Origin of the sequence: Pseudoalteromonas sp. SG43-3 (assembly GCF_014164385.1) — a bacterium.
GTDB lineage: Bacteria > Pseudomonadota > Gammaproteobacteria > Enterobacterales > Alteromonadaceae > Pseudoalteromonas > Pseudoalteromonas distincta.
Genome location: NZ_JACJFC010000008.1, coordinates 1 through 115343, shown reverse-complemented (window position 1 = coordinate 115343; position 115343 = coordinate 1). Strand labels below are relative to the sequence as shown.

Here is a 115343-nt window from a genome sequence, read left to right as displayed (position 1 = left end):
TGATTTAAGCGATGCACTATTAAATGGCCACGCTAAACAAGCTATAAAAGTACTAAACAAACTTGCCAGCGATAACACCGAAGTGGTGAGTATTTTGTGGGCTATAACCAAAGAGCTTAATACACTTATAAGTGTGCAACTTGGTTTATTAAATGGCGAACCCATAGCAAATTTATTTAAACAAAAAGCAATTTGGAAAAACCAACAAGGTCCAGTTCAAAACGCAATTAACCGTTTAAATATGCACACACTGGAACAAATAAACAGTGATGTTGCGTTGTTTGATGCCAGTTACAAGCAAGGTAATTTAATTGCACCTTACCAAGCGCTTGCTCATATTTGTATTAAATTTTGCCAGCCGCTCAACATTCCTATGCCGTGCCACGCGGTTAATTAATAAATAATGGGTGTTAAATGATCGCAATTTTTGGTGGCACTTTCGACCCCGTCCATTTAGGCCATCTAAATATGGCGCAGCAATGCGTTAATGCGTTTAATTTAGATACGCTTTATTTTATGCCCTGTGCACTCCCTGCACATAAAGCAGCTCCGGGAATTAGTACGCAGCACCGTATTAATATGCTAAACGCAGCTATTGCACCTTATCCTCATTTTGAACTCGATTTAAGAGAGCTTAACCGAGCTGGTCCATCGTATTCGCTACTTAGTTTGCAAGAACTTCGTAAAGAGCACCCCACTACACCTATTTTATTTTTAATTGGTATGGACTCGTTTAACAATCTCGATAAGTGGTTTGAGTGGAAGGCAATAACACAGCTTTGCCATATTGTGGTGTACCAGCGCCCAGCTCAACATTGCACTGTAAAAGGTGAGCTCAAAAGCTATATGCAACACGCAAATACTGGCGAAGTAGCGGCACTTAAACACTCACTTGCAGGTAAACTTTATTTTTTACCGGGCGAAATGCTCGATGCGGCCTCAAGTACAATTCGCAAGCAGCTAAAAAAAAGTAATAAAAAGAATGAACTATTGCCCGATGCAGTGAGTCATTACATAGAAGTGCATCAGCTCTATCAAATTGATGCTTAAAAACTCCTAGCGTGTTAAAATGCGCGCCATTAAATTTTTAAATTGAGACAAAACCTTGGATTCAAAACAACTACTCGCCTTTGCTATGGACAAAATTGACGATATGAAAGCGCGTGACATCGTTCATATTGACGTAACTGAAACATCAGATATTACAGATTACATGGTAATTTGTTCTGGTACTTCTAAACGCCACGTACAGTCAATTGCCGATCACTTAGCAAAAGAAGCGCGTCATGCAGATTCAGAGCCACTAGGTTATGAAGGTGAAGGCGACGGCGAATGGGCACTGGTTGATTTAGGTGATGTGGTTGTACACGTGATGCAAAACGAAGCACGTAGCTATTACGATCTAGAAAAACTGTGGGGCTAAACGCTCACTCATTTTAGACAATGCTTGGAAGTAATACGTGAAAATACAAATGATTGCTGTTGGTACTAAAATGCCAGCATGGGTAGAAACGGGATTTGCAGAATATCAGCGCCGTTTCCCTAAGGATATGGCGCTAGAGTTAATCGAAATTCCAGCCGGTAAACGTGGTAAAAATGCAGATATAAAGCGTATTTTACACATTGAAGGTGAAAAAACATTAGCGGCTATTCCAAAAGGCAATCGTATTGTAACGTTAGAGGTAACAGGGAAAGCACTCGATACTCACCAACTTGCTAAAAATATGGAAAAATGGCAACTCGATGGCCGCGATGTAAGTTTACTTATTGGCGGACCTGAAGGACTTGCTCCAGAGTGTATTGCAGCGTCTGAGCAAAAATGGTCGTTATCTAATCTAACATTGCCGCATCCTTTGGTGCGTATAATTGTTGCAGAGAGCCTTTACCGAGGCTGGAGCTTAAATAACAACCATCCTTATCATCGCGAGTAACCCCTTGCCATGCTAAAACATAGACCCACTATTCGTGACCACTCCGCAGAAGCAAACTTATTTGCTAGGCGAGCATTCGTGGGTTTTGTTTTTGTATTAGGATTAGTCGCAGTATTGCTTTCTAATCTTTATACTATTCAGGTCGAAGATCACCAAGACTACCAAACCCGCTCCAACGATAATCGTATTAAAGTTATTCCTATTGCACCCAACCGTGGTTTAATTTACGACCGTAACGGTGTGCTACTTGCTGAAAACAAACCTGTTTACAACCTTGAGGTCATCCCCGAAGAGGTAGACGACCTTGACGAATCGCTTGATCAAATAAGTAAAATAATTGCGATTACAGAGCAAGACAAACAAGACTTCTTAAAAGATATAAAACACACCCGTCGTTTTAAATCACAAGTATTAAAAGCTCGCTTAGACGAAACAGAAGTGGCGAAATTTTCGGTTAATCAACATAAATTCCCTGGTTTTAGCATTGAGGCACGCCTTGCACGCTACTACCCATTTGGCGACACACTAACGCATGCGCTCGGTTACGTTGCCAAGCTTAATAGAAAAGAGCTAAACCAATTAGAACAAGAAGACCGTGCAACCAATTACCGCGCTACGCACGACATTGGCAAACTCGGCATAGAAAAATATTACGAAGAAACACTGCACGGTAAAGTAGGCTCACAACGGGTAGAAGTTAATAACCGTGGCCGTGTAATACGCACCCTGAGCATGACCCAACCGCAACCTGGTAGCGACCTAGTACTTACTTTAGACGTGGGCTTGCAACAAATAGCACAACATGCGCTTAAAGATATGCGTGGCGCTGTTGTAGTTATGGACGCCAAAGATGGCGGCGTGCTGGCACTTTATTCAAACCCAAGTTACGATCCAAACTTATTTGTACACGGCATTAGCAGCAAAAATTATAAAGCGCTGCTTAACCAAGACCGGCCATTAATAAACCGTACTACGCAAGGTCGTTATGCGCCGGCCTCTACGGTAAAGCCCTTAATGGCTGTATTAGCGCTTGAAGAAAATATAGTAAATGAAACAACATCAATGTGGGATCCAGGCTTTTTTGAAATACGAAACGTAGAGCATAAATGGCGTGACTGGAAACGTTGGGGCCATGGTCATGTAGATGTATACAAAGCCATTGAAGAGTCGTGCGATACCTATTTTTACGATGCGGCTTATCGATTAGGCATTACTAAAATAAGCGATTTTATGGCCCGTTTTGGCTACGGTGATTTGTCAGGTATTGATATTCACGAAGAAACTACTGCTATTCTACCTTCAAAAGAATGGAAAGAAGGACGCTTTAAAGAGTCTTGGTGGCCTGGTGATACTATTTCGGTAGGCATTGGCCAAGGTTACTGGACTGCCACACCAATTCAAATTGCAAATGCAACTAACATATTAGTTAATCGTGGTATTAATCATCCCCCTCATTTGGTGCAAGTAATAAAAAAAGATAGCGACATAACGCAAATTAACAACGAAGAAAAACCTCCTGTTATTTTAAAAGATCCGCGCCATTGGCAAGTATCGTTAGATGCAATGCATAATACAGTACAAAAAATATCAGGCACAGCCCACAAAGCATTTAAAGGGACTAACTACGACTCGGCTGGTAAAACCGGTACCGCGCAAGTAGTTAGTATTGCCCAAGGTGAGCGTTACGATGCAGAATCTCTTAAAGAGCGCCAACGCGATAATACAATTTATGTAGGCTTTGCACCTTATAGCGATCCTAAAATTGTGGTTTCTGTTGTATTAGAAAACAACCACGGCGGCATTCAAATAGCTCGCCAACTTATGGATTACTACTTTGCAGCCAACCCTGTTAATCTTGCAAGGAACGAGACACCATGACCGCTTTGCACGATAAACGCTCTATTTGGATGCGTATGCACCTCGACCTACCGCTGCTTATTGCACTACTTATAATGATGGCTGGCAGCATAATGGTTGTTTACAGCGCAAGCGGGCAAGAGTCTTCTATGATGATTAGGCATATGACCCGCATGGGCGGTGCGATTGTTGCTATGATTGTTTTAGCCCAGTTTTCGCCTGCCACGTTAAAGCGGCTAGTGATCCCACTTTATTGTGTTGGGTTATTAATGCTAGTCGGTGTACTTTTATTTGGTGTAAGCTCAAAAGGTGCGCAGCGTTGGCTCAATTTAGGGGTGACACGGTTTCAACCTGCAGAATTAATGAAGTTGGCTGTCCCGATGATGGTAGCTTGGTATATAGGTAGAAACCACTTACCACCTCGCCCGCTACACTTAATTATTGGTTTTATGATTGTAATGCTCCCTACATTATTAATTAAAGAACAACCCGATTTAGGTACCGCTATACTTATTGCAAGCTCAGGTATATTTGTATTATTTTTGTCTGGTTTGAGTTGGCGTTTAATAGGCTTTTTAAGCTCGATTGTAGCGCTTGCTGCATGGCCATTTTGGCACTACGGTATGCACGATTATCAAAAACAACGTGTACTCACCTTTTTAGATCCTGAGAGCGATCCGCTTGGTTCGGGTTATCATATTATTCAATCGAAAATTGCTATTGGATCTGGCGGCATAGAAGGTAAAGGCTGGTTGCTTGGTACACAATCGCAATTAGAGTTTTTGCCAGAGCGCCACACCGACTTTATATTTTCGGTTTTAAGCGAAGAATTTGGCTTATTCGGCGTATGTGTTTTACTTAGCCTGTACTTATTTATTATTGGTCGTGGTTTATACATTGCTGTTAATGCACAAGATGCATTTGGTAAATTGCTCGCAGGCGCACTCACCCTCACCTTTTTTGTATATGTATTCGTAAACATAGGCATGGTATCGGGTTTATTACCTGTTGTAGGCGTACCACTACCACTGATTAGTTATGGTGGTACATCGATGGTGACGTTAATGGCAGGATTTGGCATTATTATGTCAATCGCGACAGATAAAAGGATGCTTTTAAAATAATGCGACACACAAATCAGTTTATATTTACTACATTATTAATTTTACTTTTAAGTGCTTGTAGTAGTGGGCCAAGTAGCCGTTATAGTATGCGTCATGATGCAGCGCCATTAAGAGCTCCAACTACACTTGAGATGCAAGACGCTATAGTTACCGAAACCACTAAAAGTGCTAGCGCTAGCCGCCCATACACAGTGCTTGGTAAAAGCTATTCGCCCATGCTTGATGAGACGGGTTATAGTGAGGAAGGCATTGCCTCTTGGTATGGTCGTAAATTTCATGGTTATCACACCTCAAATGGTGAAACGTATGATATGTTTGCCATGACCGCAGCGCATAAAACGCTGCCACTACCTAGCTTTGTTAAAGTAACCAATACAGCAAATGGTAAATCGGTAATCGTACGCGTGAACGACCGTGGCCCATTTCATGACGATAGAATAATTGATCTTTCGTACGCAGCCGCTTATAAGCTTGGCTACTACACCCATGGTACAGCAAAGGTTAAGCTAGAGGCCGTTACGCTTGCGGGCGCAACTGCGCGTCAAACCTATATTCAGGTAGCTGCAGGTAGTACACTTGCTAATATTGAAGCACTTGCCAGCACATTGCGAGAGCAATACAAATTACCAACAAATATTGTGCAAAAAGACGATATTTACAGATTGCATTTAGGGCCAATAAAAGACACCCCTCATGCAGACGAAGTATTAAAAAAATTAAAACAAAATCAATTTCAAAACGCGTTCTTGCTTTACACTCAGTAAGACTAATACCCAAACCAGCCCAAGATGCTCGCATCTCGGGGTAGTTTGGGTATAAAATGGCGTAACGCGAATCTTTAACTTTAACCATTAATGAGTATGATGAAATCTATTAAACATAAAATCCTCAAAGGTGTATGCGGCCTAGTTTGTACAGCCGCCGTATTCTCAGCCAGCGCCCAAATTATTCCGGCACCACCTCAAGTTAATGCGAAAGGTTATTTTTTAGTCGACTTTACAACAGGTAAAGTTATTGCTGAAGGTGAAGCCGATACACAGCTAGCACCTGCAAGTTTAACTAAAATGATGACCAGTTATGTAATTGGTACTGAAATTAAAGCAGGTAATATTGCCACTACCGATATGGTAACGGTAAGCGAAAAAGCATGGGCTAAAAACTTTCCAGAATCTTCAAAGATGTTTATTGAAGTAGGTAAACAAATTAGTGTTGATGAGCTTAACCACGGTATTATTATTCAATCAGGTAATGATGCATGTGTAGCAATGGCTGAGCATATTGCTGGAAGCGAAAGCGCATTTGCTGATTTAATGAATGCCCATGCTGCTAAATTAGGTATGAGCAACAGTCACTTTATCAACAGCCACGGCCTTGATACTGACGAGCACTTCACAACTCCACGCGATATGGCGACACTTGGTGCTGCTCTTATTCGTGATGTGCCAGATGAATATGCACTTTATAAGCAAAAATCGTTTACTTATAACGGCATTAAGCAATACAACCGTAACTCATTATTATGGGATGAAAGCTTAGATGTTGACGGCATTAAAACAGGGCATACATCAGAAGCTGGTTACAGCCTAGTTACCTCAGCAACTAAAAACGATATGCGTTTAATTGCTGTTGTTATGGGTACCTCAAGCGAACGAGCTCGTAAAGTAGAAAGTAAAAAGCTACTTAACTATGGTTTTCGTTTTTATGAAACAATTACTCCGTACAAAGCAGGCGATAGCTTTGCAGAACAACGTATTTGGATGGGTAACAAAGAGAACGTATCTTTAGGTATTTTAGAAGATACACCAATTACTATACCACGTGGTCAGCATAAAAACCTTAAAGCTAACTTTGAGCTAGATAATACGCTTGAAGCACCACTTGCTAAAGGTACTAAAGTAGGTACGTTATTCTTACAACTAGAGGGCGAAGATATTGCTCAATACCCACTAGTTACACTTGAAGAAGTGGAAGAAGGCAGCTTCTTTAGCAAAATTTATGATTACTTACGCTTACAGATCATGCAGTAATTTATATCTCCCCTATTAACTAGGTAACTAATTTAAACGTCTCCACTGTGAGGCGTTTTTTTTTGCTTGAAAAATGTTAGAATGCGCCCCATATAAGCAAGACTGCTAATTGCCTATCTGTATTAAGCTTCAAGCTTGCATAGAGTCCACACTTTTGTATGAGGAGTCACCGTCGTGGTTCAACCTGTTAAAGATACTAAATTTGATGAGTACCTAGAGTACCCTTGCCCATTTACATTCAGAATAATGGGTTTAGCTAACGTAAACTTAACTGATCAAATTTTAGCTAAGTTACAACCAATAGCACCTGGCGATTACGCCCCTAAAGTAAAACCAAGCAGCAAAGGTAATTACGAGTCAGTAAGCCTTGTAGCAACAGTTACTAGTGGCAAACACATTGAAGAAATTTACAACGTGATCAGCAATATTGATGACGTACGCCACATGCTTTAATCCATAGTTGAGATTTGTTGTGAACGAAAACACTTTGATCGTACGCCAACTGGGTCGTCAGCGTTATATGCCAATTTGGCAAAAAATGCAGGACTTTACCGACACCCGTGATGAAAATACGCCAGATGAAATTTGGCTTGTAGAGCACGAGAGTGTATTCACCCAAGGTCAGGCTGGTAAGGACGAACACTTACTAGCTCCTGGCGACATTGAGGTGATTAAAGTTGACCGTGGCGGGCAAGTAACTTACCACGGCCCAGGCCAGCAAATGATGTATGTATTATTTAATCTACGTCGTTTAAAGATTGGTGTACGTGAACTGGTTACTTGGCTTGAAGAGTGCATTATTGAATCACTCGCCGAGTATGGTATTGAAGCTTATGCTAAAGCTGATGCACCAGGTGTATACGTTAATGACAGTAAAATTGCATCCCTTGGTTTAAGGGTTCGTCGTGGTTGCTCGTTTCATGGCTTAGCATTAAATGTTAACATGGACCTAAGTCCATTTTTACGCATTAACCCATGTGGTTATGCGGGCATGAATATGGTGCAAACTAAAGAATTAGATGGTCCTCAAAACCTAGAAAGTGCGGGTGAAGGATTGGTGAAACACATGATCAAGAAGCTTAATGCAACACAGGTTAAGCATACTGAAGGGTTTGAAAACGAATGAATAAACCAGTCAAAATGGAACCAGGTGTAAAACTACGCGACGCAGAAAAAATGGCGTTGATCCCAGTAAAAGTTTTACCTACAGAAAAAACTGAAATGTTGCGTAAGCCAGAATGGTTAAAAATTCGCTTACCTAAATCAACCGATCGTATTGACGGTATTAAAAAAGCGCTACGTAAGCATGGCTTACACTCGGTATGTGAAGAAGCTTCGTGCCCTAACCTATCTGAATGTTTTAACCACGGTACAGCTACCTTTATGATTTTAGGTGCTATTTGTACTCGTCGTTGCCCATTTTGTGATGTTGCTCACGGTCGCCCATTAAAACCTGATGCCACTGAACCTGAAAAGCTAGCACTTACTATTAAAGATATGAAGCTAAGCTACGTTGTAATCACTTCAGTTGATCGTGATGATTTACGTGATGGTGGTGCACAGCATTTTGCCGATTGTATTCGCGAGATTCGTAAACATAATCCAACTATCACTATCGAAATTTTAGTACCTGACTTTCGTGGCCGTATGGACCGCGCACTAGAGATATTAATCGAGACGCCACCAGATGTGTTTAACCACAATCTTGAAACTGCGCCACGTTTATACAAACTAGCTCGTCCAGGTGCTGACTATAAATGGTCTTTAGAATTACTTCGTCGCTTTAAAGAAGCTCACCCAGAAGTAAAAACTAAATCAGGCTTAATGGTTGGTTTAGGTGAGGAAATTAGCGAAATTGAAGAAGTACTTCGCGATTTACGTGCTCACAACGTTGACATGCTAACTGTAGGCCAATACCTACAACCTTCTAAGCATCACTTACCGGTTAAGCGCTACGTGCCACCAGTAGAGTTTGACGGCTTAAAAGCGTATGCAGACGAAATTGGCTTTACTCACGCGGCTTCTGGCCCGTTTGTACGTTCAAGCTACCATGCGGATCAACAAGCAGCGGGTAAAGAAGTAAAATAACCACTTTTATCAAAAAATTAAAAAAGCCGTTAATGATGCATAATCATTAACGGCTTTTTCATGCTAATTAATAAAATAGCTTACTGCGCTATCTTACCTTTTGTAATAGAAAAATCAGCAAACCTAACACGTTCTTCATCAACTCGAAGGCTGTCGGTTTCAACAATTGAGCGGTATATTCCCCACTTAGGACGAGCAAAATCAGCATCACTAAAGCCGCGCCACATATCTATGTTTTGCTCGCTTATATTAAATATCTCTGCATTATCGCTTAAGCGCGTTAACGTCATATCAAACTTGCCATTTTCACTAAATGTAGCTTGTACAAATACCTCGACCCATTCATCTGTAATGAGTGACCAGTCGGTTTCAATGAGGTTTTTATCAAGCCCTGTGCTGTTACCGTTTTCATCAAAGCCTGCACTATATCGCACTTGCAGCTGATTACCTGTACTGTTTTTTTGTGCCCCAGAGAGCGTAATAATAGGCTGGTCGTCGTTGCCATTAGTATTATCGTTGTTGTCATTTCGAGCTTTTATTTGAAAAAAATGGCTAAACTTACTCGTAAGCTCAAGCTCGCTGCTTACTTTAAATTTCCAGCTATATTGAAATGTCTCACCCTCAAACGCCAGTGTTTCTTGTGGGGATTTATCGTAGGTTTTTATTTCGTTACGTTGTCTATCACTTACGCCTTTGTCTTTATCTTGGTCATCATCTCGGTGAGCTAAAAAGACAAAATGGTTACCAATTATCGTATCGGTATCTTCAAGAATATGGACAACACTTTCATGATTGCCAGCATATAAGTCTGGAGATTCAATTGACCCTTCGCCGAAGGCATTTTCAATAAGTGTGTATGCGTCAAGCCCCGAATTAACGCCATCTGATTGCAATAAAACGTGTGATATTTTCTCAAAGCCATCAGCTTGAGCTATTGGTGCACCTACAATTGTTATGATAATTTGTGCGCTGGTACCATCTACAGAGTTTACTGTTATTGTATCTTGTAGTGTTTCACCTTCACTTAAAGATGTTATTGAAGCGTTTAAATCGTCAAGTGTGTATGACCAATCTCCACCAGCATTTAAGCTAAAAAAACCATAGCTTGTAGCGCTATTTTCTTGTGCTACAAAAGCAGCTTCACCTGATTGTTGATCCGTAATAGTTAACGAGCCTGTTATTGCATCATTACTATCGCTAATAACTTCACCTAGAGTGTTACCACCAATTGTTGCAGGAGTTTGTGAAGAAATCGCTTCATTATTTTGCACCGTAGGATCGGAGCCTGAGCTGCCACAACCAGTAACTAAACAAGATAGAAGTATAGCTGTAACTGTATTACAGGGTTTAAGGGTATATTTAGACATGAGTAGTTCTGCGGTTAATAGTAAGTTAATTAAATATGAATTTACCAATTTATTGTACAAATAACCACAATTCAATTACCAATTAACATTACCAATTTACTGATATTTTAAATTTAATATAAAATCTATTATTTTCATAGTGATACAAAAAATTATTTCTATAGAGTGTTTATTTATATTTGTTTTAAAATAAAATTAGGTTAAACCTGAGTTACTTGAGATAATTAATACTGACATAATTATTTAGGTTCATTATGAAACTATTAGTTCGTAACTTGTCTCGTGCTACCACTGAGCATGAGCTTCGTACTTTATTTGCAGAGCACGGTAAAGTGACTACCTGTAACTTGGTACTTGATAAAGAAACTGGCCAATCTAAAGGTTTTGCCTTTGTAGAAATGCCAAACGACATAGAAAGTAAAAGCGCAATTACTGCACTTAACCAATCTACTGTTGATAAAAGTAAGATCCGCGTAAAACTTGCAGACGCATAAAGCTAACTGCAACCTATGCAAAAAAACCAGCTAATGCTGGTTTTTTGCTTTTAGTGCCAAGTATTGTATTTAAGCTTTATATTTAGCTAAAAAAACTAAGCGGTTATTAAATCGCTTTTTTTATACTTATAGTGCCCAGTATTATAAAAGAAGCAGACAGCACAAAAAATGTCTCCTGCTCAGCTAATATTGCAGCAGCAAAAAATGCAATGCCACTAGCTATAAATACCCACTTTTTTACATTGGCTCATTATGTGCTCCTTTAGATTGTTCGTTATTTATACGCCTTATAATATCAATCTGCAATTGAATGAAAAGTTCTCTATAAAAATTCGACATCGCTGCGGTGCTTCCTTTATATTGAAAGCCTAATTAAATAACAATATGAAGACTATGGCATCTACTCTTTTAAAAAGCGCTAGCCTAAGCTTGCTAGTTGCACTCTTTGGCTGCTCAGAGCCTGCAAGCGAACAAACTCCATTAGAAAATACAGCAGGTGTAAGCCTTAGCAATATTAAACAGCATATTAAAACGCTAGCCTCTGATGACTTTGAAGGCCGAGGCCCGCTTACTCATGGTGAAGTAAAAACCGTAGGCTACTTAAGCGAGCAATATAAAGCGCTGGGTTTAACCGGTGCTTATAAAGGTAAATACTTACAGCCTGTAAAAATGGCAATGGTGACAGCTAATCAGGATATGCAGTTAAAGGTAGGTGATTTAAGCTTTGAATCTGGTAAAGACTTTACCGCACGTACCGAGCAACTTCAGCCATTAATTGATGTACGCAATTCTGACGTTGTATTTGTTGGCTATGGTATTAATGCACCAGAATATAACTGGAATGACTATAAAAATATTGATGTAACTGGTAAAACTGTGGTTGTGCTAGTTAACGATCCAGGCTTTGCTACTCAAAACGACGCCCTTTTTACTGGTAATGCAATGACCTACTACGGTCGTTGGACTTATAAATATGAAGAAGCCGCTCGCCAAGGTGCAAAGGCTGTATTTATTGTTCATGAAACCGCGCCTGCGGCATATCCTTGGGGCGTAGTTGAAAGTTCAAACACCGGCACTAAATACACGTTAATGGATAACAATTTAAACGCGTCTAAATTACCGGTTATGGGCTGGCTAACACTTGATGCGACCGAGCAAATGTTTAACGCCGCAAAGCTTAACTATCAAGATTTAAAACAAGCAGCATTAAATAATGACTTTAAAGCGACGCCACTTAACTTAAAAGCAAACCTTGCCTTTAAAAACGAAGTATCACATGCCAAATCGCATAACGTAGTTGCACAAATTACAGGTAGCGAATCACCTGACGAATACGTTGTTATTAGCGCTCACTGGGACCACTTTGGTACTAAACAAACTGATACTGGCCCTAAGATTTATAATGGCGCAGTAGATAACGCTTCAGGCACTGCAGCCACGCTTGAAATAGCACGTATAATGAGCAAAATGAACAAGCAAAAACCATTTAAACGCTCAATTATTTTTGCTAACTTTACAGCAGAAGAAACAGGGTTAATTGGTTCTGAAGAGTTTGCATCGGGTGCGGTTGTACCTACAAAACAAATGGTCGGTTTATTAAATATTGATGGCATGAACGTGCTTGATGGCACTGACTACATTTTACAATACGGTAAAGATTTATCGACAATGGAAAACTATTTAGCAAAGGCTGCAAAATCACAAGGCCGTGTTGTTAAAATGGATCCTCGCCCGCAAAATGGTTTGTTTTTTAGATCAGATCATTTCTCGCTTTCTAAGCAAGGCGTGCCTAGTTTATTATTTATGAGTCTGGGTGATACCGACCCTGAGTACATTGCGCATAAATACCATAAAGAAGCAGACGACTACTCAGCTGGTTGGTCGTTAGGTGGTGTTAAGCAAGATATAAATCTTATTGTTGATATAGCCACACAGCTTGCAAATAATGGCGATTGGCCAAAGTGGACGAGCGAGTCTGACTTTAAAGCCAAACGCGCGCAAGATAAGCAATAAATAGCTATTAAATAGTTATGTAATATAAAAATCCTCCTACTTGGAGGATTTTTGTTTTAAACGAGCGCGCATTAATAGCGTTTCGGCCTTTGCCCCTAAATAAACATAAATAGCCAGTGCAATTAAAAGCCCTACCACTGCCAGCATCATCGCTATGGCAGGCATTAAATATTCCGATTGCCCCAACGCCGCTTTAAACATAGTTAACAGCGCCTCAATTGATATAGCAATCAACACAGTAGAGATAAATCGTGTAATAGTGCGCCGCGTAGACGAGTGCCTAAAAATATCCTTATGCATCAGGATTTCTTCTTCGAGTATTGTTTTACCTAAATCAAATACTGCCAATGCCAAGGTGATGTAAATAATGATGCTAAAGGGTTCAAGTGGGTCTGATGAGGTATCTACATGAGTTAATAGAGCGTATATATCACTAAAAACGATATTTAGTAAAAATAATACTAAGCAAAATAAGCACGCCACAATAATACCGTAACCCGCCTTGAAGTAAGGCGACATATTAGCGCGCGCAGTATCACCCATTACAAACTCAATAAGCTGCGTCAAGCTCACATCAACAACCAAGTAATGTTGATTATTAATTGGTTTTTTTAGCTCTTTAATCGCCGATATACATAAATGGTTAGTCGCTATAGAAATATAGGGATCAGTAAAGCACACTTTATCACTTGCTTTAGCGTTCAAAAAATAGGGTCGCTCACTTAAATCTTGTTGATTACCACTTTCACCTAATTTTTTGCTGTATGCGCGTTTAAAGCAGACGTTATTACCCTGCTGCAAACCTTCTGCATTTAAACAATATTGTAATTCTAAAAATGGGTACTGCTTAATCAGATAGCGAGTATCACGTTCTTTAGTTAATCCGTCCTCAATACTCATTAAAATAGATTCAAGTAAACTGTGTATTACATGCTCATATTCGTGGTAGCGCTCAACACTACTGATATAACTCATTCGCGCCATTTTAAATACTCATTAACCTAAGTTATAAATAGATTTGCAAGTTTAAAACCAACAATAAAATAACTTAACAATCAGTAACTTGACACTATTCAAACTCAAGTTTTGCACTACTTTGGTGACTAAATAGTAATATATTAAATTAAATGCACAAAAAAGCAGCTAAGTATTAATTACTTAGCTGCTTTGTGAGTATGACTGGTAAGGTTCTACATAGAGCTTATTACTGAACCTTCGAAAACTCTTCTTTAGATAACTCGCCATTACCATCTGTATCTAATTGATCAAAAAGCTGTACTAGTTGCGAGTTTACTTGGGCTTCTGTTTTGCTAATTACGCCGTCGCCATCTGTATCAAAAGAATCAAAATCTACCGCAGCAAACGCCGCTGAAGAAGAAGCTAGGGCTACAAGAGCTAAAGTTTTGTGTAATGTTTTCATAATCGTTTCCTTAGGCTTTGAGCCTGATTAGGGGTAAGAAGTCCTTTTCAAAGATCCTTTAGGAGTAAAGTGTCTATAAATTAATATTCAAAAAAATCATTTTCTGTCGGACCACCGCTACTTTGAACATTCAGCTCATCAAATTGCTCTATCACTTGCACCGATTCTTCAGAGCGACTAATTGAAGCGTTGTCGTCTGCATCGCGTGTTTCAAAGTCTGTGTTTGCAAATACTACTGACGAAGAAACAATAGCCATAAGTACAAATGTTGATTGTAGCTTTTTCATAATTTAATCCTTCAAAAGTATGCGGTGTCCTAAATAAATTTGCTCTATAGTGCTCTCTAGTCACTTCCTGGTTATTCTTTTTAGTAGGCTCCCTTGCCTACTTAGGTTGTCTTTGGCAACTCAGAATTTAGATAACATCACAGAGCATTAACTGCTTAAGGCTTTAATTTTAGGCCTTAGAAAACTCATCTTCAGATAGCTCACCATCTTGGTTTGTATCGAGTTCTTCAAATTTGCTTAAAAGCTCAGCATCTACTGAAGCTTCGGCTTGGCTGATTGCGCCATTACCATCTACGTCTAGCGTATCAAAATCTGTTGCTGCAAAAGCCGCTGATGAAGAAGCTAGCGCCATTAGTACTAATGTTGATTGAAATGTTTTCATAATAGTATTCCTTCATTGGGTTGTTGCGATTAAGGCCTTTGGCTTTCATCACGTTTTGCTTAATACACTGTAGGTATTACAACTTCGGTGCCACTTTTTATTTATTATTTAAAAACAATGAGTTAAATGATATAAAGCGAGAAAAGCTTAATTTGGGGAGGTGTTATTGTTGCTATTTAGCAACAGCCATTTAACTAAAAATAATAAACCATTATAAATCAATTGGTTAAGTTTAATTAAAAAGACACACTTTTGCTAAAAAGCCAATAAGGGGGCGTTTAGGTTAGCCTTCAAAATAAACTGAATATGAACATGGAAATTACATAGGATTTATTTGCGGCTATTAAATAATTAATTTATTTACAATCAGTAAGTTATATTGTTTTTGAAATTTATTATAAAAATTTTGGAAAGATATTTTGAAATTAACTGTTTTGTTGCCAAATGGCGAATTTATCTAGGAAGGTTTCAATGCTAAAGCTAAGTTGTAGCATTCAACTCATAGTTTAATGCGCTGTAAAATGTAGGTTTGCTTAAATTAAGCAAACCTACATCGCGTGCCAGCTATTGGAGTGAGGTAAATTATGTAGATTTCAACTACTTCCACCCTTGCAGCCACTTTTGGTTATCTTTTAAATCTCGCCAACTAATTGGATATTGATTTTTTGACATAACAGCCTCAGTAATACATTCAATTACATTGCCGTCTTCATCAAATTCCACCTCAACAATAATGAAGTGTTTTTCTTTATTTATAGCAGGTGTTGCGGTCCATTTACTATTCAATAATTTTTTAGGGTTTAGTTTATTCATTTAATGTAACCACTCCTACTCATAGCTTATATAGGCAACTATACGACCCCAACACCTACTTAGTTCAGACTACTGCGCAACTAGCTTGCCTTTGTACATTTGCATTTGGCAATGAAAGTCGTATTCACCGGCTTCAAGCGCAGGTAGTTTAACCGTATTGCCATCACCCATTGCCAGCGTTTTACTTATATCAAGCTGTGGAAATACCACTGTTTCGGCGCACGGCGCGCTGTCTTTTCTATCAAAGGTAAGTACAACCTCTTTGTTGGCTGCCACTTTAATGTGTCCTGGCTTATAAACACCGTTATCAACGACTATCGTTTCTTTGTTGTCATCACTTTGTGTTTGCTCTGGTTTGTATAGCCAAAACCAATAAATAATTGCAGCTATTAACAGTGCACCACCTATATTAATCATCAACATAATGTACTCCTTAGCTTAAATTACGATTTATTTGGTTTGAAAAAACGTAAGCGATTAGCGTTACTTACCACTGTAAGCGATGAAAGTGCCATAGCTGCACCTGCAACAACAGGGTTAAGTAGGATGCCAAAAAATGGATACAACACGCCGGCTGCAATCGGAATACCCGCCACGTTATAAATAAAGGCACCAAATAGGTTTTGTTTAATATTTGAAATAGTTGCATTACTCACTGCAATTGCATCAGCAAGGCCATGTAATGAACCACGCATTAAGGTAATGTCTGCACTTTCTATTGCAACATCGGTACCTGTACCAATTGCAAATCCTACGTCGGCTTGTGCAAGTGCGGGAGCATCGTTAATACCATCACCTGTCATACCCACTATTTCACCATTTGCTTGGCGTTTTGTTACTTCGTTTACTTTATCATCGGGCATTACTTCTGCAATAAAGTCATCAATACCAACTTGTTTAGCAACGGCTTGTGCAGTGGCTTTGTTGTCACCTGTTAGCATAACTAGGTGGATACCTTTATCTTGCAGGCGTTTAATAGCTTCAACTGAATCCTCTTTAATTGGATCGGCTACTGCAATAATAGCGTGGAGCTTATTATTACTTGCAAAATACATGGGCGTTTTAGCATCACTGGCAAGTGTTTGAGCTTGCTCGATTGTATCATCAACGGCCACGTTGTATTTATCCATTAGCGCTTTATTGCCAAACAACAATGTTTGCCCGTCAACACTGCCAGTGACACCTTTACCTGTAATTGCATTAAAGTCGGCTACTTTACTTAAAGCTAAGCCCTGCTTTTTAGCGTGTGCCGTAATTGCTTGGGCTAGTGGATGCTCTGAGCTACTTTCAAGGCTTGCAACAAGTTGCATTACTGTATTTTCATCACTGTTATTAAAGGTAACTACATCGGTAACTTGCGGTGTGCCTTGAGTAATAGTGCCTGTTTTATCTAAAATCATGGTGGTGATTTTAGATGTTGTTTGCAGCGACTCACCATTTCGAATTAATATTCCTGACTCTGCAGCTTTACCAATACCCACCATAACCGACATAGGGGTTGCGAGTCCTAGCGCACAAGGACAAGCAATAATAAGTACAGTGGTAACCGCAACAACGGCATAAGCAATTGATGGCTCAGGTCCAAAGTTTAACCATGCAAGGCCTGCAAGCACCGCAATAATCATGACTGTTGGTACAAATATTCCTGATATAACATCAGCTAAGCGCCCTATTGATGGCTTTGAGTTTTGTGCACGCTTTACCATATTGATAATATTGGCAAGTGTGGTTTCGCTACCAATGTGCGTGGCTTTAAATAAGAAAGTGCCACTTTTATTAATACTTCCGGCAACGACTTTGTCGCCCGTTTTTTTGCTTACAGCCATTGGCTCACCAGTAAGCATTGACTCATCAACCGTACTGCTGCCTTCAATAACATCGCCATCCACAGGGATTTTTTCACCCGGGCGTACGCGTACTTCATCATTTTTTACAACATCACTAATGTCGATGTCTTGCTCTTGACCATCGCGAATAACGCGTGCAGTTTTTGGTTGCAGGCCAATTAAGCGTTTAATTGCTTGTGAGGTGCGCCCACGTGCTTTTACTTCAAAAGCGAGCCCTAAACTAATTAAACCGATGATCATCGATGATGCTTCAAAATATACGTGCCTTGCGACTTGTGGTAATAAGTTTGGTGCTATTACTACGAACATTGAATACAACCACGCAGTACCTGTACCAAGCGCTATTAATGTATCCATATTGGCAGCATGGTTTTTAAATGCCTGCCAAGCACCGTTGTAAAATTGCTTACCTGATATAGCCATAACCACAAGCGTGACTATACCCACTAAAAACCAGGCTATTCGTTGTGTGTCGGTGGTCACACTCATATCAAAAATAAGCCCGTATATCATTAACGGTGCACCGACTCCTAACGCTAATATCATATGACGCATTAGCTTTTTGTAATGTGCCTCGTCCGATTTTGCTTTTTCATCAAGTGCATCTTGATCAGACTCATTACTCATTGGCTTAGCTGAATAACCAATGTTTTCGACTGCTTTAATAAGCGTGCTTTCGCGGGCTTTACCTTCTACACGTACTGTACGCTGTGCAAAGTTCATTTCTACATTTTGCGCACCTTGCACGCTATTAAGGGCTTTTTCAATTTTAGCCACACAACTGCCGCAATTAGCGCCTTCAATAATAAAGTTTTGCGCGGTGTCTTTTGTATTAGTCGTCATTACGCTGCTCCTTATTTGCAGAATCGTTTATTGGATCAACAAAAGATTCTATTAAACTACACACGTCACTGGCATTTGCACCATCGGCTGATGTATCCCATTGCGCCAGAGCTGCATGCATTCTATTTCGTAATTTTAATGTTTCTTGAAATAGTGCTTCGGTTTCTTCTAGGCGTTTAGTAATGAGTTTACGCGTTAACGGACAAGGACAATTCCCCTGCTCAGACTCGCCTATAATTTGTTGAATATCTTTGAGTGAAAAACCAAGTTGACGAGAGCTAATAATAAACTTTAAACGCTGCTGGTCTTGCTTTGTATATTCTTGATAACCATTTTCTTCACTGCGTATTGGATGAAGTAACCCAATTCGTGTGTAATGACGAACAGTATCTGCAGTCACGCCCATTAACTTGGCGAGTTGTTTAACATACATAATTTAACTCCGTCGTGTTTCAATAGCTTCATAATAAACCTAGGTGCAACACATAGGTCAATGGCTATTTTAAAACTAACAAAATAATACTAATTGGCTTAATTAAGTGCTCTATTTAAGACAATAAATCGAGTGGATAACAAGGCAAAGGTTTCGTTATTTAGTTGTTATTATTAATTGCCCCTGCATTCATGCAGTCGTATATAAAAAATGTTTTATGCAGTTAGCGCCGTACTTAATCCCTCAAATTGATTAAGTATTGTTGCTCATTGGCATAATGACACAAACATAATTAACTTAAGCTGATATTGGCCGTGTATTATCTGAAGGGGATGTAATTTAGCAGAGAAGCGCCTAAGTAAGGCGCGTATTAATCTAAGGGCGTGTTGATCATTGGTGATTTAATTTATGCAGACTGTTTGGTCTTTAGGCAAGGCAGAGCCTATGTTGTGTGGTTATCCCCCATAAACAGGCGATAACGCAGCATAAATACCAAACATGCGCTGCCCTAGTTTGATTCGCTACGGCTTTGCTCTAATTCGTCGCTTAGTTGCTGCGCCAAAGTTTGTATTTTAGGCATAGCATCTTTCATTAAGCTTTGTGACATTTGCATAGACTCTTGCATTACAACAGGCATTTTTTCGAGTATTTTTTGCCCTGTATCTGTTTTATAAAACGCTAACATATCGGCAATTTCTTGCTCACTAAAATGCTTGTCGTATACATTGACCATCATTGGCTGCATTTTAGCCCAACTCATCTCAGTTTTTAATACCGTCGTCATGTCGCCGTAGTACTTATCAAAAATTGCTTGCTCAGAAGGCTTAACACCCATTTGGTCTGACATGCCTTTCATCATACCTTCAACCTGGCCGTACATAGAATCAACCATTGAATCTAAATTCATTACACTAATGAGTTCATCTATTTTTTGCTGCTTAGTATTTTGTTCAGCATATAAACTACTAGAAAAAATCAGTAATGATAAAAGTAGTACTTTACCCATAATAATATCCTTTCATATAAATAATTAATTTATAGTCACATGAATAGTTTGTATTGTAAAGGGTACAAGCAATCATTAAAAAGGCCGAATAAAATGAATTTATTCGGCCTTTTATAAATTACTTTTTGCGTTAGTCGTCTTCTACATTATCTAGGCCTTTAGTGCCTTCTTTGGCTTTTAGCTTATGATGAATAGCTGACTTTATTAGCATGTAACCACTAATCGGTGCTGTAATTAGTAAAAATATAGTAATGAGTATTTCTTTAACACTTAGACCATGCTCTGAACTTGCAAAATAAACCATAGCCGCAATTAACATACTCGCCATGCCCAAGGTAGTTGCTTTAGTTGGTCCATGTAAACGCATAAAAAAGTCAGGTAGTTTAATTAAACCTATTGAGCCAATTAAAATAAACGTACCACCAAATAACAATAATATTGATACAACCCATTCGCTGATCATGTTTTCACCTTATTCAATTATATCGCCACGTAGTAAATACTTACACACTGCAACCGTACTTATAAAACCTAGCATGGCAATAAGCAGTGCAGCTTCAAAATAAAGCCCTGTATCCATACTAATGCTGTATAAAATAATCAGTGCGATGACGTTAATGTACATAGTATCGAGCGCTAAAACACGGTCAGGCACTGACGGACCGATGATCAATCGCCATAAGTTAAGCAATAATGATAAGCCAATCATCGAAAAAACAATGAGTAATACAGTATCTAACATTGAAATATCTCCTTTAGTGGAGCTTCGTAGCGTTGTTTTATTTGTTTGATAAGTGCTTCTTCATCTTTAAGGTCAAGCACATGTATTAATAAGTAGCGTTGCGTTGGCTCTTCACCTTCAGGTAACGACTCAGCAATTGGATAAACCTCTGCACTCACAGTACCAGGTGTAAGCGATACACAGCTGGCCAATATGGTAATTGGCATGTCGTGTGTTAAATCTATCGGTACTTTTATAAATGCCGGACGCAATTTTTTTGATGGTCCAAGTATAAGTAAAGCCACTTGTAAATTTGCAACAACAATATCGTACAGCACTATAAGTAACTGCTTAAGCGCCAAGCCTGGCTTTAAAATCAGTGGCTGAGGGTCTCGAAACGAAAAACTTAAAATAGGGATAAGTATCGCAAAAATAGTCGCTAATACTAAGTGCCCTACCGATACGCTATTGTTTAACAATAACCAAACCATAAACAAAAATAAGCTACGAAATGGCGTTGGTAACCAACGAAAACGGGCTTGTAATCTCATCACATGCCTCCTTTAAGTACAGCATTAATACCGCCGCTTAGATCATGTAACTGAGTAGCAGCATTTAGCATATATTCACTTATTGGTCCGCCCAAAATAACGAGTAATGGCGAACATGCAAGTAAAGCTATAATTACAGTTACCTGCAACGGGTGTGCACTTGCACAATCGGCATTTTCGTTACTTTTGCTTCTATGCTCCCAGAACAAAGTTGTGCCAGCGCGCGAAAGCGCAACTAACAACGCAAAACTTGTTACTAAATATACTGGCCAAAATAGTAAAGCTTGCTCACTGTTTAATGTCGCTTTAAGTATCCAAATTTTACCTACAAAGCCTGACAGTGGTGGCATACCAACTACCGTTAAAGAGGCAATAATAAAGCACACACCTAATAAAAATGGCTGTTTTACAGAGCGACCTGCTACTAGTCTATCGCCAACTTTACCGCGCTGGATTGAAACTAAGTCTGCTAGTAAAAATAGTGCGGCACTAACAAGTGTTGAATGCACTAAATAATATAAAAGTGCAGCAGTGGCATTTACATTTTGCAATGCTATTAGCGCAACCAGCGTACCTACCGATACTAATACTAAGTTAGAGGTGAGTTTACGTAAGTCTTGTGCTGCCATCACACCAATTGCACCTACTATAATGGTCGCAATTGCTAAGCCCCAAAGCCAAGGCTGCGCCATGTGTTCAAGCGCTCCGGCTTGTTCACCAAATATCACCGTATAAACACGAAGCATAGCGTAAACGCCTACTTTAGTCATAATCGCAAACAATGCAGCAACCACAGGTTTAGCACTTGCGTAAGTATTTGGAAGCCATAAATGCAGAGGTAATAGTGCGCCTTTTAAAGCAAATACTATTAATAGCAGTAAGCCGCCTGCTTTTGCTAGATATACATCATCACCTGTAAGTAGTGATACCTTTTGCGTCATATCTGCAATATTAAGCGTACCAAGCACACCGTACAAAATACCCAAACCAATTAAAAATACGCTTGAGCCAACTAAATTCAATATTACATATTGCAATGCCGCGCGAGTATTTTGTTTATCACCTGCGTGCATTAACAATGCATAAGATGCAATCAGTAGCACTTCAAAAAATACAAATAGGTTAAATAAATCGCCAGTTAAAAACGCGCCATTTACACCTAATATCAAAAAGTGAACAAGTGGGTGATAAAAGCTGCCTTTTTCATCATCGCCAGCACTACCATATAAAATAGCGCCCAAACCTAAAAATGAAGTTAACGTAACCAATAAGGTAGACAACATATCTGCTACTAAGACTATTCCAAATGGTGCAGACCAATTACCAATAGCGTAAACGTTAATACCTGTATTATTAACATGTACAAGTAAAAGCACACTAATGGCAAAAGTAGCTATTGCCATTACAATTGAAACTAAGCGGCGAATTTTAACGCTTTTACCACATGGTGGCAGCAATAAAATAACAGCCGTCAGCATAGGTAATAAAATAGGGAGCGAAGCTAAATGTTGGATCATTTTTGCTCCTTATTATCTGCAGAGGTGTTGGGCACATAACCATCAACATGGTCGCTACCTAAATCGGCGCGTCCACGTATTGCCAAAATAACCACGAATGCGGTCATCGCAAAACCAATAACAATAGCTGTAAGCACTAAAGCTTGAGGTAGAGGATCGGCGTATTCTGTACCAGTACCAAGCACTACCGCTTTATTAATAGTAAGACGACCTGCTGAAAACAAAAATAAGTTAACAGCATATGAAATCATAGTAAGCCCAAGTACTACAGGAAACGTACGAGCTCTTAGCAGTAAAAACACACCGCAACTGACCAATACTCCAACGCAAGATGCGTACAATAATTCCATTAAATATTTACCTCTTTTTTCTGGGTATCTGCCGTCATATTACCTAAGCTTGCCAAAATCATTAGCGTAGCGCCTACAACCGTTAAGTAAACACCTAGGTCAAATGCAATCGCGCTGGCAAGCTCTGTTTTACCGACAAACGGAATATCAAAGTAGTCAAACCAAGTTGTTAAAAATGGCTTATCAAAGAACCAGCTACCCACACCAGTGAACAGTGAAATACCAATGCCTGAAGCTATGATTTTACGATAATTAACATCAAAACGTCCGTTTATCCATGCTGTACCATGCGCCATGTATTGCAAAATAAACGCGATTGACGTTACCAGTCCAGCAATAAAGCCACCGCCAGGTAAGTTATGTCCGCGTAAGAAAATATATGCAGAAACCAATAACGCAAGCGGTAATAAACTTTGTGAAATACTCGCCAGTAAGATTGGATGGCGCTCTCGTGCCCATGGGCGCCCTTCGCTGTCACTTGCTGGCATAAATAATGGGATTCGAGAAAGTACTTTAAATATACCTAATGCGGCAATGCCTAATACGGTAATTTCACCAAGCGTATCAAAGCCCCTAAAGTCGACTAAAATAACGTTAACTACATTAGTACCACCGCCACCAATTTTAGCGTTAGCAATAAAGAAGTCTGAGATTGAATCTAATGGACGTGTAAGTAATGCATAACAGATACTCGCTATAACTACACCTAACGTAGAGGCAATTCCTAAATCTCGAAGTACGCGTAATGAACTTGATTCTTTTGGCGTATGCTGGGGCAAGAAAAACAATGCCAGCATAAGTAAAATAATAGTAACAACCTCAACAGTTAACTGTGTAAGTGCTAAATCAGGAGCAGAAAAGCGTGTGAATACAACCGATACCATTAACCCTACGATTGAGAGCATTAACAACGATACCATTCGAGAGCGATGCCAAATAACGGTAGCAAGAGCACCAATAATCAATAAGCCCGCACCAATTGCATTGTGCACATCAACAGGGGTAAGTGGCATGCTGCCAGCAAGTTGTTGCATTTCAAATAATGGCCAACCGGCACACAGTAAGACTACCGCTAACATAATTACTAGGTAGCGCTGCAGCGATCCATTTTCGATACTGCTTACCTTTGACTGACACCAAGCAACAACACTTAAAATTACACGTTCAAAGGTTTTTTTAGCATTTAAAGGTGGTAATGACGCTTGAAACTGAAATAGATATTTACGATTAATATAAATAAATAAACCGCCAGCAATCGCCATTGCACTCATTAATAGAGGCAAGTTAAACCCGTGCCAAATAGCCAATTCGTAAACTGGCATTTCTTTTCCAAGTACAGCTAAAGACGCCGCAGATAAAATGCCATCAATTGTAAAGTGTGGGAACATACCCACTAGTAAACAAATCACGACTAATATTTCTATTGGTACACGCATATAACGTGGCGGTTCGTGCGGCGTGCGAGGTAAATCGATTGGCTCACCATTAAAGAACACGTCATGAATAAAGCGTGCGGAGTACGCAACAGCTAATGCACCTGCAACCGTTGCCAGTACTGGAATTAACCACGACATAGAACCAAGCACTTGCTGATGCAGCGTTTCTGCAAAAAACATCTCTTTAGACAAGAAACCATTAAGCAATGGAACCCCTGCCATTGCAGCCGCCGCGACCATTGCAAGCGTTGCAGTGTATGGTAAGTATCGCCACATACCATTTAATTTACGCATATCACGCGTGCCTGTTTCATGATCGATAATACCAACGGCCATAAATAACGACGCTTTAAACGTTGCATGGTTAATTATATGAAATATAGCAGCAACAGTCGCAAGCTCAGTATCAAGCCCGAGTAATAGCGTTATTAAACCCAAATGGCTTATTGTTGAGTAAGCTAACAATCCTTTTAAATCGTGTTTGAATAATGCTATGTAAGCACCAAACAACAGCGTAGCTAAACCTGTTAACCCAACAAGTAAGAACCACGTATCGGTGCCAGCTAAAGCAGGATGAAAACGTGCTAATAAAAATATACCGGCTTTTACCATGGTTGCAGAATGTAAATACGCGCTCACTGGCGTAGGCGCTGCCATTGCATGAGGAAGCCAAAAATGAAATGGAAATTGTGCCGATTTAGTAAACGCACCCAATAGCACCAATACTAATGCTACTTCGTATAAATCGTGAGATTGAATTATCGCTTTACTCGCTAGGATAACATCTAGGTCATAACTACCAACAATATCACCTAATAGCATTAAGCCTGCAAGTAACGCTAAGCCGCCCGCGCCTGTTACAGCAAGAGCCATACGAGCACCCTTTCGCGCTTCAGACTTATGCCACCAAAAACTAATTAATAAAAATGAGCTGATGCTCGTTAATTCCCAAAACAACCACAGCTGAATAACATTGTTAGACATAACAATGCCAAGCATTGCGGTCATAAACAGCATTAAATAACTATATAACTTAGCCATTGAGTCGTTGGCACTGAGGTAGTAACGCGTGTAGAGGATAACGAGCAAGCCTATGCCTAAAATCATAAACATAAACAATAAACTGAGGCCGTCTAACCGCAGAGATAGGTCTAGCCCTATTGACGGGATCCAAGCGAAAGAGTAACGAATGGTTTCGCCCGCTAAAACTGCAGGTGCATGGTATAAAGTTATTCCCAAAGCCGTTAAAGGCGCAAGAGCCGTTAAACTAGTGCTTAAATTGCGGGATAACTTACCTGTGCATGCAGAAATAACACTGCCAATTAAGGATAACAAGGGTATCCAGAGCAAAGTCATAATGTAGGGCCTTTTATAATCATAAGTTTATCAGGGCATCTCTTTTTAATACTAAGGGATGCTTTTACTGCCTGTTTTTAAACGACATTAATGACTATAGTTATACTGAAAAACACTGATTTTGTCTATAAAAAGCGGTTCTGTATGGGTGTTTTTTAAACATGAACTAACAATTTATTAAGCCTACAAAAACAATTAATTAATACTGATAATTGTTAATTTAATATGGCCTTATTTGCAAATGTAAGCGCGCTGGAGTGGCGATAAGAATTACCATTGGTCATATCTAAATGCTTCAACCAAATCTCTCTATACTGCGCCGAGAGCCCTAACTGCTGATATTGCATAATAGACCAATTTTCACTAGGTTTATATGCAACACCACCTATCTGGCAACTCTTTGCTTTATGCCAGCCTATTGGGGGCGACTCATCATGAGAAATAAATAAATTAGGTGCCACAAAACCTGTTTTTGCACACAACCATGCTTGTTTAGCTTTAGGTAGCGCATATTCATCTTCAAAACCGTTAAAATGCATCAACTCATGCAAAAACACACTGTATTTTGCTTTTGAGTTTATTAGCATTGTTCCTTTAGAAACATTAGCCGTTCCATCTTTTGGCATCATTACTATAAAATCAAAATTGTTAGGAAGCTGGTTATTGAGTTTAGCTGATTGCCAGTCACACTTTGCTATTTGATTAATGCTACTTTTACACTCAAGCATACCTGCAACGTAAACTGGTTTTGAAAAGCAAAAAATATTTTCACGGGGCTCTGGCTGTTTATTATAAGCATTAATAAACTCGGTGAGTTTATATAAGCCACTACGATGATCGCTCATAGCCAGCACGTTAAACATACATTGCTTATTAGGTTTGCTTATATTTATTAAAGATGAAAAACCAAGAGCGTGGATAAACTCACTAGATACTTTACTCTGTGGTGTTTTTAACTGAAGCTTTAGATGATTTAGCACATCCCCTGCTGGTAATTTGTTTTTACTAGCGAGTAACTTTAAATCGCTCCAACGTGAGCGCTCGAGTAACTTTGTTGCTAATATTTTACGCTCTGGGATTGTTAAGTCATTTATAGCGGAGAGCCAAAATTGTTTTGCAGTATCGCTCTGACTGTTTTTAATAAGCTTAAGAGAATACATATATTGGGCTGAAGAAATTTTACTGCGGGCGAGTATAGCTAAAGAGGTATTTGGTAACTGCTCTAAGTGATCAGAAAAATAACCAGGTGATTTCCAATAACTTTGTAGAACATTGGCTTTTGTATTTAAAACATGCCAAAAGCCAATAGCGCCAAGGTGATTACTCGAGCCTGTAATTAACAAACAACATAGTAATACACCTATTAATTTAAAACGCTTAACTTGCGTCAACACCTTGCATCAACTCAAGCTCTAAACGCGCATATTTGTACTCAATAAACTCGTGTACATTAGTTGCTAGCGCAAGCCTAAAGTAGTCTGATGCTAAATACAGCTCACCTGCTGCTTGATGCATTTTAGCTAAATAAAAATAAGCTTCGCATAAACGCTGCGCATATTCTTGCTCAGTTCTAACACCATCACTAATGCCAGATAAAAATGCATGTTCACTCATATCACCCGTATAAAGAGAAATTAACTGGTACGCCCATTGTGACTCATCAAGCGCAGTGGCATTTTGTTTAAGTGCATCAAGCGCAACGGCTTTATCCTCTTGTGCTTGTGCTAAATAAACCCATAAAACTCGGTACGGATCTTTTGGAGAGCGAGCTAAAAATTCATTAAAATCATTTTTAGCAAGGCCTGCTCTGTCGCCGTAATACAGTGCGATACCACGATTTAAATAGGCGTATTCATGCTCTTCATCAAGCTCTAGGGCAGAATCGAAAAACTCATAGGCTTTTTCATACTGCTGCATAAGCGTATGTTGAATACCTAAAAAATTATACACTTCAGCTAAATCAGGCTTAAGCTTTACTGCGCGATTAAAATCAATACGCGAAAGAGTTGTCATACCTAGACTATCAAAAAGTACACCACGGTCGTAATAAAGCTTAGCTTGTTGTTCTTCGCTTAAGTCGGCTCTATTTAATAGCTCTGAGTAGCGTGCAATAGCAATTTCACTTCTAAAGTCAGAAGCTAAAGGTGCAGTAAATGGCACGTTAACAATCGGGGTTGGTTCTGATTCTGTTGTAGTTTGGCAAGCGCTTAAAGACAAAATAGCAAAAGATGCCAAAGCTAAATGTTTGAGTATCATTAAAATCCTTAATACCAAGATATATCGCGATTAATATAAGACAGACCTTGTCCAATAAGGTTTCATTAAAGCATAAAAAAAGGGGCTAAACAGCCCCTTTTTTACTATCTAGCTAATATAACTAGATTAATAAGTTAGCAATTACGCGTCAGTTGGCGCGTCAGCTGCAGGTGCTGCTGATTCCATTGCTTCTTTAATACTTAGACGTACACGGCCTTGGCGATCTACTTCTAGTACTTTAACTTTAACTTCTTGACCTTCAGAAAGGTGATCAGCCACGTTATTAACGCGCTCAGTACTAATTTGAGAAATATGTACTAGACCATCTTTGCCAGGAAGAATGTTTACAAACGCACCGAAGTCTACGATACGTACAACTTTACCTTCGTAGATAGTACCTACTTCAAGTTCAGCTGTTAATTGCTCAATACGGCTAATTGCATTAGCTGCACTTTCGCCATCTGTAGCGGCAATTTTAATTGTACCGTCGTCACCGATTTCAATCGTTGTACCAGTTTCTTCAGTAAGCTGACGAATAGTTGCGCCACCTTTACCAATAACTTCAGCGATTTTCTTCTGTGGGATTTTCATTGTGTATATGCGAGGAGCAAACATCGATAGCTCTTCAGAAGGAGCAGAAATCGCTTCATCCATCACTTCTAAGATATGTAAACGTGCAGCTTTTGCTTGTTTAAGCGCAATTTGCATGATTTCTTGAGTGATACCTTCGATTTTGATATCCATTTGAAGTGCAGTAATACCCGCAGCAGTACCGGCAACTTTAAAGTCCATGTCACCTAAGTGATCTTCATCACCTAAAATGTCAGAAAGAACAACGAATTTATCGTCTTCTTTAACTAGACCCATCGCAATACCGGCAACAGATGCTTTAATTGGCACACCCGCGTTCATAAGTGCTAGAGAAGTACCACAAACAGACGCCATTGAAGAAGAACCGTTTGATTCAGTAATTTCAGATACTACACGGATTGAGTAAGGGAACTCAGTAAGTGTAGGCATTACAGCTGAAATACCACGCTTAGCAAGGTTACCATGGCCGATTTCACGACGCTTAGGAGAACCAACAAAACCAGTTTCACCTACACAGAATGGAGGGAAGTTGTAGTTAAGCATAAAGTGATTTTTATGAGTACCAGTTAAATCGTCGATTAACTGTGAATCACGTTCTGTTCCAAGTGTCGCTGTTACTAACGCTTGAGTTTCACCACGTGTAAAGATAGCAGAACCGTGAGTACGCGGTAATACGCCAGTCATTACGTCTAGTGCACGAATCATATCTGGTTCACGACCATCGATACGTTTTTCGCCAGCAGCTATACGGCCACGAACGATTTTCTTCTCAAGTGAACCGAAGATTTTGCCAATTTCTTGCTTGTCTAAAGACTCGCCTTCAGCAAGTTCAGCTGTTAATACTGCAACAACTTCATCTTTAGCTTCACCAAGAGCTTCTTTACGCGCTACTTTATCAGTGATTAAGTAAGCTGCGCCTACTTTTTCAGCAGCAATAGTTGCTACTTTATCTTCTAGTGCAACATTTTTCTCAGGTGCAGTCCAATCCCAAGTAGGCTTGCCTGCTTGCGCTTTAAATTCTTCGATTGCAGTAATGATCGCTTGAGATTGCTCATGACCATATACAACAGCGCCAAGCATTACGTCTTCTGCAAGTACGTTAGCTTCTGACTCAACCATTAGTACCGCTTTATCAGTACCGGCTACCACTAAATCGAGTTGGCTTTCTTCAAGCTCTTTTAATGTAGGGTTAAGTACGTATTCGCCGTTGATGTAACCAACACGAGATGCACCAATTGGACCACTGAACGGGATACCAGAGATAGCAAGTGCTGCTGAAGTACCAATCATCGCAACCATATCAGGTTGGATTTCAGGGTTAACAGAAACAACAGTAGCAATAACTTGTACTTCGTTTACAAAGCCGCTTGGGAAAAGTGGACGAATTGGACGGTCAATAAGACGTGCAATAAGAGTTTCGCCATCGTTAGGACGGCCTTCACGCTTTAAGAAACCACCAGGGATACGACCAGCAGCGTACATACGCTCTTGGTAGTTAACTGTTAGTGGGAAAAAGTCTTGACCAGGTTGTGCTTCACGCTTACCAACAACAGTTACTAAAACTGAAGTGTCGCCAATGCTTGCAAGTACAGCGCCGTCTGCTTGACGAGCGATTGCACCAGTTTCTAGAGTCACTGTATGTTGACCTAGTTTGAATTCTTTAATAATTGCTTGCACTTAAAATATTCCTTAAATGTATTCTAATAAGTTGTCATCAAAGTACCAATTACAGTACATAATTGTATTCAGTTGGAAATCAATTAAGTACTACAATTGGCAATGATGTGAATAATTGCAGATAAACCTTTTTACCTACGCGCATAGTATATACCAAAGCTACTTCAAAATGCGAGTCTAGGGTGTGTTGATCTTTGTGGATTGAAATTTGTTCAATCTAGGGGCGATTTAATCACGGCGCGAGATTTGTAACCTAGTGGGCTAAGTAAAAATCGAGCAACAAAGAGTTAATCGCCCCTAGGATGAACCCGCAGGGCAGCGCATGTTTGGCATTAATGCTGCGTTATCGCCTATTTATGGCGAATAACCACACTACATAGGCGCTGCCTTGCCTAAAGACCAAACATACAGCTGCAAAATTAATCACGAAAGGTCAACACACACTAGCTACTAGATTTAAGCTGGGCTAATGAGTGGGTAAATACAACGATGCTTGATAAGCTATGAAATAGGAGTTTTACAATATAATTCAATAAGTTTATAAATTTGTTTTATTTTCAAACACAAATTTTAGGCACAAAAAAAGGAGCTAAAAAGCTCCCATTTCTATAATCTAGTTCTTAACGACGTAGGCCAAGTTCTTTGATTAGTGCAGTATAACTAGTGATATCTTTACCTTTAAGGTAATCAAGTAGTTTACGGCGAGTGCTTACTTTACGAAGCAGACCACGACGTGAGTGGAAGTCATGCTTGTGATCAGCAAAGTGACCTTGAAGCTTGTTGATATCATAAGTAAGTAATGCTACTTGTACTTCTGATGAACCTGTATCGCCTTCTGCACGTGCAAATTTAGCAATGATATCGATTTTTTCTTGATTGCTTAGTGACATAGTAACTCCAAAAATTAAATTTAAAAGGTGTCTTAGCCGATCACTAATTCAGCCAAAACGATTAAGCCGGCGTATTCTACCAACTGTGGGAATAACTACAAGTTAATTATTCCCATCTACAACTAATAAGCCACTGCTGGGCACACTAATTGCTTATTCAGGCTTTACGTAATCATCTTGCTGGCTAGCAAGACCACGTTTAACCTTTAAATGGCCACTTGAGTTGCGCTCGCCAGTACCAATAAACACACCATCCGCAACAACTTTAATTGCCCCCTCAGGTAAAGCTTCAGGTAACTCGACTGCTTGCCCATGACTAAATACTTTGCCCTGCTCTTTCGAAATTTCAATAACAGGTAAATCAGTTAAAGCAGTGTCTATAGGTAATAACAACGAGTCTAAATAAGTAGAAGGCGCAAGCTCTTCTGCTTTCGCTTTAGCAAGCAACGCTTCAATTTCATCAAGCGAAACCATTTTATCTGCCGGATACTGACCAACAGCAGTTCTGTGAAGCATTATAACGTGTGCGCCACACCCTAGGTTTTCGCCCAAATCATCAACGATTGTACGAATATACGTCCCTTTTGATACATGAGCCGTCATTTGTAATACGTTGTTTTGTTCATCAAATTCGTCAAACGATAAGCTAAACACATTTATTTTTCTGCATTTACGAGGGACTTCAATACCCTCTCGTGCGTACTTATATAATGGTCTACCTTGATACTTAAGTGCTGAGTACATTGATGGATATTGATCTGACTCACCAACAAAAGCTGCAATTTCTTTTGTTAACTGCTCACGCGTTACGTTCACATCTTTAGTACTAACAATTTCGCCATCAGAATCTGATGTTGTTGTACGCTCACCCAGTTTTGCTCGAACGATATAGGTTTTATCTGTATCGAGTAAAAACTGCGTAAACTTAGTCGCTTCACCAAAACAAATTGGTAGCATACCTGTAGCAAGTGGATCTAAAGCACCAGTGTGTCCTGCTTTTTGTGCAAAATAAACACCTTTCGCTTGCTGCAGAGCTTTATTTGATGAAATGCCTTGCGGTTTGTTTAACAACAAAATACCGTCAACTGCACGGCCTTTACTGCGCTTTGCCATCTGTATCAGTGCCTTCTTCGCTATCTGTATCTTCTACGTGCTTAGTACTTTGTTCACTATCTGAAGTATCAGCATCAACACTTTCTACATCTTCATCGACATGCTTTGCGTTATCTTCGCGGATAATAGAATCCACTAAATTAGAAATACGCATACCTTCCATTAAAGAGTTATCAACTACAAACTTTAACTCAGGCATTATACGTGCACGAATACGCTTACCAAGTAACGAGCGAATATAACCCGTTGCTTCATTAAGTACTTTTGCGCTTTGCTTTGCTGCATCTTCGTCTTGTGTGTTAAACACAGTGATGAAGATTTTGGCATAAGATAAATCACGCGATACTTCTACCGCTGACACTGTCACCATACCTAAGCGTGGATCTTTAATTTCGCGTTGTAAAATTACAGCAATTTCTTTTTGGATTTGCTGTGCAACACGATCAGTGCGAGAAAATTCTCTCATTGCATTTGTCCTAAAATCATAACTTATTGAAATTTAATAATAAGCTAATTAAATAATGGATACACAAATGGGGGCTAAGCCCCCATTTATTAGTTTAGCGAGCTAACAATTAAAGAGTACGTTGTACTTCAACTGTTTCAAATACTTCGATTTGGTCACCAACACGTACGTCATTGTAGTTCTTAACGCCGATACCACATTCCATGCCGTTACGAACATCAGCAACATCGTCTTTAAAGCGACGAAGTGACTCAAGTTCACCTTCATAGATAACCACGTTTTCACGTAGTACACGGATTGGAGCGCTACGTTTAATAACACCTTCAGTAACCATACAACCAGCGATTGCGCCAATTTTTGGAGACTTGAATACGTCACGAACTTGAGCAAGACCGATGATTTCTTGTTTAAACTCAGGTGCTAGCATGCCTGACATGGCTTGCTTAACTTCTTCGATTAAGGCATAAATTACGCTGTAATAACGAAGGTCTAAGTTTTCAGTATCAATCACTTTACGAGCAGAAGCATCAGCACGAACGTTAAAGCCAACTACAATTGCGTTAGACGCTGCAGCTAGTGTCGCATCAGTCTCAGTAATACCACCAACACCAGAGCCTACAATCTTCACTTTTACTTCATCAGTAGAAAGTTTAGTTAGTGAATCAGAGATTGCTTCTATAGAACCTTGAACGTCTGCTTTAAGTACCACGTTAACTTCAGAAACATCACCTTCAGTCATGTTAGTAAACATGTTTTCAAGCTTAGCTTTTTGCTGACGTGCTAGTTTAACATCGCGGAACTTACCTTGACGGTATAAAGCAACTTCACGCGCTTTACGCTCATCTTTAACTACAGTTGCTTCGTCACCCGCAGCTGGAATACCAGAAAGACCTAAAATCTCTACTGGAATCGATGGACCTGCCGACTTGATATCTTTACCGTTTTCATCGCGCATTGCACGAACACGGCCATACTCAAGACCACATAATACAATGTCACCTTGGTTAAGCGTACCAGATTGAACAAGTACTGATGCAACTGGACCACGGCCTTTATCAAGACGAGATTCAATTACAACACCTGCAGCCATACCTTCGGTAGGGGCTGAAAGCTCTAAAAGCTCAGATTGCATAAGTACGGCTTCAAGAAGGTCATCAATACCTAGACCAGTTTTAGCTGAGATATGAACGTACTGCGTATCGCCGCCCCATTCTTCAGGGATAACGTCTAGCTGAGCTAGTTCGTTTTTAACGCGATCTGGATCTGCGCCTTCTTTATCCATTTTGTTTACAGCAATGATTAAAGGAACGCCAGCTGCACGTGCGTGCTGTACCGCTTCTTTAGTTTGTGGCATAACACCATCATCTGCTGCAACCACTAAGATTACGATATCTGTCGCTTTAGCACCACGAGCACGCATTGATGTAAATGCAGCATGTCCTGGAGTATCTAAGAAGGTAATCATATTGCCGTTTACATCAACATGGTATGCACCAATATGCTGTGTAATACCACCGGCTTCGCCAGAAGCAACCTTCGCAGAACGAATGTAATCTAGAGTCGATGTTTTACCATGGTCAACGTGACCCATTACAGTTACTACTGGAGCACGAGGCTCTGACTTACCATCTTCATGGCGGTCGTTAAGTACTGTTTGCTCTAATTCGTTTTCTTTAACAATGATAACCTTGTGACCCATTTCTTCTGCAACTAGTTGTGCAGCTTCTTGGTCGATCACTTGGTTAATAGTAACCATGTCACCCATTTTCATCATTGTTTTAACAACTTCAGCGCCTTTAACAGCCATGCGTGATGCAAGCTCAGCTACTGTAATTGTTTCGCTAATACGCACTTCATTTTTAACATCAACAGTTGGTTTTTGGAAACCATGCTGCAGCGATGCTGGTGCTTTTAATTTAGACTTGTTACGGCCTCTTGACGCTGCAAATTTATCTTTTGCTGGCGCTTTTTTCTTTTTCTTAGCACGGCGAGTGCCTTGCTCATCACGAGCATCGGCAACATCTTCTGCTTCACGTGCATAAGTTGAAGTCGTAAGATGGTGATCCGCTGTTTCTTCGCGTTTCTTACGTTCTTCTTCTTCTTTCTTCCAGCGTGCTGAATTCTCTTCAGCTAGCTTTCTTGCCTCTTCTGCTTGACGTTTCGCTTCTTCTTCAGCTTTCTTCAATGCGGCCTCTTCTGCTTCTTTTTGCAGACGCTCAGCTTCTATGCGATCTTTCTCAGACTTAGCACTTTGCTCTGGGGTCATCTGCTTTTGTTTCGCTTTACGCTCTGCATCAGCTTTGCGTTTAGCTTCTTCTTTGGCTTTACGGTCAGCTTCTTCTTTCGCTTTACGTTCTGCCTCTTGTTTCGCTTTTAATTCTGCGGCTTCTTGTTCAGCTTTTTGTTGCTGTTCAAGACGGGCTTTTTCTTCAGCGGCTAAGCGTGCTTGCTCTTGTTCTTGTTCCATTGCGCTTTTCTTCACGTAGGTACGTGTTTTGCGAACTTCAACTTGAACATCTTTAGCTTTACCCGTAGAACCAGTCACACTTAATGTGCTTTTGCTCTTACGTTGTAAAGTCATACGCGCTGGGCCATCTGAACCTGTACCACCATGATGCTTGCTTAAATGATCAAGTAACGTTGCTTTTTCAGCTTCTGTTACGTTATCAGTTGCTTGCTTAGTGATACCTGCTTGTGAAAACTGCTGTAGCAATTTATCAACAGTTGTACCTATATCGCCGGCTAGTTTTTCAACATTTACTTCTGCCATAGTGTGTAATACCTCCGTTAATAAATTACTCGTCTGCAAACCAACAAATGTTTCGTGCAGCCATAATCAGTTCACCCGCTTTTTCAGATGAAAGTTCTGTGATATCAACTAATTCGTCAATACCTTGCTCTGCCAAGTCTTCAAGTGTAACAACACCTTTGCTTGCCATAACAAATGCTAAGTGACGCTCTAAGCCTTCAAGCGCAAGTAAGTCTTCAGCAGGCTCTGCGCCATCTAAGCTTTCTTCCGTTTTAAGTGCTTTAGTTGTCAATGCATCTTTTGCGCGTGAACGCAATAAATCTACAGTATCTTCATCAAGACCATCAATTTCTAAAAATTCAGACGCAGGTACATACGCCACTTCTTCAAGTGTCGAGAAACCTTCGTTAATAAGTAATGATGCAAACTCATCATCTATATCTAAATTTTCAGTGAATAAGTTAAGTAACTTATCAGATTCAGCTTCATTTTTAGTACGCATGTCTTCAACAGTCATTACGTTCAGTTCCCAGCCAGTTAATTGGCTTGCTAAACGAACATTCTGACCATTACGACCAATTGCTTGTGCTAGGTTATCGGCTTCTACAGCGATATCCATTGAGTGAGTGTCTTCATCCATTACGATTGAAGCAACTTCTGCTGGCGCCATTGCATTGATAACAAATTGTGCTGGGTTGTCATCGTAAAGTACGATATCAACACGCTCACCACCAAGCTCAGACGATACAGCTTGAACTCGTGCGCCACGCATACCAACACATGCACCAATTGGATCAATGCGTTTGTCGTTAGATTTAACAGCAATTTTAGCGCGTGAACCTGGATCACGTGCAGCTGCACGTAACTCAATCATCTCTTCGCCAATTTCTGGCACCTCAATGCGGAATAATTCCATTAGCATTTCAGGTTTAGAGCGCGTTACAAATAATTGTGCACCGCGTGCTTCAGGTTTAACTTCATATAAAAGACCACGGATTCGATCACCCGGGCGGAAGTTTTCACGTGGCAACATGTCATCACGGTAAATTACCGCTTCTGCGTTGTTACCTAAATCAAGTACGATTGCATCGCGAGTTGCTTTTTTAACAACACCCGTTACCAGCTCGCCTTCTTGATCTTTGTATGCTTCAACAACTAAAGCGCGCTCAGCTTCACGTACTTTTTGTACGATAACTTGCTTAGCCATTTGTGTTGTAATACGGTCAAATTTGATTGAGTCAATTTGCTCTTCAACATAATCACCCATTTGCAAATCAGGTTCTTCAACCTGTGCTGCTTCTAGAGTGATTTCGCTGTATGGGTTCTCTAAAGAACCATCTTCTAATACAGCGGCAATTTGCCAGCGACGGAACGTATCGTAATCACCGGTTTTACGGTCAATTGCTACACGTACTTCAATTTCGCCATCGTGTTTTTTCTTTGTCGCTGTCGCTAGAGCGAACTCTAGAGCTTCAAAAATCTTTTCTTTTGGAACCGCTTTCTCATTGGAAACGGCTTCAGCAACCAATAATATCTCTTTTGCCATGGGTAATGCCTCGCTTGCCCTATTCCTTCGCACTCGAATTTAAAACTTCGCGATTAAATTCGCACGTTCGATGTTACTAAGCATGATCAGATGCTCTGCACCATCGCTAGATAGTGTGATCATATCGCTGCTAACTGCTACTAAGTCGCCTTTAAAATTACGACGACCATCCTGTGGAAGTTTAGTACGCACGCGTACTTCCTCTCCTTGCGCCTGCTCGTAGTGATCTTGTTTGAATAATAGACGATCAACACCAGGAGACGATACTTCCAAATCATATTCATTTGTAATTGGGTCTTCGACGTCTAAAATCGCACTAATTTGGCGACTGGCATCCGCACAGTTATCAACTGAGATCCCATCCTCATGAGCAATATATACTCTTAAGGTAGAATGGCGACCCGCTTGTACAAATTCAAGACCATGCAACTCAAAGCCTAACATTTCTACCGCAGGCGTTAACATGGTTACTAAATCTTGTTCAAGTTTTGTCACGAAAATCCTCCATACAAACAAAAAAAGGGCTTATAGCCCTAAAATACTGAGTTTAAATTTTAATTTGATAGCAATTGCCACAAATCGTAAGGTGCAGATACAACAACGCCCCGAACCAAGCGGGGCGTCACACCAATAAAGCATAAAACTGTATGGCCGAGGGCCAAGCTTGGTTGCGAGTCAGTAAACTGACCTAATTAAACTACATAGCCTAAAACGCAAAACGCGCATTACTTAGAATGCGCGATATAAATTAGTAAGGTAATACCTACTAGTAGAATTGGTTGCGGGAGCCGGATTTGAACCGACGACCTTCGGGTTATGAGCCCGACGAGCTACCAGACTGCTCCATCCCGCGCCAATAGATATCAAACTTTAAATTTAATATCGCTGTTAGCTGTTATACAACACGCTAAACAATGGCCGCTATTATAAGGATGTACAGGATAATTAGCAACTATAATACGCAATTAGTTTATAAAATTTGCAATTCGTAAAGATGCTAATTTAATGTATATGTAAGTAACATAAGTAATCAGCCAACTTTATAAAATGCCCATACTTGAGTCATAAAATGTAGTAGCTTATTATTTCAGGATAAAAATCAGATAAACTGAAGTTTAATAACTCTTAAAATACGTTTTAAAGGCTCACTAATTACCAGAAAGTAAATAGATATAACAAAAAGCCATACTTTCACACTAAAAAACGTGCAGAATTTGAACTGCCCGCTATAATCAACATTATTCCTACTTGATAATAATAGTTATTACTCACTGCAACGAGATAAAAATGAATCAACAACAATCAGCATTATTAAATAACTTAACAATTATTAAGCCTAACTTTCATGCGTTTACGGCTAAATTTCATAGTAAATTAGCCCAATCTAGTATTGAGATGAATTACCCGACGGCCTTACAGTTTAACGAAAAGAGCTTTACCCTCTTTTGCGTATTAGAACGAATTGTTAAGCATTTAGATAAACCAGCATCGGTAGCTCCTTTTTTAGCTCACCATTTAATGTATCTAAAAAAAAGCGGCGCTTCACACAGTGACATTGCCCTTTTATCTAACGCTTTTTACGAAACCCTTGAAGAGCACCTTGGTAAACATTTTACTACTGAGAGTCAGCTCGCTTGGAAAAAAGCGCTTAGGTACTTTGAAAGCTTTGCAAGCAATGTTCTTTTCAACGTTACCAATGTGGTTTCGTTACAACAAAGAATGCAGCAAAAGCAAAGTAATAAAATTTAGATATTCAATTGGGGGGGGAGACTTAATTTACTTAATCTCCCCTTAATCAGGAACGCCTTGATATGCGGTTAAACTTTTTTGCCCTATTGCTAACAGCACAATGTATTGCGTTATTTACCGCCTCTATTCGTTTTACTAATCTATTATTAAACTCAAGAAACAGCAAACTATTGTCGTTATGCACTTAATTACTCCTATTTGCTTGTTGTAAAATATTAAAACGATCGTTTAATTAACTATGCCCGTATAAAAAAATTTGGCTTTACTATGACCCATCATAAAACACTTAGATTAATACTAGGCGATCAGCTAAACCCATCTCATTCATGGTATAAACAAAAAGACGACGACACGCTTTATCTCATCGCAGAATTAAAACAAGAAACCGACTACGTTAAGCATCACATTCAAAAACTGTGTGCTTTTTTTAATGCTATGGAAAACTTTGCAACTGCATTAAAAACGGCAGGTTTTAATGTTTTGCATTTGACACTTGACGATACCTCTGACGACAAAGACTTAATTGAATTACTTAAGCGAATTGCCGATAAATACCAATGCGAAACTATTGAATATCAATATCCTGATGAGTTTAGGCTTAAGTCTCAATTAGCTAAGTTTAAAAGTGATGGCTCATTTGATGTAATTGCCACAGATACTGAACATTTTTTATTACCGTTCACCGATATAAAAACACGCTTTACAAAAAACAAGCATGTGACAATGGAGCACTTCTATCGTGCTATGCGTAAGCAGTTTAATATATTAGTTGATGATACTAAGCCAACCGGTGGCAAATGGAATTTTGACAGTAATAATCGTAATAAATTTTCCAAAGCTGACTTAGCGTGTATACCAAAACCTAAGCTATTCAATAATAATGTCAAGAGCATCATTTCTCGCTTAAATAAGCACAAGATCGTTTACTTTGGCGAAATAGCCGATCAGAGACTAGAGTGGCCAACAACGCGTAAACAAGCTATTGAATCTCTAGAATACTTTTGCGAGCATTTACTTAGTTGCTTTGGTCACTTTCAAGATGCGATGACAGATCAAAGTAAAAATAATACCAGCTTGTACCATAGCCGATTATCGTTTGCCCTAAACGCAAAAATACTCCACCCGTTATATGTAATCAAACGTGTAATAAGAGAATACGAACAAAGACCAAGTGAAATATCCCTCTCGCAAGTAGAGGGCTTTACTAGGCAAATATTAGGTTGGAGAGAATATGTACGTGCCATTTATTGGATTAACATGCCCGACTACGCTGTTAAAAATCAATTACAAGCCAAAAATAAACTGCCATCTTATTTTTGGAACAGCTCAACAAAAATGAATTGCCTAAGCCACTCATTAAAACAAAGCCTTGAAACCGCTTATGCCCACCATATTCAACGCCTAATGGTTATTGGAAACTTTTGCATGCTTACAGGAATAAACCCTGATGACGTAGATAACTGGTACCTAGGTGTTTATATCGATGCCATAGAGTGGGTAGAGATGCCCAACACCCGAGGAATGAGCCAGTTTGCCGATGATGGAATAATTGCGACTAAACCTTATGCTGCAAGCGGTAACTACATTAATAAGATGAGCGATTACTGCAAAAGCTGTCAGTACGATGTTAAACAAAAAGTAGGTGATAAAGCTTGCCCGCTAAATAGCCTGTACTGGCATTTCATGAATAAACACAGAGACAGACTAGAAAAGAACCCACGTATTGGTATGGTATATAAAAACTGGGATAAACAAGAAAAAACACTCCAAGAACAAACGCTGCAACAAGCAACCTACTACCTTAATAATTTAGAAGCGCTGTAAACAAAAAAGCCGCCTCGAATGAGGCGGCTAAGTAATCAGGGAAATATGTACTTTAGAAGATTATTTACCTTCTATTAGATTGCTATTACCAATTTCAATTTTGCGTGGTTTTAGCGCTTCAGGGATTTCACGTTCTAAGTCAATACTTAGTAAGCCATTGGCTAAATCTGCGCCGAGTACTTTTACGTGATCTCCTAACTGGAATTTACGTTCAAAGTTACGCTCAGCAATACCTTGATGAATAAATTTACGCTCTGCGTTTTCATCTTTATTTGCTTTAGTACCTGTAACTTTTAATGTGTTATTTTCTGACTCAATGGTTAATTCGTTATCGCTAAAACCGGCAACGGCCATAGTGATTCTGTATTTGTCTTTATCGAGTGCTTCTATGTTGTAAGGAGGAAAACTTGGCTGCTTATCTGTATTAGCTGCCGCATCCATAAGTGATGCTAAATGTTCAAAGCCGATAAATGAACGATAAAGTGGTGATAAGTCTACTGTACGCATAATAATATCCTCATATTTAAGCGATATTTTGCATGTGCTCTTCTATTGAACAAGCTCAAGCAAAGTTTAATTAATAATATAAATTTCAATTATTTAAGTTTAATTTAGGACCCATCAGGCGTCCTACCAAACTATATATGGACGGTAAAATTGTTTTCAAGAGATTAATTTTAAAAAAATTAAAAATAAATAAAAAAAGGCACTAAAAAGTGCCTTTTGAAACCATGAAAATGAATGTTATTTAATAAATGTGCCTCGGATTGGATAGTCGTTTTCTCTAGAAAACTTAATCCCACCTAGCAGTTGCTCTAAATCAGGACGAACAAATGGGCTGTTTGATATATCGACCATTTGAAGCTGATTTTTTTCATTAAGTACAAAAATGCCTGGCTCAGCAAATGGATGATCAGTTTCTGCATCACTGCGAGGCTCGCTGATATGTAGCCCTAAATCGGTCATTTGTTCGATTGTTAAACCATAGTAAATTGGGAAGTTAACATCTATTTTTTCAAGATGTTTATCAAGCTGCTCATGGCTATCACCACTTACCGCAACCACTTCAACACCAGCATCTTTAAAGTCTTTATGAACTTTAGCAAGCTCGTTAAGTTGCGCAGTACATTTAGGGCAGTGCTGGCCTCGATAAACAACAATCATTTTCCAGGGAGAGTCACTTACTCTATCAACTAAATCTACCTTGTTCTCATCAACATCACTCACGACTAGTGATGGCATAATATCCGCAGGTTTTAAACTAGTGTTACTCATTGCGATCTCCTTTTACTGTGTCAGATTAAAAATTAATTTGCTCTTACCCATAGAGCTTAGGGTAACTTTTATTAATTCGACCTGAAAAGTGTAATTAAAAATCGATTATAACTTTAAGACCATCCCTTTATTTTTCTATAAATGGTAGATGCACTAACCCCTAGATAAGCAGCAGCAAGAGGAATATTGTCTTCACAGCTTTTAATTGCATTTTCAATCGCCCTTTTTTCAACTTGCCACAAAGGTTCTATATCATGAACAGACATAGGCGATAGTTGAACACTCTGCTCGTTTGTATTGTGAACTGACTTAGCGGATATCGAGTGCTTCACAGCGCCTAATCCAAATGAGCTTGGTAGCATGTCTTTTTCAATTACATCGCCATCATTAATAACAACGGTGTTTTCAATTACATTTTGTAGTTCGCGAATATTTCCTGGCCAATCGTAATTACAAAAAAGCGCCTTAACTTCATCAGAAAAACCAGTGAAATGCTTTGCATTACTATCGCTTTTTTGTTTCAAAATATACTCAGCAAGCAGTAATATATCGCCTCCGCGTTCTCTTAAAGGGGGGAGCTTTACGGGGATAACATTTAAACGGTAATATAAATCTTCTCTAAAACGCCCCTCTGCAACCTCTATGATTGGGTTTCTGTTTGTTGCACAGACTAAACGAACATCGCTGTGTAATACTTCACTACTACCCACCTTACTAAAAATGCCTGTCTGTAAAAAGCGTAATAACTTTGCTTGTAAGTTAAGTTCCATTTCACATAATTCATCTAAAAATAAGGTACCGCCGTTGGCCACTTCAACAGCCCCTTTTCGATCGCTTAATGCCCCACTAAACGCACCTTTAACATGACCAAAAAATTCTGATTCAAATAGCTCAGCAGGAATAGCTGCACAGTTTATGGCAATAAATGGTCCTGTATTTCTCGGGCTTGTATCATGAAGGGTTTGTGCGCAAACTTCTTTACCGGTTCCACTTTCACCTGTGATAAATACACACGCTTTGCTTCTAGCTGCACTATCAAGTAATCTAAAAACGGTTTTCATTGCCAGAGATTCACCAACAAAATCTTGATTTTTATCCCTGTTTTTAACCAATGGTTGAACTTTAACTTGCTCTTTTGGCGTCAAGGCACTTTCTACTGAACTAATGAGTCGTTGACTTGTGAAAGGTTTTTCTAAAAAATCAAAACCGCCTAAACGCATTGCTTCCACTGCAATATCAATAGAGCTGTTTGAAGTGATCATGACTACATTAGCAGGATTTTTCTGCTTATTTACAAATTGTAATACCTCAAGCCCACTTATATCTGGCAAGCATACGTCTTGTACTATGACCGCTGGCATTTTTTCTTTAATACCGACTAAAGCAGAGTACCCATCTGTAAAGTGTTTGCATTGGAAACCAGCCTGCTCAAGCTGACTTGCATATAAAGCACCACTGGCAATGCTATCTTCAACAATATAAACAAGACCTTTATCAATTATATCTGACACAGCTTTCTCCTAGATAGCTATACTATTACTCATTATTTGATACGCATCTCGGGTTTTATCCAAGTTGTGTTTAATAACAAGCGCTGCGTGCAAGTTTTCTTGTGTAGTTGACGGTGGCGAATCGTGTAATTGTGTTGCTAACGCGGCTAAAGCAGATGCACCATATAAAGCTGCTGAATTTTTTAAGACATGCATTACTTCTTTAATTTTTATAGTATCTTCACTACTAATTGCCGTATCTAATTGGTTAGCCATAGTAACTAATTCATCAATAAATAATTTAATTAAACGAGCTAACACGGTTGTCCCAACATCCTTTTCGAGTTGAGTTAATACATTTAGCTCGGTAATACTTTTATCGACAAACTGCTCTGATATGGGCATAGATAACCTTTGTGTAAGTTAAAACTTCTTACACTAATCAAATGTAAGAGTTGTAGTTTAAGAGTAATTTGTTTTTTGCATTTTGCAAATCAAAATGAATATAAACATTTACAAAGTCCAAGTATCAATACTTTTAGTTAACGTTTGCGGCTTATCTAGCAGGTACCCCTGAGCTATATCGCAACCAAGTTGTTCTAATATTTGTAATTGCTCATTCTCTTCAATACCCTCTGCTACCGTTTGTAAACCCAATCGTTGAGCCATCGCAATAATTGCGCTACATAACGTAAAGTCTTCATTATTAGTTGCAATACCACTTACAAAACTGCGATCAATTTTTAAACCATCAATATCAAATTGACGAAGTAAACCTAAAGAGGCATACCCAGTGCCAAAATCATCAATCCACACCTTTACGCCTTCTTTATGGAAGTTTTCAAACGCCTTAGCTATTTTATCAGGACTATGAATGAGCGCTGTTTCCGTTAATTCGACTTTAATAGCCTGTGGTGGTATTTGGTGCTTTTCTAGCAAAGACATTACTTTTGAAAACACATCACCATCTAAGATTTGTAACGGTGAAATATTTAATGAAACAGCAATATCTGTCATACCAAACTGCCGCATATGCTTTAAATCAGACAAGCATTGCTCAAAAATCCAGTCACCTAATTCTAAAATCATTCCCGATTGCTCTACATGAGGGATAAACTCATCAGGGCCAACAATGCCAAAGCGCGGTGATTGGCACCTTACTAGCGACTCAAAGCCGACCAGCTTTCCAGATCCCAATGATACAAGCGGTTGATAAACCATTTTAAAATAATTATTTTGCATTGAATCAGACATGATCCTCTCTAACTCATGCCATCTTGCTAGATTGACTGGTTTTTCCGATTCTAGGTATTTAAACGCACTCATGATTTTGCCCCGGTTTCACTCTTAGTGACTTATTATATTAAAGAGCAATTTACAGGCCATTTTAAATACAAAAAACAGAAATAAAAACCAATATATTCAGGTAGTTAAATTAGAAGATTAAATGGATTTACTTCTCCCATTTCATTCGCATTTTGCAATTCAGTTTGCAATGCAGCTAAATTGGCAAGTGAGCGCTTAATCGAGCTTATAAAACACAGATAAGCCAGTTAATAGATACTGACCAAAGCTAATATTAGCAATTGTATATGAGAAAAGAGAAAGTTTTGATAAAACCCTGTTTAGGTTAAGCACCATCTAAATTTAAGAGAATATAAATAATTTTATGGGGAGGGATTAAAAAGTTAAATTGGTGGTAGGAACATAAAAAAACGCAGGCAACTATAAATAGTTACCTGCGCAAAAGTCTCTAGTTTGGAAGAGTGTCGTTATTTTCGTTTTTAGAAGAAGTTACATGTTGTGCATAGTTGGTATTTTGCGAGTCAAACGTATTACTCATCAACTGAGCGTTTTCAACATCAGCTTGTGTAAAAGTAATTGGCTGAATATCTGCCAGCGGTTCAATCGAATCGCTACCTCGTAAAACTGTTATACCTATTACTAAAGTGGCAACAAGCAAAATTGACAAAACCATAATTTCAGGTGTTAGTACCCAATTGTTACCTTTAGGCTGTTGTTTGGCTTTTGTGTTTGTTTGCATATTGCACCCCTTAAAAATTTAACTAAATTCGTCTTGATTTGATATTTAATATATTGCGAAAGTCGTGCCAACCAGATAACAACTTTACAAAAAAGTAAAAACCTTACAAAATCAAGTCGTTAAAATAAATTAAAGGTATGATTGAGTATTTAAATAAAGTTCATAACATTTTATTTTTATTTTGAATTGCAATTTGCGAATCAAATTAAAAAAACACACACTAAAAACACTCATTAATTACTAAAAAATAAATTTAACTTACCCCTAAAATACTAGGTTGATTTCTCCGTTTATCAAGTTTTATGCAACACAAACCCACTTTTTATATTGTCTGTTGATCTTTGCGGATTAAAATTCGTTCAAACTACAGGCGGTTTAATCCCGGCGCGAGGTTTATAACCCAGCGGGCTCTGTAACAGCTCCTGCGTTACCCTACTAACTTAAATCGATGTAAGAATAAGTAAAACCGAGCAAAGCTTCTGCGTCCTGCTCACGCCCCTTAACTACATCCATGTTGGCAACAAAGAGTAAATAGCCTCTAGGAAGATCCCTTTGGGCAGCGCCTGTTTGGCATTAATGCTACGTTATCGCCCATTTATGGAAAATAACCACACTGCATAGGCTCAACTTTGCCTAAATACCAAACACACTGCTACAAACTTAACCCTAAACGTTTAACAAACCCTAGCCTTCATTGCTCAACTCAGCTTTTCCCACACTTGCGCTAAACGAGAGAGCTTTAAATGTTTAGATTCAATAACCTGCTCTGGGGCATATTTATCAAGTAATAAATAAAGTGTATCACTTACAATTGGCTTAGCTAAATAGTCATTCATCCCCGCGTCTATAAATCGCTCTTTATCACCATGAATCGCATTTGCAGTGAGTGCTATTATGGGGGTGGTTATACCTAACTTTCTGATTGCTTTAGTTGCAGAAATCCCATCGAGTATTGGCATTTGGATATCCATAAAAATAATATCAATTTCATCGTTTTGCGCCTTTATTATTGCCTCTTGACCATCACTAACAATATGTACATGGCAACCTTTTTGTTCTAAAAACTGCCGAATTACAATTTGATTATTCGTATTATCTTCAGCAACTAATACCTTGGTTCCGCTTAACTGAGTTAACCCTAAGGGGCTTTCTAAAGTTTCTTTTTGCTCACGATTGGTAAATATAATATCCAAATGAAACAACTGCTCTTCTAATAAACTAATTGCCCGTAGTACATGGGATACTTTATAAGGGCCATTTAACCTAAGCTCTCTGTCGTTAATATTTTGCGGTAATAAGCTTTTACCTAGCAAATCTAGGATGAGTAAACACGGTGAATTAAGGGAGTTGTATGTATTTATACGCTCGCGTGTTTGGGCTAACATTTGAGGATCAGTTAGTACAATTGCATCAGGAAAACTATCGTACTTGGGTATATCTGGGCATACTTCGTAGTGTTCAAAAGTGATAGAAAACCGAGTGAGCGTATGCTCCAAGGCTGTTTTTAGAATTTCGTGACTTCCTACTATCCATACTTTTGGCTTTTTACTTCGTGCTGCAAACCCTTCTCTTAAAATTGAGTCAGTTGTGTCTATTTGCAGCGGGTAATTAACTATAAACTCGCTTCCTTTATTAAACTCAGAACTAACCGAAATATCTCCACCTACCACATCACAAATTTGCCTACATATCGCAAGCCCTAAGCCACTGCCACCATGCTTTCGAGTAATTGAATTATCGGATTGAATAAAAGGCATAAACATACTGTCAATTTTATTTTTTGCAATTCCCATACCCGTGTCTTTTACAGATATATAAAGGTTTAAATTATTACCTTCAATATGAGTGCACTTAACAGTAACCGTTATTACACCATGTTGAGTGAACTTAATCGCATTGGCTAATAAATTTATGACTATTTGTCTTATACGGGCATGATCACCAATTACTTGAGCTGGTACATCAGGATAAAAATCAAAAATAACCTCAAGCCCTTTTTGTAAAGCGCTTTGGGAAATTATATCTATTGCTTCTTCAATACACGTATCAATACTAAATGGCTGATTATTGAGTGTTATGGCGTGTGCTTCAAAACGTGAGTACGTTAATACATCGTCCAATACACTTAATAGCGCGTCAGAACTTGTTTTAATCATTTGTGTATAGCGCATTTGTTCAGAAGTTAAACCGGTATGATGCAAAATATCTGCAGATCCAATCACAGCATTTAATGGCGTGCGAATTTCATGACTAATATTTGCCATGAATCGGCTTTTTGACTCCGCTAGGGTTTCTGCCTGATGTTTAGCTTCAAGTAATATTTGCTCGCTTTCAATACGCTCTTGTATATCCACAAGTGTCGCAGCAATTGATGATAAATCACTTTCGTAGCCACCAACAATTGGAGTAAGTGTAATTTCGACCCAGTTATTTATACCTTGTGCATTAATTAAACGTATATCAAAGCGACGTATATCACGCTTACCTTGTTTATAATCAAGTAAAGTGCTACTAATTTTTTCTACATCTTCTTTTGCTATAAACTTAATTATAGGTAAGCCAAGGCTCTCATCTACCTTGCTGTGTAGAACTCGCTGCCATGCTTGATTTATAAATAATAGATTGCCAAATGTATCAAGGCGTAAAACAATATCAGGGATATTATCAACGACAGAGTGATAATTATATTCTATCTCTGCCATTGCTTGTTCGGCTTTAACTCGCTGCGTAATAATAGTTTCTATAGCGATAAAGTGCTTTACTTGGCCTTCATCATCTCGCACTGGGTTTGCATCAATAGCAACCCAATAAATATTACCGTTTTTATCGTAATTTGTAGTTTCAACTTGAAAAGGAAGTCCATTTTTTACGGCATGAGACATGACCTTACGGCTTTTTTCACATGTTTTTGGCCCTTGCAGTAAATGACCAGGACTGGTGCCTATAACCTCATCACAGGTGTAACCTGTAAGTACTTCAAAACTATTGTTAACCCACTCAATTACGCCAAATTTATCTGTAATTATCACTAAGTTATTTGTATGGCTCGCAACAAGCGATAAGCGTTTTACATATTTTTGCTGTTGTGTAAGCAAAAGTTGTGAGTCTTTATGACGTTGAATGTCATAGAGTGAACCTATAAAACCGCTTTTTTCATCATAAACTAGCCTCAACTCAAACCAGTTTAAGAGTCCGTGACTATTTTTTATTTGTATTTCTACACTAGGAGTCTGCTTTCCTTCAAGCAAACAACAACTGTATGCAACAAAATGCATAATATCATCGCAATTCATTAACTTAGTAATATTAGAACCAATTAATGAATCGCTTGAGTAACCTAGTTTCTTCTCCCATGCTTCGTTAATATAGGTAAGATTTAAATGTTTATCACACTCAAAAATACATTCATCTAAAATAGCTAATAGCTTTGCTTGACGTCGATTACTATTGGAGAGCTTTTCGACCAATGCATATTGGATTTGCACTTGTAGTTCATCGTTGTTATCCATGCTCTCTCCAATGCTTAATAAAAGTTTTACTATCACAAACTCGCGCATAAAGAGGAAAAACCTCTTCACAGTAAAAAGTTTGTTCAAAAGGAGTGCGACTCGATGTACAGTCACTTAAAATAGTGACGTTAAAACCAAGTTCAACAGCCGTTCGCGCAGTTGAGTCAATACAAATAGAAGTCACCGTGCCGGCTAAAATTACATTAGTGACACCATGTTCTTTGAGCTTTTGCGCTAGAGCAGTATGTGTAAAAGCATTTAAACCTCTTTTCCCAGGCACCACTTCTATAACATTGCTAAAAAAATCTAGCTGCTCAATGGTTTGAGCGCCGTACGAACCTGCTTTAAATGCGCCCACATCAGCAATAGCTTTTAATATGCCAATCGGATTTTTAAGCTCACTGTAGTTTTGTGTAAAATGAATGGGTGTATTAACAACTAACGCAAATTGCTCTGCACAGGCGGCCAATAAAGAGAGTGTATTTTCTACCACGCCAGTAATTCTTGACGACTCTTCAACCACGTCATACAAAATACCTTTTGGTGAAAAGTAATCATTTTGAAAACCAATCAAAATAAGCGCTGTTTTAGAAAAGTCATGCATAATTGCCACCTTATTAACCAATTTAAGACGCTAATTGCCAAGGTTTAATAAACTTTTCGAGCACTGCTTTGGTCACTGGTTTTTGTAAATAGTGCGTAATACCTTTTTCAAATAACTCAGCTATCTGCTCATCCCCTGTTAGCCCCGTTAAAATAACTTTGGGTGTATCATTATTAGGGGTATTTTGACGCACCAATTGCTGTGCTACGTCACTGCCAAACATTCCTGGCATGCGCTCATCTAAGAGCAGTAAATCAAATGGTTCATTTTGAGCAAGCGTTAAAGCACTAGCGCCATTTTCTGCACATGTTACTAAGCAGCCCAGCATTTCGAGCATCACTTTTGTTGCAATTTGGCTTGGTAAGCTATCATCCGCCACTAATACAGATAAACGTGTTTGCGTATGAAATGTTGTTAAAATGGTAATGAGGTCAGTATCAAAAAATGGCCAACCTAGTATTTTTCTAGATAGTTTATTCTCTTGGCTCAGCTCACTGATATCGCTAATAGTGCATAACTTTATGTGTCTATTTATGCTGTCACCATTTAGTTTATAAGTTAGCGCGTCACCACTAAGGTGACGTAAATCCTCAATCTGTACCGTTTCCTTAAAAGTGCTATTGAATAATTTAAAATTTAAGCCAAAGCGCTCATGGGTATTATCCGATGTTATTAAACAACTTTTAAATAACGCCTCACAATCAGTTAGAACGTCTATATTTTGGCTAATATCAAGTGCCAAACTAACAGACTCTTTTGTTGCTAAAAGCCCATGAAAATCCAGCGTGCTTACTTGCTCAGAATCATCAATCTGGTAATGAAGGCTAACCCCTTGTATATTTGCTTCTAGGTTAAGTAAAAAGCTCTGCTTTACAGATGCTAGCGCTGGAATCAGAAATTCCTCGCATTGCGCAATCATTTGCTCAAGAGGGATTTGCAAACAAACGTAGTTACATTGCAACTTGTTAATTAAAGTAACTGAAAAATTTCGATTTTGGGTTTTACAATATTTACCGATTACCCCTTGGATAATTTCTAAAACGTGACTATTAATATTCATAAAGTATTCTCGTTAACCCAATGTATAGCTCTTAATCATCAAGTTATGTGCCACAAATTAGTTCTTGTAAACACACTTGCATTCATATACTTAAGTATTAGACAGACAGCGCTTTAGTTTCTCATTCGCATTTTGCAAATCATATTGATATGCAATATATGATTTATAGTTTTTATTAGAATGGTGTAATCGATTTTTTTTGCTTTAAATAATTTTTCAATCATTTAAACTGATTTTAATCAAATTGAGGAGAAAGCTATGTTAACTGTAATTTTTGGCCGTGAAGGTTGCCCATATTGTGTTCGTGCAAAAGATGTTGCGGAGCAACTATCAAATGAACGTGATGACTTTAAATTTCGCTACATCGATATAATTAAAGAAGGCATTAGTAAAGCCGACCTTGAAAAGTCAGCTGGTAAACCTTGCCCTACCGTTCCACAAATTTTTGTGGATCAAAATCACATCGGTGGATTTACAGAATTTGAAGCTTACGCAAAAGAAAACCTAGGCTTGTACAAATAAGCGTTGTATTAAATATGTTAACCAGTTTAATAAACCCCAAATCAAACTGGTTAAATTTCGACCAACATCAAACACATAGAAATTAGTTTCAATTTATACAAGCATTTGCCTCGCGAATCCTATATAATGCGCGCCTCTTTAAATTCGTTGAGGCGTATTAATGTCAGAACCAGTCACGTTTGAATCTCTAAATCTTTCTCCTGCAATTTTGAAGGCAGTTGAAGAGTTGGGTTACAAGACACCATCTGAAATCCAAGCTCAATGTATACCGTTATTGCTAGAAAGAAAGGACGTACTGGGACTAGCTCAAACGGGTACAGGTAAAACCGCAGCATTTGCACTGCCATTACTAAATAATATTGACCCGTCTGTGAAACAGCCACAGATCCTTGTACTCACACCAACACGTGAGCTTGCGATCCAAGTTGCTGAGGCATTCGAACAATATGCTAAACATGTTCGTGGTATTGAAGTATTGGCACTCTATGGTGGCCAAAGCTACAGTATCCAATTAAGCGCACTTCGTCGTGGCGCTCAGGTTATTGTTGCAACTCCAGGTCGTTTAATCGATCACATTAACCGCGGCACTATCAAGTTTGATGCTCTACAAGCACTTGTACTTGATGAAGCCGATGAAATGTTACGTATGGGCTTTATCGATGATGTAGAAAGCATCATGGAAAAAACACCGCGCGAAAAGCAAACATGTCTTTTCTCTGCGACTATGCCTAAGCAAATTCAAAACATCAGCAGCAAGTATATGAATAACCCTGAACAGGTTCATATTTCTGCGCGTAACTCTACAGTATCATCTGTTGAGCAAGTGTTTTGGAATGCAAGCGTACATAAAAATAAAGCAATTGTTCGCTTCTTAGAAGCTGAGCAATATGAAGGTGCTATTGTTTTCGTACGTACGCGTAACGATACAGTACAACTTGCTGAGTTATTAGAGCGCGAAGGTTTCTCTGCGGCTCCACTTAACGGTGACATGAACCAGCAAGCACGTGAACGCACTGTAGATCGCTTAAAAAGTGGCATGCTAAACATTGTTATTGCAACAGATGTAGCGGCACGTGGTCTTGATGTTGACCGTTTAAGCTTAGTTATCAACTACGATATCCCACAAGATTCTGAAGCCTACGTTCACCGTATCGGCCGTACAGGTCGTGCTGGTCGTACTGGTAAAGCAATCTTATTCGTAAAACATAACGAACGTTATTTACTTAAAAATATCATTCGTCATACGAAGTCTGAAATTGCTCAAGTTGAATTACCTACAGCAAAAATTGTTGAAGAAAAACGTATCGAAGCGTTACAAGCAAAATTAACTATTGCGCTTGAAAACAAAGACATCACGTTCTTCAATGAAGTAGCTACTAACATGGCTGAAAAACTTGATCTTCCTCTTGAAAGCTTAGCGGGTGCGTTACTGTGTTTAGCACAGCAACAATCGCCAATTAAAGTTGAAGAAGTTAAGATTCAACCTCGTGAACGTAACGAGCGTAACGACCGCAATTCACGCAACGATCGTGGTGACCGTGGACGTCGTAACGAACGTGGCGGCGAACGTGGTAGTGAACGCGCTGAGCGTAAACCTCGCGAACGTAACAGCCGTGATGCAGGTCCTATGGATACGTACCGTATCGAAGTAGGTCGTGAACATGGTGTTCAGGTTAAAAATATTGTTGGCGCTATCGCTAACGAAGCTGACATCTCAAGCAAGTTTATTGGTGATATTCGTCTACACGACAATCACAGCACGGTTCAATTACCGCAAAACATGCCTAAAGATGTACTTGATCACTTCCAAAAAGTGTTTATTTGTAAACGCCCTATGGGCTTAACAATTACAACTGATCAAGGTCCTGCTGAACCACGTGGCGAACGCTCTGAGCGTCCAGCTGGTGATAAGAAACGCAGCTTTAATAAAGATGACGGCGCACGCGGTGATAAGCGCAGCGGTCCTCGCAAAGAACGTCGCCCTGTAAGCTTCACAGCTAAATAAGCAACGACTCTTTAATAAAAAAACCTTGCCACGAAAGTGACAAGGTTTTTTTGTTTTTAAGCTGCTGCTACAGTGAAAACAAAGTAAACTTTCGCGTCAATTCAATAGCGGCTTGAGATAGTTTTTTTAGCCTGAGTTCGGGTTGCTTAATGCCTATAAATACATTTCTCTGATTTTTAAAATAACAAAAATTCTGTAAACTAGACAAAGGCTATAGTTCACGGACGAATTAAAAATTGAAAAAGATTTACGACAACTTGCTCTTTGTAGCAATAATACTCCCCATTTTATTATGCATCACTATACCTATTTTAATGGACTTTACAGATCCACCATTCATCTCAAATGAACTATACGACGCTGTTTTCTTTATAACCCTCCCTATTATCTGTTGTGCACTATTTATCTATTTAAATATACTTATATTCAATAAATATAAACGCTGCAGTAAATATAGAGAATCACTTAAATACAATTTCTCAGATACTAAAATAAAATTAGCATCCATTTTCATGTACCCATTATCCCCTTTATTAATCTTTGGAATACTCTATGTTTTTATCTCTGATCCTATTAAATTATGGGCTTACTACACACAAGGCGACTATTGGTATAAAGAATACATCCTGACCGATGTACAAGAGTGTGGCACTGAGTATGAAGATAGCTGTACTCGTTTATACTTCAAAGACCCTAAAACGAATAAGATTCATGATTTTAGGTGGTATGACGATAAGTCTACAATAATGAACAACAAAAATGATTATGTGTATATTGTTGGAGAGGCCAGCTTATTTGGCTATATAGTGAGAGATTTAGAAAGATAACTTAGACTTACTTTTACATTACAGGACTTTTATTTAAAACCTCACTCAAGTGAGTGAGGTTCATAAAGGTTTAGGTTAAGGCAATGCTGGATAAATGTAGCTTGCATCTAAACCTAAAGGAATACCAAGTGCCCAATAACCTAATAAAAAGATACTCCAGCCAATCATAAAGGCAATTGAGTACGGCAGCATAATAGCAATTAAAGTGCCTATACCGGTGCCTTTGACATACTTTTGACAGTACACCACCACTAATGGGAAGTATGGCATTAACGGTGTAATAATATTAGAGCTTGAGTCACCTACACGATAAGCGGCTTGAGTTAAGTCTGGCGAAATGCCAAGTTGCATTAACATCGGTACAAAAATGGGGCCAAGTAACGCCCATTTTGCTGAACTTGAACCTACAAACAAGTTAACAAAGCCAGTTAAAAAGATAATGCCTACAACCGTTACTGCACTTGGCAATTCCATCGCCTTTAATAACTGCGCACCTTCAATTGCGAGCAGTGCACCTAAATTTGATTTACTAAATGCAGCAATAAATAGCGAACAGAAAAACGCCATGACGATATAATATGCCATGCCGCTCATCGCTTTACTCATAGCATCAATCATATCTTTTGAAGTATTAAAGGTACCTACCGTAAAACCATATACAGTGCCTGGGATCCAAAAAAGTAAAAATATTAGTGGTACAATTGATTGCATTAAAGGAGAGCTAAAATTAGTAAGGGATCCGTCACTACTGCGCATTGCAGAATCGTCTGGAGCAGAGACAAATGCTAATAACGCAAGTCCAGCAATCATCACGGTACTGGCTATATAAAAGGCACGTTTTTCATCACTACGTGCATCTTCAAATACAGGTAAATCCTCTTTAGCACCATCAACTGCTGTTTTTTGTAAACGTGGTTCAATAATTTTATCGGTAATGTACCAGCCTAATGCCACAATAAATAAGCTAGATGCTGAAGCAAATGCCCAGTTATTTAACGGGTTAATTGTTATTGCAGGATTAATTATTTGCGCCGCACTTTGGGTAAAGCTTTGTAGCAATGGGTCGATACCCGATGGAATAAAGTTAGCCCCAAAACCACCACTGACTCCTGCAAATGCAGCTGCAATACCCGCAAGCGGATGGCGTCCTGCTGCATAAAATATAACACCGGCAAGTGGAATAACTAATACATAACCTGCGTCAGTAGCGGTATGGCTCACAATGGCCACTAAAATGATTGAAGGCGTTAATAGCTTTTTAGGAGTAACTTTAAGCATTAACTTAAGGCCGGTATTAATAAATCCCGAATGCTCTGCAACACCGACACCTAACATAGCTACTAAAACGACACCTAAGGGAGCAAAGCCAGTAAAGGTTTTTACCATAGAGGATAAAAAAGTAGCGAGCGAATCACTTGCCAGCATATTATTAATAATAATCGCTTCACCGGTACGTGGGTCTATTGCATCAAAGCTCACGCCTGAAAACCACCACGACAAAAACCAAATTAATAACATTGCAAATAGAAATATTACGGCTGGATCTGGGAGCTTATTTCCTACTCGCTCAACAAAATTTAAAAAACGCGCTACAACCCCTGAAGGTAAAGCGTCTTGATTATTATCCATTTTTATTGTTCCTAAAATTTATTTTAGTAACAATATCGCATAAAAACAAAACAGTAAATTAACATGGGAATGTGCTTTAAAAGTTTTGGGCACAAAAAAACACGATAGTGATAAACAAATCGTGTTTTTTTGCCACTTAGGGTTAAGCGAGGGCTTTAACTTCATCCCACAAGCGTGCAACTAATGCCTTGTCTTCTTCGTTAAGCTCGCCGTTGCGATATGCTTTAACTAAGCTTTGCTCTACAGTTTCATTTAGCTCATCTATACTGATTGTCAGCTTTTCTACTTCGGCATAACCAACTGCAAGATCAAAATGACCTCGTAAATAGCCGCCAGCAAATAACTCATCGTCAGTTGCTTTTATTACTAAATCATCGAAGTACTGCTGGGCTGCATCGATATAGTTCACTAAACTCATTTATTAATCTCCTGGTTTTGCAAAGCACCTGTATTTTCAAGGTTTTGGTGCCCTACTGCATACATAATATGGTCGTTAAATCCGGTGGTTACTTTAATATAACCGGTTAATTCATCATCTAATTCGCCATCGCCTGTATCACAAATAAGGGGGCGACCATTAAGCGCTAGTAGTTTTGTTTTTGTTGCTACTACAATAATATTTTCTTTGCCAATTGCGCGTATAAGCAAAGGACTCAATTGCTGGTTACCACGGCCAAATATATGCCCTTGCCCGCCAATGAGCGTAATGACTAACTTAGTACTTTGATCATGTGTAAGCTCAAGCAATTGCTTAGCCGTTAAATCTTGGGCAACTAAGGTTTGATCTTTTATTAAATCAACACCAAGTAACGTATTTTCAAGCCCCATTTCTTCCATTATGGCTTCAACCGTTGAGCCGCTACCCATAATATAAAATGTGTCTTCATCCATTTGCGATACAACATGCGCTGCAATGTCGGCAAGTACGAGTTCGTCGGTTTCTTTACCGCCATTTTTAACCGCTTGCATATAGCGTACTTCGCTAGGTGTTTGCATTTCGCCGTAGCGTTTGGCTTTTACTGTGCCTTGCCTGAAAGCATCTTCATCTATATCCATTACATCTGCATCTGCTAAGGTAACTAACTCCCCCTTAACCAGCATTTCGACTACGCGCCCTGCAGCCTTTGGCGTGATAGCGTAAACACCAGAATGAATTTTACAACCTGCGGGAATACCAAGTACGGGAATGGTATCCTCTATTGCATGGCAAATGTTACGTGCTGTACCGTCGCCTCCGGCAAATAAGACTAAATCAACACCAGAGTTTTTAAGTATTTTTGCGGCTTGTTCTGTGTCATCTGGGGTTGTTATTGCAGAAGTGTTATATACAACCTCTACATTAAAGCCCAAAGCTTTTGCTGTTTGCTCACCCATGTCACCGTTAACAGTGTAAATGGTTAAGCGTTCTTTATAAGGTAATAGCACCTCAAGCGCTGCTTTTGTTCGGCTATTTGCTTTTGGCTCTGCGCCTAACTCTATTGCTTTTTCCGCTGTGTGCGCGCCATCACTGCCTTTTAAAGCGACTGTGCCACCTAAACCTGCTACAGGGTTTACAATTAAGCCTAATTTAAACGCCATTACAAAGCTCCTTTGGGTGTTGCCAATTAAATTGCTGCGCTGTTAAGGGCCACGGTGTATTGTAAAAATCACACACTGCTTTTAAAAGTGACTCTGTACGAGAGTTAAAGCCATTTTCGATTAGCGATAATACCTGTGCATGTACTCGCTGCTGAAAATCAAACCGACACGTTTGCTCGCCGTTTAAGTTATCCACCGACACATTAAAATTAAACCCTGCTGCGGTGCTTAATAACCACTCTATAGCTTGGGGCTTTACTTCTACGTTTTCAAACTCAGCTTGTTTTTGTTTGTCGCGCCCGTCTGGGCAGTACCAGTAGCCGTAATCTTCTAATAACCGACGTGCATCACCGGCCACCAGCCAATGTGCTACTTCATGTAATGCACTGGCATAAAAACCATGCGCAAATACAACTTGGTGATATGGCACCTGCTCTGTTGCTGGTAAATACACAGGCTCACAATCGCCTTTTATCAGTCGTGTATTGTGACTTTGATAAAAAGTGCGCTCAAAAATTGAAATTAGATCAGCTATTTGATGCATAAAAATTGATTAATTCGTCTCGGTTACAGCGCCATATTAGCGCACTAAAAACGAGACGAATTGTACGGGCTTTTACAACTAAAGTAAAAATAAGGCGGGATAGTAAAATATAAGCGGATTAATCTTTCACTTTATTGATATTTTTAATAATACCTAAACAGTAAAGCGTATTGGCAAGTTCTTTACGCTGTGTTTTTTCACTTGAGGTTTTATTGGCTAAGCTAGTTAACATACCGTACCGTTTACGTAGAGTTAGTATATATCTGGCATGCTTACGGCATTCAAAACAACGTGTACAGTGTGAATCGACCCAAAAATCAAGTACCTCAAACCAATATTGCTGCTCTTGAGCAAAAAAAATAAATGCCTTAGAGCAACTTTCGCACTTCTCTTCAATATCAACATAAAGTGCCCGAGGGTCAATGGCATAGTTTTGCTTTTTTATATCTGCCAATATTACCGTATCAGGGAAGTATTTAAGCCTCGAGTAACGCCAGTGCGCATTCTCTATAGCTTCTATTGTCACTGAGGTATTGGTAGTTATCGGTTTATTGCCATACCTTGGGTGATTTAGATACATGAGCTGCCTAGTTTAAACTTATGATTTTAAGGCATAGAACATGCCATATGAAAAACAATAATTATAAAGGCGTTCCTGCTTCATCACACTCTACAATATCGGTTTCGGTTAATGCCTGAGTGATCCATACTTGTAATACTGGGCAACGCATAACAAAGTCACAATATTGTTGCGCCTCTGGCGATAACGTAATTTGATATGTTTTTAAACGCAATACAATAGGTACGTACATAGCATCAGCAATACTAAAGTCACCAAAAAACCACTCATTTGGAAACACATCTTGTTGCTGTGCAAATATCTCGTCTATACGGGCTATGTCTTTTAATGCTTCGCTCGATAGGTCTACTTTACGGGTAGCTCTTATATTCATTGGCATTTCACTGCGCAGCGCCATAAAGCCTGAATGCATTTCAGCGCTTAGCGCACGCGCTTTAGCTCTTTGGGTAATATATTTTGGCCATGCAGCGCCCGATAAGTAAGCATCGTTAATATATTCACAAATTGCTAGTGAATCCCAAACCTGTAAATCACCATCGATTAACGCTGGAACTTTTTGCACAGCAAAGGTCTTTTTTAGTTCATTGTAAAAATTAGGGGTGTCGAGTACCAGCTGGGTTTCACTAAACTCAACATCAAACCTACTCATTAAATACCATGCGCGTAATGACCAGCTGGAGTAGTTTTTATTACCGATGAATAATTGCATATTGTAAATACCAAAGTGAATAGACGCTCCTACCTTACTAGGTGATTTAACAACCAACAACATTTTGTTTAAAGTCTCTTTGCTAACTGTTACTTAAAGCTATTAATTACTCACTTAACTGCTTGTTTAAATGTTTTTTTAATAGTTGTGTATTACGCGTATTAGCTTTAAAAAACGCATCAAATATATCGCCAAAAAATGGCACTAAGCCGCCCACAAAATCTATGAGCATATTAATGATCATCTTAGTCTTTATACGTTTACTCACACCTAAACACTGCGCTTCTATAAGCACATAGCTTGATAAAATTAGCCCTGCGGCATCACCTATAACGGGAATTAAACCAATCACAGCCTCTAGGCCTATATTAAATTTAGTAAAAGGAATACCAATGCTGCTATCCGTTAACTTACTGAAACGTTCTAAGCGGGCTATTGCAGCCTGGGCTTTTATTTGTGAGTGTTCATTAATATTATCGTTCATGATTACTACCCTCCTTCTTGCAGTATATAGGACCTACTTGAACAACTCCTGAAAGGCTTTAAACTAAATTACAGACATAAAAAAACGCGGTAATCCGCGTTTTTTATAATTATAAATACTTAAACAGAGCCGTTAATTGGGCCGTGCTGATGATTTACATGCGGATTTTGTCCGCGTTGACGCAGTAAATGGTCCATTAATGTAATAGCCATCATTGCCTCAGCAATCGGGATTGCACGAATACCCACACACGGATCGTGACGACCTTTAGTGATCATCTCAACCGCTTCGTTGCTTGTATTAATGCTGTTACCTGGAATAGTAATGCTCGACGTTGGCTTAAGCGCAATAGAAGCAATAATATCTTGCCCTGTCGAAATACCCGCAAGTACGCCACCTGCATGATTTGATGTAAAACCCTCAGGGGTTAGTTCATCACGATGCTCAGAGCCTTTTTGCTCAACTACGTCAAAGCCATCACCAATTTCAACGCCTTTAACAGCGTTAATACTCATTAATGAATGTGCAAGTTCGGCGTCAAGACGGTCAAATACTGGCTCTCCAAGACCAACAGGTACATTGCTTGCCACTACTTTTACTTTAGCGCCAACTGAGTCACCTTGCTTTTTAAGGTCACGCATATATTCGTCAAGCGCTTCAAGCTTACTTGCATCAGGGAAGAAGAATAAGTTATTTTCCACTTCATCCCAGTCAAACGTTTCCGCCTTAATAGGGCCAAGCTGACTTAAACATGCTTTAACTTCAATCCCATGAAATTGCTTTAAGTATTTTTTAGCAATAGCACCTGCCGCTACGCGTATCGCGGTTTCGCGTGCAGATGAACGACCGCCACCGCGATAATCGCGCAAGCCGTACTTATGCCAATACGTGTAATCGCCATGACCTGGGCGAAATACATCTTTAATTTTGCCGTAATCTTGCGAGCGTTGATCGGTATTTTCAATCAATAAACCAATGCTGGTACCTGTGGTTTTACCTTCAAAAACGCCTGCTAATATTTTTATTTGATCGCTTTCACGGCGCTGCGTTGTGTAACGGCTTTGGCCTGGTTTTCGGCGATCTAAATCAATTTGTAAGTCGGCCTCTGTGATTTCAAGACCTGCGGGAGTACCATCAACAACGCCGCCTAATGCAACGCCGTGGCTCTCACCAAAGGTGGACACTTTAAATAACTGCCCAATGCTATTACCTGCCATTAACTTTCCTCATTCCTAATGACTACCAATAGCCAAGCACAGGGCTTGGCTATTCATTTTTTACTTATTTTGCAAAATACTCATCTAGCTGCTTTTTACTAATTACAAATACACCTAAGCCGCCTTGTTCAAATTCAATCCATTCAAACGGCGCGCCCGGATACAGTGCATCCATATGTACCATAGAGTTACCAACTTCTACAAATAACAAACCGTTATCAGTTAGATGTTCACTCGCTTCGCTCAATATAGTACGGGTTACATCTAAACCATCGTGGCCTGATGCAAGCCCAAGCTCTGGCTCATGATGAAATTCGCGTGGTAAGTCAGCCATATCTTCTGCATCAACATACGGTGGGTTTGCTACTATAAGGTCGTATTTTTGACCTGGTACACCGCTAAATACATCAGACTGAATCGGTAACACGCGATCACTCAACATGTAATCGTTAATGTTAATGTCTGTGACTTCAAGCGCTTCATACGATATATCTACCGCATCAACTTGTGCCTGCTCAAAAGCTTGCGCAAGTGCAATTGCGATACAACCCGAACCCGTACATAAATCTAATATACGGTTTACCGATTGTGGCTCTTCAAGCCACGGCGTAAAGCGGTTACTAATAAGCTCGGCAAATGGTGAGCGAGGTATAAGTACACGTTCATCAACATAAAACGGCATACCCGCAAACCATGCAATGTTTGTTAAGTAAGGTACTGGTGTGCAGTCGTTAATACGTTCTGCAATAAGACCCGCAAGTCGGTTTTTTTCTGTGCTTGTTAAACGCGCGTGCATTAATTCTTTTGGCGCATCAACAGGCAAGCTAAGCGCAGGCAGTAATAAGCTTACAGCTTCATCCCATGCGTTATCTGTACCGTGTCCAAAAAATATACTACTACTTGCAAATTGGCTTGTAGTCCAACGTAACCAGTCATGTAAAGTTGACAGTTCTGCAACGGCTTCTTCGAGTGTTGCTTCTTCTATTTGTAAATCGCTCATATATTTTTACCTGTATTAGCTTACTGACTGTTTTGAGTCTTTAAGACGATTGCATTGCCTATCTGCGCTGGGCAAATTACAATTGCCCCTCATTTAAGTATTGTACCGCCTTTTGCGCTGCGTTTTTACGTTTTTTTGTTTAGGTAATAGTTATGAAAAAAGACACTCCATCACATTCGTCCCTAAGCAATGACGACATAAGCTTATTTCGTCAAACGATCACAGGCGCCAAAGTATTTAAACAAGATACTCATCGTTTTGATACAAAGCCTAAGGTGTCACAAGCTAAGCAATTTGCCCAGCAAAAAAAGCAGGCTCAATCTGAATTTTTCTTCTCAGACGTTTATATTCCCGATATAGACACCCACGGCACGGTTAAATATGTAAAACCTGGCCAAGATACTTTCCTAGCTAAACAGCTTCGCCGTGGTGACTTTGCACCCGATTTGACGCTAGATTTACATGGCTTAAATAAAGAACTTGCTAAAGACGAACTCGCTGGACTCATTCACGAATGTAAAAAGCAGCATTATTATTGTGCATGTGTAGTGCACGGTATTGGTGGCGGCGTACTAAAGCACAAAGTGCCTCAGTACTTAGTACAGCACCCTGACGTAATAGCGATGCACCAAGCCCCTCTCGAATATGGTGGAAGAGGCGCTGTACTTATTTTAATTAATTTACCGCAAAGTGATGAATTTAGACGCTAACTTTAGCCATTACTAGGATGTAACTACGTGCATATTTTTTCAATTATTTTTCCGCTCATTTTTATTGTTGCGCTGGGTTATAGCTGCTGCCGATTAAAATTTTTCGACAAGCAGCATATCGCAGGCCTGAGTAAGTTTACTTTTTATATTAGTTTGCCTGCTTTTTTATTATTAAATATGTCGCAAATTAACTTACAGCAAAGTATTAGCCTTTTTGCATTTTTGAGCTTTTACATACCTGTTTTGAGTGTATTTGGGGTGGGTATATTAATTGATCGCTTTTATTTAAGTAAAAAACATTTAAAAAACTACCAACAACACGGTGTATTTGGACTTGCTTCTAGCTATTCAAATATGGTGTTAGTGGGTATTCCTATTGTTATTGCCTCGCTTGGCAAAGAAATGATAGCCATTGCATTTATGATCATTACTTTTCATAGCACATTGTTATTTGCACTTACATTTTTAATAGGCGCTAAAGGTAGCAGCGATAAATTTTCGTGGTCGCACTTTGGAAAAAGTATGGTACTAAATCCTATTGTACTGAGTATTGGGTGCGGGCTTATATTAAACATATTAGGAGTTACACTGTTTACCGACTTAGCAAATAGTTTGGAGCTATTAGCTAAACCAGCAATTGCCTGTGCGCTATTTGTACTTGGTGCTAATTTAGCTTTTTATAAAATAGCTGCAAATTGGCAACCGGCGTTAATAGCATCAATTTTAAAAATATTTTTATTGCCTGCGCTAGTTTTATTGGTAGGCACCTATGTATTTAAGCTAGACACGCAAATACTTAATGTATTGGTACTTTTAAGTGCGTCCCCTGTTGGCGTAAATGCTTATCTTATTGCGACTCAAATAAAGCAGCATGAAGCTACTCTTGCTGGGGCTGTCGTACTTTCTACTATCTTAAGTGTTATTAGCTTTACGTTTTGGCTAGCTTTATTACTTTAGCTTACAAACCGCCGGCTACATCAACAAAGCTACCCGTTGTAAAAGAAGCGTGCTCTGAAGCTAAAAAGTAAATTGCTGCAGCAACTTCCTCGGGTGTACCGCCTCTGCCAAGGGGTAATTTACTTTTAAGACGATCGACTCGATTTTTTTCACCGCCATCGCTATGCATATCAGTGTAAATAAGCCCTGGTCTAACCGAGTTAACTCGAATACCTTTACTTGCCACCTCTTTTGCCAAGCCAATAGTAAATGTGTCCATTGCACCTTTAGATGCTGCATAATCAATGTACTCATTAGGAGAGCCCGTTTTAGCGGCCCCCGATGAAACATTAACAATACTACCGCCATTTCCCATTCGCTTTATTGCCTCTCGGCTACATAAAAAAGCACTGGTAATATTTGTAGTCAAAACTTCGTTTATGCGCTTAGCACTCATTTCTAACAAGGGCATTTGTGGTTTTAAAATACCGGCGTTATTTATTAGTACATCAAGTTGGCTAAATTCTTTATCAATAAAATCAAACAACGCCAAAACATCTGCCTCTTTCGATACATCTGCTTTTATAACTTGAGCTCTAACGCCAAAGCTTCTTACTTGATCGGCTACTAGCTTCGCACTAGCTAAATCAGCTTTATAATTAATGCAAACATCATAACCATGCTTTGCAAAATATAGTGCGGTAGCTGCGCCAATACCTCGGCTAGAGCCTGTGATAAGTACAACGGGGGAGCGATTCATTAAAGCTATTATTCTTTTAAAGCTGCAACTACTGAAATTTCAACAAGTAGTGCTTCACGTGCCATTTTAGCTTCCACACAGGCACGTGCTGGTGCATAACCCTCGGGTACCCATGCATCCCATACTGCATTCATATCAGCAAAGTATTCCATGCTCTTTACATAAATAGTCGCGCTAAGCATATGTTCTTTTGAACTCCCTGTTTCATCAAGCAGCGCCTCTACTTTATCAAGCATAGTTTGAGTTTGCTCTTTAATACCTTTTTGCGCGTCGGCGCATACCTGCCCACATAAATACACAGTGCCATTATGTTTTACTATGCGGCTCATGCGCGCACCTGTTTGTAAGCGTTCTATCGTCATAATACTTTTCTCAATTATTTAAAGGTTTTCTGGGGCATTTATACTTATATAACTACTACGCTGGGTTTGCTCATCATAACTAATAACAGCAACAGCACCTGTATTAAAAATTGGCATATTACCAGGGCTTAATTGATCCACTAAATAACTTACAATAGGCATGTGTGCCACTATAAGCCATGTATTGCATTGGGGATGAGTAGCAATAAGCGTTTCAAGATAGTCAGCAGCAATTTGAGGTTTGCCTTCGGGGATAATATCGGACGTGGTTTCGCTAAATTTAAATACGTTATTTTTAGCTACACCTGCAGCTGTTTGCTGTGCACGAATGTAAGGACTAACTAACAGTGCATCAGGGCAATGTGCTTTACTGAGCCAAAGGCCCATTTTTTCAGCTTCATCGTGCCCTGCTTGGGTTAAATTTCTACCTGCATCATCAGCCTGCATGGGTGTTGCTTCGCCGTGGCGCATTATTAGGATTGTTTTCATAAAAAATCAACCGATTAAAGAATATAAAACAGTAGCCAGTTTGCCCATTTGTCAGCTATATTAACAACATAAATCTATTTATTTCTAAATAATTCTTTCATGAGATTCAGGTAAATCTTTAAGCTGTATTTCGCTTTCCTGAAGCCATCATCTGTTGTTAACAAGTAAACGTTTAGTTTCAGGAGCATCATTTGAATATCAGCCGCAATGATAACAGAGCATACCGCGCCTTTACACTGGACAATGGTCTAAAAGTACTATTAGTGCAAGATAAAGATTCTACAAAAGCGGCAGCATCAATGGCAGTTAACGCCGGGCATTTTGACGATCCTCTTGATAGGCAAGGCCTAGCACACTTTTTAGAGCACATGCTTTTTTTAGGCACAGACCAATACCCAGATTCAGGCAGTTTTAATAATTTTGTTTCGCAAGCTGGCGGGAACACTAATGCGTGGACTGGCACTGAGCATACCTGTTACTTTTTTGATATTAATAACCAAGAATTTGAACAGGCGCTTACCCAATTTAGCCGTTTTTTTATTGCGCCACTTTTAAATTCAGCCGAAACAGAAAAAGAACGCAACGCAATTGAAGCCGAGTTTAAACTAAAAATAAAAGACGATGGTCGCCGTATTTATCAAGCCCACAAAGAAACGGTAAATCCAGCTCATCCATTTGCTAAATTTTCTGTAGGAAACCTACAAACCTTAGCTGACAGAGAGCGCTGTATTAGTGATGAGCTTCGCGACTTTTTTAATAGTCAGTACCAAGCTCAGTGGATGACTTTAGTTATTTGCGCAAACGAAACATTAAACACACTACAAAGCTGGGCACAAACTTACTTTGGCGCAATTAAGGGTAATAAAAACCTCAAAAAGCCAGAGATCAGTGAGCCACTCTATCGCAAACAAGACATAGGAAAAATACTTCATATTGAGCCGCATAAGCATATGCAAAAACTTATCATAAGTTTTGCTATGCCTAATATTGACGACTTTTATCGCCACAAAACAGTGAGTTTTATTGCCCATTTACTTGGCTATGAAGGCGCGGGTTCTCTTTATTCTATTTTAAAAGAGCAAGGCTGGATAAACGCGCTTTCTGCTGGCGGTGGTATTAATGGCAGCAACTTTAAAGACTTTAATATTAGTTTAGCGCTTACCGATGAAGGTATTGAATACTTCGAAGACATTATTGAAATGGTGTTTGAATACATTTGCTTAATTAACGATAACACCGAAAAATTGCCGCGCTTATACCAAGATAAAAAAAATCTATTACAAATAGCATTCGATAACCAAGAAAAGTCACGCTTGATTGATTGGGTCAGTAATTTAAGCATTAATATGCAGCATTACGACGAAGCAAATTACGTGCAAGGCGACTATTTAATGGAAGGCTTTAAAAAAGCGACCCACGAAATGGCCATGCAGTGGTTAACGCCACATAATATGCGCATCGTACTTATACATCCAGATGTAGAGCCTGAACATAAAACCGCATGGTACAACACACCATATAAAGTAGAACATATTTCACCTAATTGGCTTGATGCACTTAGCGAGATAAATAAACCGCTGAGCGAAATGCTGCTGCCTACCGCTAATCCTTATTTGACAAAAGAAGTGGTGTTATTTGATGTCATAAAACCACAAACAAAACCCGAGTTATTAGTAAAAGAACCCGGTTTTGACTTTTGGTTTAAACAAGACAACACATTTCGTGTTGCTAAAGGTCATTTTTATTTGGCCATGGATTCTGATTTTGCCGTAAAAGATGTAAAGCATATGGCACTCACCCGCTTATTTACAGATTTATTTATGGATAGCGTAGGCGAGCAATTTTATCCTGCAGAACTTGCAGGACTTAGCTACCACTTAACCTCGCATCAAGGTGGATTAACTCTACATACCGCTGGGCTTTCATCCAGTCAGTTAGAGCTTGTTGATCAATTAATAGATGCTTTATTTAATGTAGAAATTTGTGCAAAACGCTTTGCTGAATATAAAAAACAACTTGTAAGGCATTGGCGCAATAGCAACCAAAACAAACCAGTCAGTGAGTTATTTAGTATTTTAGGCGCAAAAATAATGCCTTGGAACCCTCAACCTGGGGAGCTTGCATCGGCATTAAAAAACACCTGTTTTCAGCAATTTAATGAGTTCAGAACAGACTTTTTTAAAGCACTACATGTTGAATCATTTTTACATGGTAACTGGCAGCAAAGTGATGCATTAGCCTTTCAAAAAAAGGTCGCCGAACACCTAAAAAACGCAGCCATAATTGAAGATTTAAGACGCCCCCTTTTTGAAATTAAAAAAGTAACTCGCTACGAGTTAGAACTTCCTTGTAGCGACCATGCCATGGTAGTTTACTATCAGGCACAAACGGATTGCGTGGCCGAAAAAGTAAAAATGATGGCGTTAAATCATTTAATTAATCAAGATTACTTTAACGAATTACGAACAACACAACAGCTAGGTTATTTAGTGGGCGCAGGTTATGCACCTTTTAATACTCGTGCTGGAATAGCATTTTATGTGCAGTCACCTAAGTTTGATGCAAAAACATTATTGCATCGTCATAACAGCTTTATTAAAAAATACCTTGATAACATTGATGCACTTGATGAAAACGATTGGCAACAGCAAAAACATGGCCTTAGTACTCATATTGCAGAAAAAGATAAAAACTTGCGCCTGCGCTCACAACGGTTATGGCTTGCTATTGGTAACAGAGATCACGAATTTCATATGCAGCAGCGACTTTTAGATGCCCTAAACGCACTAACACTAAGAGAAGTAAAAGTTTATGCACTAAGCCTATTTGATGATAATAGACCAAGATATGAGCTTTTAAGCTCGGCGAAAGTCAGTAAATCTCAAAATATGCCCGTTTACTCTCAATCTCTTTGACTCTAGGTTTAGCTTGTTTTAAATTATCATTTGTAAATTAGAAGTAATCAAAAAATGATAAAAACAATAATAAAACTAAGCATGCTTGTAGTACTTGCTTACTCATTTGAGCTTTTTGCCTTTGAGTCATCACTTAATTACAACTCAGACAATATACTTATACTAGCAAGCGCCATTATATCGCTTGCTTTGCCCTACCTGTTATTTGTAATCCATAAACTTAGACGTTCACGCCGCCAACTTCGACTTTCGGAAAAACGCCTTAAAAGTACCGTAGAAGGTAGCGGCGATACACTTTGGGACTGGAACATAAAAACAGGCGAAGTTATTCGTATTAACGATAAGTATTTAATGGACTCAACTACGTTAATGGGGTTTCCACCAAATAAAGGCCTTATCCATCCTCACGATATTAATAACGTTGAGCACTTGCTAAAAGTGCACTTTGCAGAGCAGTCTGCTTTTTTTGAAGCCACCTACCGAATCAAAGATACTTTTGGTCGTTGGCACTGGGTGCTCGATCGCGGAAAAATAATTGAAAAAGACGCCAACTTATCCCCCCTTAGAATGACAGGTACCGTTCGCGATATATCACAGTTAAAATCAACTGAAGAGCGCTTAAACCTTTTTGCAAAATGTGTTGAGTCGCTTACTGACGCCTTAGCAATTTACGATAAAAACTTTAAACTGGTTGATATAAACCCTAGCTTTTTAACCTTGTTTGGTGGCGTACGCGAACAATACTTAGGAAAAGATTTTAGCCTATCTGGGTATGAGCCAAGCTACACAAACAGAATTATTGAAATAGTAAAAGAGCGCGAACATATTCAACAAGAAGTGAAGCTTCGTAATAGTGAGCGTATTTTATTACCGATAGAAATATCCATAGATGAAATTAAAAACGATCAAAATCAAATAACTAATTATGTCGTTGTATATTCAGATTTAACAGAGCGTAAAAAAGCAGAATCGCAATTACATAACTTATCGAATCGAGATCGCACAACCAGTCTGCCTAACCGAAATTTATTTTTTACTGATTTGCATAAACTAGTAAAACTCAATTCGCATCACGCCTTGCTTGTATTCGATTTAGATAACTTTAAAAAAATAAATGACTCGTTAGGACATCAGCTAGGTGACAGCTTATTAGCTAAACTAGCAATGCGCTTAAATAAACTAACCCGCGAAAATGATGTGTTTTATCGTTTAGGCGGCGATGAGTTTGCTCTGGTAATGTCTGACACTAACGACATACATGTAATTACACGCATGGCTAAACAGTTTTTAGCAGCCATTGCTACACCATTTAAAATGGCAGGCCACGAACTGGCAATCACCTCAAGTGTAGGTATTGTATTATTCCCTGAAGACGGTAATACGCCTGAACTGCTTTTAAAAAATGCAGATACCGCCATGTATCATGCTAAAAAGAAAGGTAACAGCTACTTATTTTTTAACGACACGATGAACCGTCAAGCCGTTAAACGACTGCAAATTGAAAACCTCATGCGCTTTGGTTTAAAAGAAGACCATTTTGAAGTGTACTACCAACCAAAAATGAATATTCGCACAGGCAAGCTAACCGGAATGGAAGCATTAGTGCGCTTTATTACACCCAAAAAAGGCATTATTAGTCCGGGAGTTTTTATACCTATAGCCGAGGAAACGGGCCAAATAATTGAAATTGGTGAGGTGGTATTAAACAAAGCCTGCAGAGACGTAAAAGAATGGCTAGATAGCGGTTTATTTAGCGGCCGAGTAGCTGTCAACTTATCAGCAAAGCAATTTAGTCTCCCCGATTTAACCTCTCGTATTGACGTTATTTTGCAAAAAAATGAATTACCTTCTTACTTTTTAGAGCTTGAAATAACAGAAGGTACTGTAATGGATGACCCTAAAGAAGCCATTGCAATTATGCGTTCGTTAAGTGCCCGAGGTATTCATTTAGCAATGGATGATTTTGGTACTGGTTATTCATCATTAGCGTATTTAAAGCAATTTCCGCTTAATACACTTAAAGTAGATAAAGCATTTATAGATGACATGACCAACGAACGTGGCCGTAATATGGTCGACTCAATAGTCACTATTGCGCATAACCTTGATTTACATGTAGTAGCTGAAGGTGTAGAACAAGCCCATCAAATTGATATACTCAAAAAGCTTAATTGCGAAACAGTACAAGGTTATTATTATTCCAAGCCACTATCAAAAAGTGAATTTACTGAATTTTTAAAGCAGCAACAAACTAAAGCAGCCCCAAGCTTAATTAGAAAAAATAAAAATGTGGCGTCGATAAATTAAGGGCGCCATATACACGCATTTATTCCTACATTTCTAACTAAAGCACGACGATAATGTAGATTAAACAAGCACCAGGCTACTGGTCCAAATAAACCGCCTAAAATCAGCCATCGTTTAATTGGCATGCCTTTTTTAATGGTTTCTAAATACATTAAAGCTATAAATGCACTGCTTAGTAAAACTATAAACAAAGCTCCCCCTTAAAGTTGCTCAAAAATACGGCGCTTATTCTAACGCTAACGTGATTAAATTTAAAGCAACAAATCCCCGCGCGCAAAAAAGCCGAAGCTGTTAAACACAGATTCGGCTTTTAAAATTATAATTTACGCGTTACTTTTCAGCACGACCCATAAATTTGTGTTCAACAGTATTAATACGGATACGGTCACCTGTTGAAATATGCTCTGGCACAGAAATATTTAAGCCAGTAGACATACGTGCAGGTTTTGAACGAGCACTTGCAGATGCACCTTTAATAGATGGGTCTGTTTCTTCAACAACAAGTTCAACACTTGATGGTAAATCAAGTCCTACTGGCGCGCCATCAATAACAATGACGTGTACGCCTTGCGTTTCTTCATTAACAAATAAAATTTCTTCGCTAATAGCATCTTTGTTTAAGTTGTAAGGCGTGTAATCTTCATTATCCATGAACACATACTCGTCGCCATCAATGTACGATAGCATTACTTCACGGCGTGTTAAATCAGCCAGCGTTAGCATGTCACTGTCTTTAAATGTTTCGTCAACTTTACCACCGGTTACCACATCGTATAAACGCATACGGTATAAACTACCACCAGCACGACCTTGCGGCACAGAGCGCACAATATCTTTTACAACTAAAACGCGGCCATTGAAGTCAATAGCAGTACCTTTTTTAACATCACTCGCCTTTGGCATGTGTGAATTCCTATTATTTTTTTGATTGGCAGAAACATACCACGAACTGGATTTTGTTCAACTAAAATTACGTTGGTTTTACGCTACATGTTGTATTAGCTTGTAAAATTTTAATTTATACTAAAATACATATAATCAAATGTGAAAAAAACTGCTATGGTAGCTTTACCGAGTATGACTTCAAGGAATGGATCATGGACCAGAAAAAAGTACATGAGTATTTAGTTAAAAAACCACTTGTTCAGGTTACAAAACCATTTGCGCAAGAGGTTGATGTATATAAAGTGAATCATAAAATGTTTGCGACTCTTGCTATTGGCAATGACGGTCAAACTAATGATGATGGTGAGGTTATTTGGTGGCTTAACTTAAAATGCGATCCTGATGAAGCAATATCATTGCGTGATACTTTCCCGGCAGTGATCCCTGGTTACCATATGAATAAACGCTTATGGAACACAGTAATTTTAGACGGCACAATTGCACAAGGTGAAATTGAGAGAATGATTGATAACTCATTTAATTTAGTCGTAGAAAACATGCCAGAAAAAGACCGCAAAGCTATCGCACTTCACTTGTAGCACTTTTTGGGCTAGGAAACTAGCCCATTAAAACCTTAAACCTTAAACCTTAAGCGTATAAATTAAATCGTCATATAACTTTTCGCCTATTGTATGCACTTTAAAAAGTGTATCGGTATGGGTTAAGCCGCACTTACTAAGCACCTTTTCAGAACCAATATTGCCACGCGTTACGACAGCTTTAAACTGCCTAATACCACATTCTTTCCAAGCCCAATCAATCACAGCTCTTAAAGACTCTGTCGCGTAGCCTTTATTAAAATACTCTGGCAATAATAAATAACCAAGCTCTGCGGTTTCTCCGTCATAGGCAAAGCCTGTAACACCCACTGGTTGTTTTGTTTTATTATTAATAATGAGTAAGCACAGTGGGTGGCGTGATTTAGTATTCCACTTAGGTAAGCGTATCTCAAAGCGGTTTCTTATCAGTGACTCCATTGGCATATCAAAACAATACTTAAGGACTTGAGGATCGCGATGAAGCGCTAGAAAAAGAGGCCAATCAGATTCTTCCATTTGGTACATGCTCAATCTTTGTGTAAATAATGTCATTAAGCTCCTCATTTAAATATTAAAAATCATAAAAAAACCGCATCTAAATGCGGTTTTTATAAACAGTAGAAACTTTATTCTTTTGTTTCAATCTCTTTAGTAACTTCAGGCTCAGTGACACTTTGCTCTTGTGGCTCAGTGCTTTGTACTTCAGGAGCTACAACCTCAACAGTTGCTGCATTATAAAAAGTAGTACCAGAGCTTGCCATTGTTACCAGTGACTCACATGGAGCAAAGTTAGCATCGCTGTTAGCTAATGTAGACATATCAGAGCTTATTTTACTTGCGCCTAATTTATCCATATAGCTAAACGGGCCACCTAAAAATGGTGGGAAACCAATACCAAATATTGCACCAATGTCGCCATCACGAGGGCTTGCAATAATTCCATCATCTAAACAGCGTACTGCTTCGTTAAGCATTTTCGATACACATCGCTTAGCAATTTCGCTTTTGTTTAAACGTGGAGCTGGGGTAACACCCAATAGCTCGTAAACTGACTCATCAACCTTTTTGCCTTTTTTATCGTATTCATAAAAACCACGACCGGACTTACGGCCAAGGCGTTTTGAATCAATCATACGCATAAATGCATCAGGGCCTTTAAAACGCTCACCTAATTCTTTTTCAAGAATTGGAGCAATTTTAGAGCCAATATCAATCCCTACTTCATCAAGTAGAGCCAGCGGTCCTACCGGAAAGCCAAACTCAACTAGGGCTGCATCAATCTTTTCAATTGGCTCACCCGCAAGCATTAAATTAGCAGCTTCGTTTAAGTAAGGCGCTAAAATACGATTTACGTAAAAACCGGCCATGTCTTTTACAACAATTGGCGTTTTACCTTGCTTACGTGCAAAGTTAACAACGCGAGCAATAGTCTCTTTAGATGTACCTTCGTGTGGAATAATTTCCACTAATGGCATTTTTTCTACTGGTGAAAAGTAATGTAAGCCAATTACATTTTCAGGACGTGCTGCCTGCGCTGCAATTTGCGAAATTGGTAATGATGACGTGTTACTAGCAAAAATTGTATTTTCTTGGCATTGCTGCTCTACGTCGGCAACCATACCTTGCTTAAGTGCAAGATCTTCAAACACAGCTTCTATTACTAAATCAATGTGTTTAAAGCCACTGTAGTCAGTTGTGCCTGTAATACGGTTCATTGTTAACTGCATATCAGCTTTAGACATAATACGACGTTTAAGGCGTTTATCTAAAATTTTGTAAGTGTAGCTCATTGCATTACTAATGCCCTGCTCTGCTACATCTTTAATACGTACCGGCACTTTAGCTTTAACAGCACTTACGTGCGCAATGCCAGCGCCCATTAGTCCACCACCTAAAACAGCGGTTTTGCTAATTGCTGGTGCGTCATCATTGCGCCACTCTTTTTTCATTTCAGTGGTTGCAAAGAAAATACCGCGAAGCGCTTTAGATTCGTCACTCATTACAAGTGTTGCAAAGCTTTCAGCTTCTGTTTTATACGCTTTTAGCTCATCAAGCTCTACACTAGCTCGCACTGCTTTAATAATAGCTAGTGGTGCTGGGTAGTGCCCGCCCGTTTTTTTAAGTACGTTTTCTTTAGCTTTTTTAAAGATAAAGTTACGACCAAACGGGTTTGACTCTAGTAATTTACTAATATTGTCGAGCTTTGGCTCTTTTGCTTGTGGCTTTTTCTTAGTCGCAAATTCTTTTGCAACTTTTAGCAGCACACTGTGTGGTACACAGTCATCAAGCACGCCTGCTTTTTTAGCTTGCTTAGGGCGAATTTGTTTACCTGTTAGCATCCACTCAAGTGCTTTTTGAATACCAACAATTTTAGTTAAGCGCTGCGTACCGCCGCCACCTGGTAGTAAACCAAGTTGCACTTCTGGTAAGCCAATTTTTGTTAAATCGCTGTCGGTACCAACACGGTAGTCACACGCTAAAGCAAACTCTAAACCACCACCTAATGCAGCGCCATGAATCGCACTTACTGTTGTGTATGGCAGTTTTGTCATATCAAAAAATGCTTGATGGCATAGTTCGCTAATAGCTAAAGCATCATCACGCTTTTGAACGCTATCAAGCATTTTTACATCGGCGCCCGCGATAAAGTTATCGGTTTTTCCGCTTATAAATACCATGCCTTTTACATTTTGCGACTTAGCGTCTTCTAATAATGCTTTTAAGTCATCGGCAAAACTACTGCGCAGGGTATTCATTTTCTCCCCTGGCACATCAATCGTTACTACGGCAATTTTGTTTTCATCTACCGCTAAATTAAATACTGAATCAGTCATTACGCGCTCTCCAATACAAAGGCTGCACCTAAACCACCAGCAGCACACGCTGTTGTTAATGCCAAACCGCCACCACGACGTTTAAGCTCGTGTAAGCTTTGCGTAATTAAGCGTGCACCTGTTGCTGCAAATGGGTGACCATATGCTAAAGAGCCGCCGTTAACGTTAAACTTATCCATGTTAATTTCGCCAATTGCTTTGCTGCGACCTAAATGCTCTTGTGCAAATTTGTCTGAGGCAAACATTTTCATATTGGCAAGTGTTTGCGATGCAAACGCTTCGTGCATTTCAATTAAATCTAAATCAGCAAGCGTAATACCCGCTCTATCTAGTGCAATAGGCGTTGAATGAGCTGGGCCCATTAACATGTCTTTTTCTACGCCAATTGCCGAAAATGCAAAGCTACGTACGTAACCTAGTATTTCATAGCCAAGTGCTTTTGCTTTGCTTTCGCTCATCATAAGTACGGCCGCTGCACCATCAGTTAATGGTGTTGCATTTGCAGCGGTAACAGTACCGTGCTGACGGTCAAAAACAGGTTTAAGCTTGGCGTAGCCTTCAACCGTTGAGTTTTTACGAATGTTGTTGTCTTCTGAAATAAAGCTTTTATATGGCGGTAAATGCGCCGTCATTACTTCATCTTTTAACTTACCATCAGCCCATGCTTGCGTTGCAAGTGAGTGAGAACGATGCGCTAACGCATCTTGATCTTCACGGCTAATGTTGTGTGTTTTAGCCATTTGCTCAGCAGTTTGCCCCATTGAAAGGCCTGTTGAGTACTCTGCAACTGCAGGAGGCACTGGTAATAAGTCTTTTAAACGCAGTTTTGAAAATATTTTTAAACGTTGACCAAGCGTACGCGCTTTATTTAAATCAACTAAGCTGCCTGCTAGATTTTTACTTACACCAATTGGCAATACTGATGACGAATCTGCGCCACCTGCAATACCTACACTTACAGATCCCGCCATAATAGACTCAGCTACATTAGCAATAGCCTGAAAGCTGGTAGCACATGCGCGCGATACAGAATATGCATCAACCGATACAGGCATACCTGTGCCCAATACAATTTCACGTGCAATATTTGGCGCTTCTGGCATTTGTACTACTTGACCAAATACAAGTTGATCAATTTCTGACTTATTGAAATTTAATCGTTCAAGCATTTCGTTAACCACCAATTTCCCCATATCAAGTGCAGGTACATGGTGAAACGCTGTTGCTTGTTTTGCAAAAGGTGTACGTAAGCCGCTAACGATGGCAATACGGTCGCCCTTTGGTGTTTTTAGTATGTTTTGCTCAGACATTTATGCTCTCCCGCTGACAGGTCTGACCTGTTTGTTTTCCTCGATTCTAAACAACCCGTGCCCTAAAGCCAATAGATAAACACAAATTTATATAAACAGTGTTTAATTACGACTATCACAATAGGCTTTTTTAGACGCATTTACAAAGTTTTGTGGTACGCTAAAATTCGTTAAAAAATAACGAACTATTTTAAAAAATACAGTCTAACTCTTGAGTTACCCAATTATAAACCTTATAAATAGGTCAGTATTTATCACCTAACACTATTAGGTACAAACCCAGCTGACGAGGACAGTCCACTTATTATGGCAGCTAACGCATTTTCACAATTAAAAACGTACTTAGATACACAAATCATTGGCCAGCCAGAGCTTACTCAAGCGCTACTTATTGCTATTTTAGCTGATGGTCACTTATTAGTAGAAGGCCCTCCTGGGCTTGCAAAAACACGTGCAGTTAATGCACTTGCTAAAGGCATTGAAGGCTCATTTCAGCGCGTACAGTTTACGCCAGATTTATTACCAGCTGATGTAACAGGTACCGATATTTACCGCCAACAAACTAGCGAGTTTGTATTTGAAAAAGGCCCTCTTTTTCACAACCTAATTTTAGCTGACGAAATTAATCGTGCACCTGCCAAAGTACAATCAGCACTATTAGAAGCCATGGCAGAGCGACAAGTTACCGTGGGTAAAAATACCTATCCGCTTAGCGAACTGTTTTTAGTTATGGCAACGCAAAACCCGCTAGAGCAAGAAGGGACTTACCCGTTACCAGAAGCCCAGCTGGATCGCTTTTTACTGCACCTAAGTATTGACTACCCTGGCGCAGAGCATGAGCTTGATATACTGCGTTTAACACGCGGCGAAGCGCTTAACGAGCAACAACCAGTAATGCAAAAAATTAGTCAAAGCGATTTATTTGCAGCTCGTAAAGAAATATTAGGCCTTTATTTAGCAGAGCCACTTGAGCAATATTTAGTACAACTTATTATTGCCACTCGTGAAGGCGCTAAATTAGACGCGCAACTAGGTAGCTGGATTGAGTTTGGTGCAAGTCCGCGTGCAACAATAGCACTTGATAAATGTGCTCGTGCTCATGCATGGCTTCAAGGCCGTGACTTTGTAGCACCTGATGATATTCAAGCTGTTGTGCATAACGTACTGCGTCATCGCATTATTTTAAGTTACGAAGCCCAAGCCGATGGCATTACTAAAGATCAAGTAATAAGCCGTATAGTTGAACTTGTAGCCGTACCATAAGTTATGCAAAAACAATTAGAAATCCAAGCATGGCTCAAACAGAGCCATAGCCACGGTGTTAATTTAGCACTCAAAGAGCTGATGTATTACAAAGCCAAAGCGCAATTGCTTGAACTTGCCCCTAAGGTAAAAATAAAAAACACCTTAACAGGGCAATACCTTGCACCGCACAAAGGCCGAGGAATGGAATTTGCCGAAGTGCGACATTATCAGCAAGGTGACGATATTCGCTCTATTGATTGGCGAGTTACTGCGCGTACCGGCGAGACTCACACAAAGCTCTTTCAAGAAGAAAAAGAGCGCCCTGTGTTTGTGTTCACTGATTTTTCTAACTCAATGCTGTTTGGCTCAAAGTTACTGTTAAAGTCGGTGCAAGCTGCGCATATAAGCGCTCTTGTTGCATGGTCGGCGTGTCAGCGCGGCGATAGAATTGGCGGTATTGTGTTTAATCAGCACTCGCATTTAGAGCTAAAACCCAGCGCCCGTGAAAAAGCCGTGCTTAAGCTTTGTCATAATTTATGCGACAACCACCAGCAAGCGCTTAACAATATTGATAAAACAGCCACTAACAACTTTAGCGATAACCTAAAGCGCCTTAACCATTTAGCAAAACCAGGCAGTTTAGTGTATTTAGTGTCTGATTTTAATGCTCTGGATGATGCCAGCTTTAAGCAACTTGAAATATTAAGCCGCCACTGCGAGCTGATTGGTTGCCACATAAGCGATCCATTTGAGCATCAGTTACCTGCGTTTAAGCAAGCCGTTACCGTTAATGCAAATGGTCAAGACTTTGCCCTACCATTAATGGATAACAGCTTTAGAGAACGCTTTGCTAAAAATGCTGAGCAAGCATTTAGCGCGCGCTTTAATCGCCTAACTAAATCGGGTCTTAATTTAATATCATTCAATGCAGCAACACCGCTTGAGCTGCAATTAGTGAGAAAATAACCATGCAAACCAATCCACTCGATGGCCTGCACGATATAATAGCGCCAAGCCAAGTTAATTGGTGGCCACTCGCCCCTGCTTGGTGGGTTATTATTGCACTGCTGTTTTTAGCACTGTGCGCAGCTATTTATATATTTTATAAAAAACATAAATTTAAAAAGCCTAAACGCTACGCAATACAATTGAGCCAAAGTGAGCAAAACCCTCAGCAACTGCATATTATTTTAAAACGTTTAGTGATTGAATATTACGACAAGCGACTTGCTGCGCAATCTACCTCTAAATGGTGCACAACACTTAATACACTCACCGGTTTAAGCTTTACAGAACAAGAAATACTAAGCTTGTATAACCCCAGCCAAAAAGATACAACACTGTGCGAAAAATTTCGCCAAGGTATTAAGCAATTTAAAATAAAGGAGTCAGTAAATGTTTGAATTTAGCTGGCCATGGTTATTTTTATTACTACCCTTGCCTTTATTACTTTTACTATTAAAACCCGCAGCAAGTAATGCCAGTACGCGTTTACGTATACCCAGTTTTGCAAAGCACAATTTAACCAGCCAAAGCATCGAGCCACACGCACGACGTTTAAATCCCCTCGAGTGGATAATTTGGTTATTACTTGTTACTGCCGCTGCCAATCCAACATGGTTAGATGAGCCAATTTCATTACCAAATGAAGGACGCGATATAATGTTAGCGGTCGATTTATCAGGCTCGATGACCGAACAAGACATGGCTTATAATGGCCAATATGTTGACCGCCTCACCATGGTAAAAGCCGTACTCAGTGATTTTATAGAGCAACGTCAAGGCGACAGGCTTGGGCTGATATTATTTGGCGACACCGCGTTTTTACAAACCCCGCTCACCCGCGACGTTAAAACAGTAAGTAAAATGCTCAGCGAAGCGCAAATTGGTTTAGTGGGGCGCGCAACAGCCATTGGTGATGCATTGGGTCTTTCGGTAAAACGCTTTGCCAATAAAGATGAAAGTAACCGAATTGTGGTGCTGTTAACCGACGGACAAAATACCGCTGGTAATTTAAACCCAGAAGATGCCCTACTGCTAGCTCGCGAAGAAGGTATTAAAGTGTACACCATTGGTGTTGGCTCAGATAATCCGCGCGGCTTTAGTCTCTTTAATGTGGGAGGCTCTAGTGGCAGTAATTTAGATGAAAGCTTACTTAAAAAGATTGCCGAGCAAACTGGCGGATTATACTTTAGAGCTAAAGATGTAGCTGGCCTTCAACAAATTTACGCAGAGCTTGATAAGCTTGAACCTATTAGCGCTGATGAACAAACTTTTCGCCCACAAAGCTCATTATTTTACTACCCGTTACTTATCGCTATTTTACTTATTAGCTTAAAAGTAATGCTTAGTACACTGCGTGCATTAAAGGAGCCAAACTAATGGATTTTGAATTTATTCGCCCCGCTCTTTTATGGTTACTCATACCTGCTGTGGCATTATTTTTTGTTGCCTTAATTAAGCATAAAAAAACGACTAGTGAGCAGCTAATTGCACCTCATTTAGCACAATTTATAATGAGCGAAGCAAACACTAAAGCCAGCCAGCCACTTTGGTTAGTTGCTTTGTTTTGCAGCCTTGGCATTTTATTTAGTGCTGGGCCTAGTTTTGAGAAAAAACAAGTTCCTGTATTTCAAAGTAAAAGTGCCCGTGTAATTGTTATGGATATGTCGTATTCAATGTACAGCACCGATATTTTACCAAATCGTTTAATGCAATCACGCTTTAAAGCGCTTGATATGATTGAGCTATTTAAAGAAGGTGATACCGCGCTTGTAGCTTACGCAGGCACGGCCTATGTAATTTCACCACTAACAAACGATGCCACAACACTCAGTAATTTAATTCCAAGCTTAAGCCCTGAAATAATGCCAGACAAAGGCTCAAACGTTTTAGCGGGTCTTGATATGGCCAAAGAGCTATTAACACAAGCGGGTTATATTGATGGCGACATTATTTTAGTGACCGACGGTATTGACCAACAAGAACAAAGCGACGTTAGTAGCTTTACCAGTAACACCCAATATAGATTAAATATATATGGTGTAGGTACCGCTCAAGGCGCACCAATTAAGTTACCTGAAGGCGGCTTTTTGAAAGACAGATACGGCCAAATCGTAGTACCTACAATTAATGCCTCTCAGCTTAAAAATTTAGCATCAAGCAGCGGTGGTAAATTTGCTAGTTACCAACCTAGCAATAACGACATAAATACGTTTGCCCCAAATGCGCAGAGTGAATTATTGAAAGACGAAAAACAAAGCCATGCGCTTTGGCGAATAGATGCAGGTATTTACGGACTCTTGTTATTACTGCCATTTGGTTTGTATTTATTTAGACGCGCTGCCTTGTTAGGCGCATTTTTAGCTTTTGGTTTTTTACCGCAACAAAATGCGTATGCCGTAGAGCTCCCTACTCTTTTGCAAAATGCAGATCAACGTGCATTAGAGGCTTACAATAATAAAGAATACGATGCAGCAACACAGGCGCAATCGAGTGAGTTAAAAGGCGCGGCGCTATACCAGCAAGGTAATTTTGATGCTGCACTTAATGAGTTTAGTAATGATAAGTCGGCTACCGGTTTATACAACTACGGTAATGCCCTTGCCAAAGCTGGCAAACTTGAGGACGCAATTGAAGCGTACAAACAAGCCCAAACCTTACAAGATGACTTTACGCAAGCAGCCGATAACCAAGCCTTAGTTGAGCAATTACTAAATCAACAAGAGCAACAAAACCAGCAAGATCAGCAAAGCGACGGCGACGACTCTCAAGACCAAGATGATAGTCAGAAAAAAGATGAGCAAAACCAAGGGCAAAATTCTGATGAGTCAAAACAGGATCAGCAACAAAATGGTGATAAAAGCGATTCTGAAAAAGGCGAAAACGAAAGTCAAAGCTCAAGCGATGAAAAATCAGATAAAGAGTCTGAACAATCAAAAGATCAACAAGGTGAGCCTGGCGAGCAATCAGATAAGCAAAATGAGCCTGATATGCAAGCCCAGCCACAAAGCGAACAAGGGCAAAGTAAAGACGCTGACCAGCCTAAAGAGGATGAGCAGCAACAAAGTAAGCCACAAGCAATAAGTGAGCAACCTGCCACTGATGAGCAAAAACAAAATGCTCAGCAACAAGCGATGCAAGCCCAAGCAAGTGAGCTCACTAATGAAGAAAAAGAAAAAGCACAACAGCTTAATCAACTACTTAGAAAAGTCCCGGACGATCCGGCTATTTTATTACGGAATAAAATGCAATTAGAAGCCCAAAAAAGACAATATAAACGTCGCCCTACAGGAGTCGAAAAATCATGGTAATGCGATTATTTTGCTGTTTATTGCTATTAAGTGCGATGCCTACGTGGGCTGCCACCAAATTAGAAGCCAGCGTAGATAAAAACCCTGTATTAGCGGGTGAATTTTTTATGCTTAATATATCGGTAGACGACACAGTTAAAGGCGAGCAACCAGACACCTCATCGCTGTTAAAAGACTTTGTTGTAGGCCCGACGAGCTTAAGCTCTCGTACCAACATTATTAATGGCAGCATTAATAAACAAACTACGTGGTCAGTTAAACTAATGACCCGTACAGAGGGTGATTACACGATACCAGCATTTAGCGTTGCAGGGTTAACCTCAGAGCCTATTAAGTTAAAAGTGGCAAAACGCTCAGTTGATGCAGATAAAAATAACGAAATATTTTTAAAAACGTCACTCTCGAGTAATTCATTATTTGTGCAAGAAGCCGGTGTTTACACTGTTAAGCTCTACCTTGCCAAAGAACTGCTTGATGGCAGCTTAAGCACACCAAGTATGGAAGATGCTCAGCTAACCCAATTAGGTAAACAAACTGAGAGTTATGAGCTAGTTGATGGCAAACGCTACCTTGTTATTACTCGTGAGTATTTAATTCAACCACAAAAAAGTGGTGCCTACACGATTGCAGGCCCCGCTTTTCAAGGGCGAGTACAGCAAAATTACCGCCAACTGGAGGTATCTGCTCTTGGCGATGATCAGCAAGTAGAAATAAAACCAATCCCGAGTGATTATAAAGGCGCATGGTTACCAAGCGAATTGGTTAACCTTGATGAAGAATGGCAACCTAACGACAACACAGTAGAAGTAGGTACGCCTATAACACGTACTATTACGCTTACCGCGCTTGGAGTTACAAAAGAGCAATTACCTGAAATCTCTATGCCTACTATTGATGGCATACGCAGCTACCCTGACCAAAAAGAAAATAACAATGCAGTGCGAGACGGACGCGTTGTGTCGCAGCAAACTGCATCGTATGCCTTACTGCCGCAAAAACCAGGTACTTATACTTTGCCTGAAATAAAGCTGCCTTGGTTTAATACCAAGATGAACCGTATTAGCGTAGCTACATTACCAAAGCGTACTATTACAGTAACGCCAAGTACTACCGCGCCTAATACAGCCATAGCAAACCCACAACCCAGTACAAATAATTCACCTACTCTTGAAAATATTTCGAATCAAGCAACTGGCACACAACCTATTGAAACTAAAAGTGATACTCCTCTTTGGTTAATAGTTTTTGCCGCTTTAGGGTATATTTTATGGATTGGTACTGTAATTTTTTACTTAATAAGCCGTTCTACTAAAAATACGACTGAAAAATTACAGCTAAACACCCGTGGTACTTCTCAGCCAAGCTTAAATGAGCTTAAAGCATTAGCGAAAACACACGATGTAAAAGCCTTTTACACCGCATTAAATAACTTTTCTGTAAAGGTGACCCATAAAAATGTTGGCGCGATTGATGAGCTCTGCATCCGCGTAAACAGCAGCGAGCTTAATGGTCTCATTAGCCAATTGCAGGCACAACTTTACAGTAATAAAGGCGCAAACACGGATCTTAATGCTATTATTAAAATTCTTGAGAACTATCAAACTCAGGCATCAAAGTCGCAACAAGCTGTATTAAAAGACCTTTATAATTAATAACTACGAACCTTAGGTCTTTTTTTGCAATAACTAATAATTTTTAATTAAAAAAGTGCTTATGCTTGGAAAGAAAAAATCAAACAATCAGGTCTTAATCGATATGGCAGAGAAACAAAAGCGTTATGAAGCCTTGGTTCACGTTTACAATAAAGAGCTTTATCGCTTTGCTTATTGGTTATGCCGTGATCCGCACATAGCAGATGATTTAGTACAGGAAACGTTTTTACGCGCATGGCGTTCACTCGACTCTTTACTTGATCAAAAGGCAGCTAAACCCTGGCTGCTTACTATATTACGAAGAGAAAACGCACGCCGATTTGAACGTAAACAGTTTGATTACAGCGACGTAGAAAACGATACGCTTGTTGATGAAACCAGCCATTCATTAGACGATGAAATGGAACAAACGGTAATTCAACGCCAGATTGCACTGCTATCTGATGAATACCGAGAACCATTATTACTGCAAGTTGTAATGGGCTGCTCTGGTGAAGAGATTGCAGGCATACTTAATTTAAATAAAAACACGGTAATGACTCGTTTATACCGTGCCAGAAATCAACTTAAAGAGGCTTTAAGCCGTGATGATGAACAACTTAAAGGGGCATCAAAATAATGGATGAACTTGAGTTTCGTCGCCGCACTATTGCGCAGCCAAACGACATTGACAAGGAGCTTATGGAGTTTGCTGACAATAACCCAGAGCGACAAAGTTTTATTAACGATATGAAAGATTTTGATAAATTCATTCAAGATTCTTTAGATATACCTGTGCCTGAAAATCTTGCAGACCGCATTCTTTTAAACACATCGTTAAAAGAAAAAGCACTCCAAGAAGAACAAGCAACTGGTAAAAACGTGGTTGATGCTCGATCGCGTTTTAAGTTTGATCGTGTACATCTTGCGTTAGCAGCGTCTTTTGTAGTGGCGATTAGTGCCTTCTTTTTTAGTACAGAGCAAAATATTGCACATGAAGCAGGTGAGCATGCGCTTGCCCATGTGTACTACGAAATTAATGCGCTTGATAAAAAAGAGCCCATTAGCCTACAAAGCGTCAACGACAAGCTTGCAGTATTAGGTGGTCATCTTGATGAACTTCCTGGCGCTGTAACTTATGCGATGTTTTGTGATTTTAAAGGCGAAAAAGGACTGCATTTAATATTTGAGTCTGACTTTGGTCCTATGACGGTATTTATAGTGCCTTCTGAAAATAAATCATTTGGTTTTGGGGATGACAACTTCCGCGATGAGCGCTTTGAAGGTCACATTAATCGTGGCTCACAAGCTGATACTATTTTAGTGGCAAGTCTTGGAGCACCTCTAGATACATATAACGAACGCGTTACTGGCGCAATTCGTTGGCTTTAAAATAGACAAATTTACCGCTTAGTTTCTACTGAGCGGTTTTTTGATTATATACTCACCAACAAAGCGTTTCTTCACTCCCCAAAACCTCTGATTTTTAAAGTAATTAATTAAATTCCTAAAGAAAGTAAATTATAATCGCGGCTCGATTTTAATTAGGGAATTTCATGAAGAACATCATCGTTATTTTTTCATTATTGGCATTGTTATGTACAGCCAGTTTTAATGCACATGCACGTAAAAAGTTTGGCAGCAGTAAACGCGGACAGACACCTGCAACACAACAAACAGCGCAAAAACAACAAACAGATACAACAACACCTACAGCTGCACCTAAAGCCACATCGAATAAAAAAGGCATTATGGCAGGCGTTTTTGGGGGACTTTTAGCGGGTGGCTTAATTGCAGCAATGCTAGGCGACGATTTTGAAGGTTTTCAGCTATTAGAAATGATTTTATTAGCTGGCGCACTCTTTATTTTATTTAAGCTAGTAACGGGCTTTTTACGTGCTAATCGTGCCCCACAACTTGCCAGTGCAAGTACAAGTGCTCAGCAAAATGCTTTTAAACAAGCACCTATCGAGCAACCAACAAGTACAGCCTTTGCAAGCAGCGCCCCACAAGGTGAAAGTGTGCCTTTTAATTTACCACCTAACTTTGACGTTAATGGCTTTTTGCAAGGTGCCCGTAGTCATTACCATACGCTACAAACTGCATGGAACAATGCCGATTACACCACAATGGCTGAATACTTAAGCCCTGCACTTGTTGCCGAGTTTAAAGCTGAACGTGAAGCTATACAAAGCGTAGAAACAGAAGTGATGTTTATTGATGCCGAACTTGTGCGCGCAGATACAAACGCGCAATCGTGGCAGATTAGTGTTCGCTTTAAAGGTAAGTACCGTGATTTAGGCGATAAAAAAGAAGAGCCTATTTTAGAAATTTGGCACTTAGAGCGTCTAATTTCAGACGATGCTCCATGGCTAATAGTGGGTGTTGAAGATTTAATTGATACTCAATAATTTTGTATTGTTTAAAGCACCGCGCTTTTAGCGCGGTGTTTTTTTATTTAAAAAACAATTGATTTACCACGTCCTGATGCTTCAGAAGCGGCATCTAATTGGCCCTCTTTATTAATAATAACGTGTAAGTCACCAAAGTGATTCTCATCTATGGTGTAGCCCATTTTTGTAAGCTCTGCTTTTACGCTACCGGTTAAACCTATGTGTGTTCTAATTATATTTTTAGGCCACAGTTGATGATGAAAACGAGGGCTATTTACAACCTGCTCTGCAGTCATATCAAACTCTACCGCATTTAAAATAGACTCGTACACAGAGCTAATAATTGTTGTGCCACCAGGCGAGCCTGTCACCATTTTAACGGTGTTGTCTTTAAGGAGTATTGTAGGCGTCATAGAGCTAAGCATACGCTTGTGCGGCTGTATTTCGTTAGCTTTGCCGCCTATTGCACCAAACACATTCATAACGCCTGGTTTGGCACTAAAATCGTCCATTTCATCATTTAAAATAAACCCTGCACCTTCAACAACTACACCGCTACCAAACCCTAAGTTTATTGTGGTGGTATTTGCGACAGCGTTACCCATTTTATCAACGATTGAAAAGTGTGTAGTTTGCTCACTTTCTTTAAGGCCCGGTTTAATATTTTTGGTAGTCGAGATAGCGGTTAACGAAATGCCATTACTGCGCTCTTTGAGGTAGTTAATATTAGTTAATGCGTTGACTGGTACATCAAAAAAATCAGGATCGCCCAAATACTCCGCCCTATCTGCAAATACACGTTTACCTATTTCAGAAAGTAAGTGTACATACTGAGTAGAGTTATGCGCTAAGCCCGCATCTGGTTTTTGTAACTCATACATTTTAAGCCACTGTAAAATAGCAATACCACCTGAACTCGGCGGTGGAGAAGTAAGTACTTCATAACCATTCCAACTCGCTTTAATAGGTGTACGTGATTTAGCGGTGTAACCTTTTAAATCATCTTGATTAATTATACCGCCATGTTGGTGCATAAATTTAGCAATAATATTTGCAGTTTCGCCTTTATAAAACCCATCTTGGCCGTTATCACGGATACGCTTTAGCGTTGCCGCTAACTCGGGTTGCTTAAATACTTTATTAGCTTTTACATCAGCAAAGTATTTTTCGAAGTTTACATTTATTTTTTGCTCTTTTAGGTGGGCTATATAATTGCTCACACCTTTTGCTAACTTAGGCGGAACTACAAACCCTTGCTCAGCCAACGTTACCGCTGGTTGTACTAATTCTTCCCACTTTAAAGTGCCATGTTTTTGATGAGCAAGCCACATGCCCGCTACACTGCCAGGTACACCGCTTGCGTGAATGCCATATATTGATTTGTTTGCAATAACATTACCTTGCTCATCTAAATACATATCACGATGAGCTGCTGTTGGCGCTGTTTCGCGATAATCTATAAAATCACCCTTGCCATCTTTTTGAATAAGCATAAATCCCCCGCCACCAATATTGCCGGCTTCAGGAAGCGTTACTGCAAGTACAAATTGTGCCGTAATAGCCGCATCAACAGCATTACCGCCTTGCTCTAATATACTTTTAGCAGCATCGGCACTGAACGAGTCAGGCATTGCTACCGCGCTTTGCGATAAAGGCTGCGCTAAAACACTAAAAGCAGCGAACTGTAAAACCAGCACACTTTTGACGATTAATTTACTTGGTGAAAAAAGCAATCCCATACAACATCCTTAATTTATTATTTTTTAGTTACGCATTCTTATTAATGCACGTCACTTAAGGACAGGTCAATCTTTATACTGTTGATATTTAATCATCTTTAAACACTTTTTGAATAAAGCACCGCAGGTAAGTCGCCTTGCTCGTCTGTATGTGTATAATTTTTTATAAATTGCAGACCTAGCTTTTTCATTATATTTATAGAAGCCGTATTATCTTTTAGTGCCGTTGCACTTATCGCCTTAACGTCATCTTGCTTTATAAGTTCATCACATAATGCTAAAGCCGCCTCGGTTGCATAACCATGCCCCCAACTTGCTTGCTTAAAGCGCCAGCCTATTTCAATATCACTGTAGTTTGGTGCATCAGTAAAAAAGCACATAGGCCTTATTAATACCCAACCTATAAATGTATTGGTTTGCTTTATAGTGATACTCCACAGCCCCCAGCCTTTTAGATCATTTCGATATGCGAGCATACGAGGCACACCCTCATTTTTTATATGCTCTAAAGAGGTAGGTTCACCTCGTGTTAAATACTGCATTACAGCTGGGTCTTGGTCGAGTTCAAATAATTGAGGCCAATCATGCTCATTCATTAATTTAAAATTTAATCGTTTTGTTACGGGGGCGTTCATTTTCATTGTTGTATAGTCTGCCTCGAATTAATTATCAGTCTCTAAAGGAGATAGCACATGAATAAATTAGCAGGTTTAGCTTTATTAGGCACTTTAATTACATTAACTGGTTGTGAAGATGCCAACGAAGTTAAAGAAGATGCAAAAGATAAAAGCGCACAAATGCAAGAAAAGCTTGGTGATGCATGGAACGACGTTAAAGAGACAACTAACGATCTTAAAAATGACGAGTCTTTAAACGAGCTATTAGAGCAAAGTAAAGCAATGGGCTTAGACATGTACGACGACGGCAAAGAGATTGCGGTTGACGCATGGATTAAAAGCAAAGAAGCTGCTGGCGAGTTAACTGAAAAAACTAAGCAAAAAGCGCAAGAAATTGCAGACGAAATTGAGCAAGCGCGTCAAGAACATAACGAAGGTTAATTAAACTTTCGATAATAAAAAAGGAAAGCCTCGGCTTTCCTTTTTTGTTTTGGACTATTTAGCCCAGTTATGCGTTTGCATATAGGGCTTATAAGCTCAAATTAACCTTTGTACTTACTCATCACTAAAGTCGCGTTTGTGCCACCAAAGCCAAAGCTATTAGACATTACAGTATTTAACTCAACATCACGACGCTCAGTAATAATATCTAAACCTGTCGCTTGCTCATCTAGCTCATCAATATTAATTGAAGGTGCTACAAAGCTGTGCTCTAGCATTAATAATGAGAAGATAGCTTCGTGAACACCTGCAGCACCTAGGGCATGACCCGTCATTGCTTTAGTTGCGCTGATCATTGGTGATTTACCACCAAACACTTCTTGTATCGCACCTAGCTCTTTAACGTCACCTACTGGTGTAGATGTACCATGCGTGTTTAGGTAATCAATACTATCTACATCTTGCATAGCTTGGCGCATACAACGTGCTGCACCTTCGCCAGATGGAGCAACCATGTCGTAGCCATCTGATGTTGCACCGTAGCCAACAATTTCAGCGTAAATGTGCGCGCCACGTGCAAGTGCATGTTCAAGTTCTTCAACTACAACAATACCGCCGCCGCCAGAAATAACAAAACCATCGCGATTAGCATCGTATGTACGAGATGCTTTTTCAGGTGTTTCGTTGTATTTAGTAGAAAGTGCGCCCATAGCGTCAAATTCCATTGCCAATGTCCAGTGTAGCTCTTCACCACCACCAGCAAACACAACGTCTTGCTTGCCAAGCTGGATTTGCTCTACTGCATTACCAATACAATGCGCAGATGTTGCACATGCAGAGCTAATTGAATAGTTAACACCTTTAATTTTAAATGGTGTTGCTAAGCAAGCAGATGTAGTGCTCGCCATAGTGCGTGGCACCATATAAGGCCCTACACGTTTTACGCCTTTTTCACGTAAAATATCAGCAGCTTCTACTTGCCATTTAGACGAACCACCGCCAGAGCCAACAATAATACCCGTGCGCTCATTTGATACTTGGTCGTCAGACAAACCTGAGTCTTCAATTGCTTGCGTCATTGAAATATAAGAGTAAGCAGCAGCATCTCCCATAAAGCGCATTGCTTTGCGGTCAACGTGTGCTTTAACGTCAATATCAATTTTACCCGATACGTTACTACGTAACTTATAATCGGCAAATTCTTGATTAAAAGCGATGCCGCTTTTGCCCGTTTTTAACGATTCTAATACTTCTTCTTTGTTGTTACCTATACTTGATACAACACCGATACCTGTAATTACAGCTCTTCTCATGGGTAATTCCCTTAGCTTAATACTTAATTGCATTCTATTTTACGCGAATTTAATCACCTAAGTGGTCAGCTTTCTAGCGTACACTTGTACTCTGAACTGCTAGCTTATAAATAACGCCAGACTATTTCAAAGAAAACCCGTAAAATAATTAAAAAATATATCTATAAAATTAAAAAATCATGATCAAAAATGCACATATACACTTTAATAATTTAGGTACACCTTTCGCTAATGACTTCGGTGATATTTATTTTTCTAATGACGATGGCTTAGCTGAATCGCATTATGTGTATTATGAGCAAAATAATATAGATGCACGATTACAAAATCATGACCAGCCACATTTTGTTATTGCCGAAACCGGCTTTGGTACAGGTTTAAACTTTTTAAATACATGGCAACGCTTTACTGACCACCTTGCACGTCAACAAGTTCAAAATCAATTAGATAATGGTGTTAAACGCTTACACTTTATTTCATTTGAAAAATATCCACTGCACATAGACGATTTAAACAAAGCACTACAGGCATGGCCTTCATTAAGCACCTTTAGTAACAAATTATCTAAACAATACCCAATTAATTTAGAAGGATGCCACAGACTCGAATTTGACAATGGACTGGTTGTTCTCGATTTATACTTTGGTGATGCACTTGAATCAATACAAGCAATGAGCTATCCGCAAACAGGAATAGTTGACGCTTGGTATTTAGATGGTTTTGCGCCAAGTAAAAACCCCGAAATGTGGCAGCAAAGTTTATTTAATTCTATGGCCAATATATCAAGGGCGAGTGCAACCTTATCAACATTTACTTCAGCAGGCTTTGTTCGCCGTGGATTAATTGATGCAGGGTTTAATACTAAAAAAACCAAAGGCTTTGGCCAAAAAAGAGATATGCTTGTTGGCCAACTAGAGTGCGTAAATGATGCTCAATCAGCTCCTGCATATTTTCATCAAGATAGCAGCGCTTTAAAAAAAGTAGCGGTCATTGGCGGCGGTATAGCCAGTAGCTGCATTTTATATAGTTTGGCTAAACGAGGCATAGCAAGCCAATTATTCTGCCAAGATGAAAAACCAGCTATGGGGGCATCGCACAATGTGCAAGGTGCTATTTACCCTCACCTACAAGCTAAAAATTCACCGCACAGTGAATTGTTTGCACATAGCTTTTTATACGCAAAGCGCCTATATAATAACTTACTTAGCAGTGGTTTTAATTTTGATTACGATTGGTGCGGCGTATTACAACACGCAGTAAAAAAGCCTCTGGCCGATAAACATGAAAACTTAGCACAAAAACAACTGTGGCCAACCCAGCTAATGCACAACGTAACCGCAGAGCAAGGCGACGAAATAGCCGGCGTAGAAACAGGTTATTCGGGCGTGTTTTTTGAGCAAGGCGGCTGGGTTAACCCTCCGCAATTAGTAAACGCCATGTTAAGCGCTGCAAATAGCATAAACCCATTTAAAAGCGTATTTAACTGCAATATAAAACAGCTTAAAAAAACTGACAGCGGTTGGTTTTTATTAACGAATGATGAGCAGTTAGGTCCTTTTAGTGATGTAATTATTTGTGCAGGCGAGCACAGTGATGCATTTGAGCAAACAAAAGCGCTACCAATAGTAGGCGTACGCGGGCAAGTTTCACATATTGAGGCAAGTGAGCAATCACGCAAACTTAAAACAGTGCTATGCCATAAAGGGTATTTTACCCCAGCCTATTTAGATCATCACTGTATGGGTGCAACGTTTGAAAAAAATACCAAAAGCCGTCAAGTTACAGCGCTCGACAATCAGTTAAACCAAGAGCAACTACTTAGCTTTTATCAGCAAAGTGAATTTGCCTCAACCCTTGGCAATATTACCTCGGCAAAAGCAGCTGTACGATGCACATTTATAGATCACCTACCAATGGCAGGGCAATGGTGCGAACAAAGTGATTATACAATGGCCTTTGCTAACTTACGCTTAGGTAAACGCTATCAGTACGAGCAACTTAATAAGCCACAACAAGGCCTACATATTTTTACCGGCTTTGGCGCCCGCGCTTTATGTAGCGCACCGCTAAGTGCAGAACATCTCGTAAGTTGTTTAAATAACGAGCCTCGCCCATTAAGCGAACGTGTAAGCCAAGCTATTCACCCAGCTCGGTTTATAGTACGAGATTTAATTCGTAATAAAATTTAAATGAGGTATACACATTAAAATAATAGATCTAATGTGCATATAAATTAAAAACGTAAATTATTTTGAACTAGACAACCTTTCAACTAATTCAACACGGCGGTTTAGTTCACGACCTAGATCATTTTTATTAGTTGCAACGGGTGAATAAGGACCCGCTCCTTGAGCTAATAACCTTTCTTTAGCTACCCCATAATCAGCAATTAATGCGTTAACAACCGCATCAGCACGGCGCTTTGAAAGGTTTACATTATAATTAGGCGAACCTTTATCATCGGTATGACCAACAACATATAAACTCAATTTTTTATTTTTTTCCATAACTTGAGCAATAACATCTAACGCCTCTTTAGATTCAGCTTTAATAGTGGCTTTATCATAATCAAATAAAATACCGTAAATAGACGCCTTTCCTTTTTGCTCTAACTGCTCAAGAACTTTATCACTATTCGTTTCTATTAAGCCTGTCACTAAGGGCTCTGTACGAGCAACAACAAGCTGAATACGAGAATCGCCATTATAGTTACCTATAAAAAAGGCAACGTAGGTAGTTTGCTCATTTAGAGTTTTTTTCATAACTTGATATCTAGGTTGGTGAAAGTAGTTATAAACAGGTTTGATTGCCAGCTTATCGCCTAATGCTTGAATCTCTTTTCTTTTTGTACCGCATTCATTTTTTTGACAAGAAAATACGGTTTCAAAACCTTCTTTAGTCAAAGCACTCACATAGTTATGATAAATTTTTAACGTCGATACTTTATTCGCAATATAAGTAATTCGCGTTAAATCTCCTGTAACATCAAGCATAGGTGAAGTACTCGTTTTTTTATCAGACTTGCCAATTGGGATACTAAACTCTTCATAATCAATATTTTGATAATCCTCGATATAGCTACCAGGGTAACGACTTAATAAAGGATGATCTGCAGAACCTTTATAATCTCCATGTGTAGATTTTTTTATTTTATTATTAACTTTTTTCTTGAATGCTTCAAAATCAGCTTTTATTAGTCCAGTTTCAATTTCTTTAATATTGATCGTAGTCAAAAGCGCTTGTGTCGTATTTTTATATTGTCCAACAAATAACGAAATGGCAGCTTCAGGAACCTCTCCTTTTGCTGCGTAAATATAATGTGGTTGTCCGTAATAACTAGACACGTTGAAATAGCTCGACTCTTCAGCCAGCAATTTATCCTCTCGCTTTTCATAACAATCGTTTAAAGAACATATATACAAAACTTTAAATCCAGCATCATTTAAAGCGTCTTTGTAGTTTTCTATTACCTTTAAAGAAGCAACATTCTTTATTTGATAAGAAAAATGACTTACATCACCAATAAATGTCTTATATTCAAATTTTTGAGATTTTTTTAGCGCAGGATTAAAGGCTGATACAAACTGTGCTTCTTCACCCGCTAAAGTGACTTTTTCTTCTAATTTCGCATCGGGGTAAGCCGTTAGTAATAGCTTTGCTTGCAGGTTAAACGCGCAGCACAGGTAGGCAGTACAAATTAAAAGTACTTTGATAATACTATTTTTCATGGAAATTCCTTTTAAAGTATTAGTTTACATTAGCACTATGCCTAATGAGCAAACTTAATTCAACGATCCTTATTTGTGTAACTTTTTCACACTTCAACGTATAACTGAAGTGCAGCCATATTAAGAGTTGTATAATGCGTCGGTTAATAAGCTGTTTAAATAACGAGCCTCGCCCATTAAGCGAACGTGTAAGCCAAGCTATTCACCCTGCTCGATTTATAGTACGAGATTTAATTCGTAATAAAATTTAAATGACAAAGGTGCTTATTGAGGTAAAATGAGTACCAATAAATGGAATTTATTATTTAAAGGACTTTAATGAAAACTTTAGCATTTTTAATAATACTGCTATGCGCTCTATCGTTTAATGTACTTAGCCAAAACGTCACTGAAATCCCACTTCCTGAAGAGTTTGTTACAACAATGGATGTAGCCGGCGAATACCCAATGGTTCGCACTGGTTATTTAACAGATTCAATTTCTGATATCGCTCGCTTTTATCAGCAAAAATTAGGTGAGCCGTTAAAAACAAACGGCAATAATACATATCGCACTTTGTTTTATAATTACCAAGAACATAAGGTTCGTATTAGTCTATATCGCCGTAGTTATGTGACCGAAGTGAGTATAATGGTTGAATAAAAAGTTCTAAAAAACACGCCAAAAGCAGCTAATTTTAATGCTCAGTTAAGTATTGAATTTTAATTAAAGTATTTTTTGAAATTAGCTCATTTAAACTCTTTTTTACCCTTTAAAAATTATCCCCTACCCCAAGGTCTGTTTGTAAGCACATTACTTTTACTATTTATTGGAAGGAGTTAATTATGAGTAAGACCCTAATTATTGGCGCAAGCGGACAAATAGGTAAAATGGCAACTGAGCTACTTTTAAAAAATGAGCAAAATGTTGTGGCATTAGTGCGCGACAAGAATAAGCTAAGCGATTTAAACAGCTCTTTTTTAACTATCGTTGAGCAAGATCTTGAAGGCGATTTTGGTGATGCAATGAAAGGCTGTGACCAAGTGATTTTTGCTGCAGGTTCTGGCGGAAGTACGGGCGATGATAAAACTGTACTTATTGATTTATGGGCTGCAACTAAAGCAGCTACCTTTGCAAAAGAGCATGGCGTTAAACACTTTATTATGGTCAGCTCAATCGGTGCAGACGACCCAGATTCGATTCAAGGTGATTTAAAACCTTACTTAGTTGCCAAGCACATGGCTGACGAGCACTTAATCAATAGTGGTTTGAATTACACCATCGTTCGCCCTGGTACACTGACTGATGATAGCGCTTCAATGCAAGTAACGACGCAGCGACCAAGTGATCGTTCTGAGGCTAAAATTAGCCGCGAAAACGTAGCCAATGCATTATTACATATTGCGACTAACTCATTTATTAGTAACCGCATTTTTGAGTTATTTGATGGCGACAAACCAATTAAAGCCGCTGTTAAATAAGCTTTAATACCAATTTAATTAAACGTATGAACAATTATTGCAAGTTAGTATAGTTCATGGATAAGCCAAAAAATTACAGTGTAGTCGCTCTATATCAGTAACTTTTTGGCGCAATGAATTATTTAATCCGCTTAAGTGATTTATGTTTAATAAAATTAAATTTACTCCACTAAGTAAATTAGTGGAGTAATATTTTAATACCTTGCCAACCGAGTTGTAGCGTTAATAACGTTAAAACGACTCTAAAAATACGCTTAAATTTATCCCCAGACATACTTTTAAGTAATTTAATTCCAAACCAAGTCCCTACAGCACCACTTATTACCATAGCAATTACAAGCGGCATCCATTGCCAAAAGCTAAAGCCAACAGCACCATAAATTACCGCTTTTAATAAATGCTGCACACTCATAATGCTCGAAAATGTTGCCGTAAATTTTAACTTTTCGTAATTATTTATATATAAACAGCTACCAACTAATGGCCCGCTCGCCCCCACAAACATAGAAACAAAAGTTGTTATGCCACCGGCGACCATGCGCCATAGCTTAGAGGTTAGTTTTACTGGCGGCGTTTTACCCCACAGTAAATAAATAACAAAAATAGCGACCACTAACTTCATAGCATCAAGCGATATATCATCAATTACAAAACTTGATAACCCCGCCCCTACTAAGCCGCCTAACGCAAAATATACAAACATGCTTTTATCAATATGCTTAAAGCTGAGTAATAACCTATTTGCATTAGAGCCAAGCTGTACTAAACCATGCACAGGCACAACAACTGCCATAGGCATAAACGACGCCATAACAACAAGCAACATTAGCCCGCCACCCGCACCAAATGCAGCAGATATAAAAGAAGTAAAGCCAGCGGTGATCATCATTAATAGAAACAAAAATAAAGACATACTGTCGGGAAATAAAAAGTCCATAAAACTCCACTGCCTATTTAGGTACTTTAAAGTCGCAGTATTTTAAACAATAAAATGTACAACATACACCTATAGCAAGCGTTATAAGCCTCTATTTCAGGCAATGTATTATGTTGCGTTGTTTTTGCACTTTGTTTGCACATTTAACAAATATTATACATTCAACTTCATTACCGGATATTTCTGATGAGAAAACTTAACGCACCAATTTTAGCACCGCTTACAGTGTGCATACTTGCACTGGGCTTAGCTGCCTGTAACGGTAGTGATGCTGAAAATACCGTCGTAACTGAAACAACCACCGATGAGGGCACTACAACAGATACTTCAACCGATTTTGTTGTAGAAGTTGACCCTTTTAACTTTGAAAGCGATGCGCTCATTTCATCAATTACCACTCAAACATGTACGCTAAGTAATGGCGATGAAGCTTCATGCTACAAAATTGATATTGCCGGTGCGCCTTCAAATTACGAGATTGGTGTATTTTGCCCTAGAAATATCACATCAACAGCAGACGAAGCCGGTATTTGGTTTGACGGCACCGGTGAGGTTTACGATATAACTGGCGACTTTATTTTAAATCTACCAACATTATATAACGATAGCCATTGGCAGCTATACGACGAAGGTACAGGCCTTGTAAATGTAACAGACACACAAGAATCGTGTGATGGTGCTGCACGTCCAAACGTAGAGGAGCAATACCAAAACCACTGCGTAGAATGCTCTATTGATTATGTTGATGGCGGTATATCAGAATCATTTTTAATTCCAATAACGCCTGTTGCAACCACTCAAAATAGCAGTATTGGTAACACTAATGTAGGTGTTGCTCTCAATGGTGTTGTACTTGCTGCACCCGCCCCTGTTGAGGCTATTTTAGGCGCATACACTATTGCAGCCTTTGATGATTGCGCTGGGCATATTAACTTAGTAGCAGGTTATCACTACCACGGTGAAGCAGGCTGTAGCCAAACACAAATCCAATCAGACGGTCATGCCGCCATGATGGGTTATGCACTCGATGGATTTGGTATATTTGGCATGCTTAACGAAGATGGATTAGAACCCACTGATTTAGACGAATGTAGAGGCCACACCGACGATACACGCGGATACCACTACCATGCAGCCGATGTATCTGAAAACATGTTTATTGGTTGTTTTAAAGGTGCTACCGCAAGATAACTCGCATTCTGGCCAAATAATTAACTGAGATACTAATGAAAATATTTAACGTAATAAAAGCACTAACCACTGGCTTTTTACTTGCTACCTCATGCTCAGCGCTAAGTCATGCAGGCCACGGCTCAAACGCGCCTTGGGAAGCATGTGAAGAAAAAGCCATTAATGAAGGTTGTAGCTACACAAGCCATGATAAAAAAGCGACAGGCACATGCCAAGCAATGAACAAAGTACTTATGTGCGTTCGAAATAAACCACTTGAAACATTAATAGACAAAGCAACCCAACCTGCCAGTGATCAAAAGCAATCTGTAAAATCACTCGCAAAACGATAAAGTAAAGTAACAGCTACACGCCAAAGTCTTAACGCTGTTTGTTAAGGCTTTTTTTAATCACAAATCATTAGAAAGCATACCCTTTATCTGTTAAATTAGCTTTGTGTATCAAATAATAAAAATAAAATTCCAAAAATGGAATTACACAAGCAAGGTACTAACGTGAGCGCTACATTTAAAATTGTTTTTAATGGTCAGTTATATCAAAATACTGACCTTACCTCTGCCCAAGAAAAACTTAGCCAACTTCTAAATATTCCTCATAATATTGTTGTTCAGTTATTTGATGGAAAAGCTTACGCTTTAAAAAAAGACTTATCGAGTATTGATGCTGTTAAAACAGAATCCTCACTAAAAAAGCTAGGATTAATTACTAAAGTAGAACCGCAACTCTCTACTGTAACCTCTCAATCTAAAAATAATCAAATAGCACTCACTGAGCACAACAAAAATACAGATAAACACATTAGTGAAAGTACTGACGGCAAAAGTATTTCAATACAAAACGAACGCCTAGATACAAACGAAGCCCCAAATACAGCTGCAGCTATTAAGCAAAGTTATAATAAATATAAATTACTGCGTAACACTTTAAAAAGCGGATTGTACTTTTGCTATTGCGCACTTTGTATTATTACCATAATAGGCGTAGGGATCAGTGTTAATGCACTTAAAAACAATTTGGGCACTCTAAATAATGGAACCACAAATAACACAACTACAAACAGCTTAAGTTACCAAAACTATAAACAATATTTGATTGATCAAAACAGCCTAAATCAACCAACACAAAAAGTAACAAACGAGCAAGCAGCTAACCCTACACAGCAAAAAAGTAATGAGTACTTTAGTCGCTTTTCATCGCTAATAAATAGCTACGCGCAAAGTACAGGACAAGCTGATATAAAAACGATGGGGGGCGATAAATTACAACAGCACCTGCAAGAAATAGATGACCTAGGCCCTAAAAATGAATTTTGGCAGCAACTGATACAACTTTCAAAAAGCTTAGATAACGATAAGCACGCAATAGGGATGCTCAATAATACTGACCCCGCCAAAGTACAATGGATAAACGCGGTAGATTGGATCAGCCAAAGCTATATTAGGCAACATCAAAACTCGCAAACTACCAACACCTCCCCAGCCAATGCGGATGAGCAAAGCAGCAACCCAATACTTAATCTAACGTTGTTAATAAGTATGTTGTCGTTATTCAGTATTTTTATAATTGCGATAAAAATGAAGTTACGCGCAATTAGAAATACTTAAACTTTATTTTATAAATTCCATAAAAAAACCCGCAAATTTGAATTAACAAATTTGCGGGTTTCTTATGGTTTTCGAATAACGAGTTCAAAAACCTTTATTGGTGGAGCTGGGGGGATTTGAACCCCCGTCCGAAAAGCCTCGACCGTCGGTACTACATGTTTAGTATTGTCATTTAATTAACCTTTAAGTCCCGGACAAACACGGTAAATAAAGGCGAGGCCGCTTAGTTTTAACGCTTCAACCCCGGCCAGGGTTTCCGTCGCGATCAGGTGTTAGGGTGACACTCCAAAATCCAGTCCACAAGAATACATGGAAGGAGCGCTAGCCAGCCTAAGCTGCTAGAGAGTAGTTATCGTCGTTTGCGATTACTTTAGGTTGCGGCTGTTTAACGAGGCAAACCGCACCTCGACATGCACCTTGGGCTTCTTGAATTCCGTCGAATCCTAATCAGCCCCTGAATTAGTAACTCAATTCAGAGCGTGCAAACAGTATAACTGAGTAAAGTACTGATACTCAAGGCCTAGTAACGCTTTATTTTAATTGCGTGCACTAACCGAGCATTAAGTAACCAAAATTTAGTTTATGCAAGCCCATATAAACATTTGCTTAACAATGTGTTTAACCTGTGTTCAAATAAGGAGTTAAGGTTTTTGTCATTTCTAAACCTTTAGTTGTAAAAAACAAAAATAATAACAGGCATAGAGTAGGGAATTAATAAATGTCGGTTTTTTCATTTGATCAAAATACAGGGTTTGTCTCTTTAGTTAGTCACCCTATTGATAGTGGCTTTCCTGTTACGAGTACTCAGCTTACGCAAATGCTCGAACAATCTGAGTTTAGTGAGTACGAAGCTGTCATTGCCAATATTGGAAAGCTTTTTGCGCCAACTAAAAACTATCAGGAAGTATCACTTGTCGTTGCTAAAGCGGTAAATGCGTCGCTTGTCATTAATATTGATGAAAAAAACATGGTCGCAGAAGCAACATTAACTACCGCTAAAGGTGGTGCGCTTTTGTCTATGGAAGGTGCGCAAAAAGCGCTTGCTGATGCAGGTGTTAAAAAAGGAATAAGCCCACGCGCGCTTGATACCTTTTTAGGCCAGCAGTTTGAAAAACCAGCAGGAAGCTCTTATAGCGCCATAATTGCACATGGGCGTAATCCTAAAAAAGGCAGCGATGCTAAATTTGTGCGCTTATGCTCAACAGCCCAAGACCGTGTGCTTAGCCCACAAGCTAAGGAAGGTGGTAAGGTTGATATGAAAAATCTTGGCGCTATTATCACCGTAAAACCTGGTACTCCCTTAATGCAGCGTATTGCCGCTACTCCTGGAGAAGATGGCTATACGGTATTTGGCGATTCAATTAGTGCAAAACCAGGTACAGATCACCAACTCCAGCCTTTCGAAGGTACAAAAGTAGATCCTAATAATCCTAATATGCTTATTGCCGACTGCAAAGGTGTGCCCGTTGCCCTACCCCGAGGTATGCGTGTAGATGACGTTTTATGCTTTGATAACGTAGATGTAAGTACAGGCCACGTTGATTTTGATGGTAGCGTAATTATTACTGGCGATATTAAAGACGGCATGCGTGTAAAAGCCAATGGTGATATTACGGTACTGGGTTTTGTAGAATCAGGAGCTGTTGAAAGTAAAAGTGCGGTAACCATTATGCTTGGTGCAATTGGTAGAAAACGTGAAAGCGAGGAAGCATTTACATGCTCTATAACCGCTCTGCGAACTATTTCTATTGGTTATGCTCAGTACTGCAATATTAAATCCGAACAAGATTTATTTATTGAACGCCAAGCTCTACATTGTGATTTAAGTGCTAGGCGGTTAATACGTGTAGGCAAAGCAAACGATCCGCGAGGTAAAATTATTGGCGGTAATATTTTAGATGCTATGCGCATTGAAACAGGTGAGCTAGGCGCGCCAGCCGGTACTAAAACGCGCGTATTTTTAGCGCAACTCTGGTTTGAGCTTCGCCAAAAGCAAACACAAATAACCGATTTTGAAAAAGTACTTGCGACTAAAGTAACCGCTTTACAACAGGCTCGTGAAAAAGCGAGTAAAATTGCGGGGGCTGCTCAGCGCCAGCAATTCATGAATAAGATAACTGAAAATGAAAAGCATATAAAAATACGCTCTGCACATATTCATCGTCAAAAACTACTTATAAAGCAAAAAATAGTGCAATTACTTGCCAGTAGTCGTTTAAAAGTAAATGAATTAATGCACCCTGGTGTGGAGCTTAAAATAGCGAAAGATTCTAAACAATTTTCGCGTATTTACCCGCCCCACCTAGTTAAGCTAACTGAGGGTAAAATTACTCAGACGTTTTAGTTTCTTCGTTATTTTGTGTATCAGTTTCAACTTTGTTATTAGCGTCGCAATCATCAGTTGGCGCTAATGGCCAACCACCTAATTGCTGCCAGCGATTTACTATTAAGCAATAAAGCTCAGCTGTACGTTCTGTGTCGTAAAGCGCTGAGTGTGCTTGGCTGTTATCAAACTCGATACCTGCCGCTCTACATGCTTTTGCTAATACAGTCTGCCCTAACGCTAAACCCGCTAAAGATGTTGTATCAAAGCTTACGAACGGATGAAATGGCGTACGCTTAATGTTATTACGCTCTATTGCTGCATTTAAAAAGCCATGATCGAATGCGGCATTATGCGCCACAATAACTGAGCGTTGGCACCCTGCGGCCTTTTGCGCTTTGCGTACTACTTTACATATTTCTTTAATTACTTCGTCTTCAGGTACTGCGCCACGTAATGGTGAAAACGGGTCTATACCGTTAAAGTCGATGGCTGCTTGTTCTATATTAGCGCCTTCGAATGGCTGAACATGAAAATGAACAGTATGATCTATGCTGAGCAGTCCTTCGTCATCCATTTTTAAAACAGAAGCTGCTATTTCTAACAAGGCATCTGTCTCTTTGTTAAAACCAGCAGTTTCAACATCAATAACAACAGGAAAAAATCCACGAAAGCGTTTTGCGAAAGGTGTTTGCTCAGTATTTGCCATAGTCTTCTTTGTTTATACGTGTAAGCTGACTATTATGTCAAAATTGATGCCCCCTAGGCTAGGGGATTTAAGTATTTATTGCTTTAAAATTGTAGGCACATAACTTGCTTTAACTTATAAGTTAGTTACGTAGAGAACAAACTAATCATTGCAGTCGTTAATTTGCCAAATTATTGGCATTCCCGGATAGCTGGAGAGCACCATGAAGTATAAGTTGTTATTTATTAGCCTTAGTATAAGTGCAGTGCTTTGCAGTACTCACTCGCAAGCTGCTATGCGCCAATACACAGCAACCCAAGACAACTCCAACTGGGAAGTCGTTAAAACAACGCGCTTACAATGCCAATTAAATCATGAAGTTCCTTATTATGGGGAAGCTATTTTTAAAGCTTCAGCAAGTAAAAATAAAAACTTAACGTTTAATTTAGATATGGTTGTACGCCCAGATAATTACGCAATTGCTGGTTTAAAAGCCGTGCCACCGTCTTGGCGAGCAGGCTTACCGGCCCGTGATATTGCAAATATGAAATTACTTAAAAAGTTTGATGGTGAGCTGGGTAATAAAACCGCATGGGAGATGCTTAGTGAGCTTGAAAAAGGCTACTACCCTACTTTTTATTATCAAGACTGGCAAAACAGTGCCGATAAAATTGCCGTTGGTATATCGAGTGTAAACTTTAAACAAGCTTACTGGGCTTTTTTACAATGCCGTGATGAGCTACTCCCTTACAGCTTTGAAGATATTTCGTTTACTGTAATGAACTATCAATCTAACAGCAGTAAATTAACTAAATCGTCGCAACAACGCCTTGATAAAATTGCTGAGTATTTAAAAAATGATGCAAGCATAGAGTCCATTAGCATTGACTCATACACCGATAGTTATGGCGGCCGCTGGAATAACTTAGATTTATCGCGCAAGCGCGCCAAAACTATAAAAGATTATATGGTGAGCTTGGGTGTCGATGAAGCAAAAGTACAAACCACCGGCTTAGGCGAAAAACGCTTTGTTGATAATAACGATAACATTTTAGGCCGAGACAAAAACCGTCGTTTAATTATTCAAATAGAGAAAATGTAGTAAAACTAATTTGCGCTTACTCTCTTTCGCTTTAAAAATTTATCACCAAATTGGAAAAAACCTAGGCTAATTAAAATAATAACCGCACCAATGATTAGCTCTTGGCTTAATGGCTCATTGTTTAGCCAAGCTCCTAAGCCTAACGCAAAGCTAGGAGTTATGAGCGTAGTAAGTGATACCGTACTCGCATTTAGGTTTTGCAGTACATGAAAATACGCCAAAGCCCCAACTAAAGATCCAAACACACCTAGATAACCAATTGCCCACAATGATTTTGCACTCCAGTTTTGTATATGCAACTGACCATCTAATAACCACCAAGCAATAAAAAAGAGTGGAGTTACAAAAACTAAGGCACCAAATGTTGTTGCCATAGGGTGAATCGCAATTTGTACGCGCTTAATCATCACACCACTTAAGCTAAAAAAGCAAACAGCCATAAACACATAAAGTAACCCGAGCCCTTGAGTTTGCGAGTTTTGTACTTGGTTATAACTAACAAAATATAAGCCGATTAGGGCGCACGCTAACGCCACTAATTTAATCGGGCTAAATTTAGGTTCATTTAGTAATTGCTGAGCAAGCAACCCTGACAAAATAGGTGCAAGGCCAAACATAAGCGAAATAATACCCGAAGGGACTGTTTTAGCTGCCATATAGCTTAGTAACATACCGCCAAAAATACCTATACTCGAATAAAAATAAAGTAAGCATGCATTTTTGCTCCAAGGTACTCTAATGTTTGTTATGGCAACAATTAAACCACCTAAAAACAACCCCACCAGCATACGCATTAATACAGCAAGCGTTGGCGATACTGTTTCACTGCTCCACACAATCCCCAGTGGTGTAGTAGACCAAATGAGAACCATAAAAAAATACGATACTTTTACCGGCACATGCCAATCCTTAGCGTTTTATAACGCAATCCAACGTATATAAAATTATACCCTCACCACCCTATTTTAATACTTTTAAATGCATACAAGTCCTTAATAAATACAGTTGTAAATTGTAGGTTACATTTTAATACCGCTCTTTTATTACAAAACTATTTGAGATTTGAGTAACTAGTTATATCGTGCATGTATATTAATAATAATTAAGGTAATTAAGTGCTTAAAAATAAAACAACTGGAAGCATGTTAATTGTTGCAGGCACAACTATTGGTGCAGGTATGTTGGCATTGCCAATTGCATCTGCCGGGCTTGGGTTTAGTACCGCGCTTGCATTGATAATTGCTAGCTGGTTACTAATGACCTACACCGCACTACTCATGCTAGAGCTACACCAATATGCACCACACGATGCAACGTTAAATACGTTGGCTAAATTATGGCTTGGAAAGCGCGGACAATACATCGCGAATTTTTCGATGGTTTTTTTATTTTACGCTTTATGCGCTGCTTATATTGCAGGTGGTGGTGCACAACTTCAAGCGCGTATAAATATAGGCTTTGATGTAAATATAGCCCCACAGTTTGGCTCTGTGATCCTCGCTGTTATTATTGCAAGTGTGGTAACGCTGGGCACTAGCAAGGTAGATAAACTAAACAGAGTGTTATTTACAATAAAAATTATTGTATTAGCTAGTTTGTTTTACATGCTAACCCCTTATGTACAAGGTAAGCATTTATTAGAGATACCTGTAGAGCAAGGGTTAATCCTTTCAGCTATACCGGTTATATTTACTTCGTTTGGCTTTCATGGCTCTATTCCTTCTATTGTTAAATATGTTGGTGTAGAAATAAAAGTACTGCGCAAAGTAATGATTGCTGGAGCCGCCCTGCCTTTAGTCATTTATATTTTTTGGCAACTACTTAGCCAAGGTATTATGAGCCAAGCTGACTTACTCAACAGCCAAGGCCTTAGTGGCTTTGTATCAAGCGTGGCAAGTATTGCGCATAACCCAAGTGTAGCAACGGCCGTTAAGTTATTTGCTGATTTAGCACTTGCGACATCATTTTTAGGGGTGAGTTTAGGGTTATTCGATTTTTTTGCTGATACATTTAAAAAAGGTGACAATAAAACGGACCGAATTAAAACGGCCTTAATTACGTTTATTCCGCCGCTTGGCTTTGCATTATTTTATCCTCAAGGCTTTATTATGGCTTTAGGTTACGCTGCAATAGCACTTGTCGTACTTGCAATATTTTTGCCTGTAGCAATGGTTTATAAACAGCGTACAACATCAAGTAAAACAGGCTACAAAGTTAAAAGTGGGAATGTTGGGCTTGGCATAGCAGCTATATGTGGCATAACGATTATTGCTGCGCAGTTTATGCAAATGGCGGGGCTAATTCCTGCTATCGGTTAAAGCTTTTTGTTTTAATTTAGATATAAAAAAACCGCACATCATTAGATGTGCGGTTTTTTTATATTAACTGCGTTTATTTACAAACGTCAGCTACAGCATTTGAAAAGTATTCAATATTTGACTGGCTAACACCTGCAACATTTACGCGGCTAGAACCTACAATGTAAATACCATATTCTTTTTGTAGGCGAGCAATTTGCTCTTTATTAATACCTAAGAAAGAAAACATACCGTTTTGACGTTCAATAAATGAGAAGTCTTGCGCAATATCTTTAGTTGCTAAGCTTTCTTTAATTAAGCTACGTAAGCCATTTATGCGGCTACGCATTTCATCAAGCTCAGAGTGCCATAATTGTGTAAGCTCTGTACTGCTTAAAATAGTATTAACAATATCAGCACCATGCGCTGGCGGCATTGAGTAAATACTACGTACAACGCTTAGCATTACAGAGTTTGAAATATCTGCTGTTGCGCTATCTTTTGCAATTAGTGAACATGCACCAATACGCTCGCGGTATAAGCCAAAGTTTTTAGAACATGAAGAACAAATAATTAGCTCTTCTACTGCATCAGCTAAAATACGTAAGCCACGTGCATCTTCTTCAAGTGAAGCTCCAAAGCCTTGGTATGCAATATCAACAAGTGGTGTAAAGCCAACTTCTTTTGCAAGTTCGGCAACTGTGTTCCACTGTGTTTCGTTTAAGTCCATACCGCTTGGGTTATGACAACATGCATGCACTAAAACCACATCACCTTTAGGCACTTGTTTAAGTGTGTTGATCATTTCATCAAACAGTAAGTCTTTATTTTCGTAATCGTAATACGGGTATTCTTTTACTGTTAAGCCTGCAGCTTCAAACAAGCTAATATGGTTTGCCCATGTTGGATTAGTTACCCATACTGTTGCATCTGCATTGCAACGCTTAATAAATTCAGCTGCAACGCGAAGTGCGCCCGTACCACCTGGCGCTTGTGCAGTACGTACGCGATTTGCTAGCAATGCTTGATGTTCGCCTAGTAGTAACTGCTCCATCTTTTGGCAGTAATCTAAGTTACCCGCTAAACCAATGTAAGATTTGCTCATTTCGTTTTCAAGACGAAACGCTTCAGCTTTTTTAACCGCTTTAAGAACCGGTGTATTGCCTTGCTCATCTTTGTAGACACCTACACCTAAATCAATTTTATTAGGGTTTGTATCTTGTTTATAGGCCGCCATAAGGCCAAGAATAGGATCTGTTGGTAATGGTTTTAATACTGAGAACATTGGCTATCTCTTATCGTTATTTAGGGGTTAGCTGTTAAGCTAAGCTTAACATAAAAGCACATCATGTTGACTAGCGTTATTTACACTAGAAAGTGAGGAATTTTAATACAACATGCAATTAAAACGGCAAGCGTCTTTTCATCAAAAAAATCATTTTTAAAGGCTTCAGCATCTACAATACCAACACATTCATTTTGTGTATTAAATAAAGGTAAGCAGGTTTCTGATTTAACTTTAGGATCGCATGTGTAGTATTCACCACCTTGTGATAAGTACTCTTCAACGTTATTAATAATACGGCCCTTGTGAGATAGCGCAACCTGCACGTTATTACTACCTGCCGCAAATGCTTGCGTTAAAGGGAACAACGGACGACTAGGCGCACCATGATAAGCCAATTTTAATAGTTGCTTACCTTCACTAGTATTAGTTGATTGATAAATACCATACCAATCAACACTTGTTTGGTGCTCAATGTAGCTCACAATACTTTGTAAATTAGCTAGCTTGAACTGGGTTTGCTCATCATTTTCAAGATAATCAGTTAATTTGAATGGCTCATCTTGTAGGTAACCAAATAAACTACACGCACCGCCCTCGCCAAGCTCAGGTATTTGATACTCCCAACATACATCAGGCAAAGCTGTGTTTGCTAAATGTAGCTCAAGCTTTTCAAGCTCTGTTGAAATCAAAGCTGGATTAGCACTTAGTTGTGCTTTTTTTAGGTAAGAAGAAATCATTTGGCCATCCATACATCTAAAGTTTCGAGAATAATAGCATGGATATTTTTGCAGAGCTAGCTCAACTTGTAGCACATTTCAACTTGGTTACCGCTGGCGTTATAAGTTACTTTTTCGGCTATTTCTTCTAGTAAAGACACCCCTCTACCAAATTCATTATTAACCTTTGCCAACTCATCGTGCTTACTACTAAACCCTCGGCCTGAATCACAAATAATGAAATATAAACTGAGCGTGTCGGGGCAATAGCGCATATCAATAATAATCATCGCATCTGTAAGTTTAGCAAGAGCTGCCTCTCTTAATTCATAATATCGAAAAAAGCCGTCTTCTTGTTTTTTAATCTCTGAGTTAAGCCCTAGTACACCATGATCAAGCGCATTGTTATAAGCCTCAGACAACAGTAAAAATATATTAGAACGATGGGCATTTAGCCCCCCAACACTGCTTAAAATATTAACAACGTCGTAAACGGGGTCTGTTTTTTTTATTTGTTCTGAGTTTAAACTTAAAGATAAATTAAACGCTAAAGTAGAGAATGCTTCTCGCTCTTGCTCCTCAGGAACTAAAGGCAGGCAGTTTAGTAAAACAATGCTTAAATCATCTTGCTGTTTAGTGCCATCTGCAAACTTAGTAACGTCACCCACTATATCTTCGCTACTAATCATCGATTTACTTTTTAAGGTTTGTAAAAAACGCTCTTCCCCAAAAAATGTATCTTCTTTGTTTGCTGTTTCTATAATACCGTCGGTTGCTAATACTAGGCGTGTATTACTATTTGTTTCAAAGTGAATAACTTCATATTCAAATTCTTGATCGTCTAAAATCCCCAGCGCCATATGTTGCGACTCTAATGTTTGTTTTACATTACCGTCTTTATCTATTAGGTACGCATCTGGCAGGCCGCCCATCCATGCAGAAATACTTTTACCGGATGCACTAAGCTCTATAATGGTTGCAGCACAAAACATGTGTCCAGGTAGGAGATTGTAAAGCAGTGTATTTAGCTCACAGGCAATGTCATTAATCGCCATGCCTTTTTGTACCATAGTATAAAAAACACGAGAGATAGGTAATGCACCAATAGCTGCCGCTAAGCCGTGCCCTGTAAAGTCTCCCAACATGCAATACAGATTGCCTATTGGACTTTGCGCCACTAAAAACATATCGCCGTTAAACATAGACGCCGGCGATAAATTAAAATCGAGGTACTCTTTAAACTTGCCTTGATTCTCTAATGAGTTATTAAAAATATGCTCAATTATTTCGTGTTCACGTTCAATTTGATTGTGATGATATTCAAGCAGTTTTTTTTGTTGATTTGATTTTTTACTTAGCTCTCTGGTGCGGCTATGTGCTTTAATTTTTGCATGCAAAATAACTTTTTCAAATGGTTTATGAATAAAGTCATCGCCACCTACCGCGAGGCACCGCTCAAAACTTGCTTGATCTTCTAAGGAGGTTATAAAAATAATCGGTAAGTAAACTTCACTATACTGCTGCTTTATTTTTTCAGCTGCTTCAAAACCATCCATTACGGGCATTAATACATCGAGTAAAACAATGTCTATTAGCTCTCTTTTAAGTACATTAAGTGCATCTAGCCCATTGTAAGCCACTGAAATTTTGTAACCTTCCTGCTCAAGCATTTTACTTAGTAAAATGCGATTGAGCGCCTGATCGTCAACAATCAACACATGTATCATTAGCTAATATCAAACTTTTTATCAAAACGTGAAATTTGTAGGATTTTTCTAAGCTGAGGCTGGCAATTACTTATTTCGATGGTTTGTACTTGGCTATCAATGGTTTTTTTCATGTTAAGTAACATGCCAAGTGCTGAACTATCCATATAATCAGTCTCTCTTAAATCGATAATAACCTTTACTGTTTTTTCGCTCATTTGAGCATAAGCTTGGCGAAACGATTGCACTAAATTAAAATCAAACTTACCTTTAATTTGTATTGTTAATGTAGTGCCATCGACTGATTCATTCTTAGTTAAACTCATAGTAAACTCCAATAATATTTCCTTTGAACTAAATATAACCTGTTAAAAGTATTTAGCAAAAAGAAAAACACACAACTTCAAATTTGCTATCATTTACACCAGTATTTAATTCATTTTTATCCACAAAGGTAAGGTATGAGTGATAGTCACTTAGTATATTCAACTAGTACGGGTCGCATTGACCAGCCGAAACCAGAAAAAGAGTTGCACGCTAAACTTTTTAAAGATGGTTTTATTCGCATTGAGCGTCAAACTAAAGGGCGTAAAGGCAAAGGCGTAATGCTAGTTGTTGGCATTGATCCAAAAGATCACGATTTAAAAAAGTTAGCTAAAACTATAAAAAGCAAAATGGGCCAAGGCGGCGCAGTAAAAGAAGGCATTATTGAAGTACAAGGTGATGACCGAGATAAACTAAAAGGCATTTTAGAAGCGTTAAAATTTAAAGTTAAAATTGCGGGTGGTTAACCCGCAATTTTATTAACTAGTTACTTCGCTATTTGCGAGTTCATTTAACCTTTCATACAAATTCGGTAGTTCGTGCTCAGCAATTGGCTTACTAAAATAATAGCCTTGCACAATGAAGCAATTATTATTTTGTAAAAACTGCATCTGCTCTATTGTCTCAACTCCTTCTGCGACCACGTCTAGCTTTAACTTTTGCGCCATGGCAATAATAGCTGCAGTGATTTCCATATCATTTGTATCCTCAGGGATATCTTTTACAAATGAACGGTCAATTTTCAATATATCAACCGGGAACCGTTTTAAGTAACTGAGCGACGAATAACCTGTACCAAAGTCATCAATAGAAATAGATATACCTAATGCTTTAAGCTCGTGCAATTGTGTAATGGCTGCCTCTACATTACCCATTAGCATGCTTTCGGTCAGCTCTAAATGAAGGCGCTTTGCTGAAACACCCGACTTAATTATCATTTTGCTCAGTGTTGTAACTAAGCTTGAGTCTTTAAACTGGCGGGCCGATAAGTTTATCGATATATTATTTTCTAGACCTTGTTCTGCCAATCTTACGGCAAAATCACAAGACTCTTGAAGCACCCATTCACCTAATTCAACTATAAGGCCTGTCGCTTCTGCAATAGGAATAAATTTATCTGGAGGGATTGCGCCTTCAGTTGGGTGGAACCATCTTAATAACGCTTCATAACCAACGACCTGATGAGTACGGCTATCAACTTGAGGTTGGTAGTAAACTACAAATTGCTTTTCTTTGAGCCCTATACGTAACTCATTTTCGATAAATAAACGCTCATTTGCGGCCGCGTTTAATTCTTGGCTATAAAAGTGGAAGGTATTACGTCCTTTTGCTTTTGCCTCATACATTGCCAAATCAGCATGTTTGAGTAACTGATCTTCCTCTAAGCTATCGTAAGGAGCCATAGTTATACCAATACTTGCACTGACAATAACTTCATTGCTACCTAGTTTTATGGGCACGTTCAGTGTTTTTTGAATTGTATTGGCAACATCAGCCGCGTGAGCTTGGCTTTCTATACCACTGAGCAACACTGCAAATTCATCACCACCTAAGCGCGCTATGGTGTCCTCGGCTCGTAAACGTTTTTTAAGTCTGTTTGCCACTTCAATTAATAATTGATCGCCAGCATCGTGCCCTAATGTGTCGTTAATACGCTTAAATTCGTCTAAATCAAAGTAAAACAAAGCAAATGCATAATGCCCGCGCTCTGCTAATGCCATTGATTTACGCAATTGCATTCTAAAAAATGTTCTGTTGGCAAGTCCCGTAAGAGTGTCAAAGTAAGCCAATTGTTCCATTTTACGCTGGCTTTCTTTTACAAACGAAATATCTTGTGCTGATGCTACATAACTGGTTATTTCACCGCCCTCTTCACGAATTGGCGAAACACTTAAAGACACCCAAATTGGCTCTTTGTTTAAACCAGCTATTAATGTGTCCCCGCGCCAGTAATTACGGCTGCGTAAATCTATGTCTATATCTTCAATTAAAATAGACATTTCTGAGGCAATAATATTAAGTAATGGTGCTCTATTAAAATGGCTTTCTGGATAGCCTGTCATTTCGAGCATTTTGGGGTTTACGTACTCAATGACAAAATTTTCATCGGTGATCACAACCCCAGTGCCCGAGAACGCTACCGCTTTAGATAAACGATTAGCTGCTTTTTCAGCAATTTCTTTTTCTGTAATTCTTTGGTTTAAACCATCAATAAGTTTGCGGATTTCTACCGTCATGTCTCTAAATGAGCCATTAAGCGTACCAATCTCATCTTTGTTTTCTGGCGGAAACTCTGTTGTTAGCTGACCTTTACCAAAGCTTGTTACTGCATAAACTAAAGTATGTAAACGCCGAAGCACTAGTTGATAAAGCGCCTGATGCAGCAATAAGGCAACTAATATTGCGTATAAAATAAAGAGTCCAAAAAACTTCAGTTTTAAATCTTGTAACGCAGATAACGTTGATGAACGTTTTTTATAAACCCCTATGTACCAATCTAAATCATCAATTTTACGGATATTAATAATGTGAGCTTCATCATTTTGTTCAAATGAATTGGCGTATTCTGGTAACTTCACCGCAATTGCATCGTCAATAATTGACTGCAGTTCTGGGTTTACAAATTCGTTAGTAGCGAGTGCTTTATTGTCACTACCGTAGTCAGCTAATAATGCAGGGTTTAGATTGGGATGGGCTAACAATTGCCCTTTACTATCAAATACAAGTAAGTGTTTTTCTTTATCGCCAACAGGTAAAAATGAAATAAGTTTATTAAGGGAAATATCGCTTCCCGTTACACCTAAAAACTCGTTATCAACATACACCGGCACTAGTAAGCTAATAACCCACTTTCGCCATACTGTATCGTAATAAACTTTTGACCATGCAGGCTCTCGCTCTGACCCCAACATACTTTTAATATATTTATACGTTGTACCTTGCGTAACTCTAAACTCGGCTGGTGCATTTAATGCCCAGTTTGGAGGAGAAACACGAATGAAATCGTCATCGGTAATTAAATAAAAGTTAAAAAAGTCATGTACCAGAGTCGGAGAAATTATACGCCATAACATTTCAGAATCATTAAATAGGCGTTTATAAAAAGGAGAGTAATTTTGCTGTGGTAAAAATGCTGCTGATAATCCGTCAGCCGAGGCACTTCGAATCGTACCATCGCTATTAAACTGTAACTGTGATTTATTACCTAAATTAATTGGTGAATTAGATTGAAAAAGCTGCTCTGTCACTACGTTATTAGCTTGCTGAGCAATATTTATTTTTGTTTTAATACGCTCATTAAACTGCTTCACTAATAAATCTGTAGAGCTTTTTAACACCTCATGTTCTTCAAAAACAAGTTGTTTCTCTTCAGATTTAAGCATTAAGGCAGCCGCACATACCCCTGCTATTAAACAAATAGCAGATATAAGCAGTGAAAGTTTTACACTTAAAGAATTCAATCCAAAACGAGATGGAGGCCGTCTGTAAACCACGGGTCAACCTTAATTATTAATAATTGTTATTATTTGAACCAGTTAACGAAATATACCAGATCCGCATTCATATTTATAAATTATTTGTAAAGTTTCTATAATAATCACCTAAGGTAAATAAATAGTACCCTAAGCTTATTTAGATCTTTATTGACATTGTTGGCAACTCTCCATACATTAACCGTATGAACATATTTATCTCTCGCACTTTTTTTTCGTTTTTTAGCTTCTTTATATAGAAGAGGCTTCCCTGTTTGTGAGATAAAATCAATCGAATAGTAAAGCCTCCCAACCGGGAGGCTTTTTTGTTTTTGCTGTGTAATAACAGCCTACTTTTGGAATGAGGATACCAAAATGACAAATGATGTATTAAATGCACTAAGACACGATATAAATGAAATAGACTCCGACCTACTCGTGTTATTAGCTAAACGCCGTCGCATTAGCCACGGTGTGGTTGAATATAAAATCGCCAACAACAAGCCAATTCGCGATGAAGCACGTGAACTCGCGCTTCTAGAAAAATTAATTGGTTATGGTAAGTCACTGGGTTTAGATGCTTACTACGTAAATAATGTGTTTCAAACTATTTTGGAAGATTCAGTTTTACACCAACAAGCAATGTTACAAAAAAACCTTAATCCAGACGCACTGAGTGAAACACACCGTGTAACTTACTTAGGTGGTCAAGGTTCTTATAGCCAGCTTGCATGTCATAAATACTTTAGTCGCCGCCCTGGTAAATTAATTGAAATTGGCTGTACATCGTTTGACGAAATAACAGGTAAAGTAGAAAACGGCCAAGCTGATTTTGGTTTATTACCGATTGAAAACACAAGCTCTGGTAGCATTAACGAAGTATTTGACTTATTACAGCACGCACAAGTCTCTATTGTTGGAGAAGTCACTCACAGTGTAGAGCATTGCTTACTCGCAAACCCTGATACTGAACTTAGCCAACTAACAAAAGTATTTGCACACCCGCAACCATTTGCACAGTGCAGCCGTTTTTTACAGGGCTTAGGTGATTTACAACACGAAACATGTGACTCTACATCAAGCGCATTACAATCAGCTCTAAACACACCAAATAGTGCTGCAATTGGCTCTGCACAAGCAGGAAAAAATGTCGGCCTTGAAGTCATCAAATCAAACCTTGCTAATCAAAGCGAAAACCATAGCCGCTTTATTGTTGTTGCGCGTAAACCTCTGCAAGTGTCTAACCAAATTCCAACTAAAACTAGTTTAATCATGTCGACAAAACAGCAAGCGGGCTCACTAGCCGATGCGTTGATGATTTTTAAGCAGCATAAGATTAATTTAGTAAAACTTGAGTCGCGCCCAACTCCGGGTAATCCGTGGGAAGAAGTATTTTATGTAGATCTTGAAGCAAACTTAGCTGATAGCCAAGTAAAAGAAGCACTAGAAGAGCTTAAAGAGCACACCCAATATGTACGTATTTTAGGCTGCTATCAAAGCGAGTCATTACAGGCAGTAAGCGTTAATACCTAATACACACTTCCATAAAATAAAAAGGGCCGATATCGGCCCTTTTTAGTAAAAAGTGACAAGTATTAGTCTAAAACTTTTGAATCATTCGCTTTATTTAATAAGCTTCGGCTTTGTGTTAAAAAGTGCTCTGTTGAGTCAGAAAAGTAAACTTTCGCCTGCGCAAAAGAATCAATAAGCGCTGCTTTATCTCCTGCTTTTAATTTTTCCAATGTACTTGCAAAAGTGTCTTGGTACTGTGCGAGTAGGCTCTCTACATCATCGAATTGCGCTAACATAATATCTGAGTACAACTCCGGCGACTGTGCAAATAAACGCCCTACCATCATCAGCTCTAATTGATAAATAGGTGACGAGCAACTACGTAACTCTTCTAGTGTATGACTTTGTTTTGCTAAAAACTGTCCGTACACAAATGTTGTTAAATGGCGCATTACCTGAATAATTTGCATTGCTTCGTCGTGCTTTTTAGCATCAAGTTCAACAAGCTGACAACCCCATACTTGTAACTGCTGTAACAAGCCTTTTGCCGCTTGGTGCTCTCGCCCTTCACATACAACGACTGTTTGTTTTACCCAGTGTGATATGTCAGGGCCAAACATAGGATGCAAACCCACCACAGGGCCACTGTGCGCAGCTTTTAGTGCTTTAATAGGCGATTGCTTTACCGATGTAATATCAACTAGTAAACAGTCATCATCTAGTTTAGGTAACTTAGCAACTACTGCGTCCAATGCATTAATTGGTACGCTAATCATTACCAGCTTGGCACCTTTTAAAATATTTTGCGCATCGTTTTGCTGATCTTTATCTAAAACTTTAACTTCGTAACCTGAGCGAATAAACTGCTGAGCAAATAGCTGCCCCATAGCACCTTGGCCACCTACAATAACAATTGGCGAAAGTTCTGGCGCTGCACATGCAAGTTTTGCTTGTTGGTTTTGATAGGCTTCTCGCATCATGCGTCTTAGTATATCTTCAACGAGATCGGGGCTTACATTTTGATTTATTGCTTCTTGCCTTCTTGCCGCTAATAGCTCTGCTTCACGATTAGGTGCATGTAAAGGCGCGCCTGTTTGTTGTTTTATCTCACCAATTTTTTGCGTAATACCATTACGTTTAGCGAGTAAGGCAACAAGTTGTGCGTCGCATTCATCTATACCTTCTCTCAGCTGTGCTAAATCACTTATGTCAGCCACGTTCATACCACCTTAAAAAACAAATAACGTAAATATAAATTTACATAAAAGTAAACTAATCAATACGATAAATACTAACAGGATCAGCTAACTGATAAAAGGCTAAAGCTTAAATTTTACTAATGAGGAAATAAGAATTGAGAATTGAGAATTGAGAATTGAGAATTGAGAATTGAG

108 protein-coding genes, 1 tRNA gene, 1 other RNA gene and 1 other annotated feature (1 of these 111 running past the window's edge) are annotated in these 115343 nt (G+C 39.1%); of the genes, 44 read left to right on the top strand and 66 right to left on the bottom strand.

Annotated elements, in window-relative coordinates:
* The 11 genes from holA to lipA all read left to right on the top strand — a co-directional run.
* Positions 1-397 carry the 3' portion of a DNA polymerase III subunit delta gene (holA, locus tag H5157_RS09405; protein ID WP_002958525.1) on the top strand. 641 nt of this gene lie to the left of the window's left edge, so 397 of the gene's 1038 nt are visible here — the last part of the coding sequence; its start codon lies beyond the left edge, outside the window; it ends in the stop codon at positions 395-397.
* 17 nt (positions 398-414) lie between these two features.
* Positions 415-1050 (top strand): nicotinate-nucleotide adenylyltransferase, encoded by a 636-nt coding sequence (gene nadD, locus H5157_RS09400; protein ID WP_182715652.1) that lies wholly within the window; start codon positions 415-417, stop codon positions 1048-1050.
* Positions 1051-1105: 55 nt separating this feature from the next.
* A complete protein-coding gene (gene rsfS, locus H5157_RS09395; protein WP_002958523.1) occupies positions 1106-1423 on the top strand; it encodes a ribosome silencing factor in 318 nt (105 codons plus the stop codon).
* Positions 1424-1460: 37 nt separating this feature from the next.
* A complete protein-coding gene (gene rlmH / locus H5157_RS09390) occupies positions 1461-1931 on the top strand; it encodes a 23S rRNA (pseudouridine(1915)-N(3))-methyltransferase RlmH (RefSeq protein ID WP_002958522.1) in 471 nt (156 codons plus the stop codon).
* Positions 1932-1940: 9 nt separating this feature from the next.
* Entirely contained in the window at positions 1941-3809 is a 1869-nt protein-coding gene (mrdA, locus tag H5157_RS09385; RefSeq protein ID WP_154903378.1) for a penicillin-binding protein 2, read from the top strand.
* Entirely contained in the window at positions 3806-4912 is a 1107-nt protein-coding gene (rodA, locus tag H5157_RS09380) for a rod shape-determining protein RodA (protein ID WP_002958520.1), read from the top strand. Before mrdA ends, rodA begins: the two co-directional genes overlap by 4 nt.
* Positions 4912-5676 carry a septal ring lytic transglycosylase RlpA family protein gene (locus H5157_RS09375; RefSeq protein ID WP_182695326.1) on the top strand — a complete coding sequence of 255 codons (765 nt, stop codon included), beginning with the start codon at positions 4912-4914 and terminating at the stop codon, positions 5674-5676. The genes rodA and H5157_RS09375 overlap by 1 nt, the downstream gene beginning before the upstream one ends.
* A gap of 99 nt (positions 5677-5775) precedes the next feature.
* Entirely contained in the window at positions 5776-6939 is a 1164-nt protein-coding gene (locus H5157_RS09370; RefSeq protein WP_002958518.1) for a serine hydrolase, read from the top strand.
* A 174-nt stretch (positions 6940-7113) separates the two neighbouring features.
* A complete protein-coding gene (gene ybeD, locus H5157_RS09365) occupies positions 7114-7392 on the top strand; it encodes a DUF493 family protein YbeD (RefSeq protein WP_002958517.1) in 279 nt (92 codons plus the stop codon).
* Positions 7393-7411: 19 nt separating this feature from the next.
* Positions 7412-8065, top strand: a complete 654-nt coding sequence (lipB, locus tag H5157_RS09360; protein ID WP_010554695.1) for a lipoyl(octanoyl) transferase LipB — start codon at positions 7412-7414, stop codon at positions 8063-8065.
* The gene (gene lipA / locus H5157_RS09355) at positions 8062-9027 is read left to right on the top strand and encodes a lipoyl synthase (RefSeq protein WP_002958515.1); all 966 of its coding nucleotides are present in this window, start codon (positions 8062-8064) and stop codon (positions 9025-9027) included. Before lipB ends, lipA begins: the two co-directional genes overlap by 4 nt.
* An 80-nt stretch (positions 9028-9107) precedes the next feature.
* Here lipA and H5157_RS09350 read toward each other — a convergent pair whose 3' ends face one another.
* The gene (locus H5157_RS09350; protein ID WP_182724580.1) at positions 9108-10394 is read right to left on the bottom strand and encodes a VCBS domain-containing protein; all 1287 of its coding nucleotides are present in this window, start codon (positions 10392-10394) and stop codon (positions 9108-9110) included.
* A gap of 254 nt (positions 10395-10648) precedes the next feature.
* Here H5157_RS09350 and H5157_RS09345 point away from each other — a divergent pair, with 254 nt between their 5' ends.
* The gene (locus tag H5157_RS09345; RefSeq protein WP_002958513.1) at positions 10649-10888 is read left to right on the top strand and encodes an RNA-binding protein; all 240 of its coding nucleotides are present in this window, start codon (positions 10649-10651) and stop codon (positions 10886-10888) included.
* A gap of 393 nt (positions 10889-11281) precedes the next feature.
* The gene (locus H5157_RS09340; protein ID WP_182724579.1) at positions 11282-12901 is read left to right on the top strand and encodes a M28 family metallopeptidase; all 1620 of its coding nucleotides are present in this window, start codon (positions 11282-11284) and stop codon (positions 12899-12901) included.
* Between the two features lie 36 nt (positions 12902-12937).
* On the opposite strand, the gene H5157_RS09335 is transcribed toward H5157_RS09340, so the two are convergent.
* The 25 genes from H5157_RS09335 to H5157_RS09215 form a co-directional block, all read right to left on the bottom strand.
* A complete protein-coding gene (locus tag H5157_RS09335) occupies positions 12938-13885 on the bottom strand; it encodes a PDC sensor domain-containing protein (RefSeq protein WP_024603579.1) in 948 nt (315 codons plus the stop codon).
* 220 nt (positions 13886-14105) lie between these two features.
* Positions 14106-14321, bottom strand: a complete 216-nt coding sequence (locus tag H5157_RS09330; protein ID WP_024597051.1) for an EF-hand domain-containing protein — start codon at positions 14319-14321, stop codon at positions 14106-14108.
* A gap of 80 nt (positions 14322-14401) precedes the next feature.
* Positions 14402-14608, bottom strand: a complete 207-nt coding sequence (locus tag H5157_RS09325; protein ID WP_007585537.1) for a hypothetical protein — start codon at positions 14606-14608, stop codon at positions 14402-14404.
* A 169-nt stretch (positions 14609-14777) separates the two neighbouring features.
* Entirely contained in the window at positions 14778-14990 is a 213-nt protein-coding gene (locus H5157_RS09320; protein ID WP_007585535.1) for a calmodulin, read from the bottom strand.
* Positions 14991-15587: 597 nt separating this feature from the next.
* Complete coding sequence (locus tag H5157_RS09315) at positions 15588-15803, bottom strand: TIGR02450 family Trp-rich protein (RefSeq protein WP_002958506.1); 216 nt, start codon at positions 15801-15803, stop codon at positions 15588-15590.
* Between the two features lie 69 nt (positions 15804-15872).
* Positions 15873-16226 (bottom strand): cupredoxin domain-containing protein, encoded by a 354-nt coding sequence (locus H5157_RS09310; RefSeq protein ID WP_182724578.1) that lies wholly within the window; start codon positions 16224-16226, stop codon positions 15873-15875.
* Between the two features lie 20 nt (positions 16227-16246).
* A complete protein-coding gene (locus H5157_RS09305; protein ID WP_182724577.1) occupies positions 16247-18493 on the bottom strand; it encodes a heavy metal translocating P-type ATPase in 2247 nt (748 codons plus the stop codon).
* Positions 18483-18926 (bottom strand): MerR family transcriptional regulator, encoded by a 444-nt coding sequence (locus H5157_RS09300; protein WP_182693484.1) that lies wholly within the window; start codon positions 18924-18926, stop codon positions 18483-18485. The genes H5157_RS09305 and H5157_RS09300 overlap by 11 nt, the downstream gene beginning before the upstream one ends.
* A 508-nt stretch (positions 18927-19434) precedes the next feature.
* Positions 19435-19932 (bottom strand): DUF2059 domain-containing protein, encoded by a 498-nt coding sequence (locus H5157_RS09295; protein ID WP_024595964.1) that lies wholly within the window; start codon positions 19930-19932, stop codon positions 19435-19437.
* A 130-nt stretch (positions 19933-20062) separates the two neighbouring features.
* On the bottom strand, positions 20063-20395 hold the full coding sequence (locus H5157_RS09290; RefSeq protein ID WP_002958501.1) for a Na+/H+ antiporter subunit G: 333 nt from the start codon (positions 20393-20395) through the stop codon (positions 20063-20065).
* Between the two features lie 9 nt (positions 20396-20404).
* A complete protein-coding gene (locus tag H5157_RS09285) occupies positions 20405-20674 on the bottom strand; it encodes a K+/H+ antiporter subunit F (protein WP_007378493.1) in 270 nt (89 codons plus the stop codon).
* The gene (locus tag H5157_RS09280) at positions 20668-21204 is read right to left on the bottom strand and encodes a Na+/H+ antiporter subunit E (protein ID WP_002958499.1); all 537 of its coding nucleotides are present in this window, start codon (positions 21202-21204) and stop codon (positions 20668-20670) included. Before H5157_RS09280 ends, H5157_RS09285 begins: the two co-directional genes overlap by 7 nt.
* Positions 21204-22721, bottom strand: a complete 1518-nt coding sequence (locus H5157_RS09275) for a monovalent cation/H+ antiporter subunit D (RefSeq protein ID WP_182724576.1) — start codon at positions 22719-22721, stop codon at positions 21204-21206. Before H5157_RS09275 ends, H5157_RS09280 begins: the two co-directional genes overlap by 1 nt.
* A complete protein-coding gene (locus H5157_RS09270; protein WP_010554685.1) occupies positions 22718-23071 on the bottom strand; it encodes a Na+/H+ antiporter subunit C in 354 nt (117 codons plus the stop codon). Before H5157_RS09270 ends, H5157_RS09275 begins: the two co-directional genes overlap by 4 nt.
* Positions 23071-25863 carry a monovalent cation/H+ antiporter subunit A gene (locus H5157_RS09265; protein WP_024603510.1) on the bottom strand — a complete coding sequence of 931 codons (2793 nt, stop codon included), beginning with the start codon at positions 25861-25863 and terminating at the stop codon, positions 23071-23073. Before H5157_RS09265 ends, H5157_RS09270 begins: the two co-directional genes overlap by 1 nt.
* A gap of 215 nt (positions 25864-26078) precedes the next feature.
* Positions 26079-27254 carry a hypothetical protein gene (locus H5157_RS09260; protein WP_182724611.1) on the bottom strand — a complete coding sequence of 392 codons (1176 nt, stop codon included), beginning with the start codon at positions 27252-27254 and terminating at the stop codon, positions 26079-26081.
* The gene (gene nlpI, locus H5157_RS09255) at positions 27241-28119 is read right to left on the bottom strand and encodes a lipoprotein NlpI (protein ID WP_002958493.1); all 879 of its coding nucleotides are present in this window, start codon (positions 28117-28119) and stop codon (positions 27241-27243) included. The genes H5157_RS09260 and nlpI overlap by 14 nt, the downstream gene beginning before the upstream one ends.
* Before the next feature lie 141 nt (positions 28120-28260).
* Positions 28261-30387, bottom strand: a complete 2127-nt coding sequence (pnp, locus tag H5157_RS09250) for a polyribonucleotide nucleotidyltransferase (protein WP_002958491.1) — start codon at positions 30385-30387, stop codon at positions 28261-28263.
* A 620-nt stretch (positions 30388-31007) separates the two neighbouring features.
* Entirely contained in the window at positions 31008-31277 is a 270-nt protein-coding gene (gene rpsO, locus H5157_RS09245; RefSeq protein ID WP_002958490.1) for a 30S ribosomal protein S15, read from the bottom strand.
* A 153-nt stretch (positions 31278-31430) separates the two neighbouring features.
* A complete protein-coding gene (truB, locus tag H5157_RS09240) occupies positions 31431-32390 on the bottom strand; it encodes a tRNA pseudouridine(55) synthase TruB (protein WP_002958489.1) in 960 nt (319 codons plus the stop codon).
* A complete protein-coding gene (gene rbfA / locus H5157_RS09235; RefSeq protein WP_182671312.1) occupies positions 32374-32856 on the bottom strand; it encodes a 30S ribosome-binding factor RbfA in 483 nt (160 codons plus the stop codon). Before rbfA ends, truB begins: the two co-directional genes overlap by 17 nt.
* A 109-nt stretch (positions 32857-32965) precedes the next feature.
* Positions 32966-35626, bottom strand: coding sequence for a translation initiation factor IF-2 (gene infB / locus H5157_RS09230; RefSeq protein WP_002958484.1), 2661 nt, complete (start codon positions 35624-35626; stop codon positions 32966-32968).
* Between the two features lie 25 nt (positions 35627-35651).
* The gene (nusA, locus tag H5157_RS09225; protein ID WP_182671311.1) at positions 35652-37151 is read right to left on the bottom strand and encodes a transcription termination factor NusA; all 1500 of its coding nucleotides are present in this window, start codon (positions 37149-37151) and stop codon (positions 35652-35654) included.
* 39 nt (positions 37152-37190) lie between these two features.
* Positions 37191-37646 carry a ribosome maturation factor RimP gene (rimP, locus tag H5157_RS09220; RefSeq protein WP_002958482.1) on the bottom strand — a complete coding sequence of 152 codons (456 nt, stop codon included), beginning with the start codon at positions 37644-37646 and terminating at the stop codon, positions 37191-37193.
* Positions 37647-37927: 281 nt separating this feature from the next.
* A tRNA-Met gene (locus H5157_RS09215) sits at positions 37928-38004 on the bottom strand.
* A gap of 434 nt (positions 38005-38438) precedes the next feature.
* Between H5157_RS09215 and H5157_RS09210 the strand changes: the two genes are divergently transcribed.
* Entirely contained in the window at positions 38439-38900 is a 462-nt protein-coding gene (locus tag H5157_RS09210; protein WP_002958480.1) for a globin domain-containing protein, read from the top strand.
* A 267-nt stretch (positions 38901-39167) separates the two neighbouring features.
* A complete protein-coding gene (locus H5157_RS09205) occupies positions 39168-40724 on the top strand; it encodes a cryptochrome/photolyase family protein (RefSeq protein WP_182724575.1) in 1557 nt (518 codons plus the stop codon).
* Positions 40725-40784: 60 nt separating this feature from the next.
* Here H5157_RS09205 and H5157_RS09200 read toward each other — a convergent pair whose 3' ends face one another.
* From H5157_RS09200 to H5157_RS09160, 9 genes are all read right to left on the bottom strand, one after another.
* Positions 40785-41231 carry an Hsp20 family protein gene (locus H5157_RS09200; RefSeq protein WP_024595972.1) on the bottom strand — a complete coding sequence of 149 codons (447 nt, stop codon included), beginning with the start codon at positions 41229-41231 and terminating at the stop codon, positions 40785-40787.
* Positions 41232-41468: 237 nt separating this feature from the next.
* Positions 41469-41999, bottom strand: a complete 531-nt coding sequence (locus H5157_RS09195) for a peroxiredoxin-like family protein (protein ID WP_182671309.1) — start codon at positions 41997-41999, stop codon at positions 41469-41471.
* Positions 42000-42112: 113 nt separating this feature from the next.
* Positions 42113-43510: a sigma-54 dependent transcriptional regulator gene (locus tag H5157_RS09190; RefSeq protein ID WP_082007326.1), complete on the bottom strand. Its 1398-nt coding sequence runs from the start codon at positions 43508-43510 to the stop codon at positions 42113-42115.
* Between the two features lie 9 nt (positions 43511-43519).
* Positions 43520-43894: an Hpt domain-containing protein gene (locus tag H5157_RS09185; protein ID WP_039489282.1), complete on the bottom strand. Its 375-nt coding sequence runs from the start codon at positions 43892-43894 to the stop codon at positions 43520-43522.
* A 108-nt stretch (positions 43895-44002) separates the two neighbouring features.
* A complete protein-coding gene (locus tag H5157_RS09180; RefSeq protein WP_182671381.1) occupies positions 44003-44743 on the bottom strand; it encodes a bifunctional diguanylate cyclase/phosphodiesterase in 741 nt (246 codons plus the stop codon).
* A gap of 499 nt (positions 44744-45242) precedes the next feature.
* Positions 45243-45533 carry a hypothetical protein gene (locus tag H5157_RS09175; protein WP_182671308.1) on the bottom strand — a complete coding sequence of 97 codons (291 nt, stop codon included), beginning with the start codon at positions 45531-45533 and terminating at the stop codon, positions 45243-45245.
* A 698-nt stretch (positions 45534-46231) separates the two neighbouring features.
* Positions 46232-49042, bottom strand: coding sequence for a PAS domain-containing hybrid sensor histidine kinase/response regulator (locus H5157_RS09170; protein WP_182724574.1), 2811 nt, complete (start codon positions 49040-49042; stop codon positions 46232-46234).
* On the bottom strand, positions 49035-49646 hold the full coding sequence (locus H5157_RS09165; protein WP_182682043.1) for an isochorismatase family cysteine hydrolase: 612 nt from the start codon (positions 49644-49646) through the stop codon (positions 49035-49037). Before H5157_RS09165 ends, H5157_RS09170 begins: the two co-directional genes overlap by 8 nt.
* A 22-nt stretch (positions 49647-49668) precedes the next feature.
* Positions 49669-50706, bottom strand: coding sequence for a response regulator (locus H5157_RS09160; RefSeq protein ID WP_259399354.1), 1038 nt, complete (start codon positions 50704-50706; stop codon positions 49669-49671).
* A 258-nt stretch (positions 50707-50964) separates the two neighbouring features.
* On the opposite strand from H5157_RS09160, the gene H5157_RS09155 reads away from it, so the two are divergent.
* From H5157_RS09155 to H5157_RS20915, 3 genes are all read left to right on the top strand, one after another.
* A complete protein-coding gene (locus H5157_RS09155) occupies positions 50965-51228 on the top strand; it encodes a GrxA family glutaredoxin (protein ID WP_024595981.1) in 264 nt (87 codons plus the stop codon).
* 160 nt (positions 51229-51388) lie between these two features.
* A complete protein-coding gene (locus H5157_RS09150) occupies positions 51389-53233 on the top strand; it encodes a DEAD/DEAH box helicase (protein WP_182724573.1) in 1845 nt (614 codons plus the stop codon).
* Positions 53234-53745: 512 nt separating this feature from the next.
* Positions 53746-54060 carry a hypothetical protein gene (locus H5157_RS20915; protein ID WP_240915864.1) on the top strand — a complete coding sequence of 105 codons (315 nt, stop codon included), beginning with the start codon at positions 53746-53748 and terminating at the stop codon, positions 54058-54060.
* Between the two features lie 75 nt (positions 54061-54135).
* Here H5157_RS20915 and H5157_RS09145 read toward each other — a convergent pair whose 3' ends face one another.
* The 9 genes from H5157_RS09145 to prmB all read right to left on the bottom strand — a co-directional run bounded on the left by H5157_RS09145 (position 54136) and on the right by prmB (position 61801).
* A complete protein-coding gene (locus tag H5157_RS09145) occupies positions 54136-55689 on the bottom strand; it encodes an AbgT family transporter (RefSeq protein WP_182721233.1) in 1554 nt (517 codons plus the stop codon).
* 142 nt (positions 55690-55831) lie between these two features.
* On the bottom strand, positions 55832-56107 hold the full coding sequence (locus tag H5157_RS09140; protein ID WP_024596509.1) for a YfcL family protein: 276 nt from the start codon (positions 56105-56107) through the stop codon (positions 55832-55834).
* Entirely contained in the window at positions 56104-57267 is a 1164-nt protein-coding gene (locus tag H5157_RS09135) for an ATP-NAD kinase family protein (RefSeq protein ID WP_182724572.1), read from the bottom strand. The genes H5157_RS09140 and H5157_RS09135 overlap by 4 nt, the downstream gene beginning before the upstream one ends.
* A complete protein-coding gene (locus H5157_RS09130; protein ID WP_182693395.1) occupies positions 57257-57811 on the bottom strand; it encodes an elongation factor P hydroxylase in 555 nt (184 codons plus the stop codon). The genes H5157_RS09135 and H5157_RS09130 overlap by 11 nt, the downstream gene beginning before the upstream one ends.
* A gap of 118 nt (positions 57812-57929) precedes the next feature.
* Entirely contained in the window at positions 57930-58391 is a 462-nt protein-coding gene (locus tag H5157_RS09125; RefSeq protein WP_182724571.1) for a zinc-ribbon domain containing protein, read from the bottom strand.
* Positions 58392-58452: 61 nt separating this feature from the next.
* Entirely contained in the window at positions 58453-59100 is a 648-nt protein-coding gene (locus H5157_RS09120; RefSeq protein ID WP_182724570.1) for a glutathione S-transferase family protein, read from the bottom strand.
* Positions 59101-59206: 106 nt separating this feature from the next.
* Positions 59207-59584 carry a DUF4112 domain-containing protein gene (locus H5157_RS09115; protein WP_182724569.1) on the bottom strand — a complete coding sequence of 126 codons (378 nt, stop codon included), beginning with the start codon at positions 59582-59584 and terminating at the stop codon, positions 59207-59209.
* 119 nt (positions 59585-59703) lie between these two features.
* Entirely contained in the window at positions 59704-60801 is a 1098-nt protein-coding gene (aroC, locus tag H5157_RS09110) for a chorismate synthase (protein ID WP_002962170.1), read from the bottom strand.
* A 64-nt stretch (positions 60802-60865) separates the two neighbouring features.
* On the bottom strand, positions 60866-61801 hold the full coding sequence (gene prmB / locus H5157_RS09105; RefSeq protein WP_007377743.1) for a 50S ribosomal protein L3 N(5)-glutamine methyltransferase: 936 nt from the start codon (positions 61799-61801) through the stop codon (positions 60866-60868).
* A 152-nt stretch (positions 61802-61953) separates the two neighbouring features.
* Between prmB and smrB the strand changes: the two genes are divergently transcribed.
* Positions 61954-62511 (top strand): endonuclease SmrB, encoded by a 558-nt coding sequence (smrB, locus tag H5157_RS09100; RefSeq protein WP_007377742.1) that lies wholly within the window; start codon positions 61954-61956, stop codon positions 62509-62511.
* A gap of 27 nt (positions 62512-62538) precedes the next feature.
* Positions 62539-63468 carry an AEC family transporter gene (locus H5157_RS09095; RefSeq protein ID WP_024596734.1) on the top strand — a complete coding sequence of 310 codons (930 nt, stop codon included), beginning with the start codon at positions 62539-62541 and terminating at the stop codon, positions 63466-63468.
* A gap of 1 nt (position 63469) precedes the next feature.
* Here H5157_RS09095 and H5157_RS09090 read toward each other — a convergent pair whose 3' ends face one another.
* From H5157_RS09090 to sixA, 3 genes are read right to left on the bottom strand one after another with little or no spacing between them, the layout of a single operon-like run.
* Positions 63470-64207: an SDR family oxidoreductase gene (locus tag H5157_RS09090; protein ID WP_024596735.1), complete on the bottom strand. Its 738-nt coding sequence runs from the start codon at positions 64205-64207 to the stop codon at positions 63470-63472.
* An 8-nt stretch (positions 64208-64215) separates the two neighbouring features.
* Positions 64216-64569 (bottom strand): RidA family protein, encoded by a 354-nt coding sequence (locus H5157_RS09085; RefSeq protein ID WP_182724568.1) that lies wholly within the window; start codon positions 64567-64569, stop codon positions 64216-64218.
* Positions 64570-64587: 18 nt separating this feature from the next.
* Positions 64588-65058, bottom strand: coding sequence for a phosphohistidine phosphatase SixA (sixA, locus tag H5157_RS09080; protein WP_024593905.1), 471 nt, complete (start codon positions 65056-65058; stop codon positions 64588-64590).
* Positions 65059-65249: 191 nt separating this feature from the next.
* Here sixA and H5157_RS09075 point away from each other — a divergent pair, with 191 nt between their 5' ends.
* Together H5157_RS09075 and H5157_RS09070 are read left to right on the top strand one after the other, a co-directional pair.
* The gene (locus H5157_RS09075; protein WP_182695806.1) at positions 65250-67973 is read left to right on the top strand and encodes an insulinase family protein; all 2724 of its coding nucleotides are present in this window, start codon (positions 65250-65252) and stop codon (positions 67971-67973) included.
* A gap of 54 nt (positions 67974-68027) precedes the next feature.
* Positions 68028-70280: an EAL domain-containing protein gene (locus tag H5157_RS09070; protein WP_154903373.1), complete on the top strand. Its 2253-nt coding sequence runs from the start codon at positions 68028-68030 to the stop codon at positions 70278-70280.
* Here H5157_RS09070 and H5157_RS09065 read toward each other — a convergent pair.
* Complete coding sequence (locus tag H5157_RS09065) at positions 70277-70471, bottom strand: hypothetical protein (protein ID WP_182695843.1); 195 nt, start codon at positions 70469-70471, stop codon at positions 70277-70279. The two genes, H5157_RS09070 and H5157_RS09065, sit on opposite strands and share 4 nt — an antisense overlap.
* 139 nt (positions 70472-70610) lie before the next feature.
* Positions 70611-71183, bottom strand: coding sequence for an elongation factor P-like protein YeiP (gene yeiP / locus H5157_RS09060; RefSeq protein ID WP_002962153.1), 573 nt, complete (start codon positions 71181-71183; stop codon positions 70611-70613).
* 194 nt (positions 71184-71377) lie between these two features.
* Here yeiP and H5157_RS09055 point away from each other — a divergent pair, with 194 nt between their 5' ends.
* Positions 71378-71764 carry an MmcQ/YjbR family DNA-binding protein gene (locus H5157_RS09055; protein ID WP_039489238.1) on the top strand — a complete coding sequence of 129 codons (387 nt, stop codon included), beginning with the start codon at positions 71378-71380 and terminating at the stop codon, positions 71762-71764.
* Between the two features lie 42 nt (positions 71765-71806).
* Here the strand turns inward: H5157_RS09055 and H5157_RS09050 are convergent, their stop codons facing one another.
* The 3 genes from H5157_RS09050 to fadI all read right to left on the bottom strand — a co-directional run bounded on the left by H5157_RS09050 (position 71807) and on the right by fadI (position 75908).
* Positions 71807-72316 carry a GNAT family N-acetyltransferase gene (locus tag H5157_RS09050; RefSeq protein ID WP_024596740.1) on the bottom strand — a complete coding sequence of 170 codons (510 nt, stop codon included), beginning with the start codon at positions 72314-72316 and terminating at the stop codon, positions 71807-71809.
* Between the two features lie 74 nt (positions 72317-72390).
* Entirely contained in the window at positions 72391-74598 is a 2208-nt protein-coding gene (gene fadJ / locus H5157_RS09045) for a fatty acid oxidation complex subunit alpha FadJ (protein WP_182693123.1), read from the bottom strand.
* Entirely contained in the window at positions 74598-75908 is a 1311-nt protein-coding gene (gene fadI, locus H5157_RS09040; protein ID WP_182724567.1) for an acetyl-CoA C-acyltransferase FadI, read from the bottom strand. Before fadI ends, fadJ begins: the two co-directional genes overlap by 1 nt.
* A 306-nt stretch (positions 75909-76214) precedes the next feature.
* Here fadI and H5157_RS09035 point away from each other — a divergent pair, with 306 nt between their 5' ends.
* From H5157_RS09035 to H5157_RS08995, 9 genes are all read left to right on the top strand, one after another.
* Positions 76215-77171 (top strand): MoxR family ATPase, encoded by a 957-nt coding sequence (locus H5157_RS09035; RefSeq protein WP_007377762.1) that lies wholly within the window; start codon positions 76215-76217, stop codon positions 77169-77171.
* A gap of 3 nt (positions 77172-77174) precedes the next feature.
* Positions 77175-78119, top strand: a complete 945-nt coding sequence (locus H5157_RS09030) for a DUF58 domain-containing protein (protein ID WP_182715670.1) — start codon at positions 77175-77177, stop codon at positions 78117-78119.
* A 2-nt stretch (positions 78120-78121) separates the two neighbouring features.
* On the top strand, positions 78122-78556 hold the full coding sequence (locus H5157_RS09025; protein WP_004335624.1) for a DUF4381 domain-containing protein: 435 nt from the start codon (positions 78122-78124) through the stop codon (positions 78554-78556).
* A complete protein-coding gene (locus tag H5157_RS09020) occupies positions 78549-79535 on the top strand; it encodes a VWA domain-containing protein (protein WP_008138638.1) in 987 nt (328 codons plus the stop codon). The genes H5157_RS09025 and H5157_RS09020 overlap by 8 nt, the downstream gene beginning before the upstream one ends.
* Entirely contained in the window at positions 79535-81466 is a 1932-nt protein-coding gene (locus H5157_RS09015) for a VWA domain-containing protein (protein ID WP_182724566.1), read from the top strand. Before H5157_RS09020 ends, H5157_RS09015 begins: the two co-directional genes overlap by 1 nt.
* Positions 81460-83118, top strand: coding sequence for a BatD family protein (locus H5157_RS09010; protein ID WP_182693751.1), 1659 nt, complete (start codon positions 81460-81462; stop codon positions 83116-83118). The genes H5157_RS09015 and H5157_RS09010 overlap by 7 nt, the downstream gene beginning before the upstream one ends.
* A 61-nt stretch (positions 83119-83179) precedes the next feature.
* Entirely contained in the window at positions 83180-83737 is a 558-nt protein-coding gene (locus tag H5157_RS09005; RefSeq protein ID WP_032827217.1) for a sigma-70 family RNA polymerase sigma factor, read from the top strand.
* Complete coding sequence (locus tag H5157_RS09000; RefSeq protein ID WP_138489429.1) at positions 83737-84489, top strand: DUF3379 family protein; 753 nt, start codon at positions 83737-83739, stop codon at positions 84487-84489. The genes H5157_RS09005 and H5157_RS09000 overlap by 1 nt, the downstream gene beginning before the upstream one ends.
* 164 nt (positions 84490-84653) lie before the next feature.
* Positions 84654-85508, top strand: a complete 855-nt coding sequence (locus tag H5157_RS08995; protein ID WP_182724565.1) for a Tim44 domain-containing protein — start codon at positions 84654-84656, stop codon at positions 85506-85508.
* A gap of 47 nt (positions 85509-85555) precedes the next feature.
* Here the strand turns inward: H5157_RS08995 and ggt are convergent, their stop codons facing one another.
* Together ggt and H5157_RS08985 are read right to left on the bottom strand one after the other, a co-directional pair.
* Entirely contained in the window at positions 85556-87229 is a 1674-nt protein-coding gene (ggt, locus tag H5157_RS08990) for a gamma-glutamyltransferase (RefSeq protein ID WP_182724564.1), read from the bottom strand.
* A gap of 98 nt (positions 87230-87327) precedes the next feature.
* Positions 87328-87870 (bottom strand): GNAT family N-acetyltransferase, encoded by a 543-nt coding sequence (locus H5157_RS08985; protein WP_182695811.1) that lies wholly within the window; start codon positions 87868-87870, stop codon positions 87328-87330.
* A gap of 51 nt (positions 87871-87921) precedes the next feature.
* On the opposite strand from H5157_RS08985, the gene H5157_RS08980 reads away from it, so the two are divergent.
* Positions 87922-88287 carry a hypothetical protein gene (locus H5157_RS08980; protein ID WP_024596750.1) on the top strand — a complete coding sequence of 122 codons (366 nt, stop codon included), beginning with the start codon at positions 87922-87924 and terminating at the stop codon, positions 88285-88287.
* A gap of 101 nt (positions 88288-88388) precedes the next feature.
* On the opposite strand, the gene fabB is transcribed toward H5157_RS08980, so the two are convergent.
* Positions 88389-89600: a beta-ketoacyl-ACP synthase I gene (gene fabB, locus H5157_RS08975; protein ID WP_004335606.1), complete on the bottom strand. Its 1212-nt coding sequence runs from the start codon at positions 89598-89600 to the stop codon at positions 88389-88391.
* A 179-nt stretch (positions 89601-89779) separates the two neighbouring features.
* Between fabB and mnmC the strand changes: the two genes are divergently transcribed.
* On the top strand, positions 89780-91789 hold the full coding sequence (gene mnmC / locus H5157_RS08970) for a bifunctional tRNA (5-methylaminomethyl-2-thiouridine)(34)-methyltransferase MnmD/FAD-dependent 5-carboxymethylaminomethyl-2-thiouridine(34) oxidoreductase MnmC (RefSeq protein ID WP_182724563.1): 2010 nt from the start codon (positions 89780-89782) through the stop codon (positions 91787-91789).
* 57 nt (positions 91790-91846) lie between these two features.
* Here mnmC and H5157_RS08965 read toward each other — a convergent pair whose 3' ends face one another.
* The gene (locus H5157_RS08965) at positions 91847-93328 is read right to left on the bottom strand and encodes an OmpA family protein (RefSeq protein WP_182724562.1); all 1482 of its coding nucleotides are present in this window, start codon (positions 93326-93328) and stop codon (positions 91847-91849) included.
* Between the two features lie 318 nt (positions 93329-93646).
* Between H5157_RS08965 and H5157_RS08960 the strand changes: the two genes are divergently transcribed.
* Positions 93647-93970 carry a hypothetical protein gene (locus H5157_RS08960; RefSeq protein WP_182724561.1) on the top strand — a complete coding sequence of 108 codons (324 nt, stop codon included), beginning with the start codon at positions 93647-93649 and terminating at the stop codon, positions 93968-93970.
* Between the two features lie 182 nt (positions 93971-94152).
* Positions 94153-94788, top strand: coding sequence for an NAD(P)-binding oxidoreductase (locus tag H5157_RS08955; protein ID WP_149602990.1), 636 nt, complete (start codon positions 94153-94155; stop codon positions 94786-94788).
* A 178-nt stretch (positions 94789-94966) separates the two neighbouring features.
* Here the strand turns inward: H5157_RS08955 and H5157_RS08950 are convergent, their stop codons facing one another.
* Positions 94967-95725 carry a sulfite exporter TauE/SafE family protein gene (locus tag H5157_RS08950; protein WP_182715678.1) on the bottom strand — a complete coding sequence of 253 codons (759 nt, stop codon included), beginning with the start codon at positions 95723-95725 and terminating at the stop codon, positions 94967-94969.
* 186 nt (positions 95726-95911) lie between these two features.
* Here H5157_RS08950 and H5157_RS08945 point away from each other — a divergent pair, with 186 nt between their 5' ends.
* The 3 genes from H5157_RS08945 to H5157_RS08935 all read left to right on the top strand — a co-directional run bounded on the left by H5157_RS08945 (position 95912) and on the right by H5157_RS08935 (position 98520).
* Complete coding sequence (locus H5157_RS08945; RefSeq protein WP_182724560.1) at positions 95912-96916, top strand: YHYH protein; 1005 nt, start codon at positions 95912-95914, stop codon at positions 96914-96916.
* Between the two features lie 35 nt (positions 96917-96951).
* Positions 96952-97248, top strand: coding sequence for a hypothetical protein (locus H5157_RS08940; protein ID WP_024596756.1), 297 nt, complete (start codon positions 96952-96954; stop codon positions 97246-97248).
* 162 nt (positions 97249-97410) lie between these two features.
* The gene (locus tag H5157_RS08935; RefSeq protein WP_310736842.1) at positions 97411-98520 is read left to right on the top strand and encodes a hypothetical protein; all 1110 of its coding nucleotides are present in this window, start codon (positions 97411-97413) and stop codon (positions 98518-98520) included.
* Positions 98521-98618: 98 nt separating this feature from the next.
* On the opposite strand, the gene ssrA is transcribed toward H5157_RS08935, so the two are convergent.
* Positions 98619-98975, bottom strand: a transfer-messenger RNA (tmRNA) gene (gene ssrA / locus H5157_RS08930).
* Between the two features lie 263 nt (positions 98976-99238).
* Between ssrA and H5157_RS08925 the strand changes: the two genes are divergently transcribed.
* Complete coding sequence (locus tag H5157_RS08925) at positions 99239-100864, top strand: DUF342 domain-containing protein (RefSeq protein ID WP_182724558.1); 1626 nt, start codon at positions 99239-99241, stop codon at positions 100862-100864.
* Here H5157_RS08925 and rnt read toward each other — a convergent pair.
* The gene (gene rnt, locus H5157_RS08920; RefSeq protein ID WP_024595664.1) at positions 100848-101552 is read right to left on the bottom strand and encodes a ribonuclease T; all 705 of its coding nucleotides are present in this window, start codon (positions 101550-101552) and stop codon (positions 100848-100850) included. The genes H5157_RS08925 and rnt overlap by 17 nt on opposite strands.
* Before the next feature lie 202 nt (positions 101553-101754).
* Here rnt and H5157_RS08915 point away from each other — a divergent pair, with 202 nt between their 5' ends.
* On the top strand, positions 101755-102633 hold the full coding sequence (locus H5157_RS08915) for an OmpA family protein (protein WP_024595663.1): 879 nt from the start codon (positions 101755-101757) through the stop codon (positions 102631-102633).
* Between the two features lie 5 nt (positions 102634-102638).
* On the opposite strand, the gene H5157_RS08910 is transcribed toward H5157_RS08915, so the two are convergent.
* On the bottom strand, positions 102639-103532 hold the full coding sequence (locus H5157_RS08910) for a DMT family transporter (RefSeq protein WP_024595662.1): 894 nt from the start codon (positions 103530-103532) through the stop codon (positions 102639-102641).
* A gap of 216 nt (positions 103533-103748) precedes the next feature.
* On the opposite strand from H5157_RS08910, the gene H5157_RS08905 reads away from it, so the two are divergent.
* Positions 103749-104951, top strand: coding sequence for an aromatic amino acid transport family protein (locus H5157_RS08905; protein ID WP_182724557.1), 1203 nt, complete (start codon positions 103749-103751; stop codon positions 104949-104951).
* A 73-nt stretch (positions 104952-105024) separates the two neighbouring features.
* Here H5157_RS08905 and H5157_RS08900 read toward each other — a convergent pair whose 3' ends face one another.
* The 4 genes from H5157_RS08900 to H5157_RS08885 form a co-directional block, all read right to left on the bottom strand.
* Positions 105025-106215 carry an amino acid aminotransferase gene (locus H5157_RS08900; protein WP_002962951.1) on the bottom strand — a complete coding sequence of 397 codons (1191 nt, stop codon included), beginning with the start codon at positions 106213-106215 and terminating at the stop codon, positions 105025-105027.
* Between the two features lie 80 nt (positions 106216-106295).
* On the bottom strand, positions 106296-106955 hold the full coding sequence (locus H5157_RS08895; protein WP_182724556.1) for a GAF domain-containing protein: 660 nt from the start codon (positions 106953-106955) through the stop codon (positions 106296-106298).
* 56 nt (positions 106956-107011) lie between these two features.
* Positions 107012-108661: a SpoIIE family protein phosphatase gene (locus H5157_RS08890; RefSeq protein WP_182724555.1), complete on the bottom strand. Its 1650-nt coding sequence runs from the start codon at positions 108659-108661 to the stop codon at positions 107012-107014.
* Positions 108661-108966, bottom strand: coding sequence for an STAS domain-containing protein (locus H5157_RS08885; protein ID WP_149602997.1), 306 nt, complete (start codon positions 108964-108966; stop codon positions 108661-108663). Before H5157_RS08885 ends, H5157_RS08890 begins: the two co-directional genes overlap by 1 nt.
* A gap of 135 nt (positions 108967-109101) precedes the next feature.
* On the opposite strand from H5157_RS08885, the gene H5157_RS08880 reads away from it, so the two are divergent.
* Positions 109102-109431, top strand: coding sequence for a translation initiation factor (locus H5157_RS08880; RefSeq protein ID WP_002962947.1), 330 nt, complete (start codon positions 109102-109104; stop codon positions 109429-109431).
* 12 nt (positions 109432-109443) lie between these two features.
* On the opposite strand, the gene H5157_RS08875 is transcribed toward H5157_RS08880, so the two are convergent.
* A complete protein-coding gene (locus H5157_RS08875) occupies positions 109444-112458 on the bottom strand; it encodes an EAL domain-containing protein (RefSeq protein WP_182712752.1) in 3015 nt (1004 codons plus the stop codon).
* A gap of 192 nt (positions 112459-112650) precedes the next feature.
* Positions 112651-112768: a sequence feature (Phe leader region), on the top strand.
* Between the two features lie 44 nt (positions 112769-112812).
* On the opposite strand from H5157_RS08875, the gene H5157_RS08870 reads away from it, so the two are divergent.
* Positions 112813-113970, top strand: a complete 1158-nt coding sequence (locus H5157_RS08870) for a chorismate mutase (protein WP_002962945.1) — start codon at positions 112813-112815, stop codon at positions 113968-113970.
* Between the two features lie 62 nt (positions 113971-114032).
* On the opposite strand, the gene tyrA is transcribed toward H5157_RS08870, so the two are convergent.
* Positions 114033-115166 carry a bifunctional chorismate mutase/prephenate dehydrogenase gene (gene tyrA, locus H5157_RS08865; protein ID WP_002962944.1) on the bottom strand — a complete coding sequence of 378 codons (1134 nt, stop codon included), beginning with the start codon at positions 115164-115166 and terminating at the stop codon, positions 114033-114035.
* Between the last annotated feature and the right edge of the window lie 177 nt (positions 115167-115343).

Bases quoted from the DNA above. Each gene is read 5' to 3' on its own strand.
- H5157_RS09125 (WP_182724571.1), bottom strand. From the start codon at position 58,391: ATGTATCTAAATCACCCAAGGTATGGCAATAAACCGATAACTACCAAT.
- H5157_RS09025 (WP_004335624.1), top strand. From the start codon at position 78,122: ATGCAAACCAATCCACTCGATGGCCTGCACGATATAATAGCGCCAAGC.
- nusA (WP_182671311.1), bottom strand. From the start codon at position 37,151: ATGGCAAAAGAGATATTATTGGTTGCTGAAGCCGTTTCCAATGAGAAA.
- H5157_RS08880 (WP_002962947.1), top strand. From the start codon at position 109,102: ATGAGTGATAGTCACTTAGTATATTCAACTAGTACGGGTCGCATTGAC.
- H5157_RS09120 (WP_182724570.1), bottom strand. From the start codon at position 59,100: ATGCAATTATTCATCGGTAATAAAAACTACTCCAGCTGGTCATTACGC.
- H5157_RS08890 (WP_182724555.1), bottom strand. From the start codon at position 108,661: ATGATACATGTGTTGATTGTTGACGATCAGGCGCTCAATCGCATTTTA.
- H5157_RS09210 (WP_002958480.1), top strand. From the start codon at position 38,439: ATGAATCAACAACAATCAGCATTATTAAATAACTTAACAATTATTAAG.
- H5157_RS08900 (WP_002962951.1), bottom strand. From the start codon at position 106,215: ATGTTCTCAGTATTAAAACCATTACCAACAGATCCTATTCTTGGCCTT.
- H5157_RS09175 (WP_182671308.1), bottom strand. From the start codon at position 45,533: ATGCAAACAAACACAAAAGCCAAACAACAGCCTAAAGGTAACAATTGG.
- H5157_RS08940 (WP_024596756.1), top strand. From the start codon at position 96,952: ATGAAAATATTTAACGTAATAAAAGCACTAACCACTGGCTTTTTACTT.
- H5157_RS09145 (WP_182721233.1), bottom strand. From the start codon at position 55,689: ATGGATAATAATCAAGACGCTTTACCTTCAGGGGTTGTAGCGCGTTTT.
- rnt (WP_024595664.1), bottom strand. From the start codon at position 101,552: ATGGCAAATACTGAGCAAACACCTTTCGCAAAACGCTTTCGTGGATTT.
- fabB (WP_004335606.1), bottom strand. From the start codon at position 89,600: ATGAGAAGAGCTGTAATTACAGGTATCGGTGTTGTATCAAGTATAGGT.
- H5157_RS09135 (WP_182724572.1), bottom strand. From the start codon at position 57,267: ATGGCGTTTAAATTAGGCTTAATTGTAAACCCTGTAGCAGGTTTAGGT.
- H5157_RS08925 (WP_182724558.1), top strand. From the start codon at position 99,239: ATGTCGGTTTTTTCATTTGATCAAAATACAGGGTTTGTCTCTTTAGTT.
- H5157_RS09280 (WP_002958499.1), bottom strand. From the start codon at position 21,204: ATGAGATTACAAGCCCGTTTTCGTTGGTTACCAACGCCATTTCGTAGC.
- truB (WP_002958489.1), bottom strand. From the start codon at position 32,390: ATGGCAAAGCGCAGTAAAGGCCGTGCAGTTGACGGTATTTTGTTGTTA.
- H5157_RS09310 (WP_182724578.1), bottom strand. From the start codon at position 16,226: ATGTTGATGATTAATATAGGTGGTGCACTGTTAATAGCTGCAATTATT.
- H5157_RS09305 (WP_182724577.1), bottom strand. From the start codon at position 18,493: ATGACGACTAATACAAAAGACACCGCGCAAAACTTTATTATTGAAGGC.
- H5157_RS09030 (WP_182715670.1), top strand. From the start codon at position 77,175: ATGCAAAAACAATTAGAAATCCAAGCATGGCTCAAACAGAGCCATAGC.
- H5157_RS09140 (WP_024596509.1), bottom strand. From the start codon at position 56,107: ATGAGTTTAGTGAACTATATCGATGCAGCCCAGCAGTACTTCGATGAT.
- sixA (WP_024593905.1), bottom strand. From the start codon at position 65,058: ATGAAAACAATCCTAATAATGCGCCACGGCGAAGCAACACCCATGCAG.
- H5157_RS09325 (WP_007585537.1), bottom strand. From the start codon at position 14,608: ATGAAAAAGCTACAATCAACATTTGTACTTATGGCTATTGTTTCTTCG.
- H5157_RS09330 (WP_024597051.1), bottom strand. From the start codon at position 14,321: ATGAAAACATTACACAAAACTTTAGCTCTTGTAGCCCTAGCTTCTTCT.
- H5157_RS09160 (WP_259399354.1), bottom strand. From the start codon at position 50,706: ATGAATATTAATAGTCACGTTTTAGAAATTATCCAAGGGGTAATCGGT.
- H5157_RS09090 (WP_024596735.1), bottom strand. From the start codon at position 64,207: ATGAATCGCTCCCCCGTTGTACTTATCACAGGCTCTAGCCGAGGTATT.
- H5157_RS09165 (WP_182682043.1), bottom strand. From the start codon at position 49,646: ATGCATGACTTTTCTAAAACAGCGCTTATTTTGATTGGTTTTCAAAAT.
- H5157_RS08955 (WP_149602990.1), top strand. From the start codon at position 94,153: ATGAGTAAGACCCTAATTATTGGCGCAAGCGGACAAATAGGTAAAATG.
- yeiP (WP_002962153.1), bottom strand. From the start codon at position 71,183: ATGCCAAAGGCGAGTGATGTTAAAAAAGGTACTGCTATTGACTTCAAT.
- H5157_RS09010 (WP_182693751.1), top strand. From the start codon at position 81,460: ATGGTAATGCGATTATTTTGCTGTTTATTGCTATTAAGTGCGATGCCT.
- H5157_RS09370 (WP_002958518.1), top strand. From the start codon at position 5,776: ATGAAATCTATTAAACATAAAATCCTCAAAGGTGTATGCGGCCTAGTT.
- fadI (WP_182724567.1), bottom strand. From the start codon at position 75,908: ATGTCTGAGCAAAACATACTAAAAACACCAAAGGGCGACCGTATTGCC.
- H5157_RS09155 (WP_024595981.1), top strand. From the start codon at position 50,965: ATGTTAACTGTAATTTTTGGCCGTGAAGGTTGCCCATATTGTGTTCGT.
- H5157_RS09070 (WP_154903373.1), top strand. From the start codon at position 68,028: ATGATAAAAACAATAATAAAACTAAGCATGCTTGTAGTACTTGCTTAC.
- H5157_RS09015 (WP_182724566.1), top strand. From the start codon at position 79,535: ATGGATTTTGAATTTATTCGCCCCGCTCTTTTATGGTTACTCATACCT.
- H5157_RS09050 (WP_024596740.1), bottom strand. From the start codon at position 72,316: ATGACATTATTTACACAAAGATTGAGCATGTACCAAATGGAAGAATCT.
- H5157_RS08895 (WP_182724556.1), bottom strand. From the start codon at position 106,955: ATGATTTCTTCTTACCTAAAAAAAGCACAACTAAGTGCTAATCCAGCT.
- H5157_RS09320 (WP_007585535.1), bottom strand. From the start codon at position 14,990: ATGAAAACATTTCAATCAACATTAGTACTAATGGCGCTAGCTTCTTCA.
- H5157_RS20915 (WP_240915864.1), top strand. From the start codon at position 53,746: ATGTACCCATTATCCCCTTTATTAATCTTTGGAATACTCTATGTTTTT.
- H5157_RS09150 (WP_182724573.1), top strand. From the start codon at position 51,389: ATGTCAGAACCAGTCACGTTTGAATCTCTAAATCTTTCTCCTGCAATT.
- lipA (WP_002958515.1), top strand. From the start codon at position 8,062: ATGAATAAACCAGTCAAAATGGAACCAGGTGTAAAACTACGCGACGCA.
- H5157_RS08870 (WP_002962945.1), top strand. From the start codon at position 112,813: ATGACAAATGATGTATTAAATGCACTAAGACACGATATAAATGAAATA.
- H5157_RS09170 (WP_182724574.1), bottom strand. From the start codon at position 49,042: ATGGATAACAACGATGAACTACAAGTGCAAATCCAATATGCATTGGTC.
- H5157_RS08950 (WP_182715678.1), bottom strand. From the start codon at position 95,725: ATGGACTTTTTATTTCCCGACAGTATGTCTTTATTTTTGTTTCTATTA.
- prmB (WP_007377743.1), bottom strand. From the start codon at position 61,801: ATGAGCGATTTACAAATAGAAGAAGCAACACTCGAAGAAGCCGTTGCA.
- H5157_RS09270 (WP_010554685.1), bottom strand. From the start codon at position 23,071: ATGGAATTATTGTACGCATCTTGCGTTGGAGTATTGGTCAGTTGCGGT.
- ggt (WP_182724564.1), bottom strand. From the start codon at position 87,229: ATGGGATTGCTTTTTTCACCAAGTAAATTAATCGTCAAAAGTGTGCTG.
- nadD (WP_182715652.1), top strand. From the start codon at position 415: ATGATCGCAATTTTTGGTGGCACTTTCGACCCCGTCCATTTAGGCCAT.
- H5157_RS09275 (WP_182724576.1), bottom strand. From the start codon at position 22,721: ATGATCCAACATTTAGCTTCGCTCCCTATTTTATTACCTATGCTGACG.
- H5157_RS09350 (WP_182724580.1), bottom strand. From the start codon at position 10,394: ATGTCTAAATATACCCTTAAACCCTGTAATACAGTTACAGCTATACTT.
- H5157_RS09200 (WP_024595972.1), bottom strand. From the start codon at position 41,231: ATGCGTACAGTAGACTTATCACCACTTTATCGTTCATTTATCGGCTTT.
- H5157_RS08945 (WP_182724560.1), top strand. From the start codon at position 95,912: ATGAGAAAACTTAACGCACCAATTTTAGCACCGCTTACAGTGTGCATA.
- H5157_RS09085 (WP_182724568.1), bottom strand. From the start codon at position 64,569: ATGACGATAGAACGCTTACAAACAGGTGCGCGCATGAGCCGCATAGTA.
- H5157_RS09205 (WP_182724575.1), top strand. From the start codon at position 39,168: ATGACCCATCATAAAACACTTAGATTAATACTAGGCGATCAGCTAAAC.
- H5157_RS09130 (WP_182693395.1), bottom strand. From the start codon at position 57,811: ATGCATCAAATAGCTGATCTAATTTCAATTTTTGAGCGCACTTTTTAT.
- mrdA (WP_154903378.1), top strand. From the start codon at position 1,941: ATGCTAAAACATAGACCCACTATTCGTGACCACTCCGCAGAAGCAAAC.
- rbfA (WP_182671312.1), bottom strand. From the start codon at position 32,856: ATGAGAGAATTTTCTCGCACTGATCGTGTTGCACAGCAAATCCAAAAA.
- H5157_RS08885 (WP_149602997.1), bottom strand. From the start codon at position 108,966: ATGAGTTTAACTAAGAATGAATCAGTCGATGGCACTACATTAACAATA.
- smrB (WP_007377742.1), top strand. From the start codon at position 61,954: ATGAAAAAAGACACTCCATCACATTCGTCCCTAAGCAATGACGACATA.
- H5157_RS08965 (WP_182724562.1), bottom strand. From the start codon at position 93,328: ATGAAAAATAGTATTATCAAAGTACTTTTAATTTGTACTGCCTACCTG.
- H5157_RS09000 (WP_138489429.1), top strand. From the start codon at position 83,737: ATGGATGAACTTGAGTTTCGTCGCCGCACTATTGCGCAGCCAAACGAC.
- H5157_RS08980 (WP_024596750.1), top strand. From the start codon at position 87,922: ATGAATAAATTAGCAGGTTTAGCTTTATTAGGCACTTTAATTACATTA.
- H5157_RS09020 (WP_008138638.1), top strand. From the start codon at position 78,549: ATGTTTGAATTTAGCTGGCCATGGTTATTTTTATTACTACCCTTGCCT.
- H5157_RS09315 (WP_002958506.1), bottom strand. From the start codon at position 15,803: ATGAATAAACTAAACCCTAAAAAATTATTGAATAGTAAATGGACCGCA.
- H5157_RS08995 (WP_182724565.1), top strand. From the start codon at position 84,654: ATGAAGAACATCATCGTTATTTTTTCATTATTGGCATTGTTATGTACA.
- H5157_RS09340 (WP_182724579.1), top strand. From the start codon at position 11,282: ATGGCATCTACTCTTTTAAAAAGCGCTAGCCTAAGCTTGCTAGTTGCA.
- aroC (WP_002962170.1), bottom strand. From the start codon at position 60,801: ATGGCAGGTAATAGCATTGGGCAGTTATTTAAAGTGTCCACCTTTGGT.
- H5157_RS09035 (WP_007377762.1), top strand. From the start codon at position 76,215: ATGGCAGCTAACGCATTTTCACAATTAAAAACGTACTTAGATACACAA.
- H5157_RS09115 (WP_182724569.1), bottom strand. From the start codon at position 59,584: ATGAACGATAATATTAATGAACACTCACAAATAAAAGCCCAGGCTGCA.
- H5157_RS09195 (WP_182671309.1), bottom strand. From the start codon at position 41,999: ATGAGTAACACTAGTTTAAAACCTGCGGATATTATGCCATCACTAGTC.
- rodA (WP_002958520.1), top strand. From the start codon at position 3,806: ATGACCGCTTTGCACGATAAACGCTCTATTTGGATGCGTATGCACCTC.
- H5157_RS09375 (WP_182695326.1), top strand. From the start codon at position 4,912: ATGCGACACACAAATCAGTTTATATTTACTACATTATTAATTTTACTT.
- H5157_RS09055 (WP_039489238.1), top strand. From the start codon at position 71,378: ATGGACCAGAAAAAAGTACATGAGTATTTAGTTAAAAAACCACTTGTT.
- H5157_RS09300 (WP_182693484.1), bottom strand. From the start codon at position 18,926: ATGTATGTTAAACAACTCGCCAAGTTAATGGGCGTGACTGCAGATACT.
- H5157_RS09285 (WP_007378493.1), bottom strand. From the start codon at position 20,674: ATGTTAGATACTGTATTACTCATTGTTTTTTCGATGATTGGCTTATCA.
- H5157_RS08960 (WP_182724561.1), top strand. From the start codon at position 93,647: ATGAAAACTTTAGCATTTTTAATAATACTGCTATGCGCTCTATCGTTT.
- H5157_RS09265 (WP_024603510.1), bottom strand. From the start codon at position 25,863: ATGACTTTGCTCTGGATACCCTTGTTATCCTTAATTGGCAGTGTTATT.
- fadJ (WP_182693123.1), bottom strand. From the start codon at position 74,598: ATGACTGATTCAGTATTTAATTTAGCGGTAGATGAAAACAAAATTGCC.
- H5157_RS08985 (WP_182695811.1), bottom strand. From the start codon at position 87,870: ATGAAAATGAACGCCCCCGTAACAAAACGATTAAATTTTAAATTAATG.
- H5157_RS09290 (WP_002958501.1), bottom strand. From the start codon at position 20,395: ATGATCAGCGAATGGGTTGTATCAATATTATTGTTATTTGGTGGTACG.
- rpsO (WP_002958490.1), bottom strand. From the start codon at position 31,277: ATGTCACTAAGCAATCAAGAAAAAATCGATATCATTGCTAAATTTGCA.
- H5157_RS09345 (WP_002958513.1), top strand. From the start codon at position 10,649: ATGAAACTATTAGTTCGTAACTTGTCTCGTGCTACCACTGAGCATGAG.
- mnmC (WP_182724563.1), top strand. From the start codon at position 89,780: ATGATCAAAAATGCACATATACACTTTAATAATTTAGGTACACCTTTC.
- infB (WP_002958484.1), bottom strand. From the start codon at position 35,626: ATGGCAGAAGTAAATGTTGAAAAACTAGCCGGCGATATAGGTACAACT.
- H5157_RS09185 (WP_039489282.1), bottom strand. From the start codon at position 43,894: ATGCCCATATCAGAGCAGTTTGTCGATAAAAGTATTACCGAGCTAAAT.
- H5157_RS09335 (WP_024603579.1), bottom strand. From the start codon at position 13,885: ATGGCGCGAATGAGTTATATCAGTAGTGTTGAGCGCTACCACGAATAT.
- nlpI (WP_002958493.1), bottom strand. From the start codon at position 28,119: ATGATACTCAAACATTTAGCTTTGGCATCTTTTGCTATTTTGTCTTTA.
- H5157_RS09295 (WP_024595964.1), bottom strand. From the start codon at position 19,932: ATGGGTAAAGTACTACTTTTATCATTACTGATTTTTTCTAGTAGTTTA.
- H5157_RS09005 (WP_032827217.1), top strand. From the start codon at position 83,180: ATGCTTGGAAAGAAAAAATCAAACAATCAGGTCTTAATCGATATGGCA.
- H5157_RS08915 (WP_024595663.1), top strand. From the start codon at position 101,755: ATGAAGTATAAGTTGTTATTTATTAGCCTTAGTATAAGTGCAGTGCTT.
- H5157_RS09180 (WP_182671381.1), bottom strand. From the start codon at position 44,743: ATGTCTGATTCAATGCAAAATAATTATTTTAAAATGGTTTATCAACCG.